The 92,355-nt window shown below is 72.7% G+C and carries 85 protein-coding genes, 1 tRNA gene and 1 pseudogene; 52 read left to right on the top strand and 35 right to left on the bottom strand.

Annotated features, from left to right (window positions below; translation table 11 throughout):
• The 14 genes from IH25_RS0127490 to IH25_RS0127555 form a co-directional block, all read right to left on the bottom strand.
• A partial coding sequence (locus IH25_RS0127490; RefSeq protein WP_030616159.1) for a lytic transglycosylase domain-containing protein occupies positions 1–1,228 on the bottom strand: 1,228 nt, incomplete at its 3' end.
• An 85-nt stretch (positions 1,229–1,313) separates the two neighbouring features.
• Positions 1,314–2,120, bottom strand: a complete 807-nt coding sequence (locus IH25_RS0127495; RefSeq protein ID WP_030616163.1) for a hypothetical protein — start codon at positions 2,118–2,120, stop codon at positions 1,314–1,316.
• A 44-nt stretch (positions 2,121–2,164) separates the two neighbouring features.
• The gene (locus IH25_RS0127500) at positions 2,165–2,713 is read right to left on the bottom strand and encodes a hypothetical protein (protein WP_030616166.1); all 549 of its coding nucleotides are present in this window, start codon (positions 2,711–2,713) and stop codon (positions 2,165–2,167) included.
• Between the two features lie 26 nt (positions 2,714–2,739).
• Positions 2,740–3,513, bottom strand: coding sequence for a hypothetical protein (locus IH25_RS0127505; RefSeq protein WP_245172897.1), 774 nt, complete (start codon positions 3,511–3,513; stop codon positions 2,740–2,742).
• Positions 3,510–4,022, bottom strand: coding sequence for a hypothetical protein (locus tag IH25_RS0127510; protein WP_030616172.1), 513 nt, complete (start codon positions 4,020–4,022; stop codon positions 3,510–3,512). Before IH25_RS0127510 ends, IH25_RS0127505 begins: the two co-directional genes overlap by 4 nt.
• Positions 4,019–5,296 carry an MCE family protein gene (locus IH25_RS0127515; protein ID WP_030616175.1) on the bottom strand — a complete coding sequence of 426 codons (1,278 nt, stop codon included), beginning with the start codon at positions 5,294–5,296 and terminating at the stop codon, positions 4,019–4,021. The genes IH25_RS0127510 and IH25_RS0127515 overlap by 4 nt, the downstream gene beginning before the upstream one ends.
• Positions 5,293–6,558 carry an MCE family protein gene (locus IH25_RS0127520; RefSeq protein WP_078844439.1) on the bottom strand — a complete coding sequence of 422 codons (1,266 nt, stop codon included), beginning with the start codon at positions 6,556–6,558 and terminating at the stop codon, positions 5,293–5,295. Before IH25_RS0127520 ends, IH25_RS0127515 begins: the two co-directional genes overlap by 4 nt.
• Positions 6,555–7,577 (bottom strand): MCE family protein, encoded by a 1,023-nt coding sequence (locus IH25_RS0127525; protein WP_030616180.1) that lies wholly within the window; start codon positions 7,575–7,577, stop codon positions 6,555–6,557. The genes IH25_RS0127520 and IH25_RS0127525 overlap by 4 nt, the downstream gene beginning before the upstream one ends.
• Positions 7,574–8,662, bottom strand: a complete 1,089-nt coding sequence (locus IH25_RS0127530) for an MCE family protein (protein ID WP_030616183.1) — start codon at positions 8,660–8,662, stop codon at positions 7,574–7,576. The genes IH25_RS0127525 and IH25_RS0127530 overlap by 4 nt, the downstream gene beginning before the upstream one ends.
• On the bottom strand, positions 8,659–9,717 hold the full coding sequence (locus IH25_RS0127535) for an MCE family protein (RefSeq protein ID WP_030616184.1): 1,059 nt from the start codon (positions 9,715–9,717) through the stop codon (positions 8,659–8,661). The genes IH25_RS0127530 and IH25_RS0127535 overlap by 4 nt, the downstream gene beginning before the upstream one ends.
• Entirely contained in the window at positions 9,714–10,967 is a 1,254-nt protein-coding gene (locus IH25_RS0127540) for an MCE family protein (protein WP_030616187.1), read from the bottom strand. Before IH25_RS0127540 ends, IH25_RS0127535 begins: the two co-directional genes overlap by 4 nt.
• Before the next feature lies 1 nt (position 10,968).
• Complete coding sequence (locus tag IH25_RS0127545; RefSeq protein ID WP_030616190.1) at positions 10,969–11,775, bottom strand: MlaE family ABC transporter permease; 807 nt, start codon at positions 11,773–11,775, stop codon at positions 10,969–10,971.
• Positions 11,776–11,781: 6 nt separating this feature from the next.
• A complete protein-coding gene (locus tag IH25_RS0127550) occupies positions 11,782–12,546 on the bottom strand; it encodes an MlaE family ABC transporter permease (protein WP_030616194.1) in 765 nt (254 codons plus the stop codon).
• Positions 12,543–13,547, bottom strand: coding sequence for an ABC transporter ATP-binding protein (locus IH25_RS0127555; RefSeq protein WP_030616197.1), 1,005 nt, complete (start codon positions 13,545–13,547; stop codon positions 12,543–12,545). The genes IH25_RS0127550 and IH25_RS0127555 overlap by 4 nt, the downstream gene beginning before the upstream one ends.
• A gap of 648 nt (positions 13,548–14,195) precedes the next feature.
• Here IH25_RS0127555 and IH25_RS0127560 point away from each other — a divergent pair.
• The 7 genes from IH25_RS0127560 (at position 14,196) to IH25_RS0127590 (ending at position 23,526) form a co-directional block, all read left to right on the top strand.
• Positions 14,196–14,831, top strand: a complete 636-nt coding sequence (locus IH25_RS0127560) for a hypothetical protein (protein ID WP_030616199.1) — start codon at positions 14,196–14,198, stop codon at positions 14,829–14,831.
• 120 nt (positions 14,832–14,951) lie between these two features.
• Positions 14,952–16,571, top strand: a complete 1,620-nt coding sequence (locus tag IH25_RS0127565) for a DUF6801 domain-containing protein (protein WP_030616202.1) — start codon at positions 14,952–14,954, stop codon at positions 16,569–16,571.
• Positions 16,572–16,626: 55 nt separating this feature from the next.
• Positions 16,627–17,586, top strand: a complete 960-nt coding sequence (locus IH25_RS0127570) for a hypothetical protein (protein WP_030616205.1) — start codon at positions 16,627–16,629, stop codon at positions 17,584–17,586.
• Between the two features lie 257 nt (positions 17,587–17,843).
• Positions 17,844–19,055 (top strand): helix-turn-helix domain-containing protein, encoded by a 1,212-nt coding sequence (locus tag IH25_RS0127575; protein ID WP_030616208.1) that lies wholly within the window; start codon positions 17,844–17,846, stop codon positions 19,053–19,055.
• A gap of 145 nt (positions 19,056–19,200) precedes the next feature.
• Positions 19,201–20,421, top strand: a complete 1,221-nt coding sequence (locus IH25_RS0127580) for a metallophosphoesterase (RefSeq protein ID WP_030616212.1) — start codon at positions 19,201–19,203, stop codon at positions 20,419–20,421.
• A gap of 270 nt (positions 20,422–20,691) precedes the next feature.
• Positions 20,692–22,125 (top strand): endo-1,4-beta-xylanase, encoded by a 1,434-nt coding sequence (locus IH25_RS0127585; protein WP_030616215.1) that lies wholly within the window; start codon positions 20,692–20,694, stop codon positions 22,123–22,125.
• Positions 22,126–22,158: 33 nt separating this feature from the next.
• Positions 22,159–23,526 (top strand): RICIN domain-containing protein, encoded by a 1,368-nt coding sequence (locus tag IH25_RS0127590; RefSeq protein ID WP_051754137.1) that lies wholly within the window; start codon positions 22,159–22,161, stop codon positions 23,524–23,526.
• 124 nt (positions 23,527–23,650) lie between these two features.
• Here IH25_RS0127590 and lysA read toward each other — a convergent pair whose 3' ends face one another.
• The 3 genes from lysA to IH25_RS0127605 all read right to left on the bottom strand — a co-directional run bounded on the left by lysA (position 23,651) and on the right by IH25_RS0127605 (position 25,979).
• Positions 23,651–24,985, bottom strand: a complete 1,335-nt coding sequence (gene lysA / locus IH25_RS0127595; RefSeq protein WP_030616222.1) for a diaminopimelate decarboxylase — start codon at positions 24,983–24,985, stop codon at positions 23,651–23,653.
• Positions 24,982–25,368 carry an SAV_915 family protein gene (locus IH25_RS0127600; RefSeq protein ID WP_030616225.1) on the bottom strand — a complete coding sequence of 129 codons (387 nt, stop codon included), beginning with the start codon at positions 25,366–25,368 and terminating at the stop codon, positions 24,982–24,984. Before IH25_RS0127600 ends, lysA begins: the two co-directional genes overlap by 4 nt.
• 176 nt (positions 25,369–25,544) lie before the next feature.
• Entirely contained in the window at positions 25,545–25,979 is a 435-nt protein-coding gene (locus tag IH25_RS0127605; RefSeq protein ID WP_030616228.1) for a winged helix-turn-helix transcriptional regulator, read from the bottom strand.
• 214 nt (positions 25,980–26,193) lie between these two features.
• Between IH25_RS0127605 and IH25_RS0127610 the strand changes: the two genes are divergently transcribed.
• Both IH25_RS0127610 and IH25_RS0127615 read left to right on the top strand, forming a co-directional pair.
• Complete coding sequence (locus IH25_RS0127610) at positions 26,194–27,597, top strand: MFS transporter (protein WP_030616231.1); 1,404 nt, start codon at positions 26,194–26,196, stop codon at positions 27,595–27,597.
• Positions 27,598–27,638: 41 nt separating this feature from the next.
• A complete protein-coding gene (locus IH25_RS0127615; protein WP_030616234.1) occupies positions 27,639–28,127 on the top strand; it encodes a pyridoxamine 5'-phosphate oxidase family protein in 489 nt (162 codons plus the stop codon).
• 25 nt (positions 28,128–28,152) lie between these two features.
• Here IH25_RS0127615 and IH25_RS0127620 read toward each other — a convergent pair whose 3' ends face one another.
• Positions 28,153–29,241 carry a LacI family DNA-binding transcriptional regulator gene (locus tag IH25_RS0127620; protein ID WP_030616236.1) on the bottom strand — a complete coding sequence of 363 codons (1,089 nt, stop codon included), beginning with the start codon at positions 29,239–29,241 and terminating at the stop codon, positions 28,153–28,155.
• A 252-nt stretch (positions 29,242–29,493) separates the two neighbouring features.
• Here IH25_RS0127620 and IH25_RS0127625 point away from each other — a divergent pair, with 252 nt between their 5' ends.
• The 4 genes from IH25_RS0127625 to IH25_RS0127640 are packed head-to-tail and all read left to right on the top strand — an operon-like array spanning position 29,494 to position 34,603.
• Positions 29,494–30,858, top strand: a complete 1,365-nt coding sequence (locus IH25_RS0127625; protein ID WP_030616238.1) for an extracellular solute-binding protein — start codon at positions 29,494–29,496, stop codon at positions 30,856–30,858.
• A gap of 21 nt (positions 30,859–30,879) precedes the next feature.
• Positions 30,880–31,830: a carbohydrate ABC transporter permease gene (locus tag IH25_RS0127630; RefSeq protein WP_030616240.1), complete on the top strand. Its 951-nt coding sequence runs from the start codon at positions 30,880–30,882 to the stop codon at positions 31,828–31,830.
• Between the two features lie 2 nt (positions 31,831–31,832).
• On the top strand, positions 31,833–32,732 hold the full coding sequence (locus IH25_RS0127635) for a carbohydrate ABC transporter permease (RefSeq protein ID WP_030616243.1): 900 nt from the start codon (positions 31,833–31,835) through the stop codon (positions 32,730–32,732).
• 59 nt (positions 32,733–32,791) lie between these two features.
• Positions 32,792–34,603: a glycoside hydrolase family 2 protein gene (locus IH25_RS0127640; RefSeq protein WP_030616246.1), complete on the top strand. Its 1,812-nt coding sequence runs from the start codon at positions 32,792–32,794 to the stop codon at positions 34,601–34,603.
• A 39-nt stretch (positions 34,604–34,642) separates the two neighbouring features.
• Here the strand turns inward: IH25_RS0127640 and IH25_RS0127645 are convergent, their stop codons facing one another.
• A complete protein-coding gene (locus IH25_RS0127645; protein ID WP_078844450.1) occupies positions 34,643–36,262 on the bottom strand; it encodes an RICIN domain-containing protein in 1,620 nt (539 codons plus the stop codon).
• A 239-nt stretch (positions 36,263–36,501) separates the two neighbouring features.
• On the opposite strand from IH25_RS0127645, the gene IH25_RS38655 reads away from it, so the two are divergent.
• Together IH25_RS38655 and IH25_RS41335 are read left to right on the top strand one after the other, a co-directional pair.
• A complete protein-coding gene (locus IH25_RS38655) occupies positions 36,502–38,277 on the top strand; it encodes a lipase family protein (protein WP_051754138.1) in 1,776 nt (591 codons plus the stop codon).
• Positions 38,278–38,729: 452 nt separating this feature from the next.
• Positions 38,730–39,035, top strand: a complete 306-nt coding sequence (locus IH25_RS41335) for a hypothetical protein (protein WP_157847024.1) — start codon at positions 38,730–38,732, stop codon at positions 39,033–39,035.
• Here IH25_RS41335 and IH25_RS0127660 read toward each other — a convergent pair.
• Positions 39,026–39,469, bottom strand: coding sequence for a hypothetical protein (locus IH25_RS0127660; protein WP_030616253.1), 444 nt, complete (start codon positions 39,467–39,469; stop codon positions 39,026–39,028). The genes IH25_RS41335 and IH25_RS0127660 overlap by 10 nt on opposite strands.
• Before the next feature lie 712 nt (positions 39,470–40,181).
• On the opposite strand from IH25_RS0127660, the gene IH25_RS0127665 reads away from it, so the two are divergent.
• Entirely contained in the window at positions 40,182–40,403 is a 222-nt protein-coding gene (locus tag IH25_RS0127665) for a hypothetical protein (protein ID WP_030616256.1), read from the top strand.
• Positions 40,404–40,558: 155 nt separating this feature from the next.
• Here the strand turns inward: IH25_RS0127665 and IH25_RS43120 are convergent, their stop codons facing one another.
• Positions 40,559–40,879 (bottom strand): transposase, encoded by a 321-nt coding sequence (locus IH25_RS43120; RefSeq protein WP_157847025.1) that lies wholly within the window; start codon positions 40,877–40,879, stop codon positions 40,559–40,561.
• 39 nt (positions 40,880–40,918) lie between these two features.
• On the opposite strand from IH25_RS43120, the gene IH25_RS0127670 reads away from it, so the two are divergent.
• The 15 genes from IH25_RS0127670 to IH25_RS0127740 all read left to right on the top strand — a co-directional run bounded on the left by IH25_RS0127670 (position 40,919) and on the right by IH25_RS0127740 (position 57,399).
• The gene (locus tag IH25_RS0127670; RefSeq protein WP_030616260.1) at positions 40,919–41,968 is read left to right on the top strand and encodes a ParB N-terminal domain-containing protein; all 1,050 of its coding nucleotides are present in this window, start codon (positions 40,919–40,921) and stop codon (positions 41,966–41,968) included.
• A gap of 106 nt (positions 41,969–42,074) precedes the next feature.
• On the top strand, positions 42,075–43,721 hold the full coding sequence (locus IH25_RS0127675) for a phosphohexomutase domain-containing protein (protein ID WP_051754139.1): 1,647 nt from the start codon (positions 42,075–42,077) through the stop codon (positions 43,719–43,721).
• Between the two features lie 346 nt (positions 43,722–44,067).
• Positions 44,068–44,451, top strand: a complete 384-nt coding sequence (locus tag IH25_RS0127680; protein WP_030616266.1) for a peptidase inhibitor family I36 protein — start codon at positions 44,068–44,070, stop codon at positions 44,449–44,451.
• Between the two features lie 418 nt (positions 44,452–44,869).
• Positions 44,870–45,823: a hypothetical protein gene (locus tag IH25_RS0127685; protein ID WP_157847026.1), complete on the top strand. Its 954-nt coding sequence runs from the start codon at positions 44,870–44,872 to the stop codon at positions 45,821–45,823.
• Positions 45,816–47,117, top strand: a complete 1,302-nt coding sequence (locus tag IH25_RS38660) for a galactosyltransferase-related protein (RefSeq protein WP_051754141.1) — start codon at positions 45,816–45,818, stop codon at positions 47,115–47,117. The genes IH25_RS0127685 and IH25_RS38660 overlap by 8 nt, the downstream gene beginning before the upstream one ends.
• The gene (locus tag IH25_RS0127695; RefSeq protein WP_030616274.1) at positions 47,114–48,529 is read left to right on the top strand and encodes an MFS transporter; all 1,416 of its coding nucleotides are present in this window, start codon (positions 47,114–47,116) and stop codon (positions 48,527–48,529) included. The genes IH25_RS38660 and IH25_RS0127695 overlap by 4 nt, the downstream gene beginning before the upstream one ends.
• Positions 48,511–49,149, top strand: coding sequence for a hypothetical protein (locus tag IH25_RS0127700; protein WP_157847027.1), 639 nt, complete (start codon positions 48,511–48,513; stop codon positions 49,147–49,149). The genes IH25_RS0127695 and IH25_RS0127700 overlap by 19 nt, the downstream gene beginning before the upstream one ends.
• Positions 49,146–50,474 carry an FAD-dependent oxidoreductase gene (locus tag IH25_RS0127705; RefSeq protein ID WP_167346052.1) on the top strand — a complete coding sequence of 443 codons (1,329 nt, stop codon included), beginning with the start codon at positions 49,146–49,148 and terminating at the stop codon, positions 50,472–50,474. The genes IH25_RS0127700 and IH25_RS0127705 overlap by 4 nt, the downstream gene beginning before the upstream one ends.
• Entirely contained in the window at positions 50,462–51,364 is a 903-nt protein-coding gene (locus IH25_RS0127710; RefSeq protein WP_030616283.1) for a nucleotidyltransferase family protein, read from the top strand. The genes IH25_RS0127705 and IH25_RS0127710 overlap by 13 nt, the downstream gene beginning before the upstream one ends.
• Before the next feature lie 30 nt (positions 51,365–51,394).
• Positions 51,395–52,570, top strand: coding sequence for a glycosyltransferase family 4 protein (locus IH25_RS0127715; RefSeq protein WP_030616287.1), 1,176 nt, complete (start codon positions 51,395–51,397; stop codon positions 52,568–52,570).
• A 67-nt stretch (positions 52,571–52,637) separates the two neighbouring features.
• On the top strand, positions 52,638–53,537 hold the full coding sequence (locus tag IH25_RS38665) for an aminotransferase class IV (RefSeq protein ID WP_051754142.1): 900 nt from the start codon (positions 52,638–52,640) through the stop codon (positions 53,535–53,537).
• Positions 53,537–54,130, top strand: coding sequence for an NUDIX domain-containing protein (locus tag IH25_RS40835; RefSeq protein ID WP_051754143.1), 594 nt, complete (start codon positions 53,537–53,539; stop codon positions 54,128–54,130). Before IH25_RS38665 ends, IH25_RS40835 begins: the two co-directional genes overlap by 1 nt.
• Positions 54,127–55,473 carry an alkaline phosphatase gene (locus tag IH25_RS0127730; protein ID WP_051754144.1) on the top strand — a complete coding sequence of 449 codons (1,347 nt, stop codon included), beginning with the start codon at positions 54,127–54,129 and terminating at the stop codon, positions 55,471–55,473. Before IH25_RS40835 ends, IH25_RS0127730 begins: the two co-directional genes overlap by 4 nt.
• 109 nt (positions 55,474–55,582) lie before the next feature.
• The gene (locus IH25_RS0127735; RefSeq protein ID WP_078844445.1) at positions 55,583–56,788 is read left to right on the top strand and encodes an Nramp family divalent metal transporter; all 1,206 of its coding nucleotides are present in this window, start codon (positions 55,583–55,585) and stop codon (positions 56,786–56,788) included.
• Positions 56,789–56,850: 62 nt separating this feature from the next.
• Positions 56,851–57,399 carry a GNAT family N-acetyltransferase gene (locus IH25_RS0127740; RefSeq protein WP_051754145.1) on the top strand — a complete coding sequence of 183 codons (549 nt, stop codon included), beginning with the start codon at positions 56,851–56,853 and terminating at the stop codon, positions 57,397–57,399.
• 220 nt (positions 57,400–57,619) lie between these two features.
• Here the strand turns inward: IH25_RS0127740 and IH25_RS0127745 are convergent, their stop codons facing one another.
• The 3 genes from IH25_RS0127745 to IH25_RS0127755 form a co-directional block, all read right to left on the bottom strand.
• Positions 57,620–58,792 (bottom strand): MFS transporter, encoded by a 1,173-nt coding sequence (locus IH25_RS0127745; RefSeq protein WP_030616308.1) that lies wholly within the window; start codon positions 58,790–58,792, stop codon positions 57,620–57,622.
• 369 nt (positions 58,793–59,161) lie between these two features.
• Complete coding sequence (locus IH25_RS37865; protein WP_051754146.1) at positions 59,162–59,434, bottom strand: hypothetical protein; 273 nt, start codon at positions 59,432–59,434, stop codon at positions 59,162–59,164.
• Positions 59,435–59,648: 214 nt separating this feature from the next.
• Positions 59,649–59,722, bottom strand: a tRNA-Pro gene (locus IH25_RS0127755).
• 183 nt (positions 59,723–59,905) lie between these two features.
• Between IH25_RS0127755 and IH25_RS0127760 the strand changes: the two genes are divergently transcribed.
• Together IH25_RS0127760 and cobF are read left to right on the top strand one after the other, a co-directional pair.
• On the top strand, positions 59,906–60,484 hold the full coding sequence (locus tag IH25_RS0127760; RefSeq protein ID WP_037655705.1) for a DUF309 domain-containing protein: 579 nt from the start codon (positions 59,906–59,908) through the stop codon (positions 60,482–60,484).
• 92 nt (positions 60,485–60,576) lie between these two features.
• The gene (gene cobF, locus IH25_RS0127765) at positions 60,577–61,365 is read left to right on the top strand and encodes a precorrin-6A synthase (deacetylating) (RefSeq protein WP_030616314.1); all 789 of its coding nucleotides are present in this window, start codon (positions 60,577–60,579) and stop codon (positions 61,363–61,365) included.
• Between the two features lie 9 nt (positions 61,366–61,374).
• Here the strand turns inward: cobF and IH25_RS42525 are convergent.
• The 4 genes and pseudogenes from IH25_RS42525 to IH25_RS0127780 form a co-directional block, all read right to left on the bottom strand.
• Positions 61,375–61,619, bottom strand: a pseudogene (locus IH25_RS42525) (precorrin-6A/cobalt-precorrin-6A reductase); the annotation flags it as partial.
• 249 nt (positions 61,620–61,868) lie between these two features.
• The gene (locus IH25_RS0127770; protein WP_030616317.1) at positions 61,869–62,642 is read right to left on the bottom strand and encodes a sulfite exporter TauE/SafE family protein; all 774 of its coding nucleotides are present in this window, start codon (positions 62,640–62,642) and stop codon (positions 61,869–61,871) included.
• A 165-nt stretch (positions 62,643–62,807) separates the two neighbouring features.
• On the bottom strand, positions 62,808–64,319 hold the full coding sequence (locus tag IH25_RS0127775) for a long-chain-fatty-acid--CoA ligase (RefSeq protein WP_030616319.1): 1,512 nt from the start codon (positions 64,317–64,319) through the stop codon (positions 62,808–62,810).
• A gap of 74 nt (positions 64,320–64,393) precedes the next feature.
• The gene (locus tag IH25_RS0127780) at positions 64,394–65,581 is read right to left on the bottom strand and encodes a thiolase family protein (protein WP_030616323.1); all 1,188 of its coding nucleotides are present in this window, start codon (positions 65,579–65,581) and stop codon (positions 64,394–64,396) included.
• 143 nt (positions 65,582–65,724) lie between these two features.
• Here IH25_RS0127780 and IH25_RS0127785 point away from each other — a divergent pair, with 143 nt between their 5' ends.
• The 4 genes from IH25_RS0127785 to IH25_RS0127800 all read left to right on the top strand — a co-directional run bounded on the left by IH25_RS0127785 (position 65,725) and on the right by IH25_RS0127800 (position 68,197).
• A complete protein-coding gene (locus tag IH25_RS0127785) occupies positions 65,725–66,534 on the top strand; it encodes an alpha/beta hydrolase (RefSeq protein ID WP_030616326.1) in 810 nt (269 codons plus the stop codon).
• 125 nt (positions 66,535–66,659) lie between these two features.
• Entirely contained in the window at positions 66,660–67,151 is a 492-nt protein-coding gene (locus IH25_RS0127790; RefSeq protein ID WP_030616327.1) for a Dps family protein, read from the top strand.
• Positions 67,152–67,204: 53 nt separating this feature from the next.
• Positions 67,205–67,546, top strand: coding sequence for a DUF3140 domain-containing protein (locus IH25_RS0127795; RefSeq protein WP_030616330.1), 342 nt, complete (start codon positions 67,205–67,207; stop codon positions 67,544–67,546).
• 3 nt (positions 67,547–67,549) lie between these two features.
• Complete coding sequence (locus IH25_RS0127800) at positions 67,550–68,197, top strand: hypothetical protein (protein ID WP_030616334.1); 648 nt, start codon at positions 67,550–67,552, stop codon at positions 68,195–68,197.
• Positions 68,198–68,308: 111 nt separating this feature from the next.
• On the opposite strand, the gene IH25_RS0127805 is transcribed toward IH25_RS0127800, so the two are convergent.
• Positions 68,309–69,163 carry a Cof-type HAD-IIB family hydrolase gene (locus IH25_RS0127805; RefSeq protein ID WP_030616337.1) on the bottom strand — a complete coding sequence of 285 codons (855 nt, stop codon included), beginning with the start codon at positions 69,161–69,163 and terminating at the stop codon, positions 68,309–68,311.
• Positions 69,164–69,381: 218 nt separating this feature from the next.
• Here IH25_RS0127805 and IH25_RS0127810 point away from each other — a divergent pair, with 218 nt between their 5' ends.
• From IH25_RS0127810 to IH25_RS0127830, 5 genes are all read left to right on the top strand, one after another.
• Positions 69,382–70,191 (top strand): SAM-dependent methyltransferase, encoded by an 810-nt coding sequence (locus IH25_RS0127810; protein WP_030616339.1) that lies wholly within the window; start codon positions 69,382–69,384, stop codon positions 70,189–70,191.
• 49 nt (positions 70,192–70,240) lie between these two features.
• The gene (locus tag IH25_RS0127815; protein ID WP_030616342.1) at positions 70,241–71,644 is read left to right on the top strand and encodes a type I glutamate--ammonia ligase; all 1,404 of its coding nucleotides are present in this window, start codon (positions 70,241–70,243) and stop codon (positions 71,642–71,644) included.
• A gap of 2 nt (positions 71,645–71,646) precedes the next feature.
• The gene (locus IH25_RS0127820) at positions 71,647–72,870 is read left to right on the top strand and encodes an amidohydrolase family protein (protein WP_030616344.1); all 1,224 of its coding nucleotides are present in this window, start codon (positions 71,647–71,649) and stop codon (positions 72,868–72,870) included.
• A 16-nt stretch (positions 72,871–72,886) separates the two neighbouring features.
• Positions 72,887–73,414, top strand: coding sequence for an NUDIX hydrolase family protein (locus tag IH25_RS0127825; protein ID WP_030616347.1), 528 nt, complete (start codon positions 72,887–72,889; stop codon positions 73,412–73,414).
• Positions 73,415–73,511: 97 nt separating this feature from the next.
• Positions 73,512–75,272 (top strand): hypothetical protein, encoded by a 1,761-nt coding sequence (locus tag IH25_RS0127830; RefSeq protein WP_051754147.1) that lies wholly within the window; start codon positions 73,512–73,514, stop codon positions 75,270–75,272.
• On the opposite strand, the gene IH25_RS0127835 is transcribed toward IH25_RS0127830, so the two are convergent.
• From IH25_RS0127835 to IH25_RS0127855, 5 genes are all read right to left on the bottom strand, one after another.
• Positions 75,249–77,627, bottom strand: coding sequence for a tetratricopeptide repeat protein (locus tag IH25_RS0127835; protein ID WP_157847028.1), 2,379 nt, complete (start codon positions 77,625–77,627; stop codon positions 75,249–75,251). The genes IH25_RS0127830 and IH25_RS0127835 overlap by 24 nt on opposite strands.
• A gap of 206 nt (positions 77,628–77,833) precedes the next feature.
• Positions 77,834–78,304, bottom strand: a complete 471-nt coding sequence (locus tag IH25_RS0127840; RefSeq protein WP_030616356.1) for a hypothetical protein — start codon at positions 78,302–78,304, stop codon at positions 77,834–77,836.
• Positions 78,305–78,453: 149 nt separating this feature from the next.
• Positions 78,454–78,957, bottom strand: coding sequence for a flavin reductase family protein (locus tag IH25_RS0127845; RefSeq protein WP_051754148.1), 504 nt, complete (start codon positions 78,955–78,957; stop codon positions 78,454–78,456).
• Entirely contained in the window at positions 78,954–79,913 is a 960-nt protein-coding gene (locus IH25_RS0127850; RefSeq protein WP_030616363.1) for a 3-hydroxyacyl-CoA dehydrogenase NAD-binding domain-containing protein, read from the bottom strand. The genes IH25_RS0127845 and IH25_RS0127850 overlap by 4 nt, the downstream gene beginning before the upstream one ends.
• A complete protein-coding gene (locus IH25_RS0127855; protein ID WP_245172898.1) occupies positions 79,910–80,965 on the bottom strand; it encodes an LLM class flavin-dependent oxidoreductase in 1,056 nt (351 codons plus the stop codon). The genes IH25_RS0127850 and IH25_RS0127855 overlap by 4 nt, the downstream gene beginning before the upstream one ends.
• Before the next feature lie 174 nt (positions 80,966–81,139).
• Between IH25_RS0127855 and IH25_RS39955 the strand changes: the two genes are divergently transcribed.
• From IH25_RS39955 to IH25_RS38675, 6 genes are all read left to right on the top strand, one after another.
• Positions 81,140–81,625 (top strand): MarR family winged helix-turn-helix transcriptional regulator, encoded by a 486-nt coding sequence (locus IH25_RS39955; protein WP_157847029.1) that lies wholly within the window; start codon positions 81,140–81,142, stop codon positions 81,623–81,625.
• Positions 81,626–81,630: 5 nt separating this feature from the next.
• Complete coding sequence (locus IH25_RS0127865) at positions 81,631–83,109, top strand: MFS transporter (RefSeq protein WP_051754150.1); 1,479 nt, start codon at positions 81,631–81,633, stop codon at positions 83,107–83,109.
• A 28-nt stretch (positions 83,110–83,137) separates the two neighbouring features.
• Complete coding sequence (locus IH25_RS0127870) at positions 83,138–84,814, top strand: CocE/NonD family hydrolase (protein ID WP_051754151.1); 1,677 nt, start codon at positions 83,138–83,140, stop codon at positions 84,812–84,814.
• Between the two features lie 35 nt (positions 84,815–84,849).
• A complete protein-coding gene (locus IH25_RS0127875) occupies positions 84,850–85,830 on the top strand; it encodes a quinone oxidoreductase family protein (protein ID WP_030616379.1) in 981 nt (326 codons plus the stop codon).
• A gap of 82 nt (positions 85,831–85,912) precedes the next feature.
• Positions 85,913–86,821: an NmrA family NAD(P)-binding protein gene (locus IH25_RS0127880; RefSeq protein WP_030616382.1), complete on the top strand. Its 909-nt coding sequence runs from the start codon at positions 85,913–85,915 to the stop codon at positions 86,819–86,821.
• Positions 86,822–87,397: 576 nt separating this feature from the next.
• On the top strand, positions 87,398–88,324 hold the full coding sequence (locus tag IH25_RS38675; RefSeq protein WP_051754152.1) for a sensor histidine kinase: 927 nt from the start codon (positions 87,398–87,400) through the stop codon (positions 88,322–88,324).
• A gap of 207 nt (positions 88,325–88,531) precedes the next feature.
• Here IH25_RS38675 and IH25_RS0127890 read toward each other — a convergent pair whose 3' ends face one another.
• On the bottom strand, positions 88,532–89,137 hold the full coding sequence (locus IH25_RS0127890; RefSeq protein ID WP_078844449.1) for a response regulator transcription factor: 606 nt from the start codon (positions 89,135–89,137) through the stop codon (positions 88,532–88,534).
• Between the two features lie 307 nt (positions 89,138–89,444).
• On the opposite strand from IH25_RS0127890, the gene IH25_RS0127895 reads away from it, so the two are divergent.
• The 4 genes from IH25_RS0127895 to IH25_RS39960 all read left to right on the top strand — a co-directional run.
• Positions 89,445–90,341: an MBL fold metallo-hydrolase gene (locus IH25_RS0127895; protein ID WP_030616391.1), complete on the top strand. Its 897-nt coding sequence runs from the start codon at positions 89,445–89,447 to the stop codon at positions 90,339–90,341.
• A gap of 96 nt (positions 90,342–90,437) precedes the next feature.
• Positions 90,438–92,030 (top strand): acyl-CoA carboxylase subunit beta, encoded by a 1,593-nt coding sequence (locus IH25_RS0127900; RefSeq protein ID WP_030616394.1) that lies wholly within the window; start codon positions 90,438–90,440, stop codon positions 92,028–92,030.
• 23 nt (positions 92,031–92,053) lie between these two features.
• Positions 92,054–92,245 (top strand): acyl-CoA carboxylase epsilon subunit, encoded by a 192-nt coding sequence (locus IH25_RS43125; RefSeq protein WP_369405229.1) that lies wholly within the window; start codon positions 92,054–92,056, stop codon positions 92,243–92,245.
• Between the two features lie 16 nt (positions 92,246–92,261).
• On the top strand, positions 92,262–92,355 hold a 94-nt coding region (locus IH25_RS39960; protein WP_280842533.1), incomplete at its 3' end, for a biotin carboxylase N-terminal domain-containing protein.

Raw genomic sequence — 92,355 nt, forward strand, 5'->3', positions numbered from 1 at the left:
GGGTGGGGGTGGGGGTGGGGGTCGGGGTGGCGGGATCCGGGGCGCAGGGGGCCGGCTCGGTGGTCGACGGGCTCGGTTCGGCCGTCGGGTCCGGTGAGGGGGACGGCGACGGGCTGCCCGTCGGCTGCCCGCCGGGCGACCGGGAGGGCTCCGGAGTCGTCGGGGGTGTCGTCGGGGCGGAGGGGCTCGGGGCCGGGGAAGCGGGTGTCGGGGCAGGGGTCGGCGAGGGAGCGGAGGGGGACGGGCCGGGACGGGACGGCGGGGTCGGGTCCGGGCCGACGATGATGTCCCCGCCGTCGTCTCCCGCCCCGCCCCCGTCCGCCCCGCTTCCGTCCGCGCCGTCGGCGGGCTCGACCGCCGGTGTGTCGCCGCCCGCGCCGGGGCTTCGCGGCGGCACACCGGTGCCGTCCGGTACGGCGTGGACTCCCCCGCTGTAGAACTCCAGCCAGCGCCTGACCAGTTCGAGGTAGGCCCGCGAGTGGTTGTAGCCGAGGACCGCCTCGGTCAGGTCCGCGTCCCGGCCCAGGCCGCGGTCGCCCGCGCACAGGTAGCGTCCGGCCGCCAGGGCCGCGTCGAAGACGTTGTCCGGGTCGGCCCGGCCGTCGCCGTTGCCGTCCGCGCCCCAGCGGGCCCAGGTGGAGGGCAGGAACTGCATCGGGCCCACCGCGCGGTCGTAGCGCCGGTCGCCGTCGTAAGACCCTCCGTCGGTGTCTCCGATCAGGGCGAAACCACGGCCGTCCAGAGCCGGGCCGGTGATCCGGCGCGTGGTGGTGCCGTCCGGGCCGACGGCGCCGCCGCCCGCGTGGCCGGATTCGACCTTGCCGATCGCCGCGAGCAGTTCCCAGGGCAGCCGGCAACCGGGATCGGTCCGGCCGACCGAGGTCTCGGCGGCGCGGTAGGCGCGCAACACCGTTGCCGGGATGCCGGACTGGGTGCGCGTGTCCCGCAGGACGGCCGGGGAGACCACGCCGGACCGCGCGGCCAGGGGCGGCAGTTCGGTGTGGTACGAACCGTCGCCCGGCGGGACGGGTGCGGCGTACGGGGCGTCCGCGGCCGGCCGGTGTTCCCCGTCGGCCGGCGGTGCCGCGTGGGCGTCCTTCACCGGCGCGGTGAGGCCGGGTGCCTGGGAGGCGGTGAGGGCCGCCACGACCGTCACGGCGAGGGCGGTGTTCCGCAGCCCCTTGCGGGTCCGGCCGGGAAACGGGCGTCGTACGCGGCGCAAGGACATCGCTGGTGTCACTCCCGTGGTCGTCGTCGGTTTCGCGGGCGCGCGCCCGATGGCGTGGTCGGGTGGTCGGGTGGTCGCGTGGTCCTCAGCGGCCGAAGGTGTCGATGCCGGAGACGAGCCACCGCCCGTCGCGCAGTACGACGTCCACGGCGAGCATCGCTCCCGCGTACACGCCCTCGTCCTGTTTGCCGCGGGTTCCGGAGGTGCTGACGCTGCTCTGGTCGGCGTAGACCAGGACCCGGGCCCGGTCTCCGTCGATGCGTTCCACCGCGCTGTCGGTGACCTTCGTGGTGATCACCGCCTTCTGTGCGTCGGCCCGCTTGCGGACGTCGGCGAGCAGGGCGCGGTGCTGGGCGACGGCCTTCCCGGTGAGGAGGTCCCCGGTGGCCTTCCGGAGCGCGCCGGGGTCGGTGTGGTCGTAGGAGAAGAGCCGGTCGACGGCTTTGGCGGCCTGTCCCTTGATCTCGCTGGTGCGGGCGAGGTCGGTCAGGGCGGTGTTGCGCAGCGCGGGGTCGTCCCGCAGTGCCCCGGCCCTCGCGTGCGCCCAGCCGGCGAAGCCGCCGAGGAGGAGGGTGAGGGCGCACAGGAGGGCGAGGGCGGTGCGGTGGCCGGCGGCGGGCGGGGTGCCGTCCGTCGTCCGGCCCCGTGGCGTGTCCGGGGCGCTGACTGCCGTTCGCGCGGGCCGGGATCGTACGGCCGTGGCATGGGTACGGGTACGGGGTGCCGTGGGTTCGGGCGGCCCCGGCTGCTCGGACTGCTTCTGCTGCCTCTGCTGCCTCTGCTGCTTCGGCTCTTTCAGCTGTTTCGGCTGCTGCTCCGGGAAGGCGGCGGGCCGGGTGTCGCGCGACTGGCGGCGCCGCTCGCGGTTGATGTGGTGGCGGGTCGTCGACATCGTGCGGTGTCCTCTCGTGCGGGCGGCGTACGCGGGCGAAACGGTCAGCCGGCCGAGGCGCCGCCCACCGGCGCCTGTCCCAGGGCGCTGAGCCGCCACCGGCTCTTGCTGCGGGTGAGTTCACCCAGCATCCGGCTGTCCTTCTCGGTCTTCGCCCCGTCGGGCGCCTTGACGGTCACGCGCAGGGCGACCAGGACCCGGGCCCGCCCGGCACGGTCGTCGAGTTCGGTGACCGCGCCCGACAGCACCCGGGCCGTGGTGACCGTCTTCGCCGCCTTCACCTGCTCGGCGAACCGCTCACGTCCCGAGGCCAGTTGCTCGCGCAGCTCGCCGGTGGTGGACGACTCCCACAGGTCGAGACCGCGGTCCAGGTCGCGGTGGTCGAGGGTGTTGAGGTTCTGCACGGCCTGTTCCCCGGCGGCGAGCGCCTCGTCCCGCTGCGCGGCGTACGCGGCCCGGTCGTCGTGGGCCGCCGCGTACCAGTCCTCACCCGCCCACGCCGCGAAGCCCGCCGCGACGAGGGCCAGGGTGAGGGACAGGGCGGTCAGGGGCCGGGGGCGTTTCCCGGCGAGGACACGCGGGGCGCGTGGCATGAGGTTCTCCCGTCTCTCGCGCACGGTCAGCGGGCCTTGATGTCGACGATCCGCCAGCGGTCGTTCACCAGCCGCGCCGTGACGGTGAGCTGGGCGGCGGCCGTGGTGGCCTTGCCGTCACCGCGGCGGGAGGTCTGGTCGAGGAACACCAGCAGGCGCGCGCGGTCTCCGTCGAGTTCGATCACGCCGGTGCGTACGGCCTTGGTGCTGAGGGTGATCCGCTGACCGGCGAGGTCGTCGTGGATCCGGGCGAACAGCTCCCGGTACTGGCGGGCCGCGCGGCCGTCGAGCAGGGTGCGTGCGGAACGCTCGGCGGTCGTGGTGCCGTCGGGTGTGTAGGAGAAGACGCGGGCGAGGGCGTTGTCGATCTCCCCCGCGACCCGGGCGGTGGCCTCGGTGTCGGTGAGCGCGCGGTTCCGGGTGGCCTCCGCCGACCTCAGCCGGTGGGCGCCGTAGGAGAAGCCGCACCCGCCGGCGAGGAGTACGGCGACGATCCCGGCCGCCGCGACCCGGCGCGGCCGGCCACCCGGTGACCGACGGGACACACGCCCGCCCGCTTCCGCCTCCTCCCCCAGAGGCGTCGCGGGCTCCGGCCCGGAACGCGTCTCCGCCTCGGCCGGACTGCCCGCGCGCGCCCCTGTCGTCCCGGACCCGGCCGGCTCGCCCCCCGGTATCCCGGGCTCCGGCCGCGCCGCTTCCGTGGCGGGCGTATCGAACGCCGCCTCGTCGTCCGTGGAGTCGGCCGTGACGGGGCCCGTGGGCGCCGGTGCCGAGACGCGCCGGGGGCGCGTGAGTCTCATCGGTCGTCCTCCCCGTACCCGGCGAGGGGTACCGCGTTCAGGGCCCGTACCTTCCACTCCCCCGCATCCGTGCGGGTCAGCACGGCCTCCAGGCGTTTGCGGTCGGTGGCCGGGCGCTTGGTGCCCGCCGGGGTGACCTCGACGCTGACGGTGGCGATGAGCTTGGCCGTGCCGGCGCGGGCGTCGAGCGCGGTGACGGCGGCCTCGGTGACCGTGCCGCGGGCCGAGGCGCCCGCCTTCGGCTCCGTGCGGCCCAGTGCGTCGCGCAGCGGCCCGGTCGACGCGGCGCGCCAGGCTTGGATGCCCGCCTCGGCCCGCTGCCGGGTGGAGGCGTCCAGCGTGGTGAGGACGGTGACGCCCGCGCGGCCCTCGGCGAGCGCCCGGTCCCGCTGCCGGCCGTAGGCGGACGCGTCGTCGGTGCGGGCCTGCGCGTACGTCCACGCGCCGGTCCCGCAGAAGCCGACCGCCAGGGCGAGCCCGGCGCCCGCGAGCAGCCTCGCCCCCCTCACCGTGCGCTCCCGGGGCCGGGGAGCAGGAGCCCCGCCAGGTCCTTCGGCGCCGCCCCGTCCTGGCCGGGCAGGGCGAGGGCGCCGGGCAGCGGGGTGGCGGTGCCGGTCGGTGCCGCCGTCCCGCCGGAGGGCAGGGAGCCGGGCCGCGCCGGGTCGGGGACCGGGCCGCCCTTGGGCGCGTGCGCCGAGCCGCGTACGTTGTACCCGGCCGCGGCGGAGGCGGTGCACGCGGCGCCGGTGTTGAGGGCGGGCGCGGTGCCGAGGTCGAGTCCGTTGCGGTAGCGGGTGGCGCCGTAACCGGCGGTGCAGGGCAGGGGCTTGAAGAAGGTGACGGCCATGCCGAGGTTCAGCTTCCCTCCGTCGACGGCGGTGGCCCCGGCGGACACGGCCGCCGGGTACTTCACGAGCAGTTCCTCCAGGCCGCGCTGCCGGGTGACGGCGATCTCGGAGGTGGTGAGCAGGTTGGCGAGGACCACGCCGAGGCTCGGGTCGAGGTCCCGCAGGACTGCGCTGACCTGGGTGGCGGCCCCGGGCGCGGCGGCGAGCAGGCGGCGCAGGTCCGCGTCGGAGCCCTTGAGGGTGCGGGCCAGTTCCCTGGCTCCGACGGCGAAGTCCCGGATGGCGCGGGCCTCTTCGGCCTGTGTGCGCAGCACGGTCTCGCCGTCGGCGAGGAGCCGGGTGGTGGACGGCAGGTTGCGGTCGGCGGCCCGCAGGAAGGCGTCACCGCTGTCGAGCAGCGCCTGGAGATCGTCGCCGTGCCCCTCGAAGGCCTTGCCGAACTCGTCCACGACCGTGCGCAGGTCCTCCAGCGGCACGGACCGGGTCAGGTCGTCGACGCTGGCCAGTACGTCCGTGACGGGCGCGGGCACCTGGGTGTCGGACTGTTCGATCCGGGCGCCGTCGGCGAGGTAGGGGCCGCCGTCGCCGCGTGGGCGCAGGTCGATGTACTGCTCGCCGACGGCGGAGAGTCCGGCGACCACGGCACGGGCGTCGGCGGGGATGCGCGGGGCGGACTTCTTGATGCGCAGTTCGGCCACGACACCGTCCGCGGTGAGGCCGATCGGGCCGACGCGGCCCACGGAGACGCCCCGGTAGGTGACGTCGGAGTGGGTGAACAGGCCGCCGGTGCGCGGCAGGTGCACGTCGACCGTGTAGTAGTCGGCGACGCCGGCGTACCGGCCGAGGTCGGCGTAGCGGATGCCGAGGTAGGAGCAGGCGAGCACGGCGACGAGGAGGAAGGCGAGGTTCTTCAGCCGGACGGCGCGGGTGATCAACCGAGTTCACCTCCCGGCGTGGGCGCCCCGGAGCCGGCTGCGGTGGCGGCGGCGGTGGAGACGGCGGGCAGGGGCAGCGGCGAGGAGGGCGCGGGGGCGGGCCGGCGTTCCTTGCCGGTGCCTTCGCGGGCCGTCGTGCCGGGCCGCGCGCTCGCCGTCGGGGAGGGTGTGCCCTGCGGCACCAGCGGCGGGATGATCCGTGTTCCCGGTGCCGCCGTCATCTCCAGGTAGACGTTGAGGTAGTCGCCCTTGACCCCGCGCAGCACCTCGTCGGTGAACGGGTAGGTGAGCAGCACCTGGAGCGAGTCGGGCAGGTCCGTGCCCGCGTCCGCGAGGGCCTTCAGGGTGGGTGCGAGGGCTCTGAGGTCGGCGATCATGTCGTCCTTGCTCGCGTCGATGGTGGCGACGGCGACCTCGGAGAGCGTGTCGAGGGAGCGCAGCATGGTCAGCAACGAGCCGCGTTGCCGGTCGAGGGTCTTCAGTCCGGGTGAGAGGTCGGTGAGGACGGTGGCGACGTCGTCCTCGCGCTGGGCGAGGGTCGCGGAGAGCCGGTTGACCGCGTCGAGCGCGTCGGTGATGTCGCCCCGGTGGTCGTCCAGGTCGGTCACCAGGGTGTCGACCCGTTTCAGTACGGAGCGGACCTCGCCCTCACGGCCGCCGAGCGCCGAGTTCAATTCCCGGGTGATGGTCTTGAGCTGGTTGACGCCGCCGCCGTTGAGCAGCAGGGACAGCGCGCCGAACACCTCCTCGACCTCGGTGTTGCGGCTGGTGCGGGAGACCGGGATGACAGCGCCGTCCGCCAGCCTCCCGGCGCCGGTCTCCCGGGCGGGCGCCACGAGCTGGACGTACTTCTCGCCGAGCAGACTGGACTGTTCGATCCGGGCGGTGGCGTCGGCGGGCAGCCGTACCGCGCCGTTGATCTTCATGGTGACGCGGGCCGACCAGCCGTCGAGTGCGATGCCGGTGACCCGGCCGACGGCGACGTCGTTGACCTTCACCGCCGCCTGTGGCACCAGGCTGAGCACGTCGCGCAGTTCCGCGGTGACGGTGTACGGGTGGTCGCCGAGATCGGCGCCGCCGGGCAGCGGCAGTTCCTGGATGCCGTCGAAGCGCGCCACCCCGAGGGTGACCGCGCCGAGGGCCAGGGCCAGGCCGGCGGCGAGCAGTCCGCCGGCGGCGAGGCGTGCCGCGCCCCGCTTGGTGCGCGGCCGTCTCGGGACCGTCTCGGCCGCCCGGTCGGCGGGCCGGGTGAGCAGCTTCATCGCTCTCCCTTCCCGGATGCCGTGATGCCGTCCGTCGGGTACAGCGGCAGCAGCGGGCCGCCCAGGCTGATCTCGTTGAGGTTGGCCCGGCCGTCCAGGGTGCGGGTGTCGGGGTTGTAGGCGTTCACCACGTTGCCCGCGGCGAGCGGTGCCACGTCCAGGGCCTCGGCGAGCGAGGCCCGCTGCTCGACGAGCGTCCGGGTGAGCGGGACGAGCCGGTCCACGTTCTCCTTCAGCGCGCCCCGGTTGTCCTCGATGAAGGTCTTGACCTGGCCGAGGGCGGTGCCGAGTTCCTCCAGGGCGCCCGCGAGGTCGTCCTTGTTGTCGGCGAAGAAGCCGACGACCTCGGCCAGGCGTTCCTGGGCGGTGCGCACGTCGTCGTCCTTGTCCTTGAGCATGGTGGTGAAGACCTGGAGCCGGCTCAGCGTGTCGAACAGGTCGTCGCTGCTGCCGTCGAGGGTCTTGGCCGCCTTGCCGAACTGCTCGATGCTGTCGCCGATGGCCTCGCCGTTGCCGTGGAGGTTGGCCGCCCCGGTGCGCAGCAGGCCGGACAGCGCGCCGGTGGAGTTGGCGCCGTCCGGGCCGAGCGCCCGGCCGAGTTCGGTGACCGAGTCGTAGAGCTGGTCTATCTCGACGGGGGTGCGGTTGCGGGCGGCGGGCAGCACGGCGCCGTCGGCGAGGGCGGGGCCGTCCCGGTAGGCGGGGGTGAGCTGCACATACCGGTCGGAGACGACGCTCGGTGCGACGACGACGGCCCGGGCGCCGTCGGGCACCTTGACGCCCTCGTCGAGCCGGAGGCCGACCCGTACCGTGGTGCCCTGCGGCCGTACCGACTCCACCTCACCGACCCGTACGCCGAGGATCCTGAGGTCGGACCCGGCGTAGATGCCGACGGCGCGGTCGAAGTAAGCGGTGAGGCGGGTGCCGTCGGAGCCGAGGACCCGTACGGCGGCGAGCCCGGCGGCGACCAGCACCGTCAGGGCGAGCGCGCAGGCGAGGAGTGTGCGGCGGGTGCTCATCGCTGACCTTTCCCCTCGGCCGTGGTGCGCTGCTTCGGCGGCACGCAGCCGGTCGAGGGCCGGGACGTCTCGGGCAGATAGGCGCGGGGGACGACACCGCACAGATAGCTGTCGAACCAGCGGCCGTTGCCCAGGGTGTTGCCGACGAGCCGGTAGTACGGGCCGGCCAGCGCGAGGGTCTTGCCGAGCTGGGCGCTGTTCTTCTCCAGGACGGTGGTGACCCGGCCGAGCGCCTTGAGGGTGGGGCCCAGCTGCCGGTCGTTGTCGTCGACGAGACCGCCGAGCTGGGTGCCGAGGTCCCGGCTTCCCTCGAGCAGTGCCTGGATGGCGTCGCGGCGGTCGCGCAGCTCACCGAGCAGGGAGCCGCCGTCCCGCAGGAGGATCTCGAAACTGGACTTCTTGTCCTTCAGTGTCTGGGTGAACCGGGCGCTGCCGCGCAGGAGTTCGGCGAGTTCGGTGTCGCGCCGGGAGACGGACTTCGACAGCGCGGACAGGCCGTCGGCGGCTTTGCGCACATGGGGCGGGGAGTTCGCGAAGGTCTTGGAGATGGTCTCGAAGCTGTCCGCGAGCTGCCGGGTGTCGAGGGCGTCGATGGTGCCGCCGAGGTCCTGCAACGCCTGGGACACGTCGTACGGGGAGGTGGTGCGGGACAGCGGGATGCGGCTGCCGGGGTCCTGGCGGGCGGCGCCGAGCGGGTCGAGCGCCAGGTACTTGTCGCCGAGGACGGTCTTGATGGCGATGGCCGCGGTCGTCCGGTCGCCGATCCAGGCGTCCTCGACCTCGAAGCCGACCCTGACCTTGGGGCCGTCGAGGGCGACGCCGGTGACCTCCCCGACCTTCACGCCGGCGATGCGCACCTCGTCGCCCCGGTCGAGCCCGGCCGCCTCGGAGAAGTCGGCGCTGTAGGCGGTGCCGCCGCCGAACGGCAGCCGGTCCAGCCGGAGGACGAGGAGGGCGAGCAGGGCGAGGGCGAGCAGTCCGACGACGCCGACGACGCGGGGGTCCCGTTCCCTGAGCGGCGTGAAGCGCGGGCGCCGGGGCGTGCCCGGCCGGCCGGTGCCACCGCGCCGTGCGAAGGGTCTCATCCGCGGCACCTCGATTCGGTGAGCGCGATACCGGTCGGCGCCTTCGAGCCGTCGGAGGTGGTCACGTTGCTCACCCGTGCCTCGCACAGGTAGAGGTTGAACCACGATCCGTAGGAGGAGAGCCGGGCCAGGGCGGACATCTTGGCGGGGCTGCGGTCGAGGAAGTCCTCGATCTGCGGGGTGTGTCCGGCGAGGCCCGTCGACAGCCGGCCCAGTTCGCGGATGTCCTTCTTCAGGGGCGCGCGGCCGTCCTGGAGGAGCCCGGCGGTGACGGTGGTCAGCTCGCCCATGGCCTGGACGGCCTCGCCGAGGGGTTTGCGGTCGTCGTTGAAGCCGGTGACGAGGGACCGCAGGGTGGCGACCAGGTCGTCGAAGCCGGCCTCGCGTGCGTTGAGGGTGCGCAGGACGGTGCCGAGGTTCGCGACGACCTCTCCGATGACCTTGTCCTTGGCGGCGACGGTGGTGCTGAGCGAGCCGATGTGGCGGATCAGGCTGTCGACGGTGGCGCCCTCGCCCTGCAGCACCTGGACGATGGAACCGGCGAGTGCGTTGACGTCCTTCGGGGAGAGTCCTTCGAACAGCGGCTTGAACCCGTTGAAGAGCAGGGTCAGGTCCAGGGCGGGGGTGGTGCGCTCCAGCGGGATGGTGTCGCCGGGTTCGAGGGTGCCGGTGAGGTCGCCGGTGCCGCGGTCGAGGGCCAGGTAGCGCTGGCCGACCATGTTGAGGTACTTCACGGCGGCGGTGGCCGACCGCGGCAGCCGGCGGTCTGCGCGGACGGTGAAGGTGACCTGCGCGGTGCGGCGGTGGACGACCCGCACATCGGTCACCTCACCGACCTTCACCCCGGAGATCCGTACCCCGGCGCCCTCGTCCAGGCCGGTGACGTCGGTGAACAGCGCACGGTAGGTGGTGGTGCCGCCGCCGATGCCGGTGTCGGCGACGCTGAGGCCGAGCACGGCGGTGGCGAGGCCGGTCACCAGCACGAAGGCGAGCGACTTCAGCAGCGGCCCGGCCAGGGAGCGCCGCCGGGTGTGCGCGGGGTCCGGGACGGTCATCCGAGGGTCACCTCCGTGCCCCGGTAGGCCGGGCCGGCCAGCAGGCTGCTCCAGTCGGGCAGCTCGCCGGGGGACCGGCCGGCGGCGGGGGCCAGCAGTTCGTTGAGGAGGTCGTTCTCCTGCGGGGTGTTGGCCGGGCCGAGCCCCGCGCCGGTCTTCGGGTACGCCGTCACGGCGGGTTCCGCGGCGGTGCCGAGGTAGGGCACGGAGGGGCAGCGGGGGCCGCCCCCGGAGCCGTAGACCGGGGTGTCGCGGCCGGGGCGGTAGGCGCCGCGCGAGGGCACGGCGGTGACGTCGACGTGGAGGCCGGGCCGGTCGGTGCCCTTGCCGAGCGCCTTGTCCATGGCGGGCACGAACTCGGCGAGGGTGCGCAGGGTGCAGGGGAAGGACGGGGAATACTCGGCGAGCAGTTGGAGGGTGGGCCGCCCGGCAGCGCTCAGATGGATGATGTTCCGCGCGTTCTGCTGGAGGAAGGCGGTCATGTCCTCGGCCGTCCTGGTGGTGGCGCCGAAGGTGCCGGCGAGTTCGGCCTCCTGCTCGGCGAGGGTGCCGCTGGTGGTGGTGAAGTCGGTGAGCGCGGTGAGGATGTCGGGGGCGGCGTCCGCGTAGACATGGCTGACCTTCACCAGTTCCTTGAGGTCGCGGTTGAGCGTGGGCAGCTGGGGGTTGAACCGGCGCAGGTGCGCGTCGAGCCGGGTGAGGGTGGAGCCGAGCCGGTCGCCGCGGCCCTCCAGGGCCTGGGAGACGGCGGAGAGGGTGGCGGAGAGCTTGTGCGGCTGGACCGCGGTGAGCATCGGCAGCACGTGGTCGAGGACCTGCTGGAGTTCCACGGCGTTCGCGGAGCGGTCCTGCGGGATGACGGCACCGGCGGCCAGCGGCCGGGGCGAGGGACGCGCGGACGGGACGAGGGCGACGTACCGTTCGCCGAACAGCGTGGTCGGCAGCATCTGCGCGCGCACGTCGGAGGGGACCCGGCCGAGGGCGCCGGGTTTCAGGGCGAGGGTGAGCCGGGCGCCGTCGCCGGTGGCGTGGATGGCGCGGACCTCGCCGACGACGACGCCGCGCAGTTTGACCTCGGCGCCCAGGTGCATCTCGTTGCCGACGCTGCCGGTCTCGACGACCACCGGGGCGGAGTCGGTGAACTTCTTGTCGTAGACGGCGACGGCCAGCCAGATCAGCAGGGCGGGCACCAGCAGGAACACCACGCCGGCCAGGCGGCGGCGCAGCGTGTCGCCTCGTGGTCGGCTCATCTCACCCCGCCACCTTCACGGTCGTGGTCGCGCCCCACAGGGCGAGCGACAGGAAGAAGTCGGTGACGCTGATCAGCACGATGGCGTTGCGTACGGACCGGCCCACGGCGACGCCGACGCCGGCCGGGCCGCCGGTGGCGCGGTAGCCGTAGTAGCAGTGGGCGAGGATCACCATCACGCTGAAGATCAGCACCTTCAGCACGGACAGGAGCACGTCCGTCGGGGAGAGGAACAGGTTGAAGTAGTGGTCGTACGTGCCCCGGGACTGGCCGTTGAACAGGACGGTGACCAAGCGGGAGGCGACGTAGGAGGAGAGCAGGCCGATCGCGTAGAGGGGGATGATGGCGACGACCCCGGCGATGACGCGGGTGGTGACGAGGTAGGGCATGGAGCGGATGCCCATGCCTTCGAGGGCGTCGACCTCCTCGTTGATGCGCATGGCGCCGAGCTGCGCGGTGAAACCCGCGCCGACGGTCGCGGAGAGGGCGAGTCCGGCGACGAGGGGGGCGATCTCGCGGGTGTTGAAGTAGGCGGAGACGAATCCGGTGAACGCGGCGGTGCCGATCTGGTCGAGGGCCGCGTACCCCTGGAGTCCGACGACGGTCCCGGTGAACAGGGTCATCGCGATCATCACGCCGATGGTGCCGCCGATGACACCGAGCCCCCCGGTGCCGAAGGCGACCTCGGCGAGCAGACGCTGGACCTCCTTGAGGTAGCGGCGCAGGGCGCGCGGGATCCACAGCAGGGCCCGGGTGTAGAAGAGCAGGTGGTCGCCGGAGCGGTCGAGCCAGGCGAGCGGGGAGGCCATCGTGGGTCAGCCCCCCTTCGGCGGGACGATCCGGAGGTACAGGACCGTCATCACCATGTTGACGAAGAAGAGCAGGAGGAAGGTGATGACGACGGACTGGTTGACGGCGTCGCCGACCCCCTTGGGGCCGCCGCGCGGGTTGAGCCCCCGATAGGCGGCGACGATGCCCGCGATGAACCCGAAGACCAGCGCCTTGAGTTCGCTGATGTACAGGTCGGCCGGCTGGGCGAGGGAGGAGAAGCTGGACAGGTAGGCGGCGGGGGTGCCGTCCTGCATGATCACGTTGAAGAAGTAGCCGCCGAGGGTGCCGACGACGGAGACCAGGCCGTTGAGCAGGACGGCCACGCCCATGGTGGCCAGTACCCGGGGCACGACCAGGCGCTGCACGGGTGAGACGCCCATGACCTCCATGGCGTCCAGCTCTTCGCGGATCTTGCGGGAGCCCAGGTCGGCGCAGATGGCGGAGCCGCCGGCGCCGGCGATCAGCAGGGCGACGATGAGCGGGCTGGCCTGCTGGACGACGGCGAGCACGCTGGCGCCCCCGGTGAAGGACTGGGCGCCCAGTTGCCGGGTGAGCGAGCCGACCTGGAGCGCGATGACCGCGCCGAAGGGGATGGAGACGAGGGCGGCGGGCAGGATGGTGACTCCGGCGACGAACCAGAACTGCTCGACGAACTCGCGGAACTGGAAGGGCCGCCGGAAGATGGCACGGCCGACCTCGACGGCGAGCGCGAAGAGCCGCCCGGTCTGCCGCAGCGCGCCGCCGATCATGCGCCGCTCCCGGCGGCGGGGACCGGTGCGGTGGGTGTCGCGGTGCTGTCCGCGTAGGTCCGCAGGATGGCGGTGCGGGCGGCGGGGGGCAGTTGGTCGATCATGCCCAGGACGCGCTCGCGCCGCCGGGTGACGGCGCGGCGGTGCGGCAGGCCGGGCGACGGCTCCAGCTGCGGCACGATCCTGCGGGGCTCGACGGGGCGGGCGGTGTTCGCCTCGGCCGCGAGGGTGGCCGCGTCCTTCTCCTCCGACATCCCGATGGGGCCTTCGCGCCGGCCGTCGAGGAACTGGGCGACCACCGGTTCCTCGCTGGTGAGCAGCACCTCGCGCGGGCCGAAGGTGACGAGTTCGCGCCGGAAGAGCATCCCCATGTTGTCGGGCACGGTGGCGGCGATGTCGAGGTTGTGGGTGACGATCAGCATCGTCGCGTCGAGTTGCGCGTTGAGGTCGATCAGCAGCTGGGAGAGGTAGGCGGTGCGGACCGGGTCGAGGCCGGAGTCCGGTTCGTCGCAGAGGATGATCTGCGGGTCCAGCACGAGCGCGCGGGCCAGTCCGGCCCGTTTGCGCATACCGCCGCTGATCTCCCCCGGCAGTTTGCCCTCCGCGCCCAGCAGTCCGACGATCTCGATCCGCTCCATGACGATGCGGCGGATCTCGGACTCCTTCTTGCGGGTGTGTTCGCGCAACGGGAAGGCGATATTGTCGAACAGCGACATGGATCCGAACAGGGCGCCGTCCTGGAACATGAGCCCGAATAACTTGCGGGTCTCATAGATTTCCCGTTCGGGGCTGTTCACCATGTCCACTCCATTGATGAGCACACGGCCTTTCTCGGGTTTGAGCAGCCCGACGAGCGACTTCAGGAAGACGGTCTTCCCGGTGCCGGACGGCCCCAGCATGACGCTTACTTCGCCGGCCGGAAGAGTGAGTGTCACGTCCCGCCAGATGCTCTGCTTACCGAAGGACTTGGTCAGGCCTTCGACCACCACTTCGACGCCCATATCACCTCCAGCGGACGCGTCCAGGTTCCGTGTTCAAGGGGGCCGCACATCGGGTCGGTGCGCGGGCCCGCATCGGATGCGGCCCCCAACCCCCTTGGCCGTCACGGCGTTTGTCACCCCGCAGACAACCCCGCTCCGCCGCCCGTGCCTCGGCGGAGACAGGGCGGGCGGCGAGCGGAGGGCATCCCCCACGGCCGGGCCGGCCGGGGGCCGCCGACCTGGCACCGAGCACCGCACCGGCACGTTACGGCCGAGTAACCGCAGGGGGCAATACAGGGTTCCAGGTTTTCGAGGAGTCCCGGTCCGGCCATGCGAAATCTGTCACGGAGCAGACAAACCCGCCCCCGGAACTTGTTGCCGAGTGAGCAATCCCGGCGCGTGCGGGCAGGCCGGGGACATCCCCTCCCGGGCCGCCGAAGACCCCCGGCTTTGGCAGCGGATGACTAAGACCGGTTGTGGATCACTCACCCCGGAAAGAGATGGTTCCTCTTTTCAAAGAATCATGAACAACGGCATTGTTCGACGAAGTTTCCCGCCAGTAACGTCATGGTCCGCGGACGGGGAACACCGAGCCGCGGGCCGCACACCCTCGCTCGATTCGGCAGCGGCCCATCCCTGCCGTTCAACCACAAGGAGAGCCCTGACGCCATGAAGAAGCACACGAGAAGGCTCGCCGTCGTGGCGGGTGCGGCCGCGGCCGCCTTCGGTCTCACCGCCGGGCCCGCCTCGGCGGTTCCCTCCACGGTCTGGACCGTCACCCCGACGGGCAGCTACACGGCGACGAACAGCGGCAACATCGTGCTGACCGCGACCATCCCGATGACGTGTACGACCTCCAGCGCGTCCGGCAGCATGGCGAGCGCCACCGGCAACCCGGCCACGGTCGCCACCATCAGCGCCATCGGCTTCGGCACCTCGGCATCGCCGTGCACCAGCGTCCTGGGCAACGTCAGCACCGTGGCGGTCACCCCCTGGACGGTCGTCGCGCAGGACTACAACGCCTCGACCGGCGTCACCACGGGCTACGTCGGCAACGTCAAGGCCAACGTGACCGCGGGCGCGTGCAAGTTCACCGTGACGGGCAAGGCCTCGGGCACCTACACCAACTCCACGGGAGTCCTGGCGGTCAACAGCGTCGCGGGCGACCTGGCCGTCAGCTCCAACCCGGCCCCCGTCAACTGCGGCACGGTGGTCACCACCTCCACCAAGCCCACCTTCAAGGGCAACTACGTCATCAAGTCCTCCAACGGCACCATCCCGAAGATCGTCGGCTCCAACCCGTAAGGCGCCGCCGTCCGCGTCCGCCCGGCCGGTCACGCACCCCGGCCGGGCGGACGCGGACCGCCCGGCCCGCCCGGCCGCCCTTTCCCTTGTCCACACCGGTGTTCGACCGACTGGAGCCGTATGAGAGGCCATCGCGCCGCCGCGCCGCGGCTGCCCCGGGTCCGTGTCCGCACCACGGCCATCGGCGCGTTCGTGGTACTCGCCGCCATGGTCCCGGCCGCGGTCTCGGCCTCGGGGACCCAGGAGGCCGATGTCACGCTCCCCTACGTCTGCCGGCTGCCCTCGAAAGAACTTCCCGCGACGCTACGCGTGACGGCGGACTTCCCGACCTCGGCCAGGGCGGGCAAGGCGTTCGCCCCCACCGATGTCACGACCACCGTCGAGCTGCCCGCCGAAGCGGTCGCGGACCTCGCCCGCGGCCGGGCGGCCGGCGTGCGCGCGGTGACCCGTCTCGGGGTCGGGATCACCCAGGGCGAGTCGGCGGCCGAGGCGACCTGGCGCGGTACGGCGCGGCCGGCCGCCCTGCCCGCCTCGGGGCCCCTGACGCTGACCGCGACGGGCGAAGTCCCCTCCGTCACCGCCCGCGTGGACGGCACCCTCGCCTTCTCCGCCGGCGCCCTCGATCTCGACCTGGCGCTCGACACCCCGGACGGCACCGCCGCCGACCCCGCCGCGCTGACCGTCGGCTGCTCGCCCGCCGAGGACGCGCCGAAGCGGGGCCTGCTGGCCACCGTACCGATCGAGCCCGACCCCACGGCCCCGCCCACCGCCCGCGCTTCACCGGCCCCCTCCGCCCCGGCGCCGGGCACCGGCACACCCGGCGCCCCGCAGTCCCCGCAGTCCCCGGACGGCCAGGAGGGCCGGGACGGCCAAGGGGGCGGGGAGGACCAGGAGGGCCGGGCGCCGACGGTGACGGAACGCGTCCCGCGGGGCGCCGCCACCCGACGCCCGGACGCCCCGCCCTGCCGCTACGACGAGCGGCACCCGTCCACCTCCGCGTCGCTGAACGCCTACATCACCGGCTACACCAACGTCCGCAAGCTGGCCGGGGCCTCGCTGCTCCCCCTGTCCTGCGCGCTGATCGAACAGGGCCCCACCGACATCGAGCTGTTCCCGGACTACTCCGGGGGCTATCTCACCCAGCACTCGCAGGGGACGCTCTGGTACCGGGGCAAGCCGCAGACCCCGCCGTTCCAGGCCACCTTCCTGACCTTCGGGTTCGTTCCGACGAAGGCCACCATGGTGCTGGAGCAGACGGGGCCCATGACCATGGACGGCAAGGGCGAGACCTCGTTCGTCACCCTGTTCACCAAGATGGAGACCCGGATACGGGTCCCGCTGGTCCTCAGGGTGACCGCCCTGGAGGTCAACGGAGCCCCGCTGGACGTCGGTGCCGGCTGCCGGACCCGGAGCCCGCTGCGCTCCGAGGAGCCCGAGCCCGCGAAGTTCCCCGGTGACCACCTGGTGCTGACCGGCCGCAGCTCGCACCAGCCCCCCGCCCTGCCGGTGGGCTATCTGCTCAGCTCCGGCGGCCCGCTGACCGGCGAGGTGACCATCCCCGCCTTCACCCACTGCGGCGGCAACGGCGAGAACCTCGACCGGCTGCTCACCGCCTCGGTCTCCGGCTCCGGCAACTACGTCAAGCAGACGCAGGGGCAGACGTGCGCGGTGCAGGTCTTCAACCCCGACCAGTGCACCAAGGACCTGCAACCCCTCGTCATCCCCGTCCCCGAGCGCTGAGCCGTCCCCGCCCGGCGCTCGCCCCCCTCCCCCTCATCCCCGGAAGGCCACCACCATGCCCCGGCTCTCCACCCGTACCCGGCTCTCCACCCGTACCCGGATCTCCGCCGTCGCCGCCCTGACCGCGCTCGGCACCCTCGCCTCCCTCGGCGGCGCGTCGGCCGCCGAGCCCGCACTGAACGGCCAGTGGGCCCCCTTCACCCGCTGCCCCGTGGACGCCCCGGCGATGCTGGCCGCCGACGGTTCCGACCGGACCCCGCAGTGCGTGGTCTCCACCTCCGCCACCGGCTCCATCAAGCTGGGCAAGACCACCGTGGTCACGGGCAGGACCAACCTCCAGTTCGGTGTCGTCCAGAACGCGGACGGCACCGGCACCGTCGTCGCGCCGCCCTCCGGCGCGCTGGTCGCCGACTCCGCCACCGTCCCCGGCGGGCTGCTCGGCCTGATGTGTCCGAGCGACATCCCGGTGATCACCGGCATCTGCCAGACCCTCAGCGACGCCAAGCTCAACAAGATCACCGCCACCATGGAGTCCGTCGGCGCGCCGTACGCCTTCGACCAGACCGCGGGCGTCCTCAAGGACATGCCGATCATCGCGCTGCCGGTCCGCATCCACCTGCAGAACCCGCTCCTCGGCGACCACTGCTACATCGGGTCGGCGTCCGCGCCGATCGTGCTGCGGCCGAAGAACCTCGACTACCCGGCGTTCGGGATGACCTTCTTCAAGGGGGACGGCACGGTCGACGAAGCCGGCGAGATGAGCCGGATCGACCTCACCGGCGCCCCGCAGAACGACAACGGCTTCGCGGTGCCGGGGGCCTCCGGCTGCGGCCTGAACGTCGGCCTGATCAACGCCGCCGTCAACGCCAAGACCGGGCTGCCCTCCGCCGCCGGGAACAACAGCCTCACCCTGAACAACGCCCAGACCTTCCTGGCCGGCCTCACCGCGCCCGGCACCGTCGTACCCGACGCCGGCAAGGTCCTCGCCCGCGACTGGCACTCCGCCGTCCGCTGACGACCACCGCCCGGCCGGTTCCCCGCGGGGGCTCCGGCGGGCACCGGCGTAGTCCGCCCGGCCGGTTCCCTGCGGCGGGTTCCGGCGGGCACCGGCGTAATCCGCCCGAGCGGTGTACACCGGGCGGCTGAGTTGATTAAGTGTCAGCACCCAGACCGGTGTGACACCTGGTGGACCGGGCCGGGCGCCCTCCGCGCGAGGCGGGCGGCGCCCGGCCGGCCGCCTCGCCGGACACTTCTGAGCGCAAGAGGTGACTTATGCCCTCGATCGCACGGTCCCCCGAAGTCGGCGAACCGCTCGGCCCCCTGCCCAAGAGGTTCGCGGCCTTCATACGCCCGGAACTGCCGAGCCTGCTCAACGAGATACGCGCGGAGGTCACACGGGCCTACCCGGTGTACGGCCGGCTGCTCAACGGGCCGAGCGGGGACGCGATCCGGCAGGGCGTGGAACTGGCGCTGGTCACCTTCGTGGACCGGGTGGCCGACCCCGGCAGGCGCTCGGAGGCCCGCGACGAACTGCTGCGCAGATTCGGCCGGGTGGAGGCGTACGAAGGCCGCGACCTGCACACCCTGCAAGGCGCCTACCGCCTCGGAGCGCGGATCACCCTGCGCCGCGCCAAGACGCTCGGGCGCCAGCACAACCTCTCCCCCACCCTCGTCCTCTCCTTCGCCGACGCCCTCTTCGCCTACGTCGACGAACTGGAGGCGGTCACCCGCGAGGGGTACGCGGAGGTGCGGGAGCGGGCCGCGTCCGAGGTGTCCGCGTTACGAAGACGCTTGTTACACCTCATCCTGGCCGCACCGCCGCTGCCGCGGACCACCGTCACCGAGCTGGCCGAGGCCGCCGCCTGGGAGCTGCCCACGCGGTGCACCCTGGTCGCGCTGCGGCCCCCGGTGGCCGACCGCATCCAGGCCGCGCTCGACGAGGACGTCCTCGTCGACCTCGACATGCCCCAGCCCCATCTGCTGGTCCCGGGCAACCTCACCCCGCAGCGCCTGGCGATGATCCGCAAGGCCCTGTCCGGCACCCGGGCCGTGCTCGGTCTGACCGTCCCGCTCGGCCAGGCCGCCGACTCGGTGCGCTGGGCGCGCCGCGTCCTGCAGCTCGTCGACGACGGAGTGATCCCCAACGCCCCGCTGATCGCCTGCGAGGACCACCTCACCACCCTGTGGCTGCTGTCCGACCACGCCCTGGTCGAGCGTCTCGCGGCCCGCGAACTCGCCCCGCTCGACGGGCTCCCGCCCAGCCGGCGCGGCCGGCTCATCGAGACCCTGCGGGTCCACATCTCCACCCGCGCGCCGGCGGAGCAGGTGGGCGAGATGCTGGGCGTCCACGCCCAGACCGTCCGCTACCGCCTGCGCACCCTCGACTCCTACCTCGGCGACCGGCTCGCCGACCCCGAGCACCGCTTCGCCCTGGAGGTCGCCTTGCGCGCCCTGCACCTGCGGGGGCACGACGGCTCCCGGTGAGCCGGCCGAGCGCGCGGCGCGCGGGCGACCCTGACGGCGGACGACAGCCCCGAGCGTGCTCCAGCGGGCCCCTCGCCCACCGGCCGGCCCGGGGGCGACCGGATACAGTGCGCGAGAGACGGCAGCCCGGTCAGGGAGGGCAAGCGTGACCGACACCAGCAGTACCCGGCCCGCCGAGGGTGAGGCCCGAGCGCCGCGGCGGAGCCGGCTGCACCGCCTGATGCGCTACCTGCCGCTGATCGCGCCCGTCCTGCTGTGGGCCGTGCCCTGCTGGGTGCTCCTGTACACCGGCCAGAACTGGCCGCTGCCCGTCACGGCGGCCGGCACCGCCCTGCTCGCCGCCGGCCTCGTGTGCATGCCGCTCGCGATGGCGCGCGGCCACGGCCGGCGTCAGCGGGACCGGGCGGCGATCGTCGGTGACACCCTGCTGGGCACCAGCTGGGTGCTGTTCACCTGGTCCGTCCTGCTCGGCGTCCTGGTGCGGCTCGCCCTGACCGTGGCCGGCGCCGGCGACGCCCAGGACCGGGCCCGCACCGTCACGTGGGCCGTCCTCGGTGTGACCGCCGTCCTACTCGGCTGGGGGTATGCCGAGGCCCGCCGCGTGCCGCGCGTGCGCCGGCTCGACGTGGAACTCGCGCGGCTGGGCGCCGGGTTGGACGGGCTGCGGGTCGTCCTCATCACCGACACCCACTACGGCCCGCTCGACCGCGCCCGCTGGTCGCAGCGGGTGTGCGAGACCGTGAACGCCCTGGAGGCCGACCTGGTCTGCCACACCGGCGACATCGCGGACGGCACGGCCGCACGCCGCCGCGCCCAGGCCGCCCCGCTCGGCACCGTGCGGGCCACCCGGGCCCGGGTGTACGTCACCGGCAACCACGAGTACTACAGCGAGGCCCAGGGCTGGGTCGACCTGATGGACGAACTGGGCTGGGAGCCGCTGCGCAACCGCCATGTGCTGCTCGAACGCGGCGGCGACACCCTCGTGGTCGCCGGTGTGGACGACGTCACCGCCGAGTCCTCCGGCCTGGCGGGCCACCGCGCCCACCTCGCCGGAGCGCTGGACGGCGCCGACCCCGGCCTGCCCGTCCTGCTCCTGGCGCACCAGCCCAAGTTCGTCGACCGGGCGGCAGCCGCCGGCATCGACCTCCAGCTCTCCGGGCACACCCACGGCGGCCAGATCTGGCCCTTCCACCACTTGGTCCGCCTCGACCAGCCCGCCCTCGCCGGCCTCAGCCGCCACGGCGGCCGCACCCTGCTCTACACCAGCCGCGGCACCGGCTTCTGGGGCCCGCCGTTCCGCGTCTTCGCCCCCAGCGAGATCACCCTGCTCGTACTCCGCTCACCGCAGCCGCCGGCCTCGTCGTAACACCGGCGTCACCCACCCGGTTCGAAACTTTCGAACGGAATTCGGAATCTTTTTCGGCAGGGAGTATTGACGGCGCATCGCCATGGCTCGATCATCCCTGTCTGAGAAAGCGACCGCAGTTCGACATTTCGAACCGCATTGGCCCTACGAGATCCATGCCGCACGGCAGATCCACGCACACCCGCACGCGCGACATCGGGATCGTCCCGTCCCGGGACGCGGTCCCCCGCGCCTCAGTCCTTCCGTGATGTCCATCTTGGAGGCACAGTCATGGGCCCGTACGCCCTTCCCAGATCCGCTGTCCGCCGCAGGCTCCGCGGCCCGCTCATGGCGCTGCTCGTCGGCGCCCTCGGTACGGCCGGCGCACTGGCCGCGCCGACGGGCGCGCACGCCGCCGAGAGCACGCTCGGCGCCGCGGCCGCGCAGAGCGGCCGCTACTTCGGCACCGCCATCGCCTCGGGCCGGCTCGGCGACTCGACGTACACGTCGATCGCGAACCGTGAGTTCAACATGGTGACGGCCGAGAACGAGATGAAGATCGACGCCACCGAACCGCAGCGCGGCCAGTTCAACTTCACCTCCGGTGACCGCGTCTACAACTGGGCGGTGCAGAACGGCAAGAAGGTGCGCGGGCACACCCTGGCCTGGCACTCGCAGCAGCCCGGCTGGATGCAGAGCCTCAGCGGCAGCAGCCTGCGCCAGGCGATGATCGACCACATCAACGGCGTGATGGGCCACTACAAGGGCAAGATCGCCCAGTGGGACGTCGTCAACGAGGCCTTCGCCGACGACGGTTCGGGCGGCCGGCGGGACTCCAACCTGCAGCGCACCGGCAACGACTGGATCGAGGTGGCCTTCCGCACCGCGCGTGCCGCCGACCCGGCCGCCAAGCTCTGCTACAACGACTACAACATCGAGAACTGGACCTGGGCCAAGACCCAAGGCGTGTACAACATGGTCCGGGACTTCAAGCAGCGCGGCGTGCCGATCGACTGCGTCGGCTTCCAGTCGCACTTCAACAGCGGCAGCCCCTACAACAGCAACTTCCGCACCACTCTGCAGAGTTTCGCCGCCCTCGGCGTCGACGTGGCCATCACCGAACTCGACATCCAGGGCGCCTCGTCCTCGACCTACGCCGCCGTGACCAACGACTGCCTGGCCGTCTCGCGCTGCCTCGGCATCACCGTCTGGGGCGTGCGCGACAGCGACTCCTGGCGGTCGAGTGACACGCCGCTGCTGTTCAACAACGACGGCAGCAAGAAGCCCGCCTACACCGCCGTCCTCAACGCGCTCAACGGCGGCACCACCACGCCGCCCCCTACCAGCGGCGGGCAGATCAAGGGGGTGGCTTCCGGCCGCTGCCTGGACGTGCCCAACGCGGCCACCACCGACGGCACCCAGGTCCAGCTGTGGGACTGCAACAGCGCGACCAACCAGCAGTGGACGTACTCCGACGCCGGTGAGCTGAAGGTCTACGGCAACAAGTGCCTGGACGCCGCCGGCACCGGCAACGGAGCCAAGGTCCAGATCTACAGCTGCTGGGGCGGCGACAACCAGAAGTGGCGCCTGAACTCCGACGGTTCCATCGTCGGCGTCCAGTCCGGCCTCTGCCTCGACGCCGTCGGGGCCGGCACCGCCAACGGCACCCAGATCCAGCTCTACTCCTGCTCCGGCGGCAGCAACCAGCGCTGGACCCGGACCTGATCGGGTCCGCCCGAGGACGAAGGGGGTGAATCGATGACGGCGCACGGTGCGGCTTCCGCGGGACGGCATCGCTGGTGGTCCCGGATCGCGGCCGTGGTGGCGGTGACCCTCGCGATCGGCCTGCTCGCCGCCGTGCGGCCGGCGCCTGCCGAGGCGGCGACGGTGGACACCGACGCCTGGTACGTCCTGGTCAACCGCAACAGCGGCAAGGCGCTGGACGTCTCCGGCGCGTCCACCGCCGACGGCGCGCGGATCGGCCAGTGGACGCGCACCGACGGAGCCAACCAGCAGTGGCAGTTCGTGGACTCCGGCGGCGGCTTCTACCGGCTCAAGGCCCGGCATTCGGGCAAGGTTCTCGACGTGGCCGGCGCATCGGCCGCGGACGGTGCCGCGATCCAGCAGTGGGCCGACCACAACGGGACCAACCAGCAGTTCCGCCTGGCCGACTCCGACGCCGGCCACGTCCGGCTGATCAACCGCGGCAGCGGCAAGGCGGTGGAGGTGCAGGGCGGCTCCACCGCCGACGGCGGCAACGTCGTCCAGTACACCGACTGGGGCGGTGCCAACCAGCAATGGCAGATGATCAAGCTGTCGTCCGGCGGCGGAAGCGGAAGCGGTTGCGGCAGCGCGCCGGCTCTGACGAGCGGTACGCACACGATCCAGAGCGGCGGCAAGAGCCGCAGTTTCATCCTCCGGGTTCCCGACGGCTACGACAGCAACCACCCCTACCGGCTGATCTTCGCGTTCCACTGGCGGGGCGGAACCGCCGGCGACGTCGCCTCGGGCGGCACCAGCGGGAGCGCCTGGTCCTACTACGGCCAGCAGGAGCAGTCGGGCAACAGCGCGATCCTCGTCGCCCCCCAGGGCCTCGGCAACGGCTGGGCCAATTCCGGCGGTGAGGACGTGACCTTCGTCGACGACATGATCCGGCGCATCGAGGGCGCCCTCTGCGTCAACCCGGCGCAGCGTTTCGCCACCGGATTCAGCTGGGGCGGCGGCATGAGCTACGCGCTCGCGTGCAGCCGGGCGAATGTCTTCCGGGCCGTCGCGGTCATGTCCGGCGCCGAGATCAGCGGGTGCGGCGGTGGCACCCAGCCCATCGCCTACTTCGGGATCCACGGCATCGGCGACTCCGTCCTCGGCATCGCGCAAGGACGGTCCCTGCGCGACAGATTCGTCGCCAACAACGGGTGCACCGCCCAGAGTCCGCGCGAGCCGGCCCCGGGCAGCCGCACGCACATCACCACCGCCTACTCGGGTTGCCGTGCCGGGTACCCGGTCCAGTGGGCCGCGTTCGACGGGGGCCACATCCCCGGCCCGGTCGACGGCTCCTCCGGCGAGAGCGGCGTCACCACCTGGACCAAAACGGAGATCTGGAAGTTCTTCGCACAGTTCCAGTGACCCGCCCGCACCTCGCAGTGGAGCCGGGACGATCCCGGCTCCACTCCGTCGGCATGCGTCCCCGACGGTTCGTTCTCCGCTCCGGCACCGGCCCCCACGCCGTGGGACTCCGAAGCCGGCCCGGTTACAGGCCGACGTCCCGGCCGCGGATGTCCGCCATGGACTCGCGGCGGACCAGGAGGCGGGCGATTCCGTCGTGTACGGCGGCCACGGGCGGGCGGCCCACCAGGTTGTAGCCCGAGGCCATGGACAGGTGGTAAGCGCCCGCCACGGGTACGGCGAGCAGGTCGCCGGGGCGGACGTCGGCGGGCGGTTCGGCGTCGGCGGCCAGGATGTCGCCCGCTTCGCAGTGCCCGCCCGCCACCGTGACGCGGGCCCGTTCCGCGGTACTGTGCCGGCCGGCCAGGCGGGGGGCGTAGCGGACGCCGTACAGGGCCGGGCGGGGATTGTCGCTCATGCCGCCGTCCACGGCCACGAAGAGGTTTCCGCCCGAGCGCTTCACGGACAGCACGCGGTACAGAGCGACACCGGCGGGGCCCGCGATCGCCCGCCCCGGCTCGATGACCAGCCGTGGGACGGGGAGTCCGGCCGAGGCGCAGGCGTCGGCGAGTTCCTTGCCCACCTTGCGGGCCAGTGCCGTCAGGTCCAGGGCGTCCTCGCCGGGGCGGTAGGCGATGCCGTGCCCGCCGCCGAGGTCGAGTTCGGGCAGGACCAGCCCGTGCTGTTCACGCAGGCGGGCCATCAGGCCGACCATGCGGCGCACGGCCGCGAGATACGGCTTCACACTGGTGATCTGTGAGCCCGGATGGCAGTGCAGCCCGGTGAGTTCGAGTTGCGGCCGGCCGAGGATGCGGGCGATGGCGTGCTGGGCGTGGCCGTCGGTGAGGGAGAGCCCGAACTTCTGGTCCTCCGTGCCGGTGCGGATCTTCTCGTGGCCGCCCGCGCTGATGCCGGGCATCACGCGCACCATGACCTTCTGGTGGCCGCCGGGGCCCACGGCGGCGGCCAGCCGGGCGATCTCCGAGGGGCTGTCGATGACGATACGGCCCACGCCCAGGCGGAGTGCTGTCTCCAGGTCCCGCGGAGACTTGGCGTTGCCGTGCAGTACCATCCGCTCCGGCGGGAAACCGGCGGTGACCGCGAGCTCCAGCTCACCGGCCGAGCAGACGTCCAGACCGAGGCCCTCCTCGTCCATCCAGCGAGCCATGGCCCGGCACAGGAACGCCTTGGCCGCGTAGAGGACTTCGGCGTCCGGGAAGGCGTTCCGGCAGGTGCGGCAGCGGTCGCGCACCTCGGCCTCGTCGAGGACGTGGACGGGGGTGCCGAAGCGGTCGGCGATCTCCGTGAGCGGTACTCCGCCCACGGCCAGGCCGCCGGGGCGGGATTCGGTGGCCGAAGTGGGCCACACCGACAGTTCGGCGAGGGCCGCGGGGACGGCGGATGCGTGAACAGTGGTCATCGCCTGCTCTCCTCCCAGCCGGTCCACCGGGCCGAGGCGGCCAGGGCCGCCGCCGGGACTGCCGGTCCAGCCGGGACTGCCTGTCCGGCCGGCGCCGGCGCGCAGGCCGTGAAGGGCGGGTCGATCGTGACGGTGGTGACGCCGAGCGGTGTGGTCAGTGCGCGCAGTGCGGGCTCGGCGAGACGGATCCACGCCTGACCGGTGCCGAGGGTCGCGACGAGTCCGCACGCGGAGGTGAAGCCGACGGCCGAGCGGTCACCGAGCGGTGTGCGGAAGAGGCGGACCACAGACCCGGAGGGGCCCGGCCGGACCGGGACGTACAGGGGTCCGGCCGGGAAACGATCGGAGGGCTCGGGGTCTTCGCCGTACAGGAGTTGTTCCATGGGACACCTGCCAGGAGAGAGCTGGAGTGCCCCGGACGCGGGAAGGCGGGCCGGGGCTCGCCGTCGACGTTATGCCCGTCCGCGCCCGGTCCCCGGCCCCTCCTGACGGAACGCTGGCGGTGACCGGAACGACCTTGACGCGCTGTTGACGTGCCGGGCAGGCGCTCCGGGCCCCCTCAGGACACCTTCTCGGCGAGCTCCGAACGCCGGTCGTACTCGGCGCGGGCGATCGCGATCTCCTCCTGGTGCTCCTCGGTCCAGGTCACCAGCGCCTGGATCGTGTCGTGCAACGTCACGCCCAGCGGCGTGAGTTCGTAGTCCACCCGGGGCGGCACCACCGGGTGGACGGTGCGGCGCACCAGTCCGTCCCGCTCCAGCTGACGCAGGGTCACCGTCAGCATCCGCTGGCTGATGCCCTCGATGCTGTGGCGCAGCTGGTTGAAGCGCAGGCTGCGGTTCTCCAGCAGCGCGATGACCAGCAGCGACCACTTGTCGGCGACGCGGTCCAGGATCTGGCGGACCTCGCAGCCCTCGCGGACGTCCCACTGAAGGATGGTGTAGTCCTCGGTACCCGAGCAGTGCCTCGGTGACTTCGAAGTGCCTTCTTCCATGAGGCCTCAGCTTGCCCGAGGATTCCTACGGTTACAAGCGGGAACCGACAGGCTCCCGAGTAACCGGGGTGCGCACCCGTGGAGTCGAGCCCTTTTCCTCGATTTCTCTCATCCGTGTCCGGACTTCGCGGAATTCCGCGTCCGTCCCTCAGACATTCCAAGGAGAACTTCAGTGTCCACCGTGCAATCCCCGTCGGGCGGCGACACCGATCGCATGAGCGGGCGCGCCTGGGGCGTGCTGTTCGTGCTGTGCGGCGCGATCTTCCTGGAGGGCATCGACGTGGCCATGCTCAATGTGGCCCTCCCGTCGATCCGTGACGACCTCGGGTTGTCCACCGGCACGCTGCAGTGGGTCATGAGCGCCTATGTCCTCGGCTACGGCGGGTTCATGCTGCTCGGCGGCCGGGCGGCGGACCTCTTCGGACGGCGCCGGATGTTCGTGTTCTGGCTGATGGTGTTCCTGCTGTTCTCAGGTCTGGGCGGGCTGGCGACCGAGGGCTGGATGCTGCTCGTCGCCCGGTTCGCGACCGGTGTCGCCGCGGCCTTCATGGCCCCGGCCGGCCTGTCGGTCATCACCACCGGCTTCGCCGATGGCCCCCAGCGCAACAAGGCCCTGCTGGTCTACTCCGGCACCGCCGCCGGCGGCTTCTCCATCGGCCTGGTCATCGGCGGTCTGCTCACCGCGGTCGACTGGCGGTGGGTGTTCTTCGCCCCGGTGATCCTCTCGGCGGTCATCCTGCTCGCCGCCCTCGCCCTCATCCCCAACTCGCCCCGACCCGACCGGCGGGGCCGGCCCGTCGACCTGGCCGGCGCCATCACCGTGACCGGCGCGATCCTGGTGCTGGTGTTCGCCGTCGAGCGGGCCACGCACGTCGACGCACTCCGGACGGCCGGCACGGTCGCCGTCAGCCTGGTGCTGTTCATCGCCTTCACCGTCATCGAGCGCAAGTCGTCGGCGCCGCTGGTGCGGCTCGGCCTGTTCCGGCACGGCGGCCTGGTGCGCGCCAACCTCGCCGCGCTGCTCTTCTCCGGCGGGTTCTTCGGCTTCCAGTTCGTCGTCACGCTCTACCTCCAGGAACTGCGCGGCTGGTCGACCCTGGAGACCAGCTTCGCGATGATCGTGATCGGCATCGACACGGTGCTCTCGCCGACGCTCACCCCCAAACTGGTCGACAGGTTCGGCAACGCCCGGGTCATCTTCGGCGGACTGGTGCTGGCCTGTCTGGCCTACGCCCTGATGCTGCCGCTGGGGGCGGACTGGAGCTACGCGCTGATGTTCCCGAGCCTGCTCGTACTGGGCCTGGCCTTCTCCCTCGCGTACGGCCCGCTCACCATCGCCGGTACCGAGGGCGTCGAGGAGGAGGAGCAGGGCGTCGCCGGCGGTCTGCTGTACACGAGCTTCCAGTTCGGCGCCGCGATCGGCCTGTCCGCGGCGGCCGCCGTCAGCATCGCGGCCACCGACGGCTCCTCGCCCGGCGAGCTCCTCGACGGCTACAAGGCGGCCCTGGTCGTGCCGCTGGCCGCCGCCCTCGGTGCCGCGCTGATCAGCGCCTTCGGCCTGCGCGGGCGCGCGGACGACGTGACCGGCGCCCCCACGCCCGCCTCGGTCGAGGTCTAGCCACCACCCCCACCACACGCACAGAGAGAGGAGCCGTCGCCATGGCGACCAAGGCCGGCTCGTTTTCCGAGATCGCCGACGAGTTCTTCGCGTACATCCGTGACATCCGCTACTGCACCATGATCACGGTCGACAAGAGGTCCCGTCCGAGGGCCCGTGTCCTGCTGCCCGTCTGGGAAGTCGTGGACGGCAAGCCCGTGGGCTGGCTCGCCGCGTACAAGTCTCCGGTGAAGACGGCACACTTGGCGAACAATCCCCACACCACGTACTCGTACTGGAATCCCCGGCAGAACGCCGTCTTCGTCGACAGCGTCTCCGCCTGGGCCGAGGACCGGGAGACCAGGACCTATGTCTGGGATCTCTATCGGAAGGGAAGTCCGGCCGGCGTCGGTTACGACCCGTACGACTTCTGGAGCGGTGGTCCGGCCGACCCGGAATACCAGGTGCTGCGCATCGACCCGTGGCGCGTCCAGGTCGTGCGCGGTACGGATCTCGGCAGCCGGATCTGGACGGAGGAGAGCCCGAGCTGACCGGCCCGCGCCCCCGGACGCCGGCTCAACGCCCCCGTGCCGCCCCCCGGTTCCCCGGCCCCGGACCCCGTGCGACGCCCTCGGTGCTCTCGCGCAGTACCAAACGGTGGGCCACGACCAGGTCCTGGGGTGAGCGGACGCCGGCCGGGGAGGCGTCCGCGGGGGCCTGATCGCCGGTCTCGTCCATCCGGCGCCGCAGGAGTTCGACGGCGATCCTGGCCACCGCCGCCTTGTCGGGAGCCACGGTGCTCAGCGTCGGCGTGCTGAACCGTCCCGCCTCCACGTCGTCGAAGCCGATCACGGCGACGTCCTCGGGCACCCGCATCCCGTACTCGTACAGGGTGCGCAACGCCCCCAGCGCCAGTTGGTCGTTGAGGCAGAGCAGCGCGTCCGGCCGGACGCCCTCGTCCAGCGCCCGGGCCACGGCCTCGGCCCCGGCGGGCATCCGGAAGGAGGCCACGGGCAGCAGCGCGGCCGGGTCGTAGGCGAGGTCCGCCGCGGCGAGGGCGGCGCGGTAGCCGCGGGTGCGGGCCTCCGCGGTGCCGAGGCCCGCGTCGTCCCGGCCGCCGACGGCGAGGATCGTACGGCGCCCGAGGCCGATGAGGTGCTCGGTCGCCTCCCGCGCGGCCCGCTCGTTGTCGATGGCGACGTGGTCCGCGCCCTCCTCCAGCAGTTCGCCGAGCAGCACGGTGGGCGGCGCGTCCGCGCGGTGGCGCAGATCGTCGGCGGTCAGGGCGAGCGGGCTGAGGATGACCCCGTCGACGAAGGTGGAGCCGAAGCCGGCCAGGGCCGCCAGTTCGTGGTCGCGGTCCCCGCCGGTCTGGTGGATCAGCACGGTGAGGGAGCGCTGTTCGGCCTCGCGGATGACGTGCCGGGCGAGTTCGGCGAAGTAGGGGACGTCGAGTTCGGGGACGACCAGCGCGATGACGCCGGTGCGGCCCTTGCGCAGATGACGGCCGGCCAGGTTCACCTTGTAGCCGAGGTGGTCGATGGCTTCCTGGACCACGCGCCGGGTCCGGTCCGAGACGTGGACGTAGTCGTTGATCACGTTGGACACCGTCTTCTCGGACACCCCCGCGTGCCGAGCGACGTCCTTGATCCTGACCCGTGCCACCGCGACCTCCTGCCCTCCCCTGGGGCCCCGAGTGTAGTCCGCGGGCAGGCCGGGGACCGGCGGGCGGACGGCCGCCCCTGGGACGACGGGCTTGTGCCACGACCTCTTTACAGCCGATGTACATCGATGTAAAAACGTGCCACCGCACCGCGCCGGCCGGTGCGCGCCCCGCCCGCCGAACCCGGTGGGGGCCCTCTTCCCCGTGGTCCGCCACCGGCCCGCCACGCGGGTCCGGCCGTCGAAAGGTCAACGATGACTGCGCGATCACCCGCCCCCGCCCCTCCCGCGCGGTCCGCCACGGGCCCCGGCCTCACCCGCCGTCGCCTGCTGGGCACCGGCCTGGCCGGGGCGGGCGCGCTGCTCGCGGCGGGCGCGCTGTCCGGCTGTGCCTCCCCGGCCTCCGCCTCCGGCGCCTCGGCCCTCAAGGTCTGGGACTTGTTCCAGGGCGGCGACGGCCTGCTGATGGACGAGATGATCGAAGCCGTCGCCGGCGGCGACCGGGGCTTCGACGTCGACCGGACCATCCTGGACTGGGGCCCCTCCTACTACACCAAGCTGGCCATGTCGGCGGCCGGCGGCCGGGCCCCCGACGTGGCGGTCCTGCACCTGTCCCGGCTGGCGGGCTACGCCCCCGGCGGCCTGCTCGCCCCCTTCGACCTGGACCTGCTCGCCGAATTCGGCGTCACCCAAGACGACTTCACCCCCGCGGTGTGGGCACGGACCCGGTACGACGGCACCGTCTACGCGATCCCGCTGGACATCCACCCCTTCATCGTCTTCTACGACAAGGACGCCGCCGGCACCGCCGGGCTGCTCGACTCCTCGGGAGAACTGGCGCCCATGGGGTCCCCGCAGGCCCTGCTGGACGCGGGCAGGGCACTCGCCGCCGCCACCGGTCACGCGGGCATCGTGTTCGGCCACGTCAACGACCCCGCGCAGAACTGGCGGCTGTTCGCCGCCCTCTACGCCCAGACCGGCGCCGCCTTCACCCTCCCGGACGGCGGCCCGGCGGGGCTGGACACCGACGCCGCGATACGTGTGGTGTCGTTCCTGCGGCAACTCTTCGACGGCAGGACCAACCCCGACAACCTGGACTACTACGCGGGCCTCACCATGTTCTCCTCCGGCCGTGGGGGCATGGCGATGCTCGGCGAGTGGGAGCTGCCGACGCTGAGGAAGTCCGGCATCCCGCTCGGCGCCGCGCCCTTCCCCCAGGTCTTCGACCGGCCCGCCGTCTACACCGACAGCCACAGCTTCGTCCTCCCGCACCAGGACGACCCCGACCCGGCCCGCCGGCGCGAGGCCCACCGGTACGTCGCGGAGATCATCAAGCAGAGCCTGACCTGGGCGAGCGCCGGCCACATACCCGCGTACCAGCCCGTGCTCGCCAAGCCGGAGTACGCCGCCCTGACACCGCAGTCCTCGTACGCGGACGCCGGGAAGGCCGCGGTGCTCGATCCCCCGAACTGGTTCACCGGGGCCGGCTCGAACTTCCAGAGCCGGATGTGCCAGCCGCTCCAGTCGGCGCTGCTCGGCCACACCACCCCCGAGAAGGCGGTGCGCCGGATGGTCCGCGAGGCGGACGCGCTACTGCGGCAGCCCGACCCGGTGGCCTGACGAGCAGAAGGAGTGATCCCCGTGACCACCACCGCACCCCCCGGCACCGGCCCGCGGACCGGCCCGGACACCCCCCGCGCGGACGGCTCCCGCCGCACCCGCCGGCAGCGCTCCCCCGGCGCCCCCCGCTCCGGCCTGGTCTTCGTCCTGCCGTTCCTCCTCCTGTTCGTCCTCTTCCTCGTGTGGCCCGTCGTGCAGGGGCTCTGGATGAGCTTCACCGACTCCTCGCTGGCGCTGCGCGACACGGCCTTCGTCGGCTTCGACAACTACGCCGAGGCGTTCGGCGACCCGGACGTCTGGAGCAGCCTCGGCAACACGCTCTTCTTCACCGCCGTCACCAGCGTGCCGCTGGTGCTGGTCGCGCTGGCGATGGCCCTGCTGGTGCACAGCGGGATCGCCGGGCAATGGGCCTGGCGGCTGGCGTTCTTCGCCCCGTACCTGCTGCCGGTGACCGTGGTGACGCTGATCTGGTCCTGGCTCTACCAGCCGGACCTGGGCTTCGCCAACCAGCTCCTGGCCGCCCTCGGTATGGGACCGGTGGGCTGGCTGGCCGACGAGTCCGTCGCGATGTGGTCGATCGCCGCCCTCACCGTCTGGTGGACGGCCGGCTTCAACTTCCTGCTCTACCTCGCCGCCCTCCAGTCCCTGCCCACGACCTTCGACGAGGCGGCGGCGCTGGACGGCGCCGGGGCGTGGCGCCGCCTGTGGTCCATCACCCTGCCGCAGCTGCGCCGGACCACCGCGCTGGTGGCCATGCTCCAGATCCTCGCGTCGCTCAAGGTGTTCGACCAGATCTACATCCTCACCAAGGGCGGTCCGGGCGGTTCGACCCGTCCGGTCCTGGAGTACGTCTACGACGTCGGCTTCACCGGTTACCGGCTCGGCTACGCCTCGGCCGTCTCCTATCTCTTCTTCGCGCTGATCGTCGTCGTCTCGCTCGTGCAGCTGCGCCTCTTCCGCCGGGAGGACTGACCGTGTCCGCCACCACAACGCCCCCGCGCCCGCGGCGCCGTACACCCCGGGAGCGCGCCGGTGCTCCGCTGCTCCTCGGCCACGGCCGGCTGCCCCGGGTCCTGGCCGGGACCGCGCTCGTCGTCCTGGCGGCGGTGTGGCTGCTGCCCTTCGTGTGGGCGATCGCCACCTCCGTGCAGAGCGAACAGGATGTGTCCGCCCCCGGCCTCTCACCGTTCAAGGGCGCCTTCACCCTGGACGCGTACCAGCGGATCCTGGACCGCGGGGACGTACCCGTCTGGGCGTTCAACAGCCTCCTGATCGCCGGGCTGGTCACCGTCGTCACGGTGGCCGTCTCCACCCTCGCGGCGTACGGCTTCTCGCGCGGCACGTTCCGCGGACGGCGGGCCCTGCTCGCCGTGACCGTGGCCGCCGTCATGGTCCCGCCGCAGTTGCTCATCGTGCCGCTGTTCCGGCAGATGCTGCTGTTCGACCTGGTGGACACCTACGCGGCGGTCATCCTGCCGCAGGTCGTCGCCCCCATGATGGTGTTCGTCCTCAAGCGCTTCTTCGACGGCGTCCCCCGGGAGCTGGAGGAGGCGGCCCGCATCGACGGTGCCTCGGAGTTCCGGGTCTTGTGGTCGGTGGTGCTGCCGTTGTCGCGGCCGATCGTGGCCGCGGTGGCGATCTTCGTCTTCATCGGGGCGTGGAACAACTTCCTGTGGCCGTTCATCGTGACCAACGACCCGGACCTGATGACCCTGCCGGTCGGACTGGCCACCGTGCGGGACTCCCACGGCGTCCAGTACGTGTCGGGGATGGCGTCCGCGCTGCTGGCCGCGCTGCCGCTGATCGTGGTGTTCCTCTTCTTCCAGCGCCGCATCGTCGACTCCGTGGCCACCACCGGCCTCGGCGGCTCCTGACCCCTCTCCCCCTCCTCCGGCCCGCCGCACCCGACCGATCCCCTGGAGCATGTGTGCCCATGCACGCCGTACCGCGACCCGAGTATCCGCGACCGCAGTTCGCGCGCCGCGACTGGCTCAACCTCAACGGCGCCTGGCAGTTCGAGACCGACCGGGGGGACAGCGGCCTGGAACGCGGTCTCCTCGGCCGGGAGTTGCGTGACGAGATCATCGTGCCCTTCCCGCCCGAGTCCGAGCTGTCGGGCATCGGTGACACCGACTTCCTGCACGCCGTCTGGTACCGGCGGGCGCTCACCCTGCCGGCTGAGTGGGCCGGGCGCCGGGTGCTGCTGCACTTCGGCGCGGTCGACCACGACACCACCGTCTGGGCGAACGGCACGGAGGTCGCCCGGCACCGCGGCGGCTTCACGCCGTTCACCGCGGACCTCGGTGACATCGCCGGGGCGGGCGAGGAGGTGGTCGTCACGGTACGGGCCCGCGACCCCAAGTCGGGCCCGCAGGCACGGGGCAAGCAGGCCGTCCGGTACGCCAACCACGACTGCAACTACACCCGGGTCACCGGCATCTGGCAGACCGTGTGGCTGGAGCCCGTCCCCGACGTGCATCTGCGGCGTCCCCGGATCACCCCGGACCTCGCCGGCGGCGCCTTCCACCTGGAACTGCCGCTGTCCGGCAACCGGCCCGGGCACCGGGTCCGTGCCGTCCTGACCGACGGCGACGGCGAGGTCTGCCGCGCCGAGGCCCGCGCCGACCTCGACCTCGCCCCGCGCCTGTGCCTGCCGGTGCCCGAGGGCCGGCGCCGCGAGTGGGGACCGCAGGACCCGCACCTGTACGGCCTGCGGCTCGAACTCCTCGACGGCGACGGGGAGGTGGTGGACCGTGCGGAGAGCTACGCCGGTCTGCGCGCCGTCGGCCTGCGCGGCCGGGCCGTCCTCCTCAACGGCCGCCCGGTCTTCCAGCGGCTCGTGCTGGACCAGGGCTGGTACCCGGACGGGCTGATGACCGCGCCGAGTGACGAGGCACTGGTCCGGGACATCGAACTGGCCCAGGAGGCGGGCTTCAACGGAGCCCGGCTGCACCAGAAGGTCTTCGAGGAGCGTTTCCTCTACCACGCCGACCGCCTGGGCTATCTGGTCTGGGGCGAGTTCGGCGACTGGGGCTGCGAGACCGGCGGCTCCTCGGGCGACAACCAGAAACCCGACGCCTCCTACGTCGCCCAGTGGCTGGAGGCCCTGGAACGCGACTACTCGCACCCCGCCGTCATCGGCTGGTGCCCGCTCAACGAGACGTACCAGAAGCTGCACGACCGCATCACCCAACTCGACGACGTCACCCGGGCGATGTTCCTGGCCACCAAGGCCATGGACACCACCCGGCCGGTGATCGACGCGTCCGGGTACGCGCACCGGGTGGCCGAGACGGACATCTACGACGCCCACAACTACGAGCAGGACCCGGCGGTGTTCGGCGAGCTCATGTCCGGGCTCGCCAAGGGCGAACCGTTCGTCAACGCCTACGAGGACGGCGCCGCCTACTCGCTGCCCTACGGGGGCCAGCCGTACTTCGTGAGCGAGTTCGGCGGCATCTGGTGGGACCCGGAGGCGGCCGCCGGGCTGTCCGGCGCGGACCGCACCCGGTCCTGGGGCTACGGGGAACGGGTGCGGGACGAGGAGGAGTTCCACGCCCGGTTCGGCGGCCTCACCGAGGTGCTGCTGCGCGACCCCGGCATGTTCGGCTACTGCTACACCCAGTTGACCGACGTCTTCCAGGAGCAGAACGGCATCTACCGCTTCGACCGCTCCGCCAAGCTCGACGTCGCCCGCGTCCGTGCCGCGCAGTCGCGGCCGGCCGCCATCGAGGAACAGCCGTGAACGGGGGCCCCGGCCGTACGGCCGGGGCCCCCGTTCACGTCATACCCGCTCCAGCCGCCAGATCTGCGGCTGGAGCCCGTTGCACGTCCACTGCTGGACGTTCGCGCCGGGCTGGCGGGAGCCCTGGGCCACGTCCAGGCACTGTCCGCTGGAGCGGACGACCAGCCGGTAGTAGCCCCGGCCCACGTTCTCCAGTCGCCAGTCCTGGGCGGCGGCCTGGTTGCAGTACCACTGGCGGACGTTGGCGCCCGCCGTGCCAGACCCGTTCTCCACGTCCAGGCAGTAGCCGCTGTTGCGGCCGGTGAGCGTGAAGCGGCTGTCACCGCGGGCCCTCAGCGTCCAGTCCTGCGGGCCGAGGCCGTTGCACGTCCACTGCTGGACGTTGCCGCCCGGTGCGCGGGAGTCGGCGGCCACGTCGAGGCAGTCGCCGCTGTTGGCGTTCACCAGCCGGTACAGCGCCCCGTCGACGATTCCGGCGGCGTCACCGCTGCCGGTGACGGAGCCCGTGGCGAAGTACGGCTTGCAGACCGTGCCGTCGAAGTCCGTGGCGATCTGGAGGACTTGCCGGCCGTCCGCCGAGGGCAGCAGCGGGGAGCTGTAGTTCTCGCAGTAGTTGATCTGCGGGTCGGACACGGCGACCGGTGCCTCGATCTCGTACCAGGGCCCGCTGCCGTTCTCCGTGTTGGCGAGGATCGTCCGGCCGCTCTCCGCCGCGACGCCGCCGTCCTTGTCGAGCAGGCGCTGTCCGGTCAGCAGCAGCCGCCCGTTCGCACCGCCGTCCGGCGCGGGTGCCCAGGCGATGGTCGGCGTGGCGCGGAAGTACTTGCCGTCGACCGTCTCGGGACGGACACCGAGGTCGGTGACGCTCCCCCAGTTCCAGCCGTCGGCGGAGGTGCGGTAGTGCACCACGCACTGGTACTGGCCGCCGGGGGTGCAGATCTCGTAGCTCATGAAGTAGGTGCCGTTGGGCAGCCTGCGCACCATCGGCATGCCGGGCCGGTCGGTCTGCGGAGCGCTGGCCACGGTGTCGTGGCGTCCTTGCCAGGTGACGCCGTCGTAACTGCGCACGGCGGCCAGTTTCTGACTGTGCGCGGGGTCCGTCTCGTCGGCGTAGTGGCAGACGAGGGCGCCGTCCGAGGCGATGGAGAACTCCGGTTCCCACAGGCCGCCGGTGCCGGTGGCGACGGCGCACGACGACAGGTAGGACCAGGTGCGGCCCACGTCGTTGCTCCGCCAGATCCGCAGCGCCATCCGGCGGTCCCGCTCGTCCTGCCCGACGGAGGCGGCCCAGAGCAGGGTGCCGGCGGGCAACGCGCCCACCGCCCGGGGCAGTTCGAACAGGGTGCCGCAGCACAGTCCCCGGCCGGCCGCGGCGTCGGGGTCGGAGATGCGGCCGACCTCGTGGAAGGTCGCGCCGTTGTCGGTGCTCTCGTGGAGGGCGCCGATGCCGTTGTTCCCGTCGAAGGTGACGACACTGGCGAGAATGCGGCCGTTGGCGGCACCGTTGTGGGCGAGCCGGACGGCGCGCGGGTAGAGCCCCGTGCCGTCGCGCAACGGCGTCCCGGTGGCCGAGGGGCCGGCCGTCGCGGCGGGGGCGGGGGAAGCGGGGGCCGCGGCAACGGCCGGAGCGGCGAGCGCCGTACCGAGTACCGCGGCCATCACCGGCAGCACGGCGCGGGAGGGAAGACGTCTGAGGGCGTGCAAGAGGCGGAGCGTCAACGCGTTCTCCTTTTCTGCGCAGCGAAATCCGCGCCAGGCTAGAGCCGCATGTACATCGATGTAAACAGGTGTGCGGGGCACCGTCCCCGCGTCGGAGGCGGGGTTCCCTCAGGGCCTTACCGGCGGTAACTTACTGCCGAGTAAATAAAGATCCGTGCTCCCGCCTAAGGAGATCAACGGTGAAACGCCTGGTCGGAAAGCTGACTGCGAGAGCCTTACCCCTGGCGCTGGCCGCCGCCGGAGTCGCCGCCCTGCCCGTGACGACCGGCGCGGCAGCTGCCGCCGCACCCGCCCACGGCACCCTGCTGACGTCCGCCCCGGCGGACGTGAGGCTGGGCGCCGGGGCCCCCGCCGTGCACGGCTGGCGCGTCTCGTACGCGTCGACCGACTCACGGGGCCGCGCGAACACCGTCACCGGGACGGTCCTCGTGCCCGCCACCGCCTGGACCGGCGGCTCGGCCCGCCCGCTCGTGGCATACGCGCCGGGAACGCACGGGCTGGCGCCGGAGTGCGCGCCGTCCGCGCAGCTCGCGGCGGGAACGGACTACGAGACGGCGAACATCGTGGCGCTGCTCAGGAAGAACTGGGCCGTGGCCGTCACCGACTACGCCGGCTACGGGGCCGGCCAGACGCCGACGTACCTGGCGGGCCGGTCGCAGGGGCAGGCGGTGCTGGACTCCGCGCTCGCCGCGTTCCAGGTGCCGGGGAGCGGCCTGAGCGGCAGCGCGATGACCGCGGTCTGGGGCTACTCGCAGGGCGGGCAGTCGGCCGGGTGGGCCGGTCAGCTCGAACCCTCGTACGCCTCGTCGCTGAACCTGGCCGGCGTGGTCGCGGGCGGCGTGCCGGGCGACTTCAAGGCGTCGGCGCGCTACCTCAACGGCAGCACCGGCGCTTCCTTCCTGCTCCAGGGGGTTGTGGGGCTCGCGACCGAGTACCCGGACAAGATCCCCTTCGACGAGCTGGTCAACGACGCGGGACGGGCGGCCGTCGCGGACGCGAAGGACAAGTGCGTCTTCGAGACGCTCTTCGACTACATCAACGACGACATCAAGCAGTACACGGCGGGCGGCCGGACGCTGGACGAGCTGATGGCGATCGAGTCCGTGGGCGAGGTGCTGGGCGAACAGGACCTGGGCGGCACGAAGATCCAGGCACCGGTGTACCAGTACCACGGGCAGGCGGACGAGATCCTGCCGCTCGACCAGGCGATCAGTCTGAAGAAGCGCTACTGCTCGCGCGGCACGGCGGTGAAGTTCGACGTCTACCCGAGCGAGCACATCGCCACCCAGTTCCAAGCCGCGCCGAACGTCACCAAGTGGCTCACCGACCGCTTCGACGGCAAGCCGCAGCTCGTCGGCGACTGCCTGAACATCCTTCCGCCGCCCCGCTCCACGGCCAACCCCGGCGGCGGGAACTTCGTCGTCTCGCTGAACAAGTGGCTGCTCAAGGGCGGTCTCCAGCTCAAGACGCTGGGCGAGACGGTGCTCATGCCCCAGGGGCCCACCTTCACGGCGGACACCGACCTGACGGCCCGGCGGCTCGACGGATCCCTCGCCGTGCCGACGTTCCTGGAACACCTGCGGGTGATCGGGCTGCCGGTGCAGGTGCGCATCGGGCTGAAGTCGGAGGGGACGAGCGGTACCGTCTCGCTGGACGACGCCGGGCGGCTGGCCGTCCACGGCAAGGCGCTCGCCACCGTGGAGATCGTGTCCGCCGGTGAGCTGGGCATCCATATCCCGGTGGGCTGCCGGACCTCGGAGCCCGTCGAGTTCGCGCTGGACTTCGAGGGACCGGTCTCCGCGCTCGGCGGCGGCGGGCTGACGTTCTCCGGAACGACCACCTTCCCCTCCCTCACCGACTGCGGGCTGTTCGGTCCGGCGCTCAGCCTGGCCTTCTCCGGCCCCGGCAACGGCTACACCTTCACGGTCGCACCCCCGGGACCCGAGCCGTACTGAGCCGTTCCCGCCGAGGTGTCCTGAGCCCGGCCCCTGACTTGGACTTGGCTCAAGATCTGCCCAGAACCACGGCATCCGCTCCGGCCGACGCCGCCTCAAGGCATACGGCCACCCGGAGGCCCACGGCCACCGGCACAACCGCCACGCCGGACTCGCCCGCCACTGCGTCCCTGCGGCGCCGCAGATACCGGCGAGTTGACCCGGCACCATGTGAACCGGCCTCATCTCGGCGAACGGCAGCCATTCCGCCCGCCGGGCCCCAGGAGCACGGGTACACCTGGGGCCCGGCGGGCAGCTTGGTCCGATCGGCCCCGCCCAGCCCCGAGGCCGAGAACCACACCTACGACCTGGCCGGACAGATCTCCACCATTGACATCGCCACGGGTCAGCGGACTGACCGGGTGGATCCCGGCGATCAAATCCCTGACGCGAGCGAAAGGGTGGAAATTCCCGTGACAGCATCACTGACCTGCAAGAAGATTTTTTCCCTCGAAGCGGGACACGTCTACACATGGGAAACCGCAGAAGGTGTCACCGGGAACATACTCATAGATCCAGGAGGAGCAGTCGCCCGTCCCTGCACCTTGGACGGAATACCTCTCGGTGACATGCTCCTCGACAGGAACGTCGGCAATGTAGAAAATCCCGACCGGAACCTGAGGCTCCGCCGCGCTTTCCTGATCGTGGCATCGGCCATCTTCCAGGGGCTGGAGACGCAGGGGCGGCTGCCTGAAAAGATCACGCGCACTTACTGGTAAGCGCCACTCCTGCCGAGGCCGGCGGCTTCAAGCGTGGGAGTCAGGACGGGCAGGTGCTCCGGCGCCACAGCGGCGATCTCCTCGATCACCGCTCCCACAGGCCCGAGCACAGTGCCTCGACCATTGTGAGGCGCCCCTGCGGGCAGGGGCTTGACGACGGCCGGTGTGGCCACCCCACGCCGGGCAGGGTGACTGATCTCCTCCAGCAGCGCGGCGGCACGGGCGCTGTCCCCCGTGCCTGCGTCGCCCGCCGCGAGGAGCGCATCGGCCGCGGCGTACGTGTCCCAGCGCCGGCGGGAGGGGCTGTCGGCGGTGCTCGCCAAGCCCAGGATCCCCTGAGCCGGTTCCGCTGCCGCACTCGGTTTCCCTATGCGGCCGAACACCTTGGCCACCCGCCGCAGGCTGTAGGCGTGCTCGGCGCGACCTGCCAGCATCCGCCTCTCGTGGACTACGTGGCGCAGGAGCTCCCCGACGACTTGGTTGTTCCGTCGCCGACGGTGAATAGCAAGCGGGCTGCGGTCCTGACCGCGCCCTCCACAATCGAAGTCCGTCCGGGACGGTATCCGCCCGGCGTTCGGCGCCCGTAGTACGCACCGGTCCGCCGCCTGCCACCCGACCGGCACGGGCCCCCGGGCCCCGGACCGAACGGTTGGCGCCTTTCCGTCGCCGACCGCTGTCCGCGTACCGGGAAGCCGGTTGACACAAGGAACGCAAGGTACAGGTGCGGTCGGACAAGTGGCCGAAAATATGCAGGGGGAGGGCCCGAAATCGCTTGACGGGGGCCGACACCTGGGTAGGGTGAACTCCTGTTCGGTGATCAGTTTCCGCCCTTTTCCGTCCTGGCCGTCAGTCGTTTATCGTGCGACCGTTCGTCACGAGCCGGTCGTGACTCGTCGGCGAGGAACCCGGAAGGGGCACAGCCGCCGCGCTCCCGCTCGGTACCCGACATGCCGTGGCGAGGGGCAGTGCGGCAGATCCGCGAACACGTCACGAGGGCCGATCGGAACGTCGCCTTCAGGAGGGCGCGTCGACCAGTGGGGATCCGAGGAAAGGCGCATTCACTGTAGGCGGCGAACGGGACGGCCCGACGGTTTGCCGTCCCGACGGACAGCACCGGGAACCGGACGGACAACACCGGGGGGTCGCTTGTACGGCACGGACGGCAGGGGCTGCGTCGACTGCGCCTCCGCCACCTTCGACCTCGGCCGCGACTGCTCCCCACCCGGCGGTTTCCGCAGCCCTCTCGGGCAGACGATGTCGATGGCCGCCACCTCCGGGAACAAGCAGGCCCTGTCGGCGGCGCCGGGCGCCCCGCACACAGCCCAGATGGTCGTCCTGGTGCCGGAGGGAGGTATGGTCCCGGCCTAGCGGACGTCCCGGGCACCCGTCGGCCCGTGGCTGATGGGAGCGCTCCCAGTCTCTGTCACAGACTCTTGGCGGAGTCCTGGGATCCAATGGGAGCGCTCCCGCTCCTCGCTCCGCTGCCGCCCCGCGCGGGGCGCGTGTCCCCCTCACTCTCTGGATCAGGTGGAAATGAATCGATCGTTGCGCGCCGCGTGGGTGATCACCCGCGTCCGCCCCGGCCCGCGCTGCCCGCGGCATCCGCTCGGAGGTCCCTCGTCGGCCCACCGGCGGAAACCGGTGTGCGGCCTGGCCCCCGGCCCGTACCGCTCGGGCACCTCCCGCCGGGCCACTCCGGTACGGCACTTGCACACGAGCCCGTCGAGGACCGTCCGGTCGTCCCACCGCATCCGGTCCCGCGACCGGACCGGAAGCAGAGGCCGAACGAACTCCCGCTCAGGATCGGACAGTTCATGGCGACTTAGCACCAGAGCGTGATCCACCAGCAAAGATCATCCGACGACAGGGCCCAGGGGGATGGGATGAGCAACGCCAGCCGACCGGACACCGACGACCAGGGAGCCGCCCGCGAGATCGCCCGGAGGATCAGCGAGATCCGCCGGTCCCCGGTGGAACAGGTCCTCATCGACGATCTCCGGCTGACCGGCTCACCCCGGTCGCGCGGTGAGGACTCCCGCCATGTGCGGCTGCTCGGGGAGGCGGACACAGAACTGCCGCCGATCGTGGTGCACCGGGCCACCATGCGGGTCGTCGACGGGGCGCACCGGGTGAGGGCCGCCTCCTTACGGGGGCTGCGGCGGATCGGCGCGCAGTTCTTCGAGGGCGGGGAGGAGGAGGCGTACCTGTTGTCCGTCGCGCTGAACACGGCGCACGGGCTGACGCTCTCCCGGACCGACCGGACCGCCGCCGCCCTGCGCATCCTGGCCACCCACCCGTGCTGGTCGGACCGGAGCGTCGCGGCCGTCGCGGGCATCTCCGCGTCAAAGGTGGCGCGACTGCGGGAGGGCGCAGCGGCCACCGGCGTCAGGACCCGGATCGGGCGCGACGGCAGGTCACGGCCCGTGGATCCGGCCGCGGGACGGGCCCGGGCCGGCGAGCTGCTGCGGCAGGATCCCACCGCCTCGCTCCGGCAGGTCGCCCGGGCGGCCGGGATCTCGCCCGCCACCGCGGCGGACGTACGGGACCGGCTGCTGCGGGGAGCCGACCCGCTGCCCGACCGGCTGCGCCGTGCGGCGGAGCGCGCGGCGCGGCGGCCCGGTCACCGGCCCGGGCCGGCGGACGGCGAGTTCCCCCGGACGGCGCCCGCCTCGCCCGAGGCACTCACCCGGGTGATCGACACGCTGTGCCGCGACCCGTCGCTGCGGCTCACCTCGACCGGCCGCGAGGTCCTGCGCCTTCTGCGGGTCTGCGCCACCGCGGTGCGCGACCAGCGGCGGATCGTCACGTCCGTGCCCCCGCACTGCCTGGCTCCTCTCGCCGAACTGATGCGCGGCTACTCCGGCATCTGGCAGTCCCTCGCCGAAGAACTGGAGCGGGCGCACAGCGCGAGCACGCGGGATCTGACGCACTGATCCGCCCGCCCCGCCGGGGCGGGGACCACACCAGGGCCATGGAAGAAACACGAGGAAGCCGGGACCGCCGGCGCGCGGGCCCGGACCGAGGAGACGAGGAGACGAGATGCCACAGGACCAGACCGACGTGGCCGTACCGCACCGGGAGGAGCTGATCGACGTCTCCCGGGTGGTCGGTGCGTACCACTCACTGCGGCCCGACCCCGAGGATCCGCGGCAGCGCGTCGTCTTCGGCACCAACGGGCACCGCGGCTCCTCCCTGGACGCCGCCTTCAACGACGACCACATCGCCGCCGTCAGCCAGGCGGTCGCCGACTACCGCGCCGCACGCGGTGTCACCGGCCCGCTCTTCCTCGGCGTGGACCCGCACGCCCTGTCGGAACCCGCCCGGATCACCGCCCTCGAGGTGTTCGCCGCCAACGGGGTGACCGTCCTGCAGGACGCGCCGGGTGCCTTCACCCCCACTCCGGCCGTCTCCCACGCGGTGCTCGCGCACAACCGGGGGCGTGGCTCGCGGGGCTTGGCCGACGGCGTGGTGATCACGCCGTCGCACAACCCGCCGGCCGACGGAGGCTACAAGTACAACGAACCGCACGGCGGCCCCGCCTCGGCCACGGCCACCGCGTGGATCGAGCAGCGCGCCAACGAGCTCCTCACCACCGGGCTGTCACAGGTGCGCCGCGTGCCCTACGCCCGTGCGCGGGCCGCGGACACGACAGGGCGGTACGACTTCCTCGGTGCCTACGTCGACGACCTGCCGTCCGTGCTCGACCTGGACGCGGTGCGCGCCGGCGGCGTCCGGATCGGGGCGGACCCGCTGGGCGGCGCCTCGGTGGCCTACTGGGGCCGGATCGCCGAGCAGTACGGCCTCGACCTGACCGTACTGAACGACCGCACCGACCCCACCTGGCGGTTCGTCGCACCCGACCACGACGGCAGGTTACGGACGGACTGTTCGTCACCGCACACCATGACAGCGCTGGTGGAGGGGCGCGGCCGGTACGACGTGACCGTCGCCAACGACGCCGACGCCGACCGGCACAGCATCGTCACCCCGGACGGCGGACTGCTCCCCGCCAACCACTACCTCGCCGTGGCCGTCCCCTACCTGCACGCCCACCGGGAGGGCTGGCGGGCGGCCGCCGGGATCGGCAAGAGCGTGGTGACCTCGGCCCTGGTGGACCGGGTCACCGCGGAACTGGGCCGGCCGCTGGTGGAGATGCCGGTCGGCTTCAAGTGGTTCACCGAGGGACTGTGGACCGGGGAACTCTGCTGGGGCGGTGAGGAGTCGGCCGGGGCGTCGTTCCTCCGCCGGGACGGCTCGGTCTGGACGACCGACAAGGACGGCATCGTTCCCGCCCTGCTCGCCGCCGAGATCATGGCCGTCACCGGGTCCTCGCCCTCGGAGCGGTGGCTCCGGCTCACCGAGCGCCTCGGCCGTCCGCATTACGTCCGGGTCGACAGCCCCGCCACTCCCGGACAGAAGGCCGCGCTGGCCCGGTTGTCCGCCGGGCGGCTGCCGGCCGGGCGGCTCGCCGGGGAGGACGTCGAGTCGGTACTCACCCACGCGCCGGGCAGCGGCACACCCCTGGGCGGCATCAAGGTGACCACGCGCAACGCCTGGTTCGCGGCCCGTCCGTCCGGAACGGAGAACCTCCACAAGGTCTACGCCGAGTCCTTCCTCGGCCCCGGGCACCTCGCCCGCGTCCTGGAAGAGGCCCAGGCGATGGTGGCGAAGGCGATCCGGGAGTGACCACGTCCTGAGCGGCGCCACGCCGCCCGCCCGTACCGTATTCCGGCCGCCCTGGGGCGCGCGGAATGCGAAGGCAGCCCAGCGGGGAAAAAGCCGGTGAGTTCATGCCGCGCGCTCCGCGACGGCATGCCCGAATACGGCCGCCGTGGCGCCACGGGCCCCAAATTTCCACCGGACGCCGTCGGCCTTTTCTTGAACGCCGATGAACGCCGGGGAATGTCCGCGCGCATTGCACCCCGACGGGGTGAGCGCGGTCCGTACCGGATTCCCGCTTCTCCCGGAGCCCAGCGTCGGGCGGCCGGGAGGTGCCGGGAAACACCGATCCGCAACGAGGAAAGGGTTTTTCATGTTCCGTGCAGTATTCACCCGCGGCCGTCTGCTCGCCGCCGCTGCCGGTGCCGGCGCGATCGTCGCGGCGGGCACCGTACCCGCCGCGGCGCAGCCGGCGCCGGCGTCCGCCGCGGTGTGCGAGTTCTCGGGCGCGCTCTGCCTGTTCGAGGGGACGGACTACACCGGCGAGAGGTTCACCGTCCAGTCGCTCGAGCCGGGCGTCGCGGTCTGCGTCGACCTGGCGGAGCACGGCTGGGCGGACCGCGCGCACTCCGCCGTCAACAACAACAGCAGGTCCGCGACCCTCTTCATGGGTGCCGACTGCACCGGGAGGGGCCTGTCCGTCACCGGCAGCCTGCCGTCCTTCGACTTCCCCGCGCTGAGCGTGCGGGTGTACTGACGGCCGGCCGCGGCGCGTGCCCGTCCGAGCCGGACGGGCACGCGCCGCCGTTCAACCGCGTTGTCGGCGCGGTCGGACACCCCGGCACGCCGACGCGGTGCCGCGGATCCGGCGGGAGCACGGTCCTTTCGGGTCCGCGGTCCGCCGGGGTGGCCAACTTGGAAAAGGGAAACTCTGACAACGTTGACAGTGAACGTTGCTCCCGGAAGTATGCGAGATCGCCTGAACGCGAGCGCGTACACGTTGGAGGACGACGACGATGAACGAGCGGCCCGTTCTTATTCATACCCATGGCATCGGAACGATCGACTACAGCTCGATGTCTCCCGAACAATTGGGCGCGGTGCATGAACTCGCCGTGGAAGGGGGGTTCGACGTCGTCCCGGGAATTTTCTTGGGGCGCGACCATATTTCTGCGTTGGCGGAAGTGATGTGCGCCTGGCACGAGAACCGCTCGTTGCTGCCGGCCATTTCCGGCTTCTCCGTGGAGGGTCCTCTCCTGGGACGTACGGGCGGGGTGCCGCCGCGCGGGATCTGGTCGCCCACCGCCCGCGAATGGGAGCGCATCGCCGCCCTGGGCCGGTACGGACTGCGGTACATCGTCATGGGCCCCGACATGGGTGACCTCGACGACGAGCTGGACGACGGCCTGTCCTACCGGGACGTCATCGACCTCTGCTACGCCAACGGCGTCAAGATCGCGCTCGGGCACTTCCAGCACGACGCGCCGGAGCTGAGCGCCGAACGCACCCGAGCCGTCATCGAGCACGTGCAGGACCGCTACGGCCCCGGCCCCGAGGTCCTGTTGACGGACCACCTCTACAACGACATGCCGCGCGCCTTCCGGCACGTGTGGCGCACCGCGCAGGAACGTTCCCGCCGTGCCGAGCAGCTCGCGCCGGTGCTCGCGGCCGACTGGGACACGGCGGACCTGGACCGGCTGCTGGGCCCGGTGCCGGCCACCCTGCTGCGGGCCGCCCGGGAAGGGCGGCTGCTGCCGTTCCTCAACTTCGACGGTGACCACGTCGACCTGGAGGTCTGCCGCCGCACGCTGGAACACCTCGGCCCCGAGCGCGTGATCGGCATCACCGACGACACCAGCGTCCCCTTCCTGGCCGGCGAGGAACTCCACCACCGTCAGGGCAGCGGTCTCTGGTACCGCTCCGACGGCATCGTGGCGGCCGGCTCCCGGGGGCTCGACGCCCAGCGCCGCAACGTCGCCGGCCTCACCACCGACGACACCGCCTTCGACCACCTGTTCCGGCACAACCCGCGCCGTGCGCTGACCCCGCTGCGGGCGCCCGCGGCGGCCGGGGTGGGCGGCCGGGCGGCCGGCGGCGCCCCGCGTCACGAGGAGCACGGCCGTGCCTGAGCCCGCCGTGGGGTACCGGCCCGCCGGCTCCGGCGCGCGGCAGCCCCTCGCCACCGCCGCCGGGACGACGGCCCGTGACGCGGCGGGCGTGTACGTCGCCGCCTGCGACCCGGAGGCCGCCGTCAACGCCAGCACCTGGCGGGAGACGGAGGCCGCCCATCGCGCGGTGCGGACCGCGCTGCTGTCCCACGCCTGGGCGGACGGGTCGGTTCCACAGGTCCTGCGGCGACTGGCCGGGGACCCCGCCGACGCCACCGCGTACCGGCTTGTCGAGGCGGCCCTCACCGCCGAGCTCGCCCGTGGCGGCGCGTTCGCCGCACGGCTCACCGAGCTGCTCGCCGAGGTGACGCGCACCAGCGTCGTCCGGTACCACCTGGGCGCCGCCTACCGGCAGCCCACGCCGGACGAGCCCCCCGCTCCACGGACCCCGGAAGAGGTCCTCGCCCTGCTCGCCGACGACCCGGCACTCCGTCCGGCTCCCCGGGCGGGCACGGGCGACCCGTTGATGGCGGTCGTCGTCCCGGTCCGGGCGCACCCGTCCGACACCGGCCGGGCGCGCAACGCCGTGGCCGCCGTCGCCTCCGCGCTGCGGCAGGACCTCGACCGGTCCGCGTACCGCGTCGTCGTCGTGGAGCAGGACGTGCGGCCCCGGATGGACCGGTACCTCGCCGGCCTCGTCGACGAGTACCTGTTCCTCCCCAACCCCGGTGCCTTCAACAAGAGCTGGGCGCTGAACGCCGGTGTGGCGGCCGTGCCGAAGGCGCGTCACCTGTGCTTCCACGACGCCGACATGGTGGTGGAGCCGGACCACCTGTCCAGGGTGGTGGCCTGCCTGGAAGAGGGCCCGCCGGCGCTGCTGCCCTACGGCGACCTGATCTTTCTCGACCCGGTCAGCAGCGGCCGGGCCATCCGGTCGCTGCTGGCACCCGGCGGCCCGGCGAGCGCGGACCCGGCCGGCCTGCGGGGTTTCGCGCTCCGCGACGTGTGGGGCGGGTACGTCTGCGTCACCAGGGAGCTCTTCGAGACCGTGGGCGGCTACGACGAGCGCTTCCGCGGCTGGGGCGACGAGGACAACGAGTTCTACCGGCAGGTGCTGCGGCACACGTCCGTGCCCCGCTGGAGCCGGCCGCTCGCGCACCTGTGGCACCGCCGGCCGGTCATGGTCGACGCCGAGGGCCGCCGGGCCAACCAGCACATCGCCAGGACACCGCGGCCGGCCGACCCGGGGCCGCTCGGCGACCCGGCCAAGTACGCGCACGAGATGCCGCACGACATGAGGACGGACACGGCGTGAGCACAGAGAACAAGGGACTGCCGGCCCGGTTCGGCGTACCCCCGCTGACGGAGGTGCGCCGGACCACGGCCGCGGTCCTCGTGGACACCGTGGGGGTGGGGCTGATGATCCCCATCTCCCTGCTGTACTTCACCCTCACCACGGACATCCCGGTCGCGTCACTGGGCGTCGCCCTCACGGCGGCCACCCTGCTGTCGCTGCCCGCCGGGCTGGCCGGCGGAGCGATGACGGACCGCTTCGGCCCCAAGCTGGCCATGGTCACCAACAACCTGGTGTCGGCGGCGGGTTACGTCCTGTACCTCTTCACGGACGGACTGCTCACGGCCTTCCTGGCCATGCTGCTGGTCGCCGTCGCGGACCGGATGTACTGGGCCTGCTGGTCGTCGTACGTGCACACGCTGAGCCACGGACGGCCCTTCGAGCGCTGGTTCGCCTTCCTGGAGTCGATCAAGGCGGGCGCCATGGGGCTGGGCGCGCTCCTGGCCACCCTGATCCTCGCCGTCAGCACCGACGTCGGCGCCCGCTGGCTGGTCGTCCTCAACATCGCCACCTGCGTGGTGGCCGCGCTGCTGTTCGTCCTCCAGCCCATGACCCCGGCGACCGGCGACGTGCCCCCCGCGGCGGACGACGAGGACCCCGAACTCCTGCAGGCCGTACGGGGCTGGCGGACCGTGCTCGCCGGCCGCACCAACCTCCTCTTCGTGGTCGGGCAGTTGCTGCTCAGCCCGGTGATGCTGCTGCCCTCCGTGGCGTTGCCGCTGCTGTTCGTGGAGCGGTGGGACATGCCGGTCTTCGTGTCCACGCTGCTCTTCGCGCTGAACACCGGTGTGGCGGCGCTGATCCAGACGCCGCTCAGCCACGCCGTGCGCTTCCGCTCCCGCGCCGGGGTCATCTGCTTCTCCGCCGGGCTGCTGTCCGCCTCGCTGCTGGTGATGGCCGTCCTGCCGGAGCGGCGGTCGGTCCTGGCCTGGTGCGTCGTGGTGTTCGTCGGCATTGTGCTGGCCGTCGTGGACGCGCTGTACATGCCGGCCTCCAACGCCCTGATGACCGAGTCGGCACCCGACGCGGTGCGCGGCCGCACCGTCGCGGTGTTCCAGACCGCGGCAGCCGTGGGCATGGCGGTCTTCCCGGCCTGCTTCAGCTTCGTCTTCGAGCTGTCGTCGGTGCTCACCTGGGTCCTGCTCGCCGTCGTCATCGCCGCGGGCGGGCTGTGCTTCGCGGCCGCCTCGGCGCGGCTGCCGCACGCGGTGCGCTTCCCGGAGTCCCGCACCCCGGACCCGACCGCTCCCCCGACGGACCCGGCCGCGCCGCCCGCCGGTCCCGCGCGCGAGGCCGCGCCGCCCGCGGCCGGCACCACGGAGCCCGGCAGCCCGCAGACCCAGGTGCCGGGCAAATGGGCGGGGTCGCAGTGAGCCGCCTTTCCAGCGGCCCCGGACGCCCCGCCCCGCCGGTGCCGCGGGACCGGCCGACCCCGGGCGCGTGCGCGGATGCCGTGGCCGTGCACCGGCTGCGCGTCCCACCCGCCGCGGTGCGCGGGCCACTCGTCCGCGACGGCGTCCTCTTCCACATCGACGTACGCCACCAGCACCTCGCCGCGGTCGTCGAGGGGCGGACCCGGGTGGTGCTGCCGAGCGTGCCGGCCGATGCCGTGCTCTGCGCGATCGGCGACGAACTGCGGATCGCGTACCCGGTGCCCGGCGGCTTCGGCGGTGTCGGTTTCCACGTGCGCGAGGGCCTGTCCACCTGCCCGGTCCCCCGGTCCTTCCCGCCCGTCCTGTGGGCCCCGCTGCGGGCCGCCGCCGCGCCGGCGGGCGTGGTGAGGGAGCACACGCAGATCCGGATGGAGACCGGCGGCCCGGCCCTGGAGCTGTCCCTGCCCGCCGCCCCGCCGGACGGCGGACCGCTGCTGCGGCCCGGGGACCGGGGCGCCGTCTGGCCCGTGCGGCGGATCCTGCTGGAGCCCGCCGGTGAGGACGGGTGCCTGGTCACCGAACGTCCCCCCGGCCTGGTGTTCGGGGCGGCACCGTGGTGACCGGCCTTCCGACGGGGGACGGCACGGGCGAGCGGGTGCACTGGCCGGGCGTGGTGGTCGTCGGTGCCGGTGTGACCGGACTGCTGGTCACCGAGCGGCTCAGACGGCGCGGCGTGCCGGTGCTCCTGGTGGAGCAGAGCCGGCTCGGCGCGGGCCAGACCGGTCACTGCCACGGCTATCTGCACCGCGGCTACATCTATCGCGGCATCACCGCCTCCCAGCGGCAGGCCCTGAGCCGCTGCGCCGACTGGTGGGACGAGCACCTCGCCCGGGCGGGCGGCGACGCCGTTGTCGGCGAACGAAGCGTCGTCGGCTTCACCGGGGCCGCGGAGCGGGAGGAGACACTGGCCGCCTGGAAGACGCTCGGCATGCCCTGGGAGGACATCGACGCGCCCGGCCTGGAGGGCACCGCCGGGACGTTCGCGGTACCGGAGACCACGGTGTCGCCGCGAGCGGCGATGCGCGTCGTGGCCGGCGTCGCGGCCTCCACCCCCACCGTCCACGGCCGTGCCACGGCCGTGTGGCCCTCCGGCCGGTCGATGCGGGCCGTGGACGTCCTCACCGGCGAGGGCACGGTGACCATAACGGCCCCCGCCTACGTACTGGCGGCCGGGCTGGGCACACCGGACCTGCTGGGGCCCTGGGCACGCACCCTCGGCATACGGACCCGGCTGTCCTACATGCTGGTGTGCCGCACCGGCCGGGACCTCCCCCACGCGTTCTGCCTGCCCGCCGACAGCGCGCAGGGCCTCTTCGTGGCGTCACGGCCTCTCGGCCCCGACCGCGTGTACCTGATGTCGACCTTCGTCAGCTTCTGGGCGAGCACCGAGGACGCGGACGCGCGCCGGTCCTGGCTCGGTGCCGCCTCCCGGGTGCTCGCCACCCACCTGCCCGGCCTGTGGGAGGACCCCGAGGCCCGGTGGGGCGTCTATCCGGCGAGGAAGGTCGAGGTGGACGCGCCCGGCGGCGGACTGCCCGAGGGCGGCGTCTTCGACCTCGGCTGGGACAACGCGGTGACCGTCCTGCCGGGAAAGCTGGTGCTCGCCCCGATGTACGCGGACCGCGCCCTGGAACGGCTCGCTCGGCTCACCGGCCTCGACCGCCTGCGCGGTCCGTCGCTGCCCGGTGCGTCGCTGCCCGGTTGGCCGCTGCCCGGGCCCGGCCCGCTGCTCGCGCCGCACGGCCCCGGTGACTCGCCCTGGGCCGCCGAGGACTGGGAGATGACACCGCTGTTCACCCGCACCGAGCTCTTCGACCACCCGGAGCCGTACCACCCGGTCCCCGCACCGCCGACCCGAAAGGAAACCCACCGGTGGAGTGCCTGATCCTGAGCGCCGGAGCCGGCAGCAGACTCATGCCGCTCACCGCCCGGCTGCCCAAACCCCTCCTCCCGCTCGGCTCGACGACCGTCCTGGGACGGCTGGTCGGACAGGTGGCGCCACTCGGTCCCCGGCGGGTCCTGTGCAACCTGCACCACCACGCGGCGGCGGCCGAGCGGTACTTCGCCCACGCGGACCTGGCCCTGCCGGTGCTCAGCCGCAGGGAGGACCGGCTGCGCGGACCGGCCGGCTCGATGCTCACCTTCCAGGACGAACTCGCCGCCGCCGACACCGTGCTCGTCGTCTCCGGCGACCTGTACCTGGGGGACGGGGCGCTGGCCGAACTGGTGCGGCGGCACCAGCAGAGCGGGAGCGACCTGTCCGTGCTCGCCGTCGAGGTGGACGACGGTTCGCGCTTCGGCGTCTTCCGCTTCGACGACGGCGGACGCGCCGTCGCGCTGGAGGAGAAGCCGGCCTGGGCGGCCGGCCGGCGCAGCTGGGTCAGCGGCGGGGCGTACTGCCTGCGCCCCGAACTGCTGAAGAGGGTCCCGGCCGACGGCCTGTACGACTTCGGCGCCCATCTGATCCCCGAGCTGCTGGCCGAGCGGGCGGCGGTCTGCGTCGTCCCGTGGCTGGGACGGTGGGACGACCTCGGGACCACCGACTCCTACCGGCGGGCCGTCCTCGACGACCTCGCCTCCCGTGCCCCCGAGGGCGCGGACGCCAGCCACGTCGCGCCCACCGCCCGCGTCCATCCGACGGCGCGCCTCACCGGCCGGGTCCTCGTCGCGGACCTCGCCGTGGTGGGGGCCGGCGCCCGGCTCCACGACACGGTCGTCCTTCCCGGCGCGACGATCCCCGACCACACCACCGTGGCCGACGGCTGCGTCGCCTGACCCTGAAGCCGAACGAATCCGGGAGACCCCATGCGCGTCCTCGCCCTCGCCCCGGCCTATCACCCACTGATCGGCGGCGCCGAGTCCTACATACGCACCATCGCGACCGGACTGGCCGCCCGCGGCCACGACGTGCTGGTCGCCACGGACGGCGACCGCGTCCCCGCGCCCGCCGACGACCTCGACGGCCAGGCCCGGATCCGGCGCCTCGTGGCGTACCGGGAACTGCTGGACGACCCGACGAAACTCCGCTGGGAGCAGATGCAGTTCAGCACGGCGGAGGAACTCGCCGCCCTGGTCGACGACTGGGGCACGCCGGACGTCGTGTTCGCCAACAGCCACGAGACGGCCGTGCTCGGCAGCATGGTCGCCATGACCTACGGCCGCCCGCTGGTGGCCAACTTCCACGAGCAGCAGCCCGAACGCGGCCCGCTCGGCCGCGGCCGCGCCCGGCTGGTCTACGCCACCCTGCCGGTCAACGCGCTGGTGGCGGGCAGCCGCTTCTACTACGAGAAGGCGATCGCCTACGGCAGCCCGGTGGAGACCACCCACCACATCCCGCACGGCATCGAGTGCGAACGGTTCGCCACCGAGGGGCCGCGGCGGCCCGACGGCCGCTTCGTCATCGTGCTCAGCGGCCGCATCGCCCCCCGCAAGCAGCAGGACTTCATGGTGCGGGTGCTCGCCCGGCTGGTCGCCGGCGGGCTCGACGCCCACCTGGTCATCGCGGGCCGGGCCCACTCCTCCGACCTCACCTACCACGAGCGGCTGCTCGTACTCGTCAAGGAGCTCGGACTGTCGGACCGGGTCACGCTCCGCCAGGACCTCGCCCTCGACGACATGCCCGAGGTGTACCGGGAGTGCGACGTGGTGGTGCAGCCCAGCCTCGCCGAGGGCCTGGGGCTGGCCGTGCTGGAGGCGATGGCCGCGGGACGGCCCACCGTGGTCAGCGACGTGAGCGGGCTGCGCGAGGTGATAAGCGACCCGCACATCGGGCTGCGCCTGCCGCCCCGCGCCGAGGGCGCCTGGGCCGAAGCGCTGGCGCAGCTCGCGGCCGACGAGCGGCTGCGGGCCCGGCTGGCCACCAACGCCCTGTCCACCGTGCGCCGGGAGTTCAACGTCCGCCGGATGCTGGAGCAGACCGAACGGCTCCTGGAGGGCGTGCGCGCGGCATGGAGCCCGGACGGGTTCGACACCGACCGGTGACGTCCGCGCGGCCGGCCGCCGCCGAACCGCCCGTACCCCTTCCGCCCTGACGCAAGGACACCTCACCATGCGCGTACAGAACGGCACCATCTGGCTCGACGGGGAGATCGCCGGCTGGGAGGAGGCGAGGCTCCCCCTGATGTCGGACGCGCTGCTGCGCGGACTCAGCGTCTTCGACGGTCTGGTCGCCCGGCGGCAGACCGACGGATCCCTGGCGCTGCTCGGCGCCGAGCGGCACCTCGACCGGCTGGCCCGGTCCTGCGCGGTGCTCGGCCTGCCCCTGGAAACCGGCGTCCCCGGGCTGCTCGAGGGCTGCCGCGCCGCCGCCGAACGGGAGGCCGCCGGCTCCCCGGACTGCGACGTGTACGTCCGGCCCATGGTGGTCGGCGCGGTCCTCACCCCGCGCGCCCGCGAGGCGTCGGTGACCGTCGCGGCGTTCCGCCAGGCGCCCGCCGCTCCCACGCCGGTGGCTCTGCTGACCAGCGCGTGGCGACGCCCCACCGACGACACGCTGCCCCCCGCGCTGAAGGTGGTCGGCAACTACCAGCTCACCCGCCTCGCCCGGCTGGAGGCGAAGAAGGCCGGGTACGACGACGCCCTGGTCCTCAACGCCGCGGGACGGGTCGCGGAGTCGGCGGGCGCGGCCGTGGTGCAGGAGCTCGGCGGACGGCTCAGCACCCCGCCGCCGTGGGAGGGCTGCCTGGACTCGGTGACCGTCGCCCTGCTCGCCCTGCTCGCCCGGGCCGAGGGCATGGAGTGGGCCCGGGAACCGCTGCAGCGCACCGCCGTGCTCGGCGCGGACGGCCTCGCCCTGGCCGGGACGCTCGCCGACGTGGTCCCGGTGAGCAGGCTGGACCACCGCTCCTACGCCGCGCCCTCACCCCTGCTGGAGCAGCTCGGCCTGCTGTGGGCCGACGCGTCCCGGGGCGGCAAACACGCCGGGCTGCTCGAGACGGTGACGGTCTGATGGCGGAGCGGAACACCGACGGCGCGTTCGACGTCCTCGCCACCCGGCAGGCGTACACGTCGCCGTACATGCGGCTGCGCGAGGACGACGTGCGCTTCCCCGACGGCTCGCTCGGCGTCTGGACGGTGCTGGAGCGGTCCGACTTCGCGCTGGTGGTGCCGGAGGTGGCACCCGGCCGGCTGGCCATGGTCAACCTCTACCGGCATCCGGTCGGCCGCCGGTTCTGGGAATTCCCCCAGGGCTCGGCGTCCGACCCCGGCGTCCCGCCGGAGGAAGCGGCCGCCGGGGAACTGCGCGAGGAGGCCGGTTTCACGGCCGGTGAGTGGCACCGGCTCGGCATCCTGCACGAGGCGTACGGATACGCGACCGGCGTGTGCCACGTCTTCCTCGCGCGGTCGCTGACCGCGGTCGGCCGCTCCCCGGAGCCCGGCGAGGGAGACGTGTGGACCGGTGAGTTCGACACCGGGGAACTGTGGCGGATGCACGACGCGGGCGACCTCACCGACGCGGTGACCGTCGCCGCGCTCGGCCTGTACGAACGGACGCGGCACGGGACCGGACCGTGCCCCGGGCAGCCGGGAGGGACGGCGTGAACACCCACACGGCCGCGCACGACGGCCACCGCACCACCCAGGCCGCCGGCACCGGCTCCTGGGGCGACCCGGCGCGGGCCGAGGAGGCGCTCGCCCTGTCCGCCGGGGGCACACCCCGCAACGTCATCCTGTTCGTGGGGGACGGCCTGGGCGAGGACGAGCTGACCATCGCCCGCAACTACCTCAGGGGTGCCGACGGGCGGCTCGTCCTGGACGGGTTCCTCTTCACCGGCACGGTGACCAACTACTCGGTGGTTCCCGGCGACCCGACCCGGCACAACTACGTCACCGACTCCGCCGCCGCGGCCACCGCCTGGGCGACCGGGGTGAAGACCTACAACGGCGCGATAGGCGTGGACGCCTTCGGTGACCCCGTCCCCACCCTGGTGGAACTGGCCAGGGAACGCGGGATGGCCACCGGCATCGTCACCACCGAGGAACTCTGTGACCCCACCCCCGCGGCGATGGGCGCCCACGTGGCCGACCGCAGCGGCCGGGGACCGGACACCATGCAGCGGTGCCCGGCACAGGCGGCCGAGAACGGCGGACCGGGTTCCATCGCCGAACAGCTGGTGCGCACCCGCCCCGACGTCCTGCTCGGCGGCGGCGCGCAGTACTTCCGGCAGACCGTCCGGGCCGGCGAGTTCCGCGGCCGCACCGTCCTCGACCAGGCCGCCGCCAGCTACCGGCTGGTCACCACCGCGGCCCAACTGGCCGCCGCGGACGCCGATGCGCCGCTGCTCGGCCTGTTCGGCGAGGGCGCGCTGGCACGCGCCTGGGTCGGACCGACAGCGCGCGTCGACCGGGGCCCCGCGGCCGTGTGCCGCGTCAACCCCGACCTCCCGGCGGACCAGCCGACGCTGGCCCGGATGACGGCCAAGGCGCTGGAGATCCTGGAGCGACGGGCGGCGGGCCGGGGGTTCCTGCTGCAGGTCGAGGCGGGCCTGATCGACACCGCGAGCCACGACGGCGACCCCTGCGGCATGATCAGCGAGGTGGCCGCCTTCGACGAGGCGGTCTCCGTGGGACTGCGCTGGGCGGACCGGCATGGGGACACCCTGGTCCTGGTCACCGCCGACCACGGGCACTCCGCCCAGATCGTCCCCACCGACGTCGAGAGCCCCGGGGCCACGGCGATGCTCCTGGCACACGACGGCGAGCCCATGCTGATCAACTACGCCACCAACCTGCCCGGCGAGATCCTCGTGCACACCGGCGCCCAGGTGAGGATCGCCGCCCACGGCCCGTCCGCCGCCTCGGTCCTCGGCCTCGGTGACCAGACGGATCTGTTCCACCTGATCACCCGGACGTGGCAGGAGGCGCACGACCGTGACGGCGGCTGACCCCGGTCCCCGGGCACCGGGGGGCCGAGGCCGGCCGGCCGGCACACTGCCGCGGAGCGGGGCGAGCGGGGCGAGCGGGCCGGCGCCGCGGGGCGCCGGACGGGGCGTCATGAGCCGCGCGGTCATGCTGGGCCCCGCCTTCGTCGCCGCCGTCGCCTACGTCGACCCCGGCAACTTCGCCACCAACTTCGCCGCCGGGGCACACTTCGGCCACCGCCTGCTGTGGGTGGTGCTGCTGGCCAACGTGACCGGTCTGTTCTTCCAGGCACTGGCCGCCAAACTGGGCGTCGCCACCGGCCGTGACCTGATGCAGCTGTGCCGGGCCAGGTATCCGCGTCCGGTGACCTACGGCCTGTGGGCGCAGGCCGAGGTGGTCGTCGTGGCCACCGACCTGGCGGAGATCATCGGCGGTGCCCTCGCCCTCCACCTGCTGTCGGGCATGCCGCTGCCGCTCGGCGGCGCCGTCACGGCGGCCGTGTCCTTCGCGCTGCTCTTCCTGGACCGGCGGGGCCGCCACCGGTTCGACTGGGTCGTGGCCGGCGCGCTGTTCGGCATCGCGGGCGGGCTGCTGTGGTGCACCGCCGTGGCCGGCCCCGACACCCACGACCTGTCCACCGGTCTCGTACCGGGCTTCGAGGGCCGGGAGAGCCTGCTGCTCGCCGTCGGCATCATCGGGGCCACGGTCATGCCGCACGCCATCTACGTGCACTCGGCCCGGTCGGCGGAACGCGTCGGCACGCTGCGGCGCGCCGGGGTCTTCCGGCCGGGCCGCGACGACCGCGCGGTGCTGCGCGGGATCCGGTTCGACGTGACCGTCGCCATGGTGCTCGCCGGGATCGTCAACGCCTCCATGCTCGTCGTCGGCGCGCAGCTGGCCGGGGGCACCGGGCCGCTCGTGGAGACCCTGGAGGACGTACGGGACGGGCTGCGCGCGACGCTGGGCGAGGGTGTGGCACTGGCCTTCTGCGGGGCGCTGCTCGTCTCGGGGCTCTCCTCCTCCTCGGTGGGCACCTACGCCGGGCAGGTGATCATGGCCGGGTTCCTCCGCCGGGTTCCCTCCCTGGTGGTGCGCAGGGCCCTGACGGTGTTCCCTTCCCTGCTCGTCCTGGCGGTGGGCGTCAATCCGACGACGGCGCTAGTGTGGTCCCAGGTCGTGCTGTCCTTCGGCCTTCCGTTCGCCCTCGTCCCGCTGCTCCTGGCCACCCGGGACAGGGAACTGATGGGCCCCTTGGTGAACCGCCCGGCGACCACGGCCTGCGGCGCCTTGGCGGGAGCCGCGGTCGTCTGCCTCAACCTCAGCCTCTTCCTGCCGTGACCACCGGCCCCCGGGCCGCAGTACGCTGAATGCCCGTCGGCGACAGAACGAAGCGAGAACCCATGCGTACCGGACCCGCGACCGAGACGGACAGGCCCGCCGACAGGGCGCGGCTGCGCCCCGCGACCGCGGCGGACGCCGGCTTCCTGGCGGAAGTGCTCCTGGAGGCGTTCAACTGGGCCCAGCCGCGGTTCACCCTGGAGGAGATCCTGCGGACGCCGAGCATCGCGCACTACGTCACCGACTGGCCCCGGCCGGGCGACTTCGGCGTGGTGGCCGAGGACGGCCCGGGCCGCCCGGTCGGTGCCGCATGGGCACGGACCTTCCCCGCCGACGATCCCGGCTACGGCCATGTCGACCCGCGGGTACCGGAACTGACGCTCGGTGTCCTCCCCGGGCACCGCGGACGCGGCATCGGCGGCGCCCTGCTCGACACGCTGGTGGCACAGGCGGCCCGGGCCCGCGTCGACCTGAGCCTGAGCGTGGAGGACGGCAACCCGGCTGTCCGCCTCTACGCCGCCCGCGGCTTCGTGACGGTCGGCCGCGAGGGGAACTCGGACACGATGCTGCTCCGGCTCACCGGCACACCCACGGACCACCCCCGGACCTGACCGCCACCACACACGACGAACGGCCCCGCACGCCGACGGGCGGTGCGCACCCGGCTCCGAGCGCCGGCGGGTAGTACGTACCAAGCCCCGCGGAGACGATTTCCGGCCCCTGGCCCTCTCGGTAGTAGCCAACGGGTGTGCCGACGGCATCGGCGCTGTGTTTCGACATGCCGGCCGTGCGTTCGTGTCCCGTTCTCTCGGAGGTGTGGTGCCGGGCGGGTCACTTCGCGGTGGCGGGCAGCTCGCCCGTTTCGTCGGCGGCCTCCGCGCCTTCCCGTAGCAACCAGGTGAGCAGGGCCGCGCAGGCCGCGAAGCCCGCCGCGACGGGCAGGACCAGAGCCGCCGAGCGGGTGAGGATGACCGCTCCGAGGGCGCTGGAGAGGAAGTTGCCGAGGTACGCGGCGGATGTGTTCAGCGAGGTCACGACCGAGGCGCCGCCGGGCGGGGCGTAGGTGATGATCCGGTGCTGCTGCGGCCCGATGACCGAGTACGACACCACACCACTGAGCGCTGTGGCGATCGCCACGAGCACGAAGGTCTCCCGGATCGGCAGCATGATCAGGAAGACCGCGGTGACACCCGCCGTGGCGCCGACGACGACCCGCCGCGGGTCGTACCGGTCGGCCAGCGTGCCGGCCGCCAGATTCCCGCCGGTCGCGGCGACGCCGAACACCAGTAGCAGCAGCGCGAGCCGGGCCTGCTCACCGTCGACGGCCGGCGCGAAGACCGCGCTCATGTAGGTGAAAGGCAGGAAGATGCCGGTGAACGCCAGCAGGGTGACCACCAGAATCCGCAGGACCCGTCGGTTGGTCAGCGGCGCGATACGCTGCCGCAGCGTCGCGCCCTGGTCGAGCCGGACGGGCGGCAGCAGGACGGCGACGACGGTCGCCACCGCGGCGGCGATCGCGGCGACGAACCAGATCGCGGCCTGCCAGCCCCATGCCCCGCCGATGAGGGTGCCCAGCGGGGCACCCAGCACCAGGGCCAGCGTCGCCCCGGCGGTCACCATGGCAATCGCCCTGCCCCGCCGTTCCTCACCGGCGAGATACGCGGCCGTGGCCACGGCGCTCGCCATGAACAGTGCCGCGCCGGCACCCGCCAGCACGCGTGACACCAGCACCAGTCCGTACTGGTGCGCCGACGCCGTCACCGCGTTGCCCACCGCGAGCAGCGCGACTCCGGTGACGAGGACCCGGCGCCGTGACCACGTGCCCGTGAACGCGGCGAGGACGGGTCCCAGGATCGCGTACGCGAGGGAGAACAGACTCACCAACTGACCGGCAGCACCAGTGCTGACGTGCAGGGTCGTACGGATTTCGGGCAAAAGGCCGACGATGATGAAGCCGTCGGTTCCGACCACGAACGCACCGAGGGCCAGAACCGCGGTCGGCACACGCCAGTGAGAACCTGCTGCGGACGTGTCGTTTTCCGCCACCGTGCGATCTCCAAACCGATTGTCACCATTACCGACATTCCGAATGTCGCGATGAACGTGCCTCATGCTCCGCCGGCCTGACACCGTGCGTCGGCGGTGTCGGCGCCGGACGTCCGTGAAGGGCTCGGCCCGCGGGGACGGGACGCCGGCGAGGACGAAATCCCGAACACCGCGGCGGCTAACGTCTCATCGGTGTGCGTGCCGGGTTCCCGGTCGTTGACCGGCGGCGCGTTCATCCTCGCCTGTCCTCTTCGTCTCGTCGTTCCGGCCGTAACCAGCGTTCCGGCAGCGGTAGTTATTCCTCCGATGCTGCCGCAACGACGCTGATCAACCAGTTCCGGGGCACCCACCCACGCCGTGGAGAGGGACGGCGTACGGCCGGCGTCCTTCGACGGCGCCCGGTCCACCCGGCTGCTCGGGGCCGCGCTCCGTCCAGCCGAGCCGGCCGAGGAACTCCTCCGGCTCCTCCGTGCCGAACCGCCACGGCGTGCCGTCCTCGCGCAAGAAGCGCAGGAGCGGCTGGGTCATCGGGTGGCGCAGCAGGGTCGCGCCGGTCATGCCGATGATCGGCCGGCTCTCGGCCGGGCAGGCGTCGGCCACCGTTTCGAGCAGCCGCGCGGCCCGTTCCTCCCGGAGGAAGAAGACCAGCCCCTCGGCGAGCAGCGGTCCGCGTCCCCCGCTCGCTCCCGGGCCCGATCGTCATGACCCGCTGACACCGGTCAAGGGAGCCGTGGTCCCCAATTGATCCCCCAAAACGGCCGAGGGCCGGTTTCGGATACCTCCGAAACCGGCCCTGACCTGCGACTCTCACAAGTCGGGACGACAGGATTTGAACCTGCGACCCCTTGACCCCCAGTCAAGTGCGCTACCAAGCTGCGCCACGTCCCGATGCACTGCCGCGCGGTGGCCCGCGTGATCGTGCGGACAGCACTTTACCCCACACCGGCGGGTGCACCGAAGAGGGCCGGACAGACATTCACACAGAACGGGGCAAATCGGGATCATTGGTCGGGCGGGGGTGGGAGCGGGGCGGGGGCGCGGTGGGGGACGCGGCGGGGCACAATCGGCGGTATGACGAACTCGGGGTCATCGGATGCCAGGGACCGGGACACGGACGGGCGGGCCCGGAACGCGCGGCCCCGGGACGGGCTGGGGCGTCCCCTGCCCTACGGCGCCGAGGGCGTTCCCCGGCAGCCGGAGGGGGTGCTGCGGGCGCCGCAGGAGACCGTCGGTGAGGCACAGGCGCTGCTGGCCGCCGGACGGCCGTTCCACGCGCACGAGGTGTTCGAGGACGCCTGGAAGTCGGGGCCGCCGGAGGAGCGCCCGCTCTGGCGGGGCCTGGCCCAGCTGGCCGTCGGGCTGACCCACGCGGCCCGGGGCAACGCCGTCGGCGGGGCCCGGCTGCTGCGGCGGGGCGCCGGCGCGGTCGAGGAGTGGGCGGCCGGGCAGGGCGAGGACCGGCCCTACGGACTGGATCTCCCCGGACTGACCCGGTGGGCGCGGGAGCTGGCGGAGCGGGTGGAGCGCGACTCGGCACCGGTCGACCCACGCGTCGAGGCCCCCTGGCTGGGGCCCGCCGAGGCATCCCGGCCAAGCCCCGCCGAGGTACCCCGGCCGGGCCCGGCCGAGGCACCCCGGTCGGGCTTCTGACCTGGCCGCCTCCCCTTGCGCGGTCGATGGACCGTCGCTGCGCGTACGGAGACGGTGGACGCATTGTCAGTGGCATGCGGCAGACTCGGGGCGTGCGAAAGATTCATGTCATCGGCATCGGCGCGGGCGACCCCGACCAGCTGACCTTGCAGGCGGTCAAGACGCTGCGGAGCACGGACGTGTTCTTCCTCCTCGACAAGGGCGAGGTGAAGAGCGATCTGACCCAGCTCCGCCGGGACATGCTGGACGCGCACCTGCCGGCCGGGTCGTACCGGGTGGTGGAGGCCCGCGACCCGGAGCGGGACCGCTCGGCGGGCGGGTCGGCCTACTCCCCCGCCGTCGGCGACTGGCGCAGCGCCCGCGCCGGGATCTACGAGCGGCTGATCGCCGGAGAGCTGGACGAGGACGGCACCGGCGCGTTCCTCGTGTGGGGGGACCCCGCGCTGTACGACAGCACGCTGGGCATCCTGGAGGAGGTGCTGGCGCGGGGCGCGGTGGAGTTCACGTACGACGTGGTGCCCGGTGTCAGCAGCGTCTCCGCCCTGGTCGCCCGGCACCGCACGGGGCTGAACCGGGTCGCCCGGCCGGTGCAGATCACCACGGGACGGCGGCTGGCCGAGGGCTTCCCGGAGGGGGTGGACGACGTGGTCGTCATGCTGGACGCGCACCAGGCCTTCCGGCGGTACGCCGAGGAGGACATGGACATCTACTGGGGCGCCTACATAGGCACGCCGGACGAGATCCTCGTCTCCGGCCCGATCGCCGAAGCCGCTCCGCGCATCGAGCGCGTACGAGCCGAGGCACGCGAACGCAAGGGCTGGATCATGGACACGTACCTGCTCCGCAGAAACCCGGCGGAGGACCGGCCCACCCGGGACTGACAGGAACACCGCCCGAGCAGCCCGGCGGGGAACGGGCCCGGGGTGGGTGGCGTCCACCAAGGCCTCCACCCGGTGCTCGCGCAGCCGGTCCGCAAGGCCCTCCGGCCCGCCGAAGCCGCCGACGCGCACCTCGCCGGGCAGCGCCCGGGCCGGGCGACCCGGCCGGCGAGCGAGGTAATAACCCGCACCCCGGGCCGGACGGCGAGGTCGGCGGCGAGGCGACGGGCCTCCCTGGTGCCGCCGAGGATCAGCACATGCGCGGCATAGAGGTGAGCGTAGGAGGTGTCGGACGGCGACCGCCCGGCCGGCCGGGTGCCTCGGTCGGGGGTGTCGGGGCACGGCGGCCGGTACGTGCCCACGGCGGCCGACGTGCCCCTCCTGAGCGACCCCCCACGGGTCACTCACCTGCCGCCCTTGAAACCGTCGGCCCAGTGCCGAGCCCGCCCGTGGCGCGCTGGCCGCATCCTCCCGCCCACCATCGCCAACCAGCCCGCACAGCGCAGTCAGCGCAGCAGCAGTTGCACGCCGCCCACGATCGTCGCCGCGATGACGAGTTGTTCGAAGAGTCGCTGGTTGATTCGGTTCACAGCCCATTTGCCGAACAACGCCCCGGGCACGACGAACAGCGCGAGCGCGGCGTCAAGGAGCAGGGAGTGTCCGTCGATCAGGCCCAGGCCCACGCTGAACGGCACCTTGGAGACGTTCACGATGAGGAAGAAGAAGGCGGAGGTGCCGAGGAAGCCGAGCTTCCGGAAGCCGGCGGACAGCAGATACAGCGACATCACCGGCCCGCCCGCGTTGGCGACCATCGTGGTGAACCCGCCGAGCACGCCGTAGGAGCGGGCCTTCGTCCGGCCCGCCCGGTTCGTCACCGCCTCGGGGGCCGGCGGGGTCTCGGCCGTCCGCCGGCGCCAGATCGTGACCCCGGCCATGAGCAGCAGGATCGCGCCGATCGAGACCCGTACCATCCCGTCGTCGGCCCAGACCAGGAACAGGGTGCCGGCCACCACGCCCGCCGCCACCGCCGGGAACAGCCGCCACAGCGTGGGCCAGTGCGCGTGCCGTCGGTAGGTGGCGACGGCGAGTACGTCGCCGGCGATCAGCAGGGGCAGCAGTACGCCGGTGGAGGCGCGGGCGGGCAGGACCGCCGCGAAGATCGCGAGGCTGACCGTGTTCGCCCCGCTGACCGCGGTTTTGGAGAAGCCGACGAGTACGGCCGCGAAGGCGAGCGCGGCGAACTCCCAGCCTGATATGTGCCAGAGCGTCATCGTGTTCATTCGGGGGCCGATGTTATGCGCATGATCAACCCACGCGTAAGGACCGTCTCGCGAGCCGGTCCATGACAACGCGTCCTGGCACGCGCCGTGTCACGCGTCGTGTCACGCGCCGTGTCACGCGTCCTGGCACGCGCCGTGCCACTCGTCGTGGCGACCCCCGCCGCGTCACCGCCCCACGTACCGTGCCCGCAGCTCCCGCTTGAGCACCTTCATGCTGGGGCCCAGCGGCAGGGTGTCCGTGAACTCCACGCGGCGCGGGTACTTGTGCCGGCCCAGGTGTTCCTTGGACCACTCGGTGAGGGCGGCGGCATCCGGGGCGGTGCCCGGGGCCGGGACGACGACGGCGCACACCTCCTCGCCGTGCAGTTCGTCCGGCAGACCGATGACGGCGACTTGGGCGATCTCCGGGTGCCGCATCAGGACCTCCTCGACCTCGCGCGGGTAGACGTTGTAGCCGCCGCGGATGATGATGTCCTTCTTGCGGTCGACGATCCGCAGGAAGCCCTCGTCGTCCTTGGTGCCGAGGTCGCCGGTGCGGAACCAGCCGTCCACCAGCGCCTCGGCGGTGGCCTCGGGGCGGCCGAGGTAGCCGGAGAAGACGTTGTGGCCGCGGATGACGACCTCGCCCAGCTCGCCGGGCGGCAGCAGCTCGATCCGGTCCTCCACGTCGGCGCGGGCTATCTCCGCGTCGACGCCCCACAGCGGGTGCCCGATGGTGCCGGCCTTGGCGCCGAACACCGGCTGGTTGACGGTGGCGGCCGGAGAGGTCTCCGACAGCCCGTAGCCCTCGTAGATCCGCGCCCCGAAGGCGGCCTCGAACCGCTCCAGTACCGCGACCGGGAGCGAGGCCCCGCCGGAGACGCACAGCCGCAGCCCGGGAAGGCGCCCGGCGTCGGCGGCGGCCGCCGCGAGGGCGACGAACATGGTGGGCACGCCGTGGAAGGTGTTCACGCCCTCCTCGACCATCAGCTCGATGGCCCGGGCCGCGTCGAAGCGGGGCAGCAGCACGAGCGTGGCGCCCGCCCGCCAGGTGGAGTGCAGGGAGACCGTCTGGCCGAAGGCGTGGAACAACGGCAGCGCGCCGAGGGCGATGTCGTCGGCGCGGACGTCGTGCGCGTCGAAGGCGTTGACGGTCGCGTTCATCACCAGGTTGAAGTGGCTGAGGACGGCGCCCTTGGGGACACCGGTGGTGCCGCTGGTGTAGAAGATCACCGCCGGGTCGTCGGCGGCCCGGGTGACGTACGAGGGCAGCGGCTCGGCGTCGGCCGCCAGTTTGTCCAGCTCCTCCCCCAGGGTGACCACTCGGACACCGGCGGCCGCGGCCGCGGCCCGGCCGGTCTCGGCCTGGGCCGGGTGGACGAGCAGCACGGTGGCGCCGCTGTCCTTGAGGACGTGCTCGACCTCGCCGGCCGACAGCAGCAGGTGGACGGGGACGACGACACCGCCCGCCGCGGCGATCGCGTAGTAGGCGACCGGGAACTCGGCGGTGTTGGGGGCCATCAGGGCGACATGGTCGCCGGGCCGTACGCCGAGGCCGGTGAGCGCGCCCGCCCGGGCCAGCGCCCGCTGCCACACCTCGGCGAAGGTGAGCCGCAGTTCGCCCTCGACCAGGGCGGTCTTGCCGGGGCGGCGCCGGGCGTTCTCGGCGAGGATGGCGGCGACGGACAGGGTTGCCATGGAGTGCTGCTCCGTTTCCTTGCTGCGGCTCGTACTACCGGATCCCCGTGCGGGGAGCCCCCGTCGAAGACTTCTCAGTGCCGCTCGACCAGCACCGCGCTGCCCTGGCCCACGCCCACGCACATGGTCGCGAGGCCGCGCCGGGCGCCCGTGCGCCCCATGCGGTGCAGCAGGGTGGTCAGGATGCGGGCGCCGGAGCAGCCGAGGGGGTGGCCGAGGGCGATGGCGCCGCCGGTGGGGTTCACCAGGTCGGGATCGAGGCCCAGTTGGTCGACGCAGGCGAGGGCCTGGGCGGCGAACGCCTCGTTCAGCTCGGCCTCCTGGAGGTCGCCGGTCTCCCAGCCGGCCCGGGCGAGGACCTTCTGCGTGGCGGGCACCGGGCCGAGGCCCATCACGTCGGGGTGGACACCGGCGGACGCGCCCGCGACATACCGGCCGAGGGACTCCAGGTTGAGGTCGTTCAGGGCCTCTTCGCTGACCAGCAGCAGCCCGGCGGCGCCGTCGTTCATCGGCGAGGCGTTCCCGGCGGTGACGGTGCCGTCCGCGCGGAAGGCCGGCTTGAGGCGGGCCAGCTTCTCCAGCGAGGTGTCCTCGCGGACGCACTCGTCGTGCTCGACAGTGACGCCGTCCGGGCGCTCGACGGGCAGGATCTCGTCGTCGAAGTGGCCGTTCTTGCGTGCGGCGGCGGCGAGTTGGTGGCTGCGCAGGGCGAACTCGTCCTGCCGGGCACGGGAGATGCCGAGGCGGGCGGCGACCTCCTCGGCGGTCTCGCCCATGGAGAGCAGGCCGTGCAGTTCCTTCATGGCGGGGTTGACCAGCCGCCAGCCGAGCCGGGTGTCGTAGGTCTCCATGCGGTGCGGCAGGGCGTCGTCGGGCCGGGGCAGCACGAAGGGGGCGCGGCTCATGGACTCGGAGCCGCCGGCGATCACGATGTCGGCCTCGCCCGCGGCGATGGTGCGGGCGGCGGCGGTGACCGCTTCGAGCCCGGAGGCGCACAGCCGGTTGACGGTGGCGCCGGGCACGGAGTCGGGCAGTCCGGCGAGCAGGGCGGCCATGCGGGCGACGTTCCGGTTGTCCTCGCCGGCCTGGTTGGCGGCGCCCCAGTAGACGTCGTCGATGCGGGCCGGGTCGAGCGCGGGCACGTCGGCCACCAGGTGGCGGATCACGGTCGCGGCCAGATCGTCGGGGCGGACCGAGGAGAGGGCACCGCGCACCTTGCCGATCGGGGTGCGGCGGGCGGTCGCGAAGTGGACGGGACGCACGGCAAGACTCCTGACCTACGACATTGTGGATCACGGAACGCTGCAGCACTCATTAATTAGCACTGCTAGTTTTGGACTATAGACCTCCGGCCGCCCCGCTGGGAAGCTCCCCCGGGGCCGGAGCCGGGGCGACGGGAGGAGACATGCACCACGTCCGCGAGCACGTCCTCGACGGCACGCACGGAGCCCTCGCCGTACGCGAGTGGCCGCATCCGGAGCCCCGCCTGCTGGCGCTCCTGGTGCACGGGTACGGCGAGCACGCCGGCCGGTACGACGGACTGGCCGGGGTGCTGACCGGGCACGGCGCCGCCGTCTACGCGCCCGACCACGCCGGTCACGGCAGGTCGGCCGGGGAGCGGGTGCTGATCGAGGACTTCGAGGACGTGGTCACCGATGCGCACGCGGTCGCGGACCTCGCCCGCACCGCGCACCCCGGCCTGCCGCTGGTCCTGGTCGGGCACTCGATGGGCGGCCTGATCGCGGCCCGCTACGCCCAGCGGCACGGCGACGGGCTGAGCGCGCTGGTGCTGTCCGCGCCGGTGATCGGTGCCTGGGAGCTGCCGGGACGGCTGCTGGCCCTGGACGAGATCCCGGACACCCCGGTCAGCCCGGCCGCGCTGTCCCGGGACCCGGCCGTGGGCGCGGCGTACGCGGCCGATCCGCTGGTGTGGCACGGGCCCATGAAGCGGCCGACGCTCCAGGCGTTCGCCCGCACCCTGGAGGCGGTCGCGCGCGGGGGTGACGTGGGCCGGCTGCCGCTGCTGTGGCTGCACGGCGACGACGACCGGCTGGTGCCGCTGTCCGGGAGCCGGATCGGGGTGGAGCGGCTGAGCGGCGGCCGGCTGACCGAACGGATCTTCCCCGGGGCGCGGCACGAGGTCTTCCACGAGACGGACCGCGCGACGGCCCACGCGGAGCTGCTCCGTTTCGTGGACCGGGTCCTGCCCGGGTGATCCGGCCGGGCGGCGGGACCTCCGGGTGCCGCCCCCGCTGATCAGCCGGTTTGCCGACGCGTGCCGGGGGCACCCGCCCTTTCGGACATCGCAGAGGAAAGTCGAGGAAAGGGGATCCACCCACCATGGCCGTGGTCAAGAGCACACTTCCCGAAGAGGCGCTCGGTGTCACCGGCACCGCCCTCCAGGACACCCTGGTCGACCTGCTCGGGCTGTCGCTGGTCGGCAAGCAGGCGCACTGGAACATCGTCGGCCCGCGGTTCCGTTCGATCCACCTCCAGCTGGACGAGGTGGTCGGCACGGCCCGCGCCCACTCCGACACGGTGGCCGAGCGGGCCGCCGCGCTGGGCGTGTCCCCGGACGGCCGGCCGGAGACCATCGCGGCGACCTTCGCGCTGCCCGGCACCAAGGACGGCTGGCTGCGCGACACCGAGGTCGTGGAGCTGATGGTGTCCTCGCTGGAGGCGGCCATCGGGCGGCTGCGGGAGCGCATCGCCGTGACCGAGAAGGCCGACCCGGTCACCCAGGACCTGCTGATCGGCATCACCGCCGACCTGGAGAAGCAGCGCTGGATGTTCGAGGCCGAGAACCACCCGCGCGACACGTCCGCCGGCTGACCCACGGCTCCGTACACCGCCCTGGGCTAGGCACATACGGAAGGGGAGAACCCATGGCCGACTCGCTGGAACTCGACACGCTGTGGGGCGACTTCCACCGCGTGGTGAACATGAGCTCGGCGGAGCTCGCGGCCTGGCTGAAGGTCCGGGACGCCGACGAGGAGACCGAACCGCTGCCCGAGCGGGCGGGCAGCAAGACCGGGCAGCACGTCCTGGCCATCCTGCAGAAGCGCCGGACCGACCTGACCGAGGACGACGTGGAGGTCATGCGCCGGGTCGTCGACACGGTCGGTGAGCTGGTGGACGTGGAGAACGAGCCCGAGCCGGAGAGCGCCCGGGACACCGGCCGCCGGCACCGGCTGATGACGCTGGGCCACGACCCGCTCAAGCCGTAGGCCGTGAACCGCGACGAGCGCGTGCTGCGGGAGCTGGTGTCCGGGTACGGGCGGACGTTCGCCGAGGAGGCGGGCATCCGGCTGACGGACACCCCGCAGCCGCTCTACCGGCTCCTGGTGCTGTCCTTGCTGCTCAGCGCCCGGATCCGGGCCTCGGTCGCGGTGGCCGCCGCCCGCGCCCTGCACGAGGAGCACCTGGACAGCCCGCGCCGGATGGCCGAGGCCGGTTGGCAGCGGCGAGTGGACGCCCTCGGCCGGGGCGGCTACCGGCGGTACGACGAGCGGACGGCCACCCAGCTCGGGGACGGCGCCGAGCTGCTCGGCCGGCGCTGGGGCGGCGATCTGCGCCGGCTGCACCGAGAGGCGGAGGGCGACGTCGGCACCCTGCGGGAACTGCTCCAGGAAGAGCCGGGCATCGGGCCGGCCGGCGCCGGCATCTTCCTGCGCGAGGCGCAACGGGTGTGGCCGGACGTGGCGCCGTACCTGGACGGCAAGGCGCTGTCCGGCGCCGGACGGCTCGGCCTGCCCGAGGATCCGCGGAAGCTGACCGGGCTGGCCGGGGACACCCAGCCGGCCGTGCTGGCCGCCGCGCTGGTCCGGGCGGCGCTCGACAAGCGCGTGGCCGAGGAGTGTCTGCGCCGAGCCGGTTGATCGGCCAACCCGGTCCGGGAGTGGCGCCCCGAGCAGCCGCCGGCCGGCGACGGCGGCCCGGGCTCGCTCTGCGGCGGGGCCGCGCTCAAGCCGCCCCGAACCCGGCCAAAGTCACAGGCCCAGCACGTGGGCGATGGTCCGCAGCACGCCGGCGTCGTTGTTGGACGGGGCCAGGTGCCGGGCCCGGCGGATCACCTCGGGGTGGGCGCCGGCCATGGCGAAGGACCACTCGGCGGCGTCGAGCATCTCCAGGTCGTTCAGGTAGTCGCCGAACACCATGGTCTGGGCGGGCGTGACGCCGAGCGCCCGCTGGAGACGGCGCAGGGCGGTGCCCTTGTTCGCGGTGCGGTTCATCACGTCCACCCAGTGCTCGCCGGAGACGACGACCTGGTGGGTGGCGGCGAAGGGGGCGAGGGCCGGGGCGACGGTGTGCTCGGCGGGCCCGAAGTCGAACACCGCCACCTTGATCATGTCGTCCTCTACGGCGGTGACGTCCTCGACGATCCGGTGCTCGGCGTAGTACTGGCGCACCTCGGCGAGGAACGCCTCGTCGGTCCGCTCGACGTACGCCGCCCGCTTGCCGCAGACGACGGCGCCGACGTCCGCGCCGCCCGCGGCGAGCCGTCGTACCGTCCGCGCGATCTCCGCCGCGACGGACCCGTCCAGCGGGTCGGAGCTGAGTTCCACGCCGTCGCGGACCACGTAGGTGCCGTTCTCCGCGATGAACACCATGCCCTCGGCGACCCGCTCGAACTGCCGGTGCAGGGTCGCGTACTGCCGTCCGCTGGCCGGGCTGAACAGCACCCCGCGGCGGCGCAGTTCGGCGAGCATCGGCCACAGCCCGTCGGGAATCCGCTTGGCGTCGTCCAGCAGCGTGCCGTCCATGTCGGTGACGATCAGCCGGATGTCGGCGTCGCCCGAAGGCAGCGCGGCGGTGTCGAGGAGGGGGGCGGGTATGGCGGGCATGTGCTGCTTCCGGTCGGGTGCGGGGATACCGGTCCAGTGTTCCTCATCCGCCCGGCGGCCCCCGAACCGCCCGGGGTGATCCGTTTCCCGAGGCGTCCGTCTCCCGGATGATCCGTTTCCCGGGGTGTCCGTCTCCCCCGGGTGATCCGTTTCCGGGACAGAACGATCACCGGGAGGGACAATGGCGGCGGAGAACCGCATGTGAGAAGGGCGGACAGGTGAGCGAGGGCCACTCCCCGGCGACCGGGACGGCACGGCTGGACACCAGCGTGGCGCACAACGCACGGGTCTGGAACCACTGGCTGGGCGGCAAGGACAACTACGAGGTCGACCAGCGGGTGGGCGACCACATCGCGGGGATGTTCCCGGTGATCCGGGCCGTGGCCCGCGCGGACCGGGACTTCCTGGGCCGGGCGGTGCGGTTCCTGGCCGCCGAGCGCGGCATACGGCAGTTCCTCGACATCGGCACCGGGCTGCCCACGGCCGACAACACCCACGAGATAGCCCAGCGGATCGCGCCCGAGTCACGGATCGTGTACGTCGACAACGACCCGATCGTGCTGGTGCACGCCCGCTCGCTGCTGACCAGTTCCCCCGAGGGCGTCACCGACTATCTCGACGCCGACGTGCGCGACCCGGACGTCATCGTGCGCGGCGCCGCCCGGACCCTCGACCTGGAGCGGCCCGTGGCGGTGATGATGCTGGGCATCCTCAACTTCGTACCGGACACCGACGAGGCCCGGGACATCGTGCGGCGGATCATGGCGGCCGTCCCCTCGGGCAGCCACCTGGTGCTCACCCACCCGACCTACGACGCCGAGGCGGGCGGCGCGGGCAACGTGGCCGCGATGGAGTTCTGGAACGCCCACGCCACCCCGCCGATCACCGCCCGCGGCCACGCCGAGATCGCCGGCTTCCTCGACGGCCTGGAACCGGTCGAGCCCGGCCTGGTGCCGTGCTCGCGGTGGCGCGCCGGGGCGGAGGCCGCCGTGGTGCCGCAGTACGGCGCGGTCGCCGTGAAACCCTGACCCCGGGGCCCGGCCGTCCCCCACCGGCCGGGCCCGTCGAGGAGGACGCATGACCACGCTCGCCGACCCCCGACCCGGTGGCCGCCCCGGCGACCTGAACCGGGTGCCCGCCCTCACCGCGGACCTGGCGGCCCGGGGCGTGCACGGCATCGTCCTGGCGTACGTGGACACGGCGGGCGTCTGCCGGGTCAAGACGATCCCGACGGCACGGCTGGAGGCGGCCGTGGCCTGGGGAGTCGGCATGTCGCCGGTGTTCGACACGTTCCTCGCCGACGACTCCATCGTCACCACCGACGTCCTCGGCTCCCCCGACGGCGACCTCAGGCTCTACCCCGACCTCGACCACCTCGTGCCGCTGGCCGGGCAGCCCGGCTGGGCGTGGGCGCCGGTGGACCGGATCACCCAGGAGGGCGAGCGGCACCCCGGTTGCGCCCGTACCTTCCTGCGCCGGATCGTCACGGACGCCGCCGACCGGCACGGCCTGGCCTTCAAGGCGGCGATCGAGATCGAGTGGGCCATGGGCGCCGGTTCGGCGCCCGCCGACGCGTTCGTCCCGGCGGCCACCGGGCCGGCCTACGGCGCCGTCCGGCAGATGGAGCTGAGCGACTACACCGCCGAACTGCTGGCCGCGCTCGCCGCCCAGGGCGTGGACGTCGACCAGATCCATCCCGAGTACGCGCCCGCGCAGTTCGAGGTGTCGGTGGGCGCGCTGGACCCGGTGGCGGCGGCCGACCGCAGCGTGCTGGTGCGGCAGACGATCCGCGCGGTGGCCCAGCGCCACGGGCTGCGGGTCTCCTTCGCGCCGGCCTACCTCCCCGAGGGCGTCGGCAACGGCGGCCATCTGCACCTGTCCTGCTGGCGTGACGGGGTGAACCTGCACTCCGGCGGCGCGGGCCGGTACGGCATGACGGCCACGGCCCAGGCGTTCCTGGCCGGGATCCTCGCCCATCTGCCCGGCCTGACCGCGGTGACCGCGCCGAGCCCGGCCAGCTATCTGCGGCTCCAGCCCTCCCAGTGGGCGGGGGTGTTCACCGCCTGGGGCCGGGAGACCCGCGAGGCCGCCGTACGGGTCGTCACCGGCACCGCGGGCCGCCGGGACCAGGACGCCAACCTGGAGGTCAAGCCCGTCGACCTGGCCGCCAACCCGTATCTGGCGCTCGGCTGTGTGATCACCGCCGGGATCGACGGCATCACGGCGGACCGCCCGCTGCCCGGGGAGATCACCGGCGACCCGGCCCGGTACGGCCCCGACGAGGCGGCGGCGCGGGGCGTACGCCGGCTGCCGCAGTCGCTGCCGGGGGCCGTGGAGGAGTTCCGCGCGGATCCGGTGCTGCGGGCCGCGCTGGGCCCGGTCCTCGCCGACGCGGTCAGCGCCGTACGGCTCGGCGAGGCGGCGGCCGTCGAGGGGCTCTCCCCCACCGCGCTGGCGGCGTTCTACCGCTGGACGTACTGACCGTGGCCGCCCCGGGACCGGTCCACGAGGCCCTCGCCGCGCTGCCGCTGGTGGACCACCACTGCCACGGCGCGGTGACCGCCGATCTCACCGCCGGCCGGTTCGCGTCCCTGCTCACCGAGGGCGCGGCCTGGCCCGGCGTCTCCCCCTTCGACACCCCAGCGGGCGTGGCGGTGCGCCGCCACTGCGCGCCCCTGCTGGACCTGCCCCGGCACGCCCCGCCCGCCGACTACGTGGCCCGCCGCGCGGAGTTGGGCTGGCGGGAGGTCAACCGGCGCTTCCTGACGGCGGCCGGGGCCGAGGTGTTCTGCGTGGACACCGGCTTCGCCCCGCAGCCGCTCACCACGCCCGCCGAGCTGGCGGCGGCGGCCGGCGCCACCGCCTGCGAGGTGGTACGGCTGGAGCGGGTCGCCGAGGCGGTGCTGGCGCGGGGCGTGGAGGCGGGCGAGTACGCGGCCGTGTTCCGCGCCGCCGCCGAGGAGGCCGTACGGCGGCCGGGCGTGGTGGCGGTGAAGTCGGTCGCGGCCTACCGCACCGGCTTCGCCCTGGACCCCGAGCGCCCCACGGACGCCGAGGTGACCCGGGCGGCCCGGCACCGGCCGGCGCACGGCGGACGCCTGGCCGACCCGGTGCTGGTGCGGCACCTGCTGTGGACCGCCGTCGATCTGGGGCTGCCGCTGCAACTGCACACCGGGTTCGGTGACGCGGACCTGCGGCTGCACCGCGCCGACCCCGCCCTGCTCACCGACTGGCTGCACCGGACGGCCGGCACAATCCCCGTGCTGCTGCTGCACTGCTGGCCGTACCACCGCCAAGCGGCGTATCTGTCGGCGGTGTTCGAGCACGTGTACCTGGACGTCGGCCTCGCGCTGCACCACACCGGGCCGGCCCGCTGCCGGGCGGTGCTGGAGGAGGCACTGGAGGTGACCCCGTTCCGCAAACTGCTGTACAGCTCCGACGCCTACGGCGTGGCCGAGTTCCACTACCTGGGTGCCCTGTGCTTCCGCCGGGGCCTCGCCGGTCTGCTCCAGGACCGGGTGGACGCCGACGAGTTGAGTCCGGCCGACGCCCTGCGGATCGCGGACTGGACGGGCCGCGACAACGCGCGGCGGCTGTACGGGCCGCCCGTGTCCGAACCGGAGGGACCGCCCGTAGCCGATCGGGACGGGCCCTCGATGTCCGAACCGGCCCGCGATCCCGGCGGGCGCCCCACCCGGAAAGTATGATCAAGCAATGTCTGACATGACCGAGACCACGCCCGGCTGGCTGACGACCGACGAACTCGAGATGGCCAGGGCCCGGATGCCGATCCTGTACGTCGAGGCCGTGCCGGTGCGCGTGGACGACAGCGGTGAGGTGACCAGCATCGGGCTGCTGCTGCGCATCGGCCCGGACGGCACGGTCAGCCGGACCCTGGTCTCCGGCCGGGTCCTGCATCACGAGCGGGTCCGCGACGCGCTGCTGCGCCATCTGGAGAAGGACCTCGGCCCGGTCGCGCTGCCCCGCGTCCCCGCCTCCCTCCAGCCGTTCACGGTCGCGGAGTACTTCCCGACGGCGGGCATCACTCCGTACCACGACCCGCGCCAGCACGCGGTGTCCCTGGCCTACATCGTGCCGGTGACCGGTGACTGCCGGCCCCGCCAGGACGCGCTGGACCTCGTCTGGGTCACCCCGCAGGAGGCCGCGTCCCGGGCCCTGCAGAGCGAGATGCCGGGCGGGCACGGGGTGCTGCTGAAGCAGGCGCTGGCGCACGTCGGGCTGGTGTTCTGAGCCGACCGGGGTCGTGGCCGGCGCATGACGGAGGCGTGTTCCCGGCATGACTATCGTGTGCTCCGACAGGGTGAGCCGATCGTGGCCGGGAGTGCGCGTGCGGGAGACGGGCCGGCTGCCGCTGCCGTTGCGGAAGGACGGGCCGCGGTGGAGCACGGTGGTCGCCGAGCGCAGTGTGCTCGGCGTCGTGCACAACATCACGTCCGCCACGCGGCTGCTGGATCTGCTCGCCGTCTTCGAGGGCGACGAGCGGATCCAGGTGTTCTTCACGCGCACCGGCTCCTCCGAACTCGACGGCGGGACGGAGGAATTCCTCACCTCGCGTGGAATGGCGCGGATTTCGTGGCAGGACGCGCTGTCCCAGCCGTTCGACCTCGCCGTGGCGACAAGTCGCGGCGGGGAATTGCACCGCATTCCCTTTCCGCTTATAGGAGCGCCACACGGGGCTGGATATAATAAGGTCTTGAGCCGGGAGCCGGGAGCCGGGAGCCGGGAGCCGGGAGCCGGGGCGTTCGGGCTGACGTCGGAGTGGCTGGTCCATGAGGGGCGGGTCGTGCCGGCCGCGATCGTGCTCTCCCATGACGAGCAGCTGCGGCGGCTCGCGGGCGGCTGTCCCGAGGCCGTTCCCCGCGCCGTCGTCGCCGGTGATCCGTGTCTCGACCAGCTCCGCGCCGGACTGTCCTTCCGGGCGGCGTACCGGCGTGCCCTCGGACTGCTGCCCGGCCAGCGCCTGGTGGTCGTCTCCTCCACCTGGGGCCGTGACTCGGTGCTCGGCACGCCCGGGGCGGATGTGCTGCGCCGCGCGCTCGCCGAACTCCCGGCCGACGAATTCCGTGTTCTCGCCGCCGTACACCCCAATGCCTGGTACGGCCACGGCGCCTGGCAGATACGCCACTGGCTCGCCCCGCTGACCGAATCCGGAATGCTGCTCCCGGCACCGGAGAGCGAGACCTGGAAAGCCGCTCTGTGCGCCGCCGATTTCCTCATCGGCGACCACGGATCGCTCACCATGTACGGCACCGCGCTGGGAATTCCGTGCGTTCTGGGCGCTTTCCACGATTCCGCCGTGGCCCGCGACTCCCCCATGGACCGCCTAGGCCGGCTCCTCCCCCGCCTCTCCCGCGCCGTACCCCTGCTCCCCCAGCTGCTGCACGCGGCGCGCACCCAGCCGGACGACCCCGCACTGGCCGTGCTCCGGCAGAGCGTGTCGTCAGCGCCCGGCGAGTCGGCCCGGCGGCTGCGCCGGCTGTTCTACACCTGGCTGAAGCTCCCGGAGCCGGGGCACCCGGCGGCCACCCGCGCGATCCCGGTCCCCTCGCCCGGCCCCGCCGCGCCCCGGCTCCCCCATCTGCCGGCCGCCTTCGTCACCGCCACCGTCGACGAAGCCGATGACGACGCCGCGCCCGGTGGCGGTGGCACGGTCCGGATCCGGCGCTTCCCGGCCTCGGCGCAGCGTGCCCAGAGCCGTCACCTCGCCGACGCGCACCTCGCCGCCGATCCCGACGACCCCGATCCCCGCTGGCCGCGCTCCGCCGACGTGCTGCTGGTGCCCGCCGAGCGCGGCCCGCTCCCGGACGAGGTGAGCGGGTCCTCGCTCGCCCGGCGCTTCCCGGGGTGCGGACTGGTGGCAGTCGAGGAGGCCGGTCACGGCTGTACGGCACTGTTCGGCGACGGCGCCCGGCTGCACGTCCGCTGGGCCGCGCGCCCGGCCTGGGCGTCGTTCGCCGTCGCGGCCTCGGCCGCGTACGCCTGGGTGCGGTCCGGCGCGGTCCCGCCGCGGCCCGGCACCCGCGCGCGGCTGACCGTGCGGGCCGGCGATCATCCCGAGGCCGGGCTAGTCGAGTTCACCGTCCGCTGAGCGCACGGGGCTGCCGCCGAGGCGGCGCCGGGCCTCCTCCGCGCGCGGGCTGCGGGCCTGTTCGAACAGCGTGCCGGCGGCGGCCCAGTCGGCGGTCGCCCGCCGCTCGTCCCCCAGCCGCCGGCGCACGTCGCCCCGTAGGAGGCGCGCCACCGCGAGGAAGTACCCGGAGCCGCCCTTCTCGATGGCGGCGGCGGCCTCGTCCAGCGCCCGCAGCGCCTCCTCGGGCCGGTCGCAGGCCAGCCGGTCCTGTGCGTACCGCAGCCAGGTCTTGCCGATGTTGAGCGCGATGTCCGGCCCGTCCCCCAGCCGCCGGAACCGCTCGCGGGCCTCCCGCAGTGTCCGCTCGGCGTCGTCGTGCCGGCCCAGCGCGGTGTACGCGGCGCCCTGGTGGTAGGCGAGCAGGGCGCGCCCGCGCGGGTGGGCGAGGTCGCCGAGCGCCGTCTCGGCCTCGGCGAGCAGACCGAGGGCCTGCCGCGGGCGGCCCAGCTTCAGTTCCAGCAGCCCGAGCGCCTCCAGGGCGCTGGACTCCGTACGGGCCTCGCCCTCGCCCCGGCCGGTGCCGTCGCCGCGTACCGACTCCCGTGCGGCGTCGAGGTGTTCGCGGGCCCGGCGCGGGTCGTCCTCGGCGAGGCTCCACCGGTCCAGGCGGGCGAAGCCCAGCTGGAAGTGCATGCGTGCCACCGCCAGCCGGTCGCCGTCGGCGCGGGCCGCGGCGAGGCCGGTCTCGTGGGACTCGATCCACTCGGTGTGGCTGCCGGTGCGCAGGCAGAAGGTCCACAGCGCCTGGCACAGCCGCCACGCCTCCTCGTACCGTCCGGTGGCGTGGGCGAGGCGGACGGCGGCGAGCAGTCCGTCGCGGCGCCGGTCGAGTTCGCGTTCGGCGCGGGCGCCCGCCTCGGGGGTGCGCGGTACGTCCGGGTAGGCGTGGCCGGGGTCGTGGCGCCAGCGGGAGGACAGCGCCGCTTCGGCGGCCTCGGCCGTCTTGCGCAGATGGCGGACGAACCAGCCTGTCACGGCGTGGCGTTCGGCGTCGGTGTCGTCCTGTTCCGCGCGGGCCGCCGCGTGGTCGTGGACGAGGGGGTGCAGGCGGTAGGTGTCCACGCCGTCGCGCTCCAGCAGCCGTGCGGAGAGCAGTTCGTGCAGGGCGCGCCGGGCGGTGGCCGGTTCCCGGTCCGGGGTGAGCGCGTGCACGGTGTCCAGGTGGAGGTCGGTCCGGGGCAGGGTGCCGAGGCGCCGGTAGAGGCGGGCGGCGTCGGCGGTGAGGCGTTCGTAGGCGAGGTCGAGTGCGCCGGGCAGGTCGTGGGCGTCGTCCACGGCGAGCAGTTCCCATCGTGTGGTCCGGTCGGCGAGCCGGGCGGTGATGTCCTCCAGGGTGCCCGGCACCGGTGTCCTGAGCTGCCCGGCGACCAGGCGCAGGGCCAGTGGCAGCCCGCCCAGGTGCCGGACGATGGGCCGCAGCCGGTCGGGGTGTTCGGTGCTGCGGCTGACCTTCAGCAGGAGTTCCAGGGCGTGTTCGTCCTTCAGCGGGGCGATCTCCACCGGTTCGAAGTCCAGCAGGGTGTCCAGCCCGAGCGGCACGCGCTGGCCGGTCATCAGGACGATGTGCCCCGCGGAGTCCGGGAGCAGGGGCCTGACCTCGGCGGGCCTGCTCACGTTCTCCAGGATCAGCACGGCCGGCCGGGTGCGCAGTCGCTGCCGTACCAGGGCCGCCTTCGCGTCGGCGTCGGCCGGGCGGTCCTCCCGGGCCACGCCGAGCTGGGCGAGCCAGCGCTCCAGGACGGCCACCGGGTCGGCGGGGCGTCCGCGCTCGTCCCGGGCGAGGTCGGCCTGGAGCAGCTCGCCGGGCAGGTCGTCCCGGTGGGACTGGAGCCAGCGGCGCAGCGTGGTCCGCTTGCCGACGCCGGGCAGTCCGCACAGGAACATCGCGGTGGTCGCGTGCGCCTCGGTGCAGCGCGCCCAGTGGTCGTTCATCGCCTGGAAGACGGGGACGTTGTTGACGTAGTGCAGGATGTGGCCGAGCGCGACCGGGGCGGGGCTGCGCTCGATCGTCGCCGCGACCACCTCCCGCAGCCGGTGCCCGGCCTCGGGGTGGGAGACCATAAGGTCCCGCAGCCGCTGGGCCCAGGCTTCCTCCACGGCGTCGGCCGTGTCCTCGTCACCGGCCCGCCGGGCGTCCAGCAACTCCTGCCGGGACCGCTCCAGTTCCGCCTCGGCCGCCGCCTCGGCCGCGGGCGTGCCCCGCCCGAGCAGCGTAGCGAACCGTCTCCTGCCCCATCCCCACAGGTCCTGCAGGGCCAGCGTCACGAGACTGCTCGCCCCCATGCCTGCCAGGGCCAGGATTTCCGCTTCCACAGCACTCCCCACGTTCCGGACGGTTCCCGCCCACCGTAGAGATCACCGGGACCGACGCACAGGCGATCCCACCGACGAGTGACGGGATCCGGCCACTTCGCGGCGGTACGCGGTCGCGGTCGGCAGGTGGTGTCGCTTCCCCCTGCCCTCGAACACAGCGAAGACCCCCGTGCCGAAGTGGCATGGGGGTCTTCGCCGGGCGGGGGTCAGACGCGGTGGGCCGTCAGGGTGACGGTGAACGTCTCGATAAGGTTGCCCTGGGTGTCGTAGCGGCCCGAAGTGCCGGTCGAGGACCAGGTGTCGCCGTTGATGGTGCCGGTCTGGTCGGCCTTGATGTAGGAGACGACGGCGCCGGTGGAGTCGTAGATCGGGTGCTCCAGGTGGAAGGTGAACGAGGAGCCGCTCTGCTTCCAGGTGCCGGTGGCGAGGTAGGCGTTGTCCTCGGGGATCATCTTCAGGGTGCCGTTGCCGTAGAAGAAGAAGTGCGGCTCGACCGGGTTGGGACCGGCGGTGCCGGAGCCGAGCCACTCGCCGGCCAGGCTGGCGTACGTCACGTCGGCGGCGACCGGGACGTCGGCGGTGGTGGTGGCCGCGGACGCGGTGGCCGCGCCCAGGCCCGTCAGGGCGAGTACGGCGGTGGCGGCGACGACGCCGGCGCGGGTGGCGATGCTGCGCATGAGGTGCCCTCTTCCAGATGAGGTGTCGATGGTGAGGTGATGCGTGGAAGCGCTTCTGAGGTGGTGCGTGGTGCGTGGTGCGGAAATGAGTCTGTTCGGCTGTCCTAGAGCGGCGATCGAGAGCGGCTCGCAAGGCGGCTGACGTACCGTCAGGGCGCCAGTTCCCGGAAGGCGCCGTCGAAGTAGAGCATCGGGTGCCCCTCGCCCTCGCCGGTGTGGGTGACCTCCGCCACGAGGATCATGTGGTCGCCCGCGGTGTGCCGCTGCCGGATCCGGCAGGCGAGCGTGGCCAGGGCGCCGCGCACCGCCGGCGTGCCGTTGGGCAGCGTCTCGAAGGCGCCGTCCGTGAACTTGTCGGCGCCCCGGGTGGCGAACCGTCGTGCGACGCCCGTCTGGTCGTGGGCGAGGATGCTGATCCCGCAGTCGGCGGCCCGGGTGAACGTGTCGTACGACGTGGCGGTCTCGGCCAGACAGACGAGCACGAGCGGCGGCCGCAGCGACACCGAGCAGAAGGAGCTCGCGGTGAAGCCGTGCGGCGCCCCGAGCGCGTCGCGCGCGGTGACCACGACCACCCCGCTGGCGAACCGGGCCAGGGCCGCCCGGAAGCTGTCGGCGTCGACGCCCCGCACCGTGTCGGTGATGCCGCCGGTCACGGATCCGCCCTCCCGGTGTCCTCGCCGGCCCGCAGCGCGGCGAGCACGGCCCCTTGGCGCACGTCCCGCGCGGCGACCAGCCGCCGGTAGGCGTCGGCGCCCTGTCCGTACGCCCGCTCGGTCTGCTCGGCGAGCGTCCGCACGATGTCGTCGGTGAGACCGGGCGTGCCCAGGTGCTCCCACTCGGCGGCCATCCGGTCCCCGACGGCACCCAGCATCCGCCGCAGGCCCCCGGGGCCGCCGCCCAGGTGGAACGCCTGGAACGGCCCGACCGCCGCCCAGCGCAGTCCGATCGAGCCGGTCACCACGGCGTCGGCCTCCTCGGCCGTGAGGTAGCCCTCGGCGACCAGGTGCACGGCCTCCCGGAACAGGGCCGACTGCAGCCGGTTCGCGGGGGTGCCGGCCATGGGGCGGCGCAGCGCGACCGGCACCTTGCCCAGGGACCGGTAGAACGCGGCGGCCCGCTCGACGGCGTCGGGCCGGGTGCGGGTGCCCGGGACCAGCTCCACCAGCGGCATCAGATGGGCCGGGTTGAACGGGTGGCCGACCAGCAGCCCCGAGGGGTCGTCCATGGTGGCGCCCAGCGCGTCCGCGGACAGTGACGAGGACGACGACAGCAGCAGCACATGGTCCGGAGCGGCCCGCTCGACCTCGGCGAACAGCTCCTGCTTGAGGGCGAGTTGCTCGCGTACGTTCTCCTGCACGAGATCGGTCCCGGCGACCGCCTTGGCCACGTCCGGTTCGATCGTGAGCCGGTCCAGCAGCCGGTCCGGCTCTGCGGGCGGGACGGGCAGCGACGGGGCGAACAGCTCCACCGCCTCGCGCGCCGCCCGCTCGGCGTCGGCCCTGCCGGTGCTGAGCCGTACGTCGAGTCCGTGGGCGAGGAACAGCGTGGTCCAGGCCAGGCCGATGGTGCCCGCGCCGACCACGGTGACGGTGCGTACGGGCCCGGTCATCGGGCCGGCGTGGCGAAGTGCGGCGCCACCTGCCGCGCGAACAGCTCCGTCGAGCGCTTGGCGACCTCCACGGGCAGCAGCCCGGAGTGGATGGTCAGGCTGAGGGTGATGTCCGGGCCGAACCAGCCCTGGATGCGCTCGATCTGGGCGCGGATCTCGGCCGGCGACCCGGCCAGCAGCTTGTCCGCCTCCAGCTTCTTGTCGAAGTCGTAGGTGCGGGTGGCCTCGAGGATCCTGTCGTAGCCCGGGTAGGCGCTGCTGGAGACGCGTCCCCACGCGGAGACGGCCTCGGCCATGCGCTGGTTGTACGCCTCGTCGTCCCGGCGGGCCAGCCGGCGGGCCTCGTCGCCGTCCTCGGCGACGTAGGTGGGGTAGCTGAACTGCACGCGGCCCGGGCCCTCGTGGCCCGCCGCGGCGCGCGCCGCCCGGTAGGCGCCGAGCATCTCCTGGGCCTTCTCGACGGACGAGGTCGCGGGCACGAGCAGCAGGTGGTGGCCGGCGCGGCCGGCGGACTCGCAGGACTCCAGGCTCATGGCGGTGGCGACATGGGTCGGCGGGTGCGGGCGCTGCACCGGGCGCGGCTGCAGGGTGACCGGGCCGAACTTGTGGAAGCGCCCCTCCCAGACCACATCCTCCTCGGTCCACAGGCGGCGGATCGCCTCCACGTTCTCCTCGAACAGGGCGCGGCTGTCGTCGATGGACACGCCGAAGGCCGCGAACTCGTCGGGCAGGAAGGCCCGTCCGAAGCCCACCTCCAGCCGGCCGTGCGAGAGGTTGTCCAGCATGGCGAGCTTGCCCGCGAGCTTGACGGGGTGGGTGAACGCGGGCAGCACGGTGCCGGTGATCAGCCGGATGCGGCGGGTGCGGGCGGCCGCGGCGGCCAGGAAGGTGACCGGGTCGGGGCTGTAGCCGCCGTACCGGAAGAAGTAGTGCTCGACGATCTTCACGTGCTGGTAGCCGAGCGCGTCGGCGTGCTCGGCCACGGACAGTGCCTCGTCGTAGTAGGTCGCGCCGTCCTTGTCGGCGGGACCCACGGTCGGGAAGAAGGTCACTCCGAATTCCACTGTGCACCTCGCGGGCTGATGTCGACTGCGGTACGGCGACGCTCGCAAGCCGGGCTCGCAGTCGGCTGGAGGCCGGATCGAGAGAGAACGTACTTGCCAGAGACCGGACCACTGGGTAATAGTTGGTTTGTCAAAACCAACCGAGCGGGATCGGTGTCGGACATGGGACGCACGTCGGCCACTCCGCCAGGCGGACCGGACGAGCATCGCGAGGTCTCCGGTGAGGTGGCGTCGGCCCTTGCCGTGGTGGGGAACTGGATGTTCTCCACGGCGGCGAGGCGCCGCATCATGGCGGCCTCCGGTCTCGAACTCTCCATCGGGGACTACACGTTGCTCGCCCAGATCTCCCAGCACGCACCCGTGCGGCTGTCGGTCCTCGCGGACCTGATGGAGGTCGACAAGTCCACGCTCACCCCGCCCGCCAAGCGGCTGGAGACTCGCGGCTTCATCGTCCGCGAGCCCGACCCGGCGGACGCCCGCGCCCAGTTGGTGACCGTCAGCCGGGTCGGCAAGCAGGCCGTCCGCAAGCTCTGGCAGGCCCGGGCCGCCATCGTGGCCGAGCTGATGGAGGACTGGAACACCGCCGACGTCAGGAGTCTGGCCACACGTCTGGCGGCCTTCGCCGAAGCGATCGAGAAGAAGGGGTAGGGACCGTGACCCACTTAGGGACCCAGGACGGCACGAGTGGCGGCGGCGCGGCCACTCCGGCCGCCGGCACCACGCGGTCCCCGGACCGCACCGCACCACCCTGGGTGATCGTCACCCTCGCCTGCCTCGGCCAGTTCATGGTCCTGCTCGACGTGTCCATCGTGAACGTCGCGTTACCGTCCATCCAGACCGGTCTCGGCTTCAGCGACACCGGCCTGCAATGGGTCGTGAACGCCTACACGCTCGCCTTCGCCGGCTTCCTGATGCTCGGCGGACGGGCCGGTGACCTGCTCGGCCGCAAACGCGTCTACATCGCCGGCATCGCCGTGTTCACCGCGGCGAGCCTGGTCGGCGGCCTCGCGGACAGCCCCGGCGTCCTGATCGTCGCCCGTGTCGTGCAGGGCGTCGGCGCCGCCTTCCTGTCGCCGATCACCCTCGCCCTGCTCACCACCACCTTCCCCGAGGGCCCCAAGCGGGCCTCCGCGCTGGGCCTGTGGAGCGCGGTGGCGGGCGGTGCCGGCGCGGTCGGCTCCATCGCCGGCGGGCTGCTCACCGGCTATCTGTCCTGGCGCTGGATCCTCCTGGTCAACATCCCCATCGGCATCGCGCTCATCGCGGGCTGCGTGCGCTACCTCGACCACCGGCGCAGCGAAGGACCGCGCCGGCTCGACATCCTGGGCGCCGCCACCGTCACCCTCGCACTCCTCGCCCTCGTCTACGGCATCGTCAACACCGCCTCGTACGGCTGGACTTCACCGCAAGTCCTGCCACCGCTGATCATCGGCCTGGTGCTGCTCGCGCTGTTCTGCTTCGTCGAGGAGCGCGTCGCCAAGGTCCCGCTGATCCGGCTCGGCCTGCTGCGCGCCCGCTCGGTCGCCGGCGGCAATCTGGTGGGGCTGCTGATGAACGCCGCGTTCCTGTCGATGTGGTACTTCGTCTCGCTGTACCTGCAGAACGTGCGCGGCTTCAGCCCCATCCAGGCCGGACTGGCCTTCCTGCCGCACACACTGATGGTGATGACCGGGGCGCGGCTCAGCTCCCGGCTCATCTCCAGAGCCGGCACCCGTCCGCTCATCCTGGCCGGTGCCCTCAGCGCGCTCGCCGGCTTCGTGTGGCAGTCCCAGCTCGGCCCGCACAGCGACTTCGTGCTGATGGTCGTGCTGCCCGGCATGCTGATGGCGCTCGGCGTCGGACTGGTCTTCACCCCCGTCGCCGCGGCCGCCACCTCCGGGGTCGCGCCCGCCGACGCCGGAGTGGTCTCCGGACTGCTCAACACCTCACGGCAGATCGGCGGCGCCCTCGGCCTCGCCATCCTCACCACCATCGCGACGAGCCGTATCCAGTCGCTCTCCGGTGACGCTCAGCCCAGCTCGGACAACCTGGTCTCCGGCTACGGCCTGGCCTTCCTGGTGGCCGCGGCCTTCGTGGTCCTCGGCGCGGCGTCGGCACTCGTCCTGCCACGCGTCGCCAAGAACCGCTCCTGACGGCCGACTTTCCTCAAAAGGAGACCTCGTGAGCACCGACAAGCCCCAACTCACTTACCCCCACCTGTACTTCCGTGAGCCCAACCCGCTGGCCGACGGCAACTACCCTGGGTTCGCGCCGGGTTCGCGCGTCGCCGACGGAATGCGCATCGACCGCGACGTCGAGATCCCGGTCCGGGACGGCAGCGTCCTGTACGCCGACGTGCACCGGCCCGCCGACCCCGGCACGGCACCGCTGCCGGTGCTGATCTCCTGGGGCCCGTACGGCAAGCACGGCGGTCGCAGCACCGCCCCCAGCCGCAGCGCCGCCAGCGGCGTGGACCCGTCCTGGGTGTCCCCGTACGCGGCGATCGAGGCCCCGGACCCGCTGTTCTGGTGCCGCCACGGCTACGCGGTGGTCTACGTCGACCCGCGCGGCACCTGGAGCACCCCCGGCGACTACACCCTCGCCTCGGAGCAGGAGGCGCAGGACTTCCACGACGCGATCGAGTGGGCCGGCACCCGTGACTGGTCCAACGGCAAGGTCGGCCTGTCCGGCGTGTCGTACCTGAGCATCGCGCAGTGGCGGGTGGCCGCCACCCGGCCGCCGCACCTGGCCGCGATCAACCCGTGGGAGGGCCTGACCGACTTCTACCGGGACATCGCCTACCACGGCGGCATCCCGGAGACCGGCTTCATGGAGGTGTTCGCCCGGCACAGCCTCGGCTACTCCTCCACCCGCGTGGAGGACCTGGAGCGCCTCGCCGCCGAGCACCCCTTCGACGACGCGTACTGGGACGCCAAGCGAGCGGTCCTGGAGAACGTCGAGGTGCCGGCGTACGTCGTCGCGAGCTGGTCCAACCAGGGCCTGCACGGCCGCGGCACCCTGGAGGGCTTCAAGCGCATCTCCTCGGCCCACAAGTGGCTGGAGGTGCACGGCCGCAAGACCTGGGAGTACTACTACCGGCCCGAGAACGTCGCCAGCCAGCTGAAGTTCTTCGACTGGGCGCTGAAGGGCGAGGACAACGGCTGGACCGACCGGCCGAAGGTGCTCACCGAGGTGCGCGAACGGGCGAACGCCGGCTATGTCGCCCAGGAGCGGGAGTGGCCCATCGCCCGCACCGAGTACGTGCCGCTGCACCTGGACGCGGCCCAGGGCGCCCTGGTCGACAAGCCGCCGCTGGCCGAGGCCGAGGTGAGCTACCCGGTCCAGGACGGCGACGGGGTCGGCGGGACGCGCTTCAGCTACCGGTTCACCGAGCGGACCCGGCTCACCGGCCACGCCAAGCTGCGGCTGTGGCTGGAGGCCCGGGGCTCGGACGACGCCGACGTCTTCGTCGCGCTGCGCAAGAAGGACGCATCGGGCCAGGAGGTGCCGTTCCCGTTCTTCGCGCTGTACGACAACGGTCCCATCGCCCTCGGCTGGCTGCGGGCCAGCCACCGGGCCCTGGACGAGCGGCGCTCCACGCCGTGGCAGCCCTGGCACCGGCACGACCGCGAGGAGCTCCTCGAACCCGGTGTCCCGGTCGCCCTCGACATCGAGATCTGGCCCTCGTCGACGCTCTTCGAGCCGGGCGACAGCCTCGAAGTGGTCGTCCAGGCGGGTGATGTCGTCACCGGCGTCCTGCCCGGACACCGCCTCACCCGCAACGCCGGCGACCACGTCATCCGCACCGGCGGCCGGTTCGACAGCCATCTGCTCGTCCCCGTCGTCGCGGACGAGTAATCCGTACACGATTCACCAAGAAGGAGTGAGGACAGGTGCGTGCCGTCCTGCTGAAAGATTTCGGTCCTCCGGACCGGCTGACCGTGGCCGAGGTACCCGATCCGCGCCCCGCCCGGGGCGAGGTGGTGATCCGGGTGGCCGCCGTCGGCATCCAGTTCCTGGAGACCCAGGTCCGCTCCGGCATGATGCGCGGGGCCCTGGGCGGCGCGCCCCTGCCCGTGATCCTCGGCAAGGAGATCGCGGGTGAGGTCATCGAGGCTGGGCCGGGTGTCGACACCTCGCTCGTCGGCAGCCGGGTGCTCGCCACGACCGGCGGTGCCGGCGGCTACGCCGAGCTCGCCACCGCCCCCGCGGACGAGCTCGTCCCGGTGCCCGACGCGCTGGACTTCCGCGACGCCGTCGCGCTCTACCGCTACGGTGCCACCGCCCGCGGCCTGATCGACGCCGCACGCGTCGGCGCGGGCGACCGGGTCCTGGTGCAGGCCGCCGCCGGCGCCGTGGGCACGATCCTCGTCCAGCTGCTCAAGCGGGCCGGCGCGACGGTGATCGGCACGGCCCGCGGCGCCGCCAAGCTCGGCCTGGTCAAGGAGCTGGGCGCGGACCACGTGATCGACTACTCGCTGCCGGGCTGGACCGAGCAGGTCCGCCAGGCCGCCGGGGGGGCCGTCGAGGTCGTCTACGACCACGTCGGCGGTGAGCTCGGGCGCGATTCCTTCTCGCTGCTCGCTCCCGGCGCCGGCCGCCAGATCGTGTTCGGCTTCTCCAGCGGTCAGCCGCTCGACGTGAAGCCCATGGAGCTGTTCGGCCGCGGCCTGACCCTGACCGGCTTCAGCGCGGGTCTCATCTGGAACCGGCCCGCGTTCGCCCGCGAGCTGGTCACCGACGTGCTCGGCCTGGCGGTCGCCGGCGAGATCAAGCCGGTCGTCGGCCAGAGCTACCCGCTGGAGCGGGCGGCCGAGGCGCATGCCGCCGTGGAGGCGCGCAGCACCATCGGCAAGACCCTGCTCATCCCGTGAACCACCCTTCGCAGCACGCACCTTGCGCACGAACGTCCGGGCCGGCCGAGGCCCGGGTCTTACCGAGGAGAACGACAACACCATGACCACCGCATCCAAGATCTTCGTGGCCGGCGCCACCGGCCTGCTGGGCGGCCAGATCGTCAGCAACCTGCTGGACAAGGGCGCCTCCGTGCGCGCGCTGGTCCGGCCCGGCACCGACGGCGACAAGAAGGCCGCCCTCACCGCGCTTCAGGCCCGTGGCCTGGAGCTCGTCGAGGGTGACATCACCGACCCGGTGGAGAAGCTGGCCGCCGCGATCGGTGACGCCACGACCGTGATCTCGGCCATCCAGGGCGGCCCGGACCTGATCATCGACGGGCAGGTGAACCTGGTGCGTGCCGCCGAGCAGGCCGGTGCCCGCCGCTTCATCCCGTCCGACTTCGCGATCGACATCACCAAGCTGGACGACGAGGACAACGTCATGATCGGCTGGCGCCGGCAGGCCGCGGCCGCGTACGGCGACACCAGCCTCGATGTGATCTCGGTGCTCAACGGCGCGTTCTACGAGGTCATGATCGGCTTCATGGGCCTGGTCGACTGGGAGGCGGGCACCGTCTCCCACTTCGGCGACCCCGACCAGCCGCTCGACATGACCTCGGTCCCCGACACCGCCGCCTTCACCGCCGCGGTCGCCCTCGACCCGGAGGCCAAGGGCACCCAGCGGTTCGCCGGTGAGGTGCTGTCGATGCGCCAGTTCCACCAGACCCTCGAGCGGGCCACCGGCCGCAGCCTCACCCTGAAGCACCTCGGCACCGCCGACGAGCTGCGCGCCGAGATCACCCGGCAGGCCGCCGCCACCCAGAACCCGTTCGAGTACGTGGGTCTCCAGTACCAGTGGTGCATGGTGACCGGCAAGGGCAAGTTCGACACCCTGGACAACGCCAAGTACCCGCAGGTGAAGGCCGGTTCGCTGGAGGACTTCGTCCGGCAGGCCGCGCCCAAGGCCTGACCCAGGCACCGCCGGTACGACGTGACCGGTGCGGCGGTCGTCGCCGTACCGGCGGTCACCGGGGCGGCGGCCTGCCGCGGCGGTGGGAATCCCCCGCTCACCGCCGCGGTTCGCCGCCGCCCCGGTTCCTTGCGCCCACGTCCCGCTCGGAAACAACGAATTCACACAAACAAAACCGGCGAGTCGGTTCGGTAAGGGCGAACTTCCCGTCCTTGCCCCCGGCGATCCGGCGGGCTTGTTCATCCGGTGAAGGGGCCGAAGTCTGCCCTGACGTCTTCGAAAGGCGGTGCGCGGGCCGGGGAGTGGGGTCAGGTAACCGTTGACGAACCGTGAGACCGGTTTGTAATTTCAGGACCTGCCTCTACAAAAAATACAGGAGGTCCGGATGGTTATGCACGATCTCTACGGTTTGACCACCTGTACCCGGCGGCTTCCCCCCGGCTTCGTGACATGTATCGGCCGCCCCGCCCGAGCCGTATTAGGCAGGGCCACGTGATCTCTCACATCGCGCGCAGGAAATGTGCGAGACACCTGGCTCCGGCGGTGATCGTCGCGGTGCCCGTAGCGGGAGCGGCCATGGTGGCCGACGCCGCCCTGTGGGGTGGCCACGGAGTATTGCGGGGCCTGGTCGCCCTGCTGACCGTCATGCTGTACGCGGGCCTGCCGGCCCTGCTGGTCATGGATGCCTCGTCCTGTGGGCCCCGCCGCCCGTGCGTTCCCGTGGCCCTGCTGCCCGCGCTCGCGGTGACTCCGTTGCTGGTGCTCATGCCGGACACACTGAGCTACCCCGCCCTGGCCCTGGTCGTGTCGGTGGTGGCGCTCGACTGCCGGCGTCGTATCCGGGAGATGCTCTGGGCCCAGCAGCGCAGAATCGTCGAGGAAAGGAAACGGACCCTGCGTGAAGGCCGCCAACTGCGGCGCGATGTGCACGACGTGCTCGGCTACAGCCTGTCGGCCATCACGGTCAAGGCGGAACTCGTCGACCGGTACCTGGTGCAGAACGACGCACGGGTCAGGGAAGAGGTGGCCGAGCTGCTGGCACTGTCCCGCCGGACGCTCGCCGAGATGCGCTCCTTCTCCTCGGCCGCCCGGCGGCTGACCCTCGGCGTCGAACTCGCCTCCGTACGCCGTGTGCTGGCGGCGGCCGGCGTGGAGACCCTCGTCTACGGCGACGCCTCGGAGGTGCACGACCCGGCGCTGGGCGCGGCGTTGTCACTCGTACTGCGCGAGGGCGCGACCAACATCCTGCGCCACAGCAGGGCCGGCCTCTGCCGGATCACGCTGAGCAGCGAGGACGGCACCGTCATGCTACGGCTCTCCAACGACGGCTACCCGGGCGAGCTCGACGGCGGTGAGCCGCTGGGCACCGGCCTGGCGAGCCTCTCCTCCCGGCTCACCGCGTTCGACGGAACGCTGACGTGGACGCACGAAGGGGGCTGGTTCCATCTGACCGCCCGTGCCCCGCAGTCCGTCTCGTCGTACGGAACGTATGCGGCGACCTGAGGAGCGCCGGCCGAGCGCGCGCGTCACCCGGAGACTTGCCGAGGTGCCCGGTCCGCCGGGCCCCGGCGGGGCTTCGGTCCTGCCGCATCACAGTGGTTCGGTCCTTCCGGACCTCAGCGGTTCAACCGTGGTGGACCACAGCGCTTCAGCCGTGGAGGGTTACGGCGTTGCGGCCGTGGTGAGCTACGGCGCTGCGACCGTGGTGGGCTAGAGCCAGCCCGCCTGTTCGGCGATGCGCACGGCGTCCAGTCGGTTGCGCGCGTGCAGTTTGGTGACCGAGGACGCGAGGTAGTTGCGGACGGTCCCGGTCGACAGGTGCATACGGCGGGCTATCTCCGCGGGATCGGCGCCGGTGGCCGCCTGGCGCAGCACTTCCGTCTCACGGGGGGTCAGCGGGCTGACATCGCTTTCCCAGGAGGCCAGCGCGAGTTCGGGATCGATGACCCGGCCGCCGGCGGCGATCCGCCGGATGGCCATGGCCAGTTCCTTCGGCGGTGCTTCCTTGAGCAGGTAACCGCTGACGCCCGCGGCCATCGCCCGCTGCAGGGCTCCGGGCCGGCCCAGCGCCGTCAGGACCAGTGTGCGACACTGCGGCAACTGCTCGTGCAGGGCCGCGGCGGCGCTCAGTCCATCCAGTCCCGGCAGGTCGATGTCCACCACGAGGACATCGGGGCGGTGCTCCAGCGCCGTCGGCACGACGGCGTCCCCCCGGCCCACTTCCGCCACGACCTCGATACCGCGCTCGCCCGCCAGCAGGGCCACGAGGGCACCACGGATCATCTCCATGTCCTCGGCCAACATGACTCGTATCACGTTCCGCCCCCCACCTCAGGGCGGTCGGCCCCTGAGTAACTTGATCATACACAGCGCCTGTTCCGAACGAGTAAACGCTTTCTGACGGTATGTGAGGGTTCGCGCCGCTCGGCGCGCGGCACGCCCATCGTCCGCTCCAGGCGTGCTCGACGGGTGCCCGAGACATCCTCCAGACGCACTCGTGACGGCTGTGCGAAGGAAGCGTACGGCCGTCACGAGCGAGCGCTTGAGCGGGACTGCCGGTGGGCCTCGAGCCGGGGGCGGCAAGGTCGTGGCGAGAGCGGAACGGACCCACCGAGGAGAGAGCATGCCGCCGTATCTGACGGAAATCGCCGACGACGTCTACGCCTACGTCCAGCCGGACGGCGGCTGGTGCCTGAACAACGCCGGTCTCGTCGTGGCGGACGGCGAGGCCCTGCTGGTCGACACCGCGGCGACCGAGCGCCGGGCCCTGGCGCTGCGCGAGGCCGTCAAGAGTGTCAGCCCCGCCCTGCCCCGCCTGCTGGTCAACACCCACTCGCACGGCGACCACACCTTCGGCAACTACCTCTTCCCCGAGGCCGCCGTGGTCGGACACCGCGGCACCCGGGCCGAAGTGACCCAGGTCGGGTTGCATCTGACCACGCTGTGGCCGGATGTGTGCTGGGGCGATCTGGAACTGCGCCCGCCCCAGGTGACGTTCGAGGACCGGCTCACCGTCCACGTCGGCGGCACCGAGGTCCAGGTGCTGCACCTGGGCCCCGCCCACACCGGCAGCGACGTCGTGGTGTGGCTGCCCGGGCAGCGTGTGCTGTTCACCGGGGACATCGTGATGTCCGGAGCGACGCCGTTCTGCCCGATGGGCTCGGTGGCCGGCTCGCTCGACGCCGTGCGGGCACTGCGCGACCTGCGGCCCCGCGTGGTGGTGGCCGGGCACGGACCGGTGGCCGGCGAGGAACTGCTGGACACCACCGAGGGGTATTTCCTGCTGCTCCAGCGGCTGGCGAAGGACGGCGTGGCGGCCGGTGCCACCGTCCTGGACGTCGCCCGTGAGGCCGAACTAGGCGTCTACGAAAAGCTGTTGGACGCCGAGCGGATCGTCCCGAACCTGCACCGCGCCTACCTGGAGGAGCGCGGGGCCGAGCGCGGCTGCCCGGTGGACATGCCGGCGCTGTTCGCGGAGATGGTGGAGTTCAACGGCGGCCTGCCCGCCTGCCACGCCTGACCCCGGCTTCCAGACGGTTTCCAGGACGGCTCTAGGCGCCGGGCACAGCCTCGTCCGGCATGACCGCTTGTACAACCTTCCAGAAGGGGGCGGCACATGAGCACCGTTGAAGAGCGGCCGTTGTCGACGGCTCACTTCTCATCCCTGAGCGCCCGCACGGCCGAACTCGCCCAGGTCCGCGAGGCCGTGCGCCTCGGGCCGGGCGAGGCGGCCACCGCGGCGCAGCACGCCAAGGGCAAACTGACCGCGCGCGAGCGACTGGCACTCCTCTTCGACGAGGGCGAGTACACCGAGGTCGAGGGGATGCGCCGGCACCGGGCCACCGGATTCGGCCTGGAGACGAAGCGACCGTACACCGACGGCGTGGTCACCGGCTGGGGGACGGTGCACGGCCGTACCGTCTTCGCCTACGCCCACGACTTCCGCATCTTCGGCGGCGCGCTCGGTGAGGCCCACGCCGAGAAGATCCACAAGATCATGGACCTGGCCGAGAAGGCCGGTGCGCCCATCGTCGGCCTCTGCGACGGCGCGGGTGCCCGCATCCAGGAGGGCGTGACCGCGCTGGCCGGCTACGGCGGCATCTTCCAGCGCAACGTCCGCAACTCCGGCGTCATCCCGCAGATCTCGGTGATCCTCGGGCCGTGCGCGGGCGGCGCCGCGTACTCCCCGGCACTCACCGACTTCGTGTTCATGGTGCGCGGCACCTCGCAGATGTTCATCACCGGGCCCGACGTGGTCCAGGCCGTCACCGGCGAGCAGATCACCCAGGACGCGCTCGGCGGCGCCGACGCGCACTCCACGCTCTCCGGCGTCGCGCACTTCGCGTACGACGACGAGCGGGCCTGCCTGGAGGACGTCCGGCACCTGCTCGGGCTGCTGCCCGCCAACAACCGGGAACGCCCGCCCGCCGAACCGGCCGACGACCCCGCCGACCGCACCAACGAGGCGCTCTACGACCTGGTGCCCGCCGAGCCCGGCCGGGCGTACGACATGAAGCAGGTCATCGGCGAGATCGTCGACCACGGTGAGTACTTCGAGGTCCACGAGACCTGGGCCACCAACATCATCTGCGCGTTCGCCCGCCTGGACGGCGACGTCGTCGGCATCGTCGCCAACCAGCCCGCCGCGCTCGCGGGGGTCCTGGACATCGAGGCGTCGGAGAAGGCCGCGCGGTTCGTGCAGACCTGCGACGCGTTCAACATCCCGCTGATCACCCTCGTCGACGTGCCCGGCTTCCTGCCGGGTGTCGACCAGGAGCACGGCGGGATCATCCGGCACGGCGCGAAGCTGCTGTACGCGTACTGCAACGCGACCGTGCCGAGGATCTCGCTGACCCTGCGCAAGGCGTACGGCGGGGCGTACATCGTCATGGACTCCCGCTCCATCGGCACCGACCTGGCGCTGGCCTGGCCGACCAACGAGATCGCGGTGATGGGCGCGGAGGGGGCCGCGGGTGTCGTCTTCCGCAAGGAGATCGCGGCGTCCGACGACCCCGAGGCGACGCGCCGGGCGCGGATCGAGGAGTACCGCACCCGGCTCATGCATCCTTACTACGCCGCCGAGCGCGGCCTGGTCGACGATGTGATCGACCCGGCCGAGACGCGGTCCCGGCTGATCGGGGCACTGGCCATGCTGCGCCACAAGCACGCCCCGCTGCCCACCCGCAAGCACGGGAACCAGCCCCAGTGAGCGCCGGCCGGCCGCTCGTCGTGGTGGCACACGGCAGCCCCGACGCCGATGAACTGGTTGCGCTGGCAGCGGTGTTGCTGTCCGTCTCCCGAGGTTCGGGGAGCAGGTCGGCGCCGCCGCGACCCGCACTGTCCTGGTGCCGGGCCAACCCCGCCCATGGATCCGCCGTCGCCTGGGCGGCCGCAGCGCGGCCCGCCTGGACGTCTTCGTCGTGAGAGGACACACGTGAGTCTGCGCAAGGTGCTCATCGCCAACCGTGGCGAAATCGCTGTCCGCGTGGCCCGGGCCTGCCGGGACGCCGGGATCGCGAGCGTGGCCGTCTACG

Origin of the sequence: Streptomyces achromogenes subsp. achromogenes, assembly GCF_000720835.1 — a bacterium.
In the GTDB taxonomy this organism is placed as follows: domain Bacteria; phylum Actinomycetota; class Actinomycetes; order Streptomycetales; family Streptomycetaceae; genus Streptomyces; species Streptomyces achromogenes.

What these genes read in the sequence shown, in the direction of transcription:
- IH25_RS0127495 (WP_030616163.1), bottom strand. Translation starts at nt 2,120, where the DNA reads ATGTCGACGACCCGCCACCACATCAACCGCGAGCGGCGCCGCCAGTCG.
- IH25_RS0127500 (WP_030616166.1), bottom strand. Translation starts at nt 2,713, where the DNA reads ATGCCACGCGCCCCGCGTGTCCTCGCCGGGAAACGCCCCCGGCCCCTG.
- IH25_RS0127505 (WP_245172897.1), bottom strand. Translation starts at nt 3,513, where the DNA reads ATGAGACTCACGCGCCCCCGGCGCGTCTCGGCACCGGCGCCCACGGGC.
- IH25_RS0127520 (WP_078844439.1), bottom strand. Translation starts at nt 6,558, where the DNA reads ATGAAGCTGCTCACCCGGCCCGCCGACCGGGCGGCCGAGACGGTCCCG.
- IH25_RS0127525 (WP_030616180.1), bottom strand. Translation starts at nt 7,577, where the DNA reads ATGAGCACCCGCCGCACACTCCTCGCCTGCGCGCTCGCCCTGACGGTG.
- IH25_RS0127530 (WP_030616183.1), bottom strand. Translation starts at nt 8,662, where the DNA reads ATGAGACCCTTCGCACGGCGCGGTGGCACCGGCCGGCCGGGCACGCCC.
- IH25_RS0127535 (WP_030616184.1), bottom strand. Translation starts at nt 9,717, where the DNA reads ATGACCGTCCCGGACCCCGCGCACACCCGGCGGCGCTCCCTGGCCGGG.
- IH25_RS0127540 (WP_030616187.1), bottom strand. Translation starts at nt 10,967, where the DNA reads ATGAGCCGACCACGAGGCGACACGCTGCGCCGCCGCCTGGCCGGCGTG.
- IH25_RS0127545 (WP_030616190.1), bottom strand. Translation starts at nt 11,775, where the DNA reads ATGGCCTCCCCGCTCGCCTGGCTCGACCGCTCCGGCGACCACCTGCTC.
- IH25_RS0127550 (WP_030616194.1), bottom strand. Translation starts at nt 12,546, where the DNA reads ATGATCGGCGGCGCGCTGCGGCAGACCGGGCGGCTCTTCGCGCTCGCC.
- IH25_RS0127555 (WP_030616197.1), bottom strand. Translation starts at nt 13,547, where the DNA reads ATGGGCGTCGAAGTGGTGGTCGAAGGCCTGACCAAGTCCTTCGGTAAG.
- IH25_RS0127560 (WP_030616199.1), top strand. Translation starts at nt 14,196, where the DNA reads ATGAAGAAGCACACGAGAAGGCTCGCCGTCGTGGCGGGTGCGGCCGCG.
- IH25_RS0127565 (WP_030616202.1), top strand. Translation starts at nt 14,952, where the DNA reads ATGAGAGGCCATCGCGCCGCCGCGCCGCGGCTGCCCCGGGTCCGTGTC.
- IH25_RS0127570 (WP_030616205.1), top strand. Translation starts at nt 16,627, where the DNA reads ATGCCCCGGCTCTCCACCCGTACCCGGCTCTCCACCCGTACCCGGATC.
- IH25_RS0127575 (WP_030616208.1), top strand. Translation starts at nt 17,844, where the DNA reads ATGCCCTCGATCGCACGGTCCCCCGAAGTCGGCGAACCGCTCGGCCCC.
- IH25_RS0127585 (WP_030616215.1), top strand. Translation starts at nt 20,692, where the DNA reads ATGGGCCCGTACGCCCTTCCCAGATCCGCTGTCCGCCGCAGGCTCCGC.
- IH25_RS0127590 (WP_051754137.1), top strand. Translation starts at nt 22,159, where the DNA reads ATGACGGCGCACGGTGCGGCTTCCGCGGGACGGCATCGCTGGTGGTCC.
- lysA (WP_030616222.1), bottom strand. Translation starts at nt 24,985, where the DNA reads ATGACCACTGTTCACGCATCCGCCGTCCCCGCGGCCCTCGCCGAACTG.
- IH25_RS0127600 (WP_030616225.1), bottom strand. Translation starts at nt 25,368, where the DNA reads ATGGAACAACTCCTGTACGGCGAAGACCCCGAGCCCTCCGATCGTTTC.
- IH25_RS0127605 (WP_030616228.1), bottom strand. Translation starts at nt 25,979, where the DNA reads ATGGAAGAAGGCACTTCGAAGTCACCGAGGCACTGCTCGGGTACCGAG.
- IH25_RS0127610 (WP_030616231.1), top strand. Translation starts at nt 26,194, where the DNA reads ATGAGCGGGCGCGCCTGGGGCGTGCTGTTCGTGCTGTGCGGCGCGATC.
- IH25_RS0127615 (WP_030616234.1), top strand. Translation starts at nt 27,639, where the DNA reads ATGGCGACCAAGGCCGGCTCGTTTTCCGAGATCGCCGACGAGTTCTTC.
- IH25_RS0127625 (WP_030616238.1), top strand. Translation starts at nt 29,494, where the DNA reads ATGACTGCGCGATCACCCGCCCCCGCCCCTCCCGCGCGGTCCGCCACG.
- IH25_RS0127640 (WP_030616246.1), top strand. Translation starts at nt 32,792, where the DNA reads ATGCACGCCGTACCGCGACCCGAGTATCCGCGACCGCAGTTCGCGCGC.
- IH25_RS0127645 (WP_078844450.1), bottom strand. Translation starts at nt 36,262, where the DNA reads ATGGCCGCGGTACTCGGTACGGCGCTCGCCGCTCCGGCCGTTGCCGCG.
- IH25_RS0127660 (WP_030616253.1), bottom strand. Translation starts at nt 39,469, where the DNA reads ATGCTGGCAGGTCGCGCCGAGCACGCCTACAGCCTGCGGCGGGTGGCC.
- IH25_RS0127670 (WP_030616260.1), top strand. Translation starts at nt 40,919, where the DNA reads ATGAGCAACGCCAGCCGACCGGACACCGACGACCAGGGAGCCGCCCGC.
- IH25_RS0127675 (WP_051754139.1), top strand. Translation starts at nt 42,075, where the DNA reads ATGCCACAGGACCAGACCGACGTGGCCGTACCGCACCGGGAGGAGCTG.
- IH25_RS0127680 (WP_030616266.1), top strand. Translation starts at nt 44,068, where the DNA reads ATGTTCCGTGCAGTATTCACCCGCGGCCGTCTGCTCGCCGCCGCTGCC.
- IH25_RS0127700 (WP_157847027.1), top strand. Translation starts at nt 48,511, where the DNA reads ATGGGCGGGGTCGCAGTGAGCCGCCTTTCCAGCGGCCCCGGACGCCCC.
- IH25_RS0127715 (WP_030616287.1), top strand. Translation starts at nt 51,395, where the DNA reads ATGCGCGTCCTCGCCCTCGCCCCGGCCTATCACCCACTGATCGGCGGC.
- IH25_RS38665 (WP_051754142.1), top strand. Translation starts at nt 52,638, where the DNA reads ATGCGCGTACAGAACGGCACCATCTGGCTCGACGGGGAGATCGCCGGC.
- IH25_RS40835 (WP_051754143.1), top strand. Translation starts at nt 53,537, where the DNA reads ATGGCGGAGCGGAACACCGACGGCGCGTTCGACGTCCTCGCCACCCGG.
- IH25_RS0127735 (WP_078844445.1), top strand. Translation starts at nt 55,583, where the DNA reads ATGAGCCGCGCGGTCATGCTGGGCCCCGCCTTCGTCGCCGCCGTCGCC.
- IH25_RS0127740 (WP_051754145.1), top strand. Translation starts at nt 56,851, where the DNA reads ATGCGTACCGGACCCGCGACCGAGACGGACAGGCCCGCCGACAGGGCG.
- IH25_RS0127760 (WP_037655705.1), top strand. Translation starts at nt 59,906, where the DNA reads ATGACGAACTCGGGGTCATCGGATGCCAGGGACCGGGACACGGACGGG.
- IH25_RS0127770 (WP_030616317.1), bottom strand. Translation starts at nt 62,642, where the DNA reads ATGAACACGATGACGCTCTGGCACATATCAGGCTGGGAGTTCGCCGCG.
- IH25_RS0127775 (WP_030616319.1), bottom strand. Translation starts at nt 64,319, where the DNA reads ATGGCAACCCTGTCCGTCGCCGCCATCCTCGCCGAGAACGCCCGGCGC.
- IH25_RS0127785 (WP_030616326.1), top strand. Translation starts at nt 65,725, where the DNA reads ATGCACCACGTCCGCGAGCACGTCCTCGACGGCACGCACGGAGCCCTC.
- IH25_RS0127790 (WP_030616327.1), top strand. Translation starts at nt 66,660, where the DNA reads ATGGCCGTGGTCAAGAGCACACTTCCCGAAGAGGCGCTCGGTGTCACC.
- IH25_RS0127795 (WP_030616330.1), top strand. Translation starts at nt 67,205, where the DNA reads ATGGCCGACTCGCTGGAACTCGACACGCTGTGGGGCGACTTCCACCGC.
- IH25_RS0127805 (WP_030616337.1), bottom strand. Translation starts at nt 69,163, where the DNA reads ATGCCCGCCATACCCGCCCCCCTCCTCGACACCGCCGCGCTGCCTTCG.
- IH25_RS0127815 (WP_030616342.1), top strand. Translation starts at nt 70,241, where the DNA reads ATGACCACGCTCGCCGACCCCCGACCCGGTGGCCGCCCCGGCGACCTG.
- IH25_RS0127825 (WP_030616347.1), top strand. Translation starts at nt 72,887, where the DNA reads ATGACCGAGACCACGCCCGGCTGGCTGACGACCGACGAACTCGAGATG.
- IH25_RS0127840 (WP_030616356.1), bottom strand. Translation starts at nt 78,304, where the DNA reads ATGCGCAGCATCGCCACCCGCGCCGGCGTCGTCGCCGCCACCGCCGTA.
- IH25_RS0127850 (WP_030616363.1), bottom strand. Translation starts at nt 79,913, where the DNA reads ATGACCGGGCCCGTACGCACCGTCACCGTGGTCGGCGCGGGCACCATC.
- IH25_RS39955 (WP_157847029.1), top strand. Translation starts at nt 81,140, where the DNA reads ATGGGACGCACGTCGGCCACTCCGCCAGGCGGACCGGACGAGCATCGC.
- IH25_RS0127880 (WP_030616382.1), top strand. Translation starts at nt 85,913, where the DNA reads ATGACCACCGCATCCAAGATCTTCGTGGCCGGCGCCACCGGCCTGCTG.
- IH25_RS38675 (WP_051754152.1), top strand. Translation starts at nt 87,398, where the DNA reads ATGGTGGCCGACGCCGCCCTGTGGGGTGGCCACGGAGTATTGCGGGGC.
- IH25_RS0127895 (WP_030616391.1), top strand. Translation starts at nt 89,445, where the DNA reads ATGCCGCCGTATCTGACGGAAATCGCCGACGACGTCTACGCCTACGTC.
- IH25_RS0127900 (WP_030616394.1), top strand. Translation starts at nt 90,438, where the DNA reads ATGAGCACCGTTGAAGAGCGGCCGTTGTCGACGGCTCACTTCTCATCC.